Annotated in this window: 77 protein-coding genes, 1 pseudogene and 1 riboswitch; of the genes and pseudogenes, 27 read left to right on the top strand and 51 right to left on the bottom strand. The window is 46.9% G+C overall.

The window, feature by feature from the left end; genetic code table 11:
* Positions 1 to 243: 243 nt before the first annotated feature.
* From CWB98_RS01045 to CWB98_RS01015, 7 genes are all read right to left on the bottom strand, one after another.
* A complete protein-coding gene (locus CWB98_RS01045) occupies positions 244 to 1,599 on the bottom strand; it encodes a trypsin-like serine protease (RefSeq protein ID WP_138543136.1) in 1,356 nt (451 codons plus the stop codon).
* Between the two features lie 452 nt (positions 1,600 to 2,051).
* Entirely contained in the window at positions 2,052 to 3,383 is a 1,332-nt protein-coding gene (locus tag CWB98_RS01040) for a sensor histidine kinase (protein ID WP_138543135.1), read from the bottom strand.
* The gene (locus CWB98_RS01035; RefSeq protein ID WP_138543134.1) at positions 3,383 to 4,768 is read right to left on the bottom strand and encodes a sigma-54-dependent transcriptional regulator; all 1,386 of its coding nucleotides are present in this window, start codon (positions 4,766 to 4,768) and stop codon (positions 3,383 to 3,385) included. The genes CWB98_RS01040 and CWB98_RS01035 overlap by 1 nt, the downstream gene beginning before the upstream one ends.
* Positions 4,769 to 4,800: 32 nt before the next feature.
* Positions 4,801 to 7,224 carry an ABC transporter permease gene (locus CWB98_RS01030; protein WP_138543133.1) on the bottom strand — a complete coding sequence of 808 codons (2,424 nt, stop codon included), beginning with the start codon at positions 7,222 to 7,224 and terminating at the stop codon, positions 4,801 to 4,803.
* Positions 7,224 to 7,961, bottom strand: coding sequence for an ABC transporter ATP-binding protein (locus CWB98_RS01025; protein ID WP_138543132.1), 738 nt, complete (start codon positions 7,959 to 7,961; stop codon positions 7,224 to 7,226). Before CWB98_RS01025 ends, CWB98_RS01030 begins: the two co-directional genes overlap by 1 nt.
* Before the next feature lie 112 nt (positions 7,962 to 8,073).
* Positions 8,074 to 9,330: an efflux RND transporter periplasmic adaptor subunit gene (locus CWB98_RS01020; protein WP_138543131.1), complete on the bottom strand. Its 1,257-nt coding sequence runs from the start codon at positions 9,328 to 9,330 to the stop codon at positions 8,074 to 8,076.
* Between the two features lie 249 nt (positions 9,331 to 9,579).
* Positions 9,580 to 9,981 (bottom strand): hypothetical protein, encoded by a 402-nt coding sequence (locus CWB98_RS01015; RefSeq protein ID WP_138543130.1) that lies wholly within the window; start codon positions 9,979 to 9,981, stop codon positions 9,580 to 9,582.
* A gap of 497 nt (positions 9,982 to 10,478) precedes the next feature.
* Here CWB98_RS01015 and CWB98_RS01010 point away from each other — a divergent pair, with 497 nt between their 5' ends.
* The 5 genes from CWB98_RS01010 to CWB98_RS00990 all read left to right on the top strand — a co-directional run bounded on the left by CWB98_RS01010 (position 10,479) and on the right by CWB98_RS00990 (position 14,958).
* Positions 10,479 to 11,327, top strand: coding sequence for a hypothetical protein (locus CWB98_RS01010; protein WP_138543129.1), 849 nt, complete (start codon positions 10,479 to 10,481; stop codon positions 11,325 to 11,327).
* 536 nt (positions 11,328 to 11,863) lie between these two features.
* Positions 11,864 to 12,349, top strand: a complete 486-nt coding sequence (locus CWB98_RS01005) for a hypothetical protein (RefSeq protein ID WP_138543128.1) — start codon at positions 11,864 to 11,866, stop codon at positions 12,347 to 12,349.
* A gap of 106 nt (positions 12,350 to 12,455) precedes the next feature.
* Positions 12,456 to 13,427 carry a transposase gene (locus tag CWB98_RS01000; protein WP_138543127.1) on the top strand — a complete coding sequence of 324 codons (972 nt, stop codon included), beginning with the start codon at positions 12,456 to 12,458 and terminating at the stop codon, positions 13,425 to 13,427.
* Positions 13,428 to 13,884: 457 nt separating this feature from the next.
* Entirely contained in the window at positions 13,885 to 14,514 is a 630-nt protein-coding gene (locus CWB98_RS00995; RefSeq protein ID WP_138543126.1) for a hypothetical protein, read from the top strand.
* A 129-nt stretch (positions 14,515 to 14,643) separates the two neighbouring features.
* The gene (locus tag CWB98_RS00990; RefSeq protein WP_138543125.1) at positions 14,644 to 14,958 is read left to right on the top strand and encodes a hypothetical protein; all 315 of its coding nucleotides are present in this window, start codon (positions 14,644 to 14,646) and stop codon (positions 14,956 to 14,958) included.
* Between the two features lie 403 nt (positions 14,959 to 15,361).
* Here the strand turns inward: CWB98_RS00990 and CWB98_RS00985 are convergent, their stop codons facing one another.
* Complete coding sequence (locus CWB98_RS00985) at positions 15,362 to 16,036, bottom strand: hypothetical protein (RefSeq protein ID WP_138543124.1); 675 nt, start codon at positions 16,034 to 16,036, stop codon at positions 15,362 to 15,364.
* A 338-nt stretch (positions 16,037 to 16,374) separates the two neighbouring features.
* Here CWB98_RS00985 and CWB98_RS00980 point away from each other — a divergent pair, with 338 nt between their 5' ends.
* Complete coding sequence (locus tag CWB98_RS00980; protein WP_138543123.1) at positions 16,375 to 16,746, top strand: hypothetical protein; 372 nt, start codon at positions 16,375 to 16,377, stop codon at positions 16,744 to 16,746.
* Here the strand turns inward: CWB98_RS00980 and CWB98_RS00975 are convergent.
* From CWB98_RS00975 to CWB98_RS00965, 3 genes are all read right to left on the bottom strand, one after another.
* Complete coding sequence (locus CWB98_RS00975; protein ID WP_138543122.1) at positions 16,743 to 17,528, bottom strand: class I SAM-dependent methyltransferase; 786 nt, start codon at positions 17,526 to 17,528, stop codon at positions 16,743 to 16,745. The two genes, CWB98_RS00980 and CWB98_RS00975, sit on opposite strands and share 4 nt — an antisense overlap.
* Positions 17,529 to 17,713: 185 nt before the next feature.
* The gene (locus tag CWB98_RS00970) at positions 17,714 to 21,418 is read right to left on the bottom strand and encodes a hypothetical protein (RefSeq protein WP_138543121.1); all 3,705 of its coding nucleotides are present in this window, start codon (positions 21,416 to 21,418) and stop codon (positions 17,714 to 17,716) included.
* A gap of 398 nt (positions 21,419 to 21,816) precedes the next feature.
* Positions 21,817 to 22,533 (bottom strand): SIMPL domain-containing protein, encoded by a 717-nt coding sequence (locus tag CWB98_RS00965; RefSeq protein ID WP_138543120.1) that lies wholly within the window; start codon positions 22,531 to 22,533, stop codon positions 21,817 to 21,819.
* A 382-nt stretch (positions 22,534 to 22,915) separates the two neighbouring features.
* Positions 22,916 to 22,998, top strand: a riboswitch (cyclic di-GMP riboswitch).
* A gap of 227 nt (positions 22,999 to 23,225) precedes the next feature.
* Here CWB98_RS00965 and CWB98_RS00960 point away from each other — a divergent pair.
* From CWB98_RS00960 to CWB98_RS00950, 3 genes are read left to right on the top strand one after another with little or no spacing between them, the layout of a single operon-like run.
* On the top strand, positions 23,226 to 25,025 hold the full coding sequence (locus CWB98_RS00960) for a cellulose binding domain-containing protein (RefSeq protein WP_138543119.1): 1,800 nt from the start codon (positions 23,226 to 23,228) through the stop codon (positions 25,023 to 25,025).
* Positions 25,026 to 25,037: 12 nt separating this feature from the next.
* Complete coding sequence (locus CWB98_RS00955; protein WP_138543118.1) at positions 25,038 to 28,208, top strand: DUF1592 domain-containing protein; 3,171 nt, start codon at positions 25,038 to 25,040, stop codon at positions 28,206 to 28,208.
* A gap of 30 nt (positions 28,209 to 28,238) precedes the next feature.
* Positions 28,239 to 29,465: a DUF1552 domain-containing protein gene (locus CWB98_RS00950; RefSeq protein WP_138543117.1), complete on the top strand. Its 1,227-nt coding sequence runs from the start codon at positions 28,239 to 28,241 to the stop codon at positions 29,463 to 29,465.
* 135 nt (positions 29,466 to 29,600) lie between these two features.
* Here the strand turns inward: CWB98_RS00950 and CWB98_RS00945 are convergent, their stop codons facing one another.
* The 5 genes and pseudogenes from CWB98_RS00945 to CWB98_RS00925 all read right to left on the bottom strand — a co-directional run bounded on the left by CWB98_RS00945 (position 29,601) and on the right by CWB98_RS00925 (position 33,133).
* Positions 29,601 to 30,389 carry a hypothetical protein gene (locus tag CWB98_RS00945; protein WP_138543116.1) on the bottom strand — a complete coding sequence of 263 codons (789 nt, stop codon included), beginning with the start codon at positions 30,387 to 30,389 and terminating at the stop codon, positions 29,601 to 29,603.
* A gap of 221 nt (positions 30,390 to 30,610) precedes the next feature.
* Positions 30,611 to 30,881: pseudogene (locus tag CWB98_RS00940) on the bottom strand (type II toxin-antitoxin system YoeB family toxin).
* Between the two features lie 83 nt (positions 30,882 to 30,964).
* Positions 30,965 to 31,174, bottom strand: coding sequence for a hypothetical protein (locus CWB98_RS24335; RefSeq protein WP_138543140.1), 210 nt, complete (start codon positions 31,172 to 31,174; stop codon positions 30,965 to 30,967).
* Positions 31,175 to 31,280: 106 nt separating this feature from the next.
* Positions 31,281 to 31,931, bottom strand: a complete 651-nt coding sequence (locus CWB98_RS00930; RefSeq protein WP_138543115.1) for a HEPN domain-containing protein — start codon at positions 31,929 to 31,931, stop codon at positions 31,281 to 31,283.
* Positions 31,932 to 31,939: 8 nt separating this feature from the next.
* Positions 31,940 to 33,133 carry a DUF262 domain-containing protein gene (locus tag CWB98_RS00925; RefSeq protein ID WP_138543114.1) on the bottom strand — a complete coding sequence of 398 codons (1,194 nt, stop codon included), beginning with the start codon at positions 33,131 to 33,133 and terminating at the stop codon, positions 31,940 to 31,942.
* 839 nt (positions 33,134 to 33,972) lie between these two features.
* Between CWB98_RS00925 and CWB98_RS00920 the strand changes: the two genes are divergently transcribed.
* A complete protein-coding gene (locus tag CWB98_RS00920; RefSeq protein WP_138543113.1) occupies positions 33,973 to 34,284 on the top strand; it encodes a hypothetical protein in 312 nt (103 codons plus the stop codon).
* A gap of 963 nt (positions 34,285 to 35,247) precedes the next feature.
* On the opposite strand, the gene CWB98_RS00915 is transcribed toward CWB98_RS00920, so the two are convergent.
* From CWB98_RS00915 to CWB98_RS00895, 5 genes are all read right to left on the bottom strand, one after another.
* Positions 35,248 to 37,191 carry a RecQ family ATP-dependent DNA helicase gene (locus CWB98_RS00915; RefSeq protein WP_138543112.1) on the bottom strand — a complete coding sequence of 648 codons (1,944 nt, stop codon included), beginning with the start codon at positions 37,189 to 37,191 and terminating at the stop codon, positions 35,248 to 35,250.
* 452 nt (positions 37,192 to 37,643) lie between these two features.
* Positions 37,644 to 38,060: a hypothetical protein gene (locus CWB98_RS00910; protein WP_138543111.1), complete on the bottom strand. Its 417-nt coding sequence runs from the start codon at positions 38,058 to 38,060 to the stop codon at positions 37,644 to 37,646.
* Positions 38,061 to 38,166: 106 nt separating this feature from the next.
* Positions 38,167 to 38,802, bottom strand: a complete 636-nt coding sequence (locus CWB98_RS00905) for a glutathione S-transferase family protein (RefSeq protein ID WP_138543110.1) — start codon at positions 38,800 to 38,802, stop codon at positions 38,167 to 38,169.
* 452 nt (positions 38,803 to 39,254) lie between these two features.
* The gene (locus tag CWB98_RS00900; protein ID WP_138543109.1) at positions 39,255 to 40,439 is read right to left on the bottom strand and encodes an alpha/beta hydrolase-fold protein; all 1,185 of its coding nucleotides are present in this window, start codon (positions 40,437 to 40,439) and stop codon (positions 39,255 to 39,257) included.
* 333 nt (positions 40,440 to 40,772) lie between these two features.
* A complete protein-coding gene (locus CWB98_RS00895) occupies positions 40,773 to 41,834 on the bottom strand; it encodes a S41 family peptidase (protein ID WP_138543108.1) in 1,062 nt (353 codons plus the stop codon).
* A 506-nt stretch (positions 41,835 to 42,340) separates the two neighbouring features.
* On the opposite strand from CWB98_RS00895, the gene CWB98_RS00890 reads away from it, so the two are divergent.
* From CWB98_RS00890 to CWB98_RS00865, 7 genes are all read left to right on the top strand, one after another.
* On the top strand, positions 42,341 to 43,462 hold the full coding sequence (locus tag CWB98_RS00890; RefSeq protein WP_138543107.1) for a heme-binding protein: 1,122 nt from the start codon (positions 42,341 to 42,343) through the stop codon (positions 43,460 to 43,462).
* A 930-nt stretch (positions 43,463 to 44,392) separates the two neighbouring features.
* On the top strand, positions 44,393 to 44,614 hold the full coding sequence (locus CWB98_RS00885; RefSeq protein WP_138543106.1) for a hypothetical protein: 222 nt from the start codon (positions 44,393 to 44,395) through the stop codon (positions 44,612 to 44,614).
* Positions 44,615 to 44,707: 93 nt separating this feature from the next.
* On the top strand, positions 44,708 to 47,140 hold the full coding sequence (locus CWB98_RS00880; protein ID WP_138543105.1) for a TOMM precursor leader peptide-binding protein: 2,433 nt from the start codon (positions 44,708 to 44,710) through the stop codon (positions 47,138 to 47,140).
* A 14-nt stretch (positions 47,141 to 47,154) separates the two neighbouring features.
* Positions 47,155 to 48,126: a Gfo/Idh/MocA family oxidoreductase gene (locus tag CWB98_RS00875; protein WP_138543104.1), complete on the top strand. Its 972-nt coding sequence runs from the start codon at positions 47,155 to 47,157 to the stop codon at positions 48,124 to 48,126.
* Between the two features lie 714 nt (positions 48,127 to 48,840).
* Positions 48,841 to 50,661, top strand: a complete 1,821-nt coding sequence (locus CWB98_RS00870; protein WP_249364568.1) for a phosphatidylinositol-specific phospholipase C domain-containing protein — start codon at positions 48,841 to 48,843, stop codon at positions 50,659 to 50,661.
* Complete coding sequence (locus tag CWB98_RS24330; RefSeq protein ID WP_249364567.1) at positions 50,601 to 51,005, top strand: hypothetical protein; 405 nt, start codon at positions 50,601 to 50,603, stop codon at positions 51,003 to 51,005. The genes CWB98_RS00870 and CWB98_RS24330 overlap by 61 nt, the downstream gene beginning before the upstream one ends.
* A gap of 376 nt (positions 51,006 to 51,381) precedes the next feature.
* The gene (locus CWB98_RS00865; RefSeq protein WP_138543103.1) at positions 51,382 to 52,260 is read left to right on the top strand and encodes a hypothetical protein; all 879 of its coding nucleotides are present in this window, start codon (positions 51,382 to 51,384) and stop codon (positions 52,258 to 52,260) included.
* A 274-nt stretch (positions 52,261 to 52,534) separates the two neighbouring features.
* Here CWB98_RS00865 and CWB98_RS00860 read toward each other — a convergent pair whose 3' ends face one another.
* The 3 genes from CWB98_RS00860 to CWB98_RS00850 form a co-directional block, all read right to left on the bottom strand.
* Entirely contained in the window at positions 52,535 to 53,584 is a 1,050-nt protein-coding gene (locus CWB98_RS00860; protein ID WP_138543102.1) for a Kelch repeat-containing protein, read from the bottom strand.
* Between the two features lie 131 nt (positions 53,585 to 53,715).
* A complete protein-coding gene (locus tag CWB98_RS00855) occupies positions 53,716 to 54,762 on the bottom strand; it encodes a methionine synthase (protein ID WP_138543101.1) in 1,047 nt (348 codons plus the stop codon).
* 29 nt (positions 54,763 to 54,791) lie between these two features.
* On the bottom strand, positions 54,792 to 55,766 hold the full coding sequence (locus CWB98_RS00850) for a DUF1852 domain-containing protein (protein ID WP_138543100.1): 975 nt from the start codon (positions 55,764 to 55,766) through the stop codon (positions 54,792 to 54,794).
* A 435-nt stretch (positions 55,767 to 56,201) separates the two neighbouring features.
* On the opposite strand from CWB98_RS00850, the gene CWB98_RS00845 reads away from it, so the two are divergent.
* Entirely contained in the window at positions 56,202 to 57,011 is an 810-nt protein-coding gene (locus CWB98_RS00845) for a sulfite exporter TauE/SafE family protein (protein WP_138543099.1), read from the top strand.
* Positions 57,012 to 57,104: 93 nt separating this feature from the next.
* Here CWB98_RS00845 and CWB98_RS00840 read toward each other — a convergent pair whose 3' ends face one another.
* The 5 genes from CWB98_RS00840 to CWB98_RS00820 all read right to left on the bottom strand — a co-directional run bounded on the left by CWB98_RS00840 (position 57,105) and on the right by CWB98_RS00820 (position 60,661).
* On the bottom strand, positions 57,105 to 57,299 hold the full coding sequence (locus CWB98_RS00840; protein WP_138543098.1) for a hypothetical protein: 195 nt from the start codon (positions 57,297 to 57,299) through the stop codon (positions 57,105 to 57,107).
* 346 nt (positions 57,300 to 57,645) lie between these two features.
* Positions 57,646 to 58,158, bottom strand: coding sequence for a hypothetical protein (locus tag CWB98_RS00835; protein WP_138543097.1), 513 nt, complete (start codon positions 58,156 to 58,158; stop codon positions 57,646 to 57,648).
* 17 nt (positions 58,159 to 58,175) lie between these two features.
* Positions 58,176 to 59,267 carry a YHYH protein gene (locus tag CWB98_RS00830; RefSeq protein ID WP_249364566.1) on the bottom strand — a complete coding sequence of 364 codons (1,092 nt, stop codon included), beginning with the start codon at positions 59,265 to 59,267 and terminating at the stop codon, positions 58,176 to 58,178.
* A gap of 147 nt (positions 59,268 to 59,414) precedes the next feature.
* Positions 59,415 to 59,891 (bottom strand): GNAT family N-acetyltransferase, encoded by a 477-nt coding sequence (locus tag CWB98_RS00825; protein ID WP_249364565.1) that lies wholly within the window; start codon positions 59,889 to 59,891, stop codon positions 59,415 to 59,417.
* A 206-nt stretch (positions 59,892 to 60,097) separates the two neighbouring features.
* A complete protein-coding gene (locus CWB98_RS00820; protein ID WP_138543096.1) occupies positions 60,098 to 60,661 on the bottom strand; it encodes a TetR/AcrR family transcriptional regulator in 564 nt (187 codons plus the stop codon).
* Between the two features lie 98 nt (positions 60,662 to 60,759).
* On the opposite strand from CWB98_RS00820, the gene CWB98_RS00815 reads away from it, so the two are divergent.
* Positions 60,760 to 61,293: a dihydrofolate reductase family protein gene (locus CWB98_RS00815; protein WP_138543095.1), complete on the top strand. Its 534-nt coding sequence runs from the start codon at positions 60,760 to 60,762 to the stop codon at positions 61,291 to 61,293.
* Between the two features lie 46 nt (positions 61,294 to 61,339).
* Here CWB98_RS00815 and CWB98_RS00810 read toward each other — a convergent pair whose 3' ends face one another.
* The 6 genes from CWB98_RS00810 to CWB98_RS00785 form a co-directional block, all read right to left on the bottom strand.
* On the bottom strand, positions 61,340 to 62,113 hold the full coding sequence (locus CWB98_RS00810) for a DUF429 domain-containing protein (RefSeq protein ID WP_138543094.1): 774 nt from the start codon (positions 62,111 to 62,113) through the stop codon (positions 61,340 to 61,342).
* A gap of 47 nt (positions 62,114 to 62,160) precedes the next feature.
* A complete protein-coding gene (locus CWB98_RS00805; RefSeq protein ID WP_171045552.1) occupies positions 62,161 to 62,667 on the bottom strand; it encodes a YfiR family protein in 507 nt (168 codons plus the stop codon).
* Entirely contained in the window at positions 62,660 to 64,639 is a 1,980-nt protein-coding gene (locus tag CWB98_RS00800) for a TonB-dependent receptor plug domain-containing protein (protein ID WP_138543092.1), read from the bottom strand. Before CWB98_RS00800 ends, CWB98_RS00805 begins: the two co-directional genes overlap by 8 nt.
* Positions 64,636 to 65,913, bottom strand: coding sequence for a sensor domain-containing diguanylate cyclase (locus tag CWB98_RS00795; RefSeq protein WP_138543091.1), 1,278 nt, complete (start codon positions 65,911 to 65,913; stop codon positions 64,636 to 64,638). The genes CWB98_RS00800 and CWB98_RS00795 overlap by 4 nt, the downstream gene beginning before the upstream one ends.
* 179 nt (positions 65,914 to 66,092) lie before the next feature.
* Entirely contained in the window at positions 66,093 to 66,578 is a 486-nt protein-coding gene (locus tag CWB98_RS00790; protein WP_138543090.1) for a TlpA family protein disulfide reductase, read from the bottom strand.
* Positions 66,568 to 68,673: a TonB-dependent receptor plug domain-containing protein gene (locus CWB98_RS00785; RefSeq protein ID WP_138543089.1), complete on the bottom strand. Its 2,106-nt coding sequence runs from the start codon at positions 68,671 to 68,673 to the stop codon at positions 66,568 to 66,570. Before CWB98_RS00785 ends, CWB98_RS00790 begins: the two co-directional genes overlap by 11 nt.
* A gap of 273 nt (positions 68,674 to 68,946) precedes the next feature.
* Here CWB98_RS00785 and CWB98_RS00780 point away from each other — a divergent pair, with 273 nt between their 5' ends.
* Together CWB98_RS00780 and CWB98_RS00775 are read left to right on the top strand one after the other, a co-directional pair.
* Positions 68,947 to 69,330 carry a nuclear transport factor 2 family protein gene (locus tag CWB98_RS00780; RefSeq protein ID WP_138543088.1) on the top strand — a complete coding sequence of 128 codons (384 nt, stop codon included), beginning with the start codon at positions 68,947 to 68,949 and terminating at the stop codon, positions 69,328 to 69,330.
* A 46-nt stretch (positions 69,331 to 69,376) separates the two neighbouring features.
* Entirely contained in the window at positions 69,377 to 69,985 is a 609-nt protein-coding gene (locus tag CWB98_RS00775; RefSeq protein WP_138543087.1) for a LysE family translocator, read from the top strand.
* 72 nt (positions 69,986 to 70,057) lie between these two features.
* Here CWB98_RS00775 and CWB98_RS00770 read toward each other — a convergent pair whose 3' ends face one another.
* From CWB98_RS00770 to CWB98_RS00760, 3 genes are read right to left on the bottom strand one after another with little or no spacing between them, the layout of a single operon-like run.
* Positions 70,058 to 70,558 carry a GNAT family N-acetyltransferase gene (locus CWB98_RS00770; protein WP_138543086.1) on the bottom strand — a complete coding sequence of 167 codons (501 nt, stop codon included), beginning with the start codon at positions 70,556 to 70,558 and terminating at the stop codon, positions 70,058 to 70,060.
* A 40-nt stretch (positions 70,559 to 70,598) separates the two neighbouring features.
* On the bottom strand, positions 70,599 to 70,955 hold the full coding sequence (locus CWB98_RS00765; RefSeq protein WP_138543085.1) for a cupin domain-containing protein: 357 nt from the start codon (positions 70,953 to 70,955) through the stop codon (positions 70,599 to 70,601).
* A gap of 38 nt (positions 70,956 to 70,993) precedes the next feature.
* Complete coding sequence (locus CWB98_RS00760) at positions 70,994 to 71,623, bottom strand: LysE family translocator (RefSeq protein ID WP_138543084.1); 630 nt, start codon at positions 71,621 to 71,623, stop codon at positions 70,994 to 70,996.
* A gap of 170 nt (positions 71,624 to 71,793) precedes the next feature.
* Here CWB98_RS00760 and CWB98_RS00755 point away from each other — a divergent pair, with 170 nt between their 5' ends.
* On the top strand, positions 71,794 to 73,326 hold the full coding sequence (locus CWB98_RS00755) for a hybrid sensor histidine kinase/response regulator (RefSeq protein ID WP_138543083.1): 1,533 nt from the start codon (positions 71,794 to 71,796) through the stop codon (positions 73,324 to 73,326).
* Between the two features lie 12 nt (positions 73,327 to 73,338).
* Here the strand turns inward: CWB98_RS00755 and CWB98_RS00750 are convergent, their stop codons facing one another.
* Positions 73,339 to 73,548: a hypothetical protein gene (locus CWB98_RS00750; RefSeq protein ID WP_138543082.1), complete on the bottom strand. Its 210-nt coding sequence runs from the start codon at positions 73,546 to 73,548 to the stop codon at positions 73,339 to 73,341.
* A gap of 190 nt (positions 73,549 to 73,738) precedes the next feature.
* Between CWB98_RS00750 and CWB98_RS00745 the strand changes: the two genes are divergently transcribed.
* Positions 73,739 to 74,704: a hypothetical protein gene (locus CWB98_RS00745; protein WP_138543081.1), complete on the top strand. Its 966-nt coding sequence runs from the start codon at positions 73,739 to 73,741 to the stop codon at positions 74,702 to 74,704.
* On the opposite strand, the gene CWB98_RS00740 is transcribed toward CWB98_RS00745, so the two are convergent.
* A complete protein-coding gene (locus CWB98_RS00740) occupies positions 74,691 to 74,921 on the bottom strand; it encodes a hypothetical protein (RefSeq protein ID WP_138543080.1) in 231 nt (76 codons plus the stop codon). The genes CWB98_RS00745 and CWB98_RS00740 overlap by 14 nt on opposite strands.
* A 418-nt stretch (positions 74,922 to 75,339) precedes the next feature.
* Here CWB98_RS00740 and CWB98_RS00735 point away from each other — a divergent pair, with 418 nt between their 5' ends.
* Positions 75,340 to 76,341: a hypothetical protein gene (locus CWB98_RS00735; protein ID WP_138543079.1), complete on the top strand. Its 1,002-nt coding sequence runs from the start codon at positions 75,340 to 75,342 to the stop codon at positions 76,339 to 76,341.
* Between the two features lie 59 nt (positions 76,342 to 76,400).
* Here the strand turns inward: CWB98_RS00735 and CWB98_RS00730 are convergent, their stop codons facing one another.
* The gene (locus tag CWB98_RS00730; RefSeq protein WP_249364564.1) at positions 76,401 to 77,996 is read right to left on the bottom strand and encodes a PepSY-associated TM helix domain-containing protein; all 1,596 of its coding nucleotides are present in this window, start codon (positions 77,994 to 77,996) and stop codon (positions 76,401 to 76,403) included.
* Positions 77,997 to 78,243: 247 nt separating this feature from the next.
* Positions 78,244 to 78,564, bottom strand: a complete 321-nt coding sequence (locus CWB98_RS00720; RefSeq protein ID WP_138543077.1) for a hypothetical protein — start codon at positions 78,562 to 78,564, stop codon at positions 78,244 to 78,246.
* A 331-nt stretch (positions 78,565 to 78,895) separates the two neighbouring features.
* Here CWB98_RS00720 and CWB98_RS00715 point away from each other — a divergent pair, with 331 nt between their 5' ends.
* Positions 78,896 to 79,339, top strand: a complete 444-nt coding sequence (locus CWB98_RS00715) for a GNAT family N-acetyltransferase (protein ID WP_138543076.1) — start codon at positions 78,896 to 78,898, stop codon at positions 79,337 to 79,339.
* On the opposite strand, the gene CWB98_RS00710 is transcribed toward CWB98_RS00715, so the two are convergent.
* The 9 genes from CWB98_RS00710 to CWB98_RS00670 form a co-directional block, all read right to left on the bottom strand.
* Positions 79,329 to 80,138 carry a substrate-binding periplasmic protein gene (locus CWB98_RS00710; RefSeq protein WP_138543075.1) on the bottom strand — a complete coding sequence of 270 codons (810 nt, stop codon included), beginning with the start codon at positions 80,136 to 80,138 and terminating at the stop codon, positions 79,329 to 79,331. The two genes, CWB98_RS00715 and CWB98_RS00710, sit on opposite strands and share 11 nt — an antisense overlap.
* Positions 80,139 to 80,224: 86 nt before the next feature.
* A complete protein-coding gene (locus tag CWB98_RS00705) occupies positions 80,225 to 83,287 on the bottom strand; it encodes an amino acid adenylation domain-containing protein (protein ID WP_138543074.1) in 3,063 nt (1,020 codons plus the stop codon).
* Positions 83,284 to 84,003 carry a DUF1796 family putative cysteine peptidase gene (locus CWB98_RS00700; protein ID WP_138543073.1) on the bottom strand — a complete coding sequence of 240 codons (720 nt, stop codon included), beginning with the start codon at positions 84,001 to 84,003 and terminating at the stop codon, positions 83,284 to 83,286. The genes CWB98_RS00705 and CWB98_RS00700 overlap by 4 nt, the downstream gene beginning before the upstream one ends.
* Entirely contained in the window at positions 84,000 to 85,103 is a 1,104-nt protein-coding gene (locus tag CWB98_RS00695; RefSeq protein WP_138543072.1) for a glycosyltransferase, read from the bottom strand. The genes CWB98_RS00700 and CWB98_RS00695 overlap by 4 nt, the downstream gene beginning before the upstream one ends.
* An 8-nt stretch (positions 85,104 to 85,111) precedes the next feature.
* Entirely contained in the window at positions 85,112 to 86,734 is a 1,623-nt protein-coding gene (locus tag CWB98_RS00690) for an ATP-binding cassette domain-containing protein (protein WP_138543071.1), read from the bottom strand.
* A complete protein-coding gene (locus CWB98_RS00685) occupies positions 86,731 to 87,414 on the bottom strand; it encodes a glycosyltransferase (protein ID WP_138543070.1) in 684 nt (227 codons plus the stop codon). Before CWB98_RS00685 ends, CWB98_RS00690 begins: the two co-directional genes overlap by 4 nt.
* An 8-nt stretch (positions 87,415 to 87,422) precedes the next feature.
* The gene (locus CWB98_RS00680) at positions 87,423 to 88,595 is read right to left on the bottom strand and encodes a radical SAM protein (RefSeq protein ID WP_138543069.1); all 1,173 of its coding nucleotides are present in this window, start codon (positions 88,593 to 88,595) and stop codon (positions 87,423 to 87,425) included.
* Positions 88,596 to 88,612: 17 nt separating this feature from the next.
* Complete coding sequence (locus CWB98_RS00675; protein WP_138543068.1) at positions 88,613 to 89,713, bottom strand: glycosyltransferase; 1,101 nt, start codon at positions 89,711 to 89,713, stop codon at positions 88,613 to 88,615.
* 1 nt (position 89,714) lies between these two features.
* Positions 89,715 to 90,323, bottom strand: coding sequence for a hypothetical protein (locus tag CWB98_RS00670; protein ID WP_138543067.1), 609 nt, complete (start codon positions 90,321 to 90,323; stop codon positions 89,715 to 89,717).
* Between the two features lie 1,053 nt (positions 90,324 to 91,376).
* On the opposite strand from CWB98_RS00670, the gene CWB98_RS00665 reads away from it, so the two are divergent.
* Together CWB98_RS00665 and CWB98_RS00660 are read left to right on the top strand one after the other, a co-directional pair.
* A complete protein-coding gene (locus CWB98_RS00665; protein ID WP_138543066.1) occupies positions 91,377 to 93,554 on the top strand; it encodes a type I secretion system permease/ATPase in 2,178 nt (725 codons plus the stop codon).
* Positions 93,551 to 94,873, top strand: coding sequence for an HlyD family type I secretion periplasmic adaptor subunit (locus CWB98_RS00660; protein WP_138543065.1), 1,323 nt, complete (start codon positions 93,551 to 93,553; stop codon positions 94,871 to 94,873). The genes CWB98_RS00665 and CWB98_RS00660 overlap by 4 nt, the downstream gene beginning before the upstream one ends.
* Positions 94,874 to 95,084 lie beyond the last annotated feature (211 nt).

The raw sequence follows: 95,084 nt of genomic DNA, 5'->3' as shown, positions 1-95,084 counted from the left end.
ATACTGACGGCGGTGATACTGGCGGCGGTGATACTGGCGGCGGTGGTACTGACGGCGGTGGTACTGACGGCGGTTCGGGAGACAAAGATACAGTACCTGCTGAAAAGAGTCAGTGGGAAGCTGCCAGCTGGGACACGCTACAGTGGCAATAACGCAGCAACTTTAGGAAAAGATATGGGCTGTTAACAGCCCATATCTTAGCCAAGTCAAAGCAGCCCTGGCTGCTCTTATTGGTGTTACCGTTTAACGGGTACAACCGCTGTCGACGCCAATTTGCTTCCAGACACCCCAGGTACCCGACTCGCTTGGCACATCACCACGCGTCCACCAGCGTGCTTCATACTTAAAGCCCTGATACGTCACCTGATCTGGCTTATCGTACACTTTGCTTGCATCCCAGTTGCCCGGACAACCCGTATCACCACCTGACGTGACTGTTGCAGTCGCTTTTGCACTGTAGTTCACCTGACTTTCTTCTAGTGTAAAGTTCAGCGCCACACCCGCAGTACCGCTTCGGCTTGCACCAAATTCAACACCAACCTGACAACTCTGGTTTGCCGTCAAGGTGCTCGCGCTACAAGTATTAACCGGATTAACCAGACCAGATGTCACACCGCTGGTGGTCAGATTGACCGACTTAAAGCTAAATGGCGTATTGCCTGAATTGGTGATAGTGAAGGTATGGGCTTTGGTTTCTCCGACTTTAAAGCCTGTCAGAGTATCGTTTGCCTTGAATGACACTGATACTGGCTCAGCACCGTCTTTCACGCTGTCTACCCAGCTACGCAGCGCCGCAACATCTGCGTACACGCCATATTTTTCCGGGCGGGCACAGCCGACACCCCAGCTGACAATCCCCAGCTGAACAACCTGGCCACCGGAGTTCGCAACAATAGGGCCGCCACTGTCACCGCTACACGAATCTTTCTGACCCTGAGGGTAGCCTGCACAGAATGCCACACTGCCGACATTCTGATAGGCACCGCCGGACTGACGACATACCTGATCTGAAACAAGTGGCACGTCTACTTCGTACAGGTTAGTTGGACGGCTGCCGCCCTCACTCAGACGACCAAGGCCCGCGACAGAGATTAAATCGCCAACCCGCACGTATTGCTCAACATTCCCCTGAGCTAACGCAACAGCGCTACCCTGAGTTGGTGTGCGAACCAGCTTAAGTAACGCAACATCATGGTTCAGCGTGCTGCTGTTATATTGAGGGTGTACGTATTTTTCCGCCACGGCAATGCGGTCACCATCATTGCCACCCAGTAAAAAGCCCGCGACCTTAACATTCAAAAAGCGCGCTGACTTGTTGTTAACGCAGTGCGCAGCGGTCAATACATAACCATCACCCACATAACTGCCGCCACAAAACGCGGTGGTCCCGTTAGAATTGAGGATTTGGGTATAGAATGGCCAGTCTGCGGTGTTAGCTGGTTGGCCACCGACAATTTCAGGCTCATAGTATTCAGGGCTTATGTTATTAAGTAAGTGGTCACCGACACTGGCCGGCTGAGCAATAGCTGCGGCACTCAGACCCAGCCCCAGCGAAACAGACAACGCTGTCATTGAGAGTGTATTTTTAACCTTTAACATGTGTATACCTTTGTATTTCCTTTATTGGGAACCGAAAAATATAAACATAAAATTTACAGTTGTAAATACAAAACAACTAATAACAGCTCAATTTTTATTTTCACTCAATGCCTGAAGCGCCAGCCTCCGACATTTTTATAAGAGCCTGGTGTTTGCACAAATAGCCTGATGAATTTCACAGCAAACGCACAGCAGCAAAACATAGTATGCAGGAGCTGGCATTCCGAGTTATACCCATATTAATTGCACACTCAGCCGTCATACCGGCCTTGAGCCGGTATCTACTCCACAGTAATGACCAGGCACCTTGCATAGGCTGCTGTACAGCGGCTTAGCACTTGGCGCGGATGTCAATCAAAGCGCTCTCTGATTTACCATAGTAACAACGCAAACCGCAGCCATCGCGATTCTCAATGATCAGAGTGTACACACAGCCAAACTGCTGACCTGCTTCAATGCTCATAATAAGGAAAAAACAGCCTGACCCGGGCGCCCGGACCACCCGGGTTATTATCCAGTTTAATGCTGCCACCGTGAGAAAACATGATCTGTCGGCATAAAGCCAGCCCGATGCCACTGCCCTGTGCTTTGGTCGTGTAAAACGGCACAAACACATTTTCCGGATTTGAGATCCCTGTCCCGTTATCAACCATAGTCAGGACCAGCTGGTTCATTTGAGTGGACGAGGAAAAGGCGATTTCGGGGTGCTGATCAGACGGTACTGCTTCCTGCGCATTCTTGGTGAGGTTAAGTAAGATCTGTTCGAACTGTTGTTTATCAGCCATCACAGTAGCCGACTCATCGACCGCAAACCGCCAGTGGATCTCTGGATAAAGCGCTTCCAGCGTCTGGGTGACCAAACCCAACTTAAGTGGGATTTTATTAGGCTGAGGTAAGTGGGTCAGGCGGGTATAGCCTTCAAGGAAAGTGCTGAGTGAGCTTGCCCGCTCGCTGATGATCCCCACCCCCTGACGCAGGCTTTGTGCAGACGGCAACTTATCTTGCTGAGTCAGCCGTTTGTTGAGCTGCTGGGCAATGGTACTGATCGGGGTCAAAGAGTTATTTACCTCGTGACTTAACACCCGCAGTAACCCCTGCCAGGCGGTACGCTCTTTTTCCATCAGCAAACGCTCAGCATTACTGATAATTAAAAACTGATGGGTTTTGCCATCGCTGATAAATCGCTCTCGCAGTACCAGGTATTCACCACTGAGCTGGCCATCATCCAGTGTCACTATTTTGCCCTCACAGGCCATCAGCTGCTGGCCCAGTTTACTGCTGGTGAGTTTCAGCGGATGCTCGGCACTGGGCTTATGCGTTAAGAGTACCGCCTGAGCTGGCTGATTGGCCATAATCACGCGCTCATGCTCATCTAGCACCAGAACCATGGCATCCATCTGGTCGATAAATTTATCCAAGAGCAGGCGGGACTCCAACGCCATGGCCTTATGATGACTCAGGCTATCTGCCAGCAGATTCACCTGGCTCAGCAACTCAGACATTGCCCTGTCACCGCTTACCCGACCCCGTAACGAATAGTCGCCAACGGTCATCGCCTCAATCAGGTTTGTCAGGGTTCTGAGTTGATGCGCCAGTAAGACTTTACTCGCCACGACCAGATAGCAAAATAGCAAGCCAAATACAGTGGCAATAAACACCACTAAGTAACTATTCCAGCCCGCCATATGCAAACCCGTAATCATCAGCAGATAACACGGCAGACACACGGCAATGATCAGGCGTTGCAGGCGGGTCAGTCCAAACCTGGGTTCTTCAGGCACCATTACTCTGCCATCCCAAATTTTGCCAGTCGACGGTAATATCCACTGCGACTCAGCCCAAGTGAACGGGCCGTTTCACTGGCATTACCTTTATGATGGCGCAGTCGCTGACGCAGTACGGCTTGCTCGATTTCATCCAGCGTCAGGTTTGGGTTATCAATGCTCTGCACCTGCTCTTCACCTGTCGCAGCAATGGCCAGATCTTCAGGCATGATCAAAGCAGAATGACAGACAAACAAGGCTCTTTCCAGCACATGACGCAGCTCCCGAATATTACCGGGCCAGTCATAATTATGCAGTGCAGCTGCCGCTTCCTGACTCAGTGTTGGCTCAGGTTTATTGTATTTAGCCGCAAACTGCGCCAAAAAGTAGTCGCTCAGCGGTGCGATATCATCCGCTCTTTCTCTGAGAGAAGGCACTCTGAGTTCAACGGTATTAAGCCGGTAGTACAGATCCTGACGAAACGTCCCCGCCTGAATGTGCGCAGGTAAATCGCCATTGGTGGCTGAGATCAGGCGCACATCAGCAACCTGAGACTGACTGCTGCCAACGGCCTCAAACTTACGCTCCTCCAGCACACTCAGTAGTTTGGCCTGCTGTGACAGCGGTATATTGGCTATCTCATCGAGAAATAAGGTGCCATGGCGGGCCATTTCGAAACGCCCGGCCCGCGCAGCCTTAGCATCGGTGAATGCCCCTTTGACATGGCCAAACATCTCGCTTTCAAACAGGCTTTCAACAATGGCGCCCATATTTGCCGTAACAAAAGCTTGCTCAGCACGCGCGGAGCATAGATGCACATAGGCTGCCAGCATGCTTTTTCCGGTACCGTTATCGCCTGTGAGCAAGATATTCATGTCGCTTTGCGCCAGCTGTTCAAGCTGTGTCAAAAGCTGTTGCATCGCCTGAGAGTGCGCCACGATTTCATTGCGAGCTTGCGGATGAGCCGCCTGTTGCAACAGGCGGTTTTGTTGTTTAAGACGCTCATTCAGCCCTTGCGACTGCGCCAGCGTGATATGTGTTTCCAGTGTATGTAGCAAACGCTCGTTGTCCCAGGGCTTTTGCACAAAATCCTGAGCACCACTGCGCATCGCATCCACCGCCAGCTCTATGGTCGCCCAGCCGGTCATCATAACAATCGGCAGCCGGCTATCCAACTCTCTGAGCTCAGAGATCAAGGCCAGTCCCTCCTGGCCTGAAGTCGTATCCTTACCAAAATTCATGTCCAGCAAAGCGCAGTCAAACGACTGCACTTTGACTTTCTCTAATGCGGCCTGAGCAGTGGTGACACAGCTCACCTCGTACCCTTCGTCCTGCAACAAAAAAGATAAGCCCGCAATGACGTTCATATCATCATCGGCCACCAGAATATGCCGTTTTATGCTCATGCCGTATTTATACTTCCTTCATTTTAAAGCCGCTATTCATAACGCAGCGCTGAACTCGGTTCAAGTTTTATCGCCCTGCTGATGGGCATATAAACTGCCAGCAGCACCACCAAAGTCAATGCAATGCTCACTAAACAAGCCATCACAAAATAGGCACTGACCGGAAACAGGCCTTCGGTGAAACTTTGAAATCCCATCGCAATCACGCTAAACAGAAGCAACGCCAGCCCCAGGCCAATCACCAATTGCGTCGCTCCCTGGCGCATAAACAGCGCAATAATAGTGCGATCACGAGCCCCCACAGCCCGGCGAATACCGATTTCGTGCGTCCGCTGTGCCACGGCGTTAGCAGTCAGGCCATAGATACCAATCACCGCCAGGGCCAGTGCAAAAGCGCCCGTTGCGAAGGTCAGGTGAGAAATAAACCTCATTGACTCACGCATCTTGTCACGGTTTTTAATCGCTGGCATCACGGTTTGTTTCACGTCCAGGTTAGGCGCCGTGTTGTACATGGCACGGTAGAAAATCTGTTCCGCGTTTGTGGTGCCGGGCAAGATACGATAGGAAAGCTTCTGAAGCGTTTGCACAAACTGGCTACCACTGAGATAGATTTCATCGGCAGAGTCTAATCTTCCAAACAGGGATTTTGGATTCATCAGGTTTGATACCACGCCAACAACGTACACCTGTTCACGATGACCTTCGATCTCCATCACAAAATGCTGCTCCAGTGCCGACTCTCCTGGCCAGTACCTCTGGGCCATTGAGTCACTGATGATCACCACCTTGCGTTTGTCCATCGTGTCGGCCCGGTTAAACAATCGCCCTTCAAGTAAGCGAACCCCTGTGGTCTGAAAATCACCAATCATCGAGATGGTATCTATCTCTGTGCCTGTTTGCTCTTGGTTATATTCCTGATGTCCAAAGTGCACCTTTCTCGGTCCCAGCCACTGCGCAACCGATACATGCGTGACGGCACTGTAGCTTTGCACTTCGTCCATTAATGCATAGGTCAGATTCAGACGTTGCTGCGCGCTTGGATAGGTCCGTTCAGGCGTACTATAGCGAGTGCTCATCACGTTCTGATAGTCATCGCCCAAATCGATATTAACAAACTTGTTGGCGATCAGCGCCGATACAGAGCCGATCAGCATCAGCAGTGCCACCAGAAACACTTGTGTGGTTACTAAAATACGAGATAAACGGCCTGCTTTTCGGCTTTGCGCACCGCGTGTTCCATCTCTGAGAGTGGCATTAATGTCTTGTCGGGTGCTTCGCCAGGCTGGCAAAAAAACAGCCATAAACAAAGTGCCCAGCATGTAAACCAGTGCCATCATCAGGGTTGCGCCATCCAGACCATATTGCCACCAGAATAGTCCGGCGCCAGGTAACCAGGAGCGCAGCCCCACGTTGACATAGTCCAGCAAGGCGCCGACCAGGCAAACGCTTAAGAACGTGCCCAGCACCGTGATCAAAATACCTTCCCACATCAGTTGGCTGATCAAGCGCCCGGAACTGGCACCCAGTGCATTTCGGATGGCAGTTTCTTTTTGCTTTTCCAGTATTCTGGCTAACAGCAGATTACCGACATTAATACAGGCCAGTAGCAATACCACCCAGGAGATCGCGCTCAGAAATAAAAACACCGTAGCGCCTTCGCCTCCGGTCTGAGCCATTTGAAAAGTCATAATTCGCGCCTGCTTTTGTACAGCTTCCATGCCATAGCTTTGCTGATTTTGCAGCTGTAGTGAGCGCAACACCTGAGTGATTTCACGCTCGGCGTGCGTAGCCTCTATACCCTCTTTTAGTCGGATATAGACATTGAACTGCTCACTGATCGGAGCCTGCGCATCAAAGACCGTATCCTGTAAAGGTAACCAGATACGGGCAATATGCGGAAAACGGTAGCCTTGTGGCATAATTCCCACAACTTCCGTTTGTACACCGTTTAGTTCAATTGCCTGGCCAAGCAACTGAGGATCACGATTAAACTCATCTGCCCACATTTCTTCGCTGATCACAGCCACAGCCGGGGCACCCGGCAGGCTATCGAGGGCAGTAAAGGTTCTTCCGGCCAGTGGTTTAGTTCGGCTGAATTCAAACATACGAGCCTGAACAGCCGCACCGAAAAAGTTTCGCCCGGCCTCCCCTTTGCTCATTCGCACATCCTGATCGCGATAAATCCCCATTTCAGAGAATAACGATACCCCCTCTTTCACAGCCTTAAATTCATTGGCTGTGAGCATGTCGAACTCACCGTCGTTATACACAGCTAGACGCAATGCCGTTTCGCCTTCTGGCAAAGGCAAGGGCTTGTAGATAGTGGTATACAAAAATGAGAAAGTGAACAGTGCTATCGACAAACCGCCCAGTAATACCCCGAGCGTCATAACGGTAAATTTCGGCGACTTATAAAGCTGTCGCAACGCATATTTTAGATCCAACATCATGGCCATTATAGTGCCTCCAAATCGGCGGTGACCTGAGTTGTCGGGCGTGGCACTTGTGTATTGCGGATGTCACCGACCAGACGACCATCGAACACTTCGAGGCTACGACCGGCACGCTGCGCCGATGCAGGGTCATGCGTGACCATACATATGGTGGCACCTTCACTGTGTAACTTATCAAACAGCGCAAGTACCGCCGTTGCATTCTTTGAATCCAGGTTTCCCGTCGGCTCATCAGCCAGAATAATGGCAGGATCATTTACCAGAGCTCTGGCGACGGCAACGCGCTGCTGCTGACCACCCGACAGCTGTGACGGGAAGTGTGTTGTGCGGTGACCCATCTCGACTTTCTGCAGCACTTCCTGCGCTTTTGCCTGCATCACTTTGCGGCTGATACCAGATTGATAACTCAGTGGCAGCATCACGTTCTCTTCTACCGTCAGATCTGAGATCAGGTTGAACGACTGAAAGACAAATCCAATTTGTTTACTGCGGATGGCTGCGCGCTGATCGCGCGAGAGCACAGACACGTCTTGGTCGCCCAGCATGTAGCGCCCCTGAGTGGGTGAATCGAGTAAGCCCAGCAAGGAGAGCAGAGTTGACTTGCCGCACCCGGACTGGCCCGTCAGTGAAATATATTCGCCCTTGTTGATACTCAGATTAATGCCATGCAGTGCCTGAGTTTCAATTTCGTCGGTGTAAAAGCTTTTTGTTATATTTTCTAATGTTATGAGTGCGTTCATGAATGACTCCATTTCAGAGCCAACAGGGTGCAGCAAACACCTGCTGTTGGCAAGGTTAAGGCGTAATATGTGTCGCTATCGATAACGACTTTGACTACGTGATATCGCGGGTTTAATTCAGTTTGATCTCGGCATGATCCTGCCAGTCACTGCTGTCAGAAATAATGACTTCATCGCCAGCTTTCAGCCCCGAGACAATCTGCACTTGATTAACTGAGACCTTACCCAGCGCCACCACAGTCTTATGCGCAAAGCGACCTGCCTGATCGATCTTATAGAGTTGTATCTGGCTGGATTTTGGCGCATAAGTTGGACGCCGGACATATAAAGCATTACTCAGATGGCTCACCTGGATCTGTGCATCGACAGTCAGCTCAGGGCGCGCATCTGCAGGTAAATCGCGTGGCAGCGCAACGTCGACCTGTACCATGCCATCCACCACAGCCGGATCGATACGTGTCACAGTGCCTGCTATCTCGCTGTTGCGGGTGTCCAACATGACAGGCTGGCCAGCCTCTATATCCTGAACTCTGACTTCAGGCACTTGCAGCTCGGCATACAAATTCTGTTGCGAGGCGATCAGTGCTATGCTGCCGCCTAGGCTGACTTGCTCGCCCAGTTCTAGTGAAATCTGCTGCACCACTCCTGCTTTGTCGGCACGCACTAGCAGTGCATCGACCTGCTCCTGCATCCGTCTGAGGTTGTTCTCCAACAGACCAAACCGAGCGGTTTGTGCCGCTTTGGTTGCTTCAATTTCGGCACGCATTTTGAGCGCTTTTTGCTTTGCCGCCTGCCATTTTTGCTGTTCACGTTTAACCGCCAGCTGACTTTTTTGATAGTCAAGCTGTGACACCGTGGCATTGCCCTGCTCTATCAGCAGGGTTTCGGCGTCCAGTTTTAGCTTCTCAGCCTGATAACCGAGATCGGCTGATACCACCTGATTGTCGAGCCCCACCAGTTGCGATTCCAGCGCCACGATTTTTGCATTGTTTTCGGCTTTCGCTGCAGCCAGTTCCCAGCGGGCCTGATCAAGTTCTCGCTGTAACTGCGGGTTAGACAATTTAAGCAGCAGCTGCCCCACCTGTACCTCGGCACCGGCTTTAACCAGTACCTGCTCTACCCGACCCGACACCTGCGCCGCCACCCAACGGATCTCGGCAGGCTTTAGTACACCGGCGGCCCGAATATTGACCTGAAAGTCGCCCTGCTCCACCCTGGCCGTCACCACAGTTTCCCTGTCAACAAAATACGACGCATCGCCACTAAACTGTCGTATTCCGTAATACCCCAACGCCAGCGCCAAAACCGGCAGCAGATAACCCAGCTTTTTCCAGCGAGCAGGCTGTTTAAGATCTCTTTGTATGTCCATTTTGCCTCTGTGCTTCGAAATGTGTTTGCTACAGAGATTACAAGCTACGTGCCAGAATAAGACACCGCTTAAGATGTTGTTTTATAATAACTTTTAATTTTCATCACTCAGAATTAATAAAGAGGTGTGTCGATTTTGAGACAGGTGAAACTATGAGGTGTGCCACAAGTGAGACAGGTGTCAAATGAAAAGGTGTAAGGAGGCGAAACGAAGTAGGCCTTCGTTTCTATTGTGCTGATGCAAGCATAACTAGTTATATAAACTTGCAAACCTGCAGCTTTTGCCTTCACACACCTCTTTCATTGCTTTTTTGCAGTGAGGTGCTACGTCTTTGGGATAGTCAATTTCCGCATTTTTCATCGCGAGCACACTAAGCACCCCAACTTGACCATCATAGGTAGCAGGCAAGTTCACACCGATCGGGCTACCACCCAAATATTTGTGCGCCCAGTCGGGCACCCTTATGATCATGTCCCCTGTCAATTCCAGATCCTGCTCTAAGAAATCACGATTATTTGGAATTAATGAAGGTCTGCTATTTACTGTGTAATCCACGGAAATCCGAAACGCATAACCTGCATCTACAAAGTAGGTCTCGGATGCCTCAAGAGGTTTCTTATATAAATTCAAGGCCTGTAGCTCCTTATCCATGAAGCCGCCTCTCGCGATTTCTCCCTTATTTAAGCCAATATAGCACTTGCTTTCATCAAGCAAGGACCTAAAAACGACACAGATAACACTGGGTGTCTTTGTTTGTGTGTTTTGTGTCCTATAGCAAGTGCGTCGTTTTTGTCCATGTTTTGGTGCTGCCTAATACGCGAAACAAGCTGTGGGCTTACGATTAACGCTCGGTGTTTGTAACTGCTAGAGAGCCTCTTCCAATAATTGGACGTAACACATGCCTCAAATACGATGGTTGAAAGTGACTGAGTTGCAATCAAAGATGTAAATGCTCGCGTGTCATTTCTGCATTCGAACGCAGCTGATTGTTTGCGTACACGCAAACCTGCAAAACATCTTTTGCCAAATCAACACCGATCACTGTAGTATTGCTCATAACTGTATGACTCCAATCATAAAAGCTAGCTAGTAATAAGCATAGCAGGAAGGAGGGAGTCTAATTATCTGTTAGCCCTCAAGGAGAAATCATGCCCGATCCATTAACCATTGCTGGAGCTGGACTAGCTGTACTCGGCTCCAAGGATGTTTTAACCAAAATCTTAGGGCCGTCTGCTGATTATGTTGGAGGAGAGCTGGCTGGATTTATAAAAAAATGCAATATAAATTTAGATGGAATTTTTGCAAAGGCTGAAAAAAAGTTAGGAAGTCGAATTGATTCTAAGGGCGGAGTAAATCCAAGGGTTCTTCGCCATATACTTGATGATGGCAGGTTTTGTGAGGAAGACATTACAGCAGAATACTACGGAGGATTGTTGGCAGGTTCCCGCGAAGAAAATAGCGAAAATGATTACTGTCTCCCTTTTCTTTCAAAAGTTAAAGAAATGCCTACGCATCAACTACGACTTCATTTTTCATTCTATTATGAGGTATTACGGCTACATAAAGCTAAAGGAGTTAACCTTGGACATTGGTATCAAAGTGGCAATGTTGGCTTGGTTTTAACTTTACCATTTATACATGAAATCTTTCCTCACGAAGAACAGTTGCAATCATGGGAGTTAATGGTCAGTGCAATAGTAGGGTTACACTCTTTAGGACTTATAAGTAATAATTTTGCTTATGGTGAACCTAGTGATCTTAGGCGAGCACATCCTCATGCACACATGTTTGGTGCTTATGTTGAGCCAAGCTTAATAGGAGCTGAGTTGTTCTTATGGGCTCTAGGTGCGAGCGACCCCAACGCACACAGGTTCTTTGAATTGGACATTAATAAAGTCGATAAGCCTATTGATATTCCAGAGGGTGCTATTGCTATGCACTCACTTGACGATATAGAGAAAGATAGTAACTCAATATTTTCATCTATAAACAAGTAACAACGCAGACGTATATGGACGCTCCAGCGATGTCAAGCCGAGTAGGCCCGCAAGATAGCGCGTTGTCGTATCTTGTTCGTTATTTTACCTGCTTTGTCATGCCTGATATTTGGTCCTGTCCGCTATAAATGTGTTGCTCTGACATATATCGGGCTTAACTGGTTTACTGGGTGTCTGTGTTTTGTTGTTTGCGACCTGATGTGGTTGCCTGACAAATGAACATAACAGATAGGCGACTCTGCCAATGCAATATGCAAGGGGGAGCAAGCCATGCTGTGTGGAAATCACAACACCTTGCCAAATAGGGAAAAAATGGGTCTAATAATACGCATAAATAACGTTGTTCAGGCAGGGAATGAGTCAGGTTGTAACGGTTTAAGTCACAAACGGTTCAGAACAGAAGTTACTCATCAAAAGCAAATCCCCATAGCATAAACCACACCAGCCGGATACGGCGTGCAGGTAGCGGCCCAGTTCAACAAGCAATTATGCGTACTGCGTACGCATAAACACTAAAGCGTTAGGTATAAAAAAGTATGGGTGCATCCGAATACATTGCACTAGCATCAATGCTAGTTGCTACGATAGCTTTAGGAGCGACATTTTACCAAGCTCATTTATCTAAAGAACATAATAAGCTTTCAGTTGCTCCTCACCTTATTGTCCATAGGCATACTGTGGATGATAACTGTAAGTTTATTCTAGAAAACAATGGTCTAGGTCCAGCTGTGATTAAAGAGTTCAAGCTAGTTGCATCTGGCAATGAAATCTCTGGTTTTAAAGAAAGCGCCTACGACGAAGCTTTAGGTGCATTGGGTTTAGATGTAGGCCATGTATTTTATCACCCCTCAGAGCATGAGTATATTTCAGCTGGCAAGCAAATTGACTTATATGAGTTGATTATTGAGCAAGGTGAAGACTTAGCTAAAGAGGTAGCAATTATTCGTGAAAACCTTAAATTTAAAATAGTTTATACCTCAATTTATAACGATAAAGACTTCGAGTATTTTGGTAATACGTAATGAACAACGCATGAACAACGCAGACACCCATTCAAAAACTTGTCTACCATGCCTCCGCCATCTATGCTTTTAATATGCTACGGCTCCAAGGATAAGGACGAAGCAAATGCCAATGGCACGGAAAAGCCAGGTCAGTTTAGTTGACACAAAATATTACCATTGCATCTCGCGCTGTGTCAGGCGTGCCTTTTTGTGTGGTGAGGACCCATTAACAGGCCAATCTTATGAGCATCGCCGTGAATGGGTTGAAGAAAAGCTTCTCCTGCTGGGCACCATTTTCTGTATCGATATCTGCGCTTACGCTGTCATGAGCAATCATACCCATATCGTATTATATGTGGATGATAAAAAAGCCAATCGATTGAATGACAAAGCCATCGTCATCCGCTGGCATAAGCTATTTAAGGGAAACTGGCTGACGCACAAATTCATCGAAGGTAACGAACTTAATCCGTCTGAGCGTTTGATGCTTGACGATATTATCGAGAAGTATAGGGAGAGACTTGCGAGTATTAGCTGGTTTATGCGCGTACTGAACGAAGACATTGCTCGCCGAGCCAATAAAGAAGATGGCTGTACAGGCCGGTTCTGGGAGGGCAGATTTAAGTCCCAGGCACTACTCGATGAAGCCGCTCTGGCCGCCTGTATGGCCTATGTTGACCTCAATCCAATCAGAGCCAAAATGGCTAACACACCCGAAACCTCTGACCATACCAGCATCAAAAAACGCATTGAACACGTCCAGAACGGCACGCAACCGAAGAACCTTCTGCGTTTTGCTGGCAACCCCAGACAAAACATGCCCAAAGGATTACCCTTTGAGCTTAAGTACTACATTGAACTCGTAGAACTCACCGGCCGATGCGTTAGTACAGACAAGCGAGGTCACATCTGCGAAACCCAGCCTATTCTCGCTCGGTTACAAATAGAGCCAGAAGACTGGCAAAAACTCACTACACGATTTACCAAAATATTCCCTGGTGCCGTCGGCAGACGGCAGGCAATGACTGAATACTGTGCGCATCTACAAAAAAAGCGACGCCCCAATCTGACTAATTGTGAGCGCTTATTGGGCTAGCATAAGCCTCTATCCGAAGTTTAAATGATGAATGTCACACTCAATCAACGCTTAACCGTTCTACGTGGTTTGCAAAAACTACGGTTTCTGCTGTGGTTCCTTACCCATGAAGCCGCCTCTCGCGATTTCTCCCTTATCTAAGCCTATATAGCACTTGCTTTCATCAACTAAGAAACTAAAAAATAGACAGATAACGCTGGGTGGCTATATTTTGTTCCTTTGTACTGGGTGTCTTTGTTTTTGTTTCCATAACGAGCCCCCAAGTCTCGCTATGAACAAGGCTCGATTTTAACAGAGCCGTTTTGGCTTGAGTAGCTAGTACAATAGTGGTAGGTTATTGTTCTTATTATGAATAAAATAATTTAGCTGTGGATCTGTACGGTTTTAGGAACTGGATCTAACCGGTATTCACGCTAATAAGCTGTTAGATGCTGGTATGGAAATAAGGAATAATTGAATGTTCAGGGTAATTGTATTTTTAGTAATAGTCTTGCTGATATTCGTTTCTATTGGTGGTTTTATCGCAAGTTCAGCTGGATGGTTATCTGATGAACTGGCCGGGTTGTATGACACTCATTTTTCTTTTGTAACTGGTTTGGCATCTGTTGTCGGATTATTGGCATTTGCAAGCTCGAAGAAAATTAGAAGTACCGACTTTGAAGAAGAAGAGCTAGAAAAGCTCCAAAGTCTAATGAAAGCAGCGCAAGATTTAGAAAACGTAAAATCAAATAAGTCGGAAACAGAGCAGCAGCTAATAGATCTCGAAAGAAAGAAGAAGCTAATGGAAATTTCTGTGCAAAAAGCTGGGCTAGTTTTATTTTACAAAAACCAACTCGAACGTTATGAACCTCAGATAGCGAAAAAGATTGAAACTGACCATGAGCTAAATTTAGCGATAAAAGAATCTTTAGAAGCGAGAGCAAGGCTGAAATCTCTTGATCAAGAAATAGATGATGATGAAAATGTTGAATTAATACGTAGTATTCTAAATAAACACAAACAAAAAGATATTCCTTTAAGTAATGATCCAATATTAATGGCGGCGGACTTGGTTACTAAATCTTTAACTAGGTTTATTCGCATCTAACAAGTGCATAAACTCGGATTCGTACTATTGTTGCGCTTTTTGCTATTCCCTTCGGGGCAAAAATCACCCCAGTAGCACTCACCGGTTATGCAAGCGTTGTTATGTTTACATAGATATGGAGTTTCTAAATTGAAAGACGTTGTAATAGATATACTGTTTGCTGGCTTATTAATTGTCCCACTTGTTTTAAACTTTTCTCCAAGCTTGGTTGAAAAGTTGATTTCCATTTTTGATAAATCTATTGCTAAGAGCACTAGCTACCTTCTTTCGTTACCTATTTCTGTGTATTTGATTTATGAGATGTCTACGAAAAACAATTGGGCTGCACAATTAAGCCTATTTGTTGCTTTTGTACTTTTCTTCACAATTTACGCTACTGCTCTATCATGTTTATTTCATCGAGCAGGTAAACATAACAAGCACCTCAACTCCGACAATGTTTAGTTGTCATGGTTTTAGCAAACAACGCAAAAAGCCATGCCAACATATTGCGTATTAGGCGGGCGCTGGGGGATCCCCTCATAATTGAGGCCTCCCGAGCAGGTGTATCAAGCGCACGTATTCACGTATAGCCCAGTGCAGTTGCTTTCCTGCCATAACATAATCGCTTCGTCGCCGGGCCTCTTTGCCAAGCCTAACAGTCGACAGCACAGCTCACCGGGTGATATGAGCCTAATTGAGTATGAAAATTATAAAAAGAATGTGTCTGGTTGGGCTTGATCAGTACATCAAAATTGGGTCGTATAATTCACTTTATAAACGATACAGCTCAGTAATGAATATATTAGAACTTTGAAAGCTCTATAAAAAAGCAAGAGACACAACCCAATGTTAAGGCTCAATCCTATTACTGCAGAGTCACGTATTTTACATATGCATCTGCCTGGCAGTAGTAAAACCCATACACAACCGTTTCCCAATGTGGTTGACATTGAACCCGGTTGTTGTGTGATCCCTTATTCCACCAGTCGAAGTCTCCAAACTTGGCTTTAGCCTTTTTATTCCACTCATTTATCGCGCTGGCACGAAGTTGAGATATCGCAGCATCGAGTTGGTTTTTCCAGATAATACGAGAAGCAGTTCCTGTGAAGTACTCTCTGTTTTCAGAGGAATAAACATCAGCATTAAAACCATGAACGTCATTTGCACCGCTTGAAACCAGCCCAATTGAGGTCATTTTGTTCTGCATCTTCAACGTATTATTTGTCACGTCAGTTTGAAGACCGTAACCGCTCATACTTCCATTCGTGGATTCGATAACAACAGCGGACCAGGGACCTTGTATGCTTGACTTTAGCAAACACTGATTATGCTCAGTCGAGCTACACAACAGTAATTCAGAGTGGACAATATCGCCGCGTAGGTTATGAAAACTAACATCAAACTCACCGTATTCCATGCCCTCTGAATTGCCAGAAACATGCAACTCAAGGCCACTAAACTGCGACTCTTCCGTAGCCATTACACTCCATGCACTTGAAATTGAGAGCAATGCAGATAGTAATACCGATTTTTTATACATTTTAAAACCTCAGCTATTTGTTAGTTAAAAAATTATCATATGGCAAAGCCACGAGATTTAGCTTACGGTTACCCGCGTAACCTTTCGCCTCCCCATCTGGTGACACTCAAGTACTGACAATAAATAACTCAGGTTTGGATATTGTGTTTTTTATTTATCACAACATTACTTCCCCCTCCGTTAAAAACACTGTCTTTCGATGAAAAAATTTAAACCCATAAAAGCCAAGCCAGATTTTATAGTTAGTCGTAGCGCTTCTGATAAAAAGTAATAAAAGTCTCGCGATATGAAGGAGATAGGCTATCCTGAACAATGTTTGAAGGAAGAAAAGGTGACCTATGCAACAAATGCTTAAGCTCTTACTGTCTATTGTAATAGTGGTAATCACCTTTATTGCCTCAGCAACCCTTGCTGGCATGATGGCGGAGTACGCAGGTTGGTGGAAAAAGCCGGTGATTGGCGGCGTTGCGGCAGCTTGCGTGGTGCTTTCAGGGTATATGAGTGCACCCTGGCATAGGCTGTATTATGCCGCTGCCTGGTTGGTGACAGGTGCGGTGGTGGCTGCGGTGATGTCTGACATATTCATGTATGCCGAAGATGCCAATACGTCAGTACCTTTGTATATCACCTATGCCAGTGGTGTCGTTGCCTTACTGTTTTGCTGGGTTTGGGAGCGCACCGCTGTGCGCCAAACCAATGGAGCGAGTTAATTATCGGAGCGCTTGCTTTTACTGGCTTTAATTGAATATAGCATTGGCACCTGCTGACCCTGATACAGCTTGTGGTATCCCAGCTTCGGCACAAACTCCAGCCCCTCAAAGCAATCGTAAGGGCTATAAGGGTGCTCAGCAAAAGACTCAATATTCAGACCAGCACCAATCAGCGCATTGACCACGTCACTGACAGAATGGGTCCAGGTCACTGTGGTGGCTTTAGTTCCATCGCAGTTTTCAGTATAAGTGCCCTCTTGCTCGATATCCGGCGCCCCATCGGGAAAATAAGCATAACCGGCCAGCAAGTCATTGAAAGGATGGAACTCAACCAAGTGGAACACTCCGCCCGCTTTGAGTGCGCTGGTCACAGTATGGGCCCATGCAGTTAAGTCGGGCAACCAGCACAATACGCCATATGAGGTAAACACAATATCAAACTGCTGTGTGTTACTTTGACCAAACTGGATCACATCGCTTTCAATGAATTGCGCTTTAAGGCCCAACGCATCTTTAAGGCTATTCGCCTGCGCGATGGCACTTTCTGACAGGTCTACACCTGTCACCTCAGCGCCCAGTCGGGCCCAGGACAAAGTATCCTGACCAAAGTGACATTGCAGATGCAGTAAAGACTTGCCCTGTACATCCCCCACCTGTGCCAGCTCAACCGGGTTCAATGAACATTGCCCGGCTTTAAACCCGGCAACATCATAAAACTCAGACGCCACGTGTACCTGGGTTCTTTTGTCCCAAGCTGATTTATTAATGCTTAAATAATCCATGATATCAATTAATTGTAAGTGCCTTAGTGACTTTTCAATAACATAGCGCAGGCGTCTGAGTGGTGCAAACCTTTGTGAAAACTCACAACCACAGATAAGAAAAACAGGCCGATGAAGGGCCTGCTGGAAGTGGGGTATATTCGGTGCCACAGCGGTTATAAATGCGTGACACCGGCTTTTAAAGACTAGCGAATTACATGCAGTCCGTTTGCACTGAAGTATATTTGATCTTTATCATAATAAAGCACTTCCCCTTCGTGGTTACTACTTGCAATATTGCGCGACCAAATTGGTAACCCGGTTAACTTGTCTGATGCTCTCAACTGAGCGCCTTCTTCCGATTTGACTAACCGAATTAATGACTGTCGGCAAGACTGCTCCAGACATATCTGTTCGAATATATCACGCTGATACTCACGCCCAATGTTCAGGTAACCCGGATACTTATGGTAGATAATATTGTCACCATTACTGTCGGCCGAGAACGAATATTCTAAAAAGCCATCACGGTAGGTATTTTGGTTGACCTTAACATAGTGAACAACCTCCAATTCAGGGTCGGTGTCGGTATTCATCCATAACGCCGCATAAGTCGGGTCGCTGTGTTGACTGAACACTTTGTCTTTCCAGGAATGAACCAGTTCCATACCGTTGCGGGTAACGCGATATACGCCTGAATCCAGAATATCAAATTTGTTCGGCTCTGTATTATCGGAGTCGGTCTCCTGTAGAGGCTCCCTGCGTTTAACAAACACCAAGCCATTACTATTAAAGTCAGGATGCGGCGTCAAATGCGTTATACCTGAGCCATGATGATATCGGTGAACCTGCTTACTATTGTTATCAATAAGCAGGAAATTATGCACGCCAGGCTCTGCAATTATGTCTATGTCCTGATAACTACCAGTAATTCGCCTGATACTTTTGAACGTATCAAGATCGCAAGCGTTGATAGAACAAATACCCGAGTGCACGACGTTATCGTCAACACCATACAAAGTATAAGTATCATCAGATGAATCTAGCTTGTAATACGAGCCGTCGTCACGATATATAACCTGTGACCACCCTTTTTTCCGACTATTAGGCCTAATATTACCTTGTGCGTCCAGCTCGGTATAATACCAGCCGCTTATGTATTCATCACGGTCAGTAACCACTCTAGTGGCTCCATTGTCAGCCGGTAGTACAGTAAGAACCGGTGCTATACTTATCGCTTCGCTGCGATATTTAGGCGTCACCAAACCTTGCTCTACAGCGACTGCTACATAAACAATATCGTGCGCAGTAAAACGATAACCCGTTTCATAATGCTCACCCAGTTTGCTATACAGCTCGTCCAAAGTAGACAGAGTATGCTTATAGACCCACTCCTGTTTACCGTCGTTATCCAGGTCGGCTCGCCCAACTAATGCTGAATGTTCTGGGTTAAGCTGAATATCCAACCCATTAGAAAACTCCAAAAGTGAGGTAACAAACTGACTTTCCTGCAAGTTTATACTCAGCGTTTTCATCGCGGAATCTGACTTAAAAATGAGCGAGTTGTTATTTACTGTAAACGGAACATATTCAAAACCAGCCAGCTCTGAATATCCGTCAGTAATATGCTCTAACACCATGGTTTCACCATCGTAAGTATGCCAGCCAAGCGATGTGTTATCCGTATCACCCACGTAGGAAAGAATCCCCTCACATTGGCCATCACCATCTAAGTCAATCATATTGACGATAGCATCATCAAAATATGAGCCTTTATTTAACACAGATCCGCGCACTGCCTTGAGCTGTTTATCAACATAGCTAATTAGATTGAGCTGAACGCTTCTTGAGTTTGATACCGTTTGCAACAACTCTGCAGTCCCATCGCCATCTAGATCACATTCCTGCCATTTGCTGTAATATGCACTATCTGCTATTGCTAATAACCGGGCAACACTTCTTTCATAGCTTGAATTATAGAGTTCAACGCCATTTTCAGAATAGGTGTTGACTATCTCCAGTTCACCGTCGTTATCCAGATCGGTAATATACGGAGCAATGCGATGTAGCGAACTTTCCGGGCTAAACACATGTGCATCGTCACTTGAAATCTTAAAGTTTTTCAGTCGACTATAGTTATATTCATGTGCGTATAAATAAACAAGCTCATCTGCGCTGTCGCTATAAGTTACATTCAGTACCTTGCCATTAGTCGGAGTATTGAAAAAATTGCTTTCAACAACCAGGCTCCCATCTTGCAACGTCAAAGAGGTGATACCAGCCTCAAACTCTTCTGAACTTCTTAATAGCATAGCGCGGTTTGCATTAGCAGGGTTTGTCCAGCTAAGCGCTTTAGCGGGTCTATCACCGCTTAAATGATAAAGTGACTCAAGTTGTTTTGGTTTATGCATTAAGGCTATTTTGCCACCAACCAACATCGACGCCTGCGAGTCTGTATCTGTCACCCTGACGTTGTAATAGGCTGTATCCGCAAAGTTAAAAGTATCGGCTTGTTGCCCATCCCAGCTAACAACCCCCATTTCATCGACTGTCATTCCAGCAGGACCAGAGGCCAAAGCAAACTGATAACTACCATTTTCGGCGATGGCAACTTTAGCACGGTAAGGTGTTTGATCAGTTAACTCCGACTCGACGTCAATATTGGCTTCTGTATACAGGCCCATTCCTCCTCCGGTGACATAAATGGTCTCCGAGAACTGGGCACTGTTATTGTGGGTATCTGTTGCTATCAGTGTAACCAGGTATTCACCACCCTGTGCGAACGTATACTCGTTTTCCCACTGATTGTTAGTCTCAGGTTTAGATGCGCCAGGCGCCGTGATCTGCCAGGCCACTTTTGACAGGTTGTAATCTGGCGCGTCAAGCAGGTTGGGACGTAATATGACACGCGTACCCTTTTCAACTACATTTTTAGCATCAAAACGCACCTTAGTGGGGCCTTTGTCAGCAAGCAAAGTCGTTAAGTTAAAATCATCGTTTGCTATTTTTACCCATTTGGCTTGCTCTTCATCACCGTAATAACTATAGTTCTGCGTGCCTTGATAAAATGAAGAGAAGTATTCACCTTGCGACTGCCTGAGTCCAACCCAGGTTTCTTCATCCTTAAAGCTAAAGCGGATCTCGCCACCTTGTTCATCGGTAATGCTTGAATCTGACATGCGACTTACTTTACCAAACTGCGCCAGATAAACATTGTCGTAGCCATCTCTTCCCCCGGCGTAATCCACCCAGGCGAGCTTTTTGCCATCATGGCTGAACACCATACTAACGGTCTCTGAGCTATTGTAATCATTCTCTGTAGAGTAGCCCTGAACCTGGTAGGTTTTATTTTCGGTTTGCTCATGGATTGAAAACCCAGAGATTATTTCTATTGCAAACGTTTCAACATACCCAGCAGCAACATCGGGCCCAATCAAGTGCAATGTGGCTTTGCCATTAGCAACCAAAGGCCCTACTTTGCAGTTTTCATACACAACCTCATAACTAGGCTTGAAAACGGTTTCATTTTCAAACTTAGGGAATGTGGCATTACCTGACTCACACAACTGGTTTTCTTGCAACCAGTGATCCCGAGTATCGTACTGTTGGAAGCGCGGATAGCGCGGAGTAAAACCTTGCGTGTCAGAATTAACAATAAACTGAGTAATATCTCGCCAATAAAGAACATCGTGTGCAATTTGCATGACGTTATCAGGAGCAATTTGTGCGGGTTCTACCTTAGCACCATACAAAGCTTGCAGCTTTTTTTGGGGTGTATCACCACCCGAGTTATCCGATAACGTTTGAAAACCAAGCTCTGACTCTGGTGTCGACGTTGTCGAATCACTCCCACCACCGCATGCGCTCAGCAAGCAGGCCGCTGCCGCTATACCAATCCAGTTCTTATACATCGTTTATTCCAATTTTTAAATTCTCGCATATTGTACTTATATGCGAGACATTTTTAAATCAATGGCTGCTTATAATTCAGCCTTACTGAATAATAAATAGACTATTCAGCACCTACCTTGTGCATCTATCATTGCTTACAGCTGTGATAATTGGGTTGAGTCAAACAGGTATAAGAGGGGGAAACGTAAAGCAGGTTTCTTTCACCAATTAAACAAAGTGCTTTGCTTTTTATGATATCTATTGGAGTTGAGGCTCTTAGCATAGAAATGCCAGAGCAACTCTCATTACGCTCACCTTTCAAGGATGATTCCGAGACAAAAAAGCGAGCTTGTTATCCCAGCGTATTGAGGGCTATCAAGGCCTAATTTCAAATCTGAGAAACAAATTAAAACAGACCTTATGGCGTTAACTTATAGAGAACGTTTATCGTTTTTGATATTTCAATATGTTTAGGCACGAAAAAAGAGCTATCAATGGTTGGCATACCAAAAGCTATGACTCTGTCATTGTCCAGACCAAAGGTCGCAAAAAATGATTTGTATGATCCGGTGTCATTAATCGCGAAAACAGAGTCTAATTTAACATCTAAGCCAAGTGCCATTTTTTTTGCCTTCAATTTTGCGTTTTTGCCCGCAAGGCCAATTAGCTCAATTTCAATCTCTTCTCGATTTGATACATCAAATTCGCTTTTCAGACCCTTTACATTATCCATTTTGCTGATCTCATCAGCAATTTCTGAATAATGTTCTAATTTATCTAACCGGATCTCAAAAACCTGAGTAAACTCGTATCCCAAAATATCCAATTTGCTGTAGCCATTTTTTTCTCGGGCCCGCTTCGTATCCTTTACAAGTTGATGCGCAGTAATATTGTCAGTACTCACGCCATACTTTTTCAACAATGTTAGAAGCATGGCAGTCGTACTATTCAGCTTTTCAAAAGCCATATCTGAACGCTCGGAATAAGTAACAACCTCTACACCTACAATTGCGGTGTCCGGAGCAACTTTACGGGAGCTTTCTCCGGTCACAGTCACAAATGGAAAGTCCGGAATGGGGGAAGACATAGCAGTCCAACTCATCAAAAAGCATCCAATTAGCACTATCGCTCTCACGTTAATCTCCTTAAAATTTAATGTTTCAAAAACAGTGTGCCTGTTATTTTCAAACCAGCACCCAATAAAAACTTTCCCATATCGACACTGACACACAATAAGCGGTTCGACTTTTGAACGATTGTCCACCAATCACAAACAGAAAACATATCACAACCGGACCAAATTTAGGACACATTCCTCTTCATCAGTGCACAATTGAGCCACATTGTGCACATGTCTAAAAATGAGCATAAATCATTAAATTTTAAGGACTTCATAATGACCAAGGACAAATTCCAAGCAGTCTTTCTGCCTTATTTCAGGTGAAATGTGCAAATAATGTGAAAGTTGCGGTTTGGCCTTTGTGGTTATTGCAATTTTGGGCTACCTTCCACAGACAGGCTTAAAATAGCAAACCTTTCGAAAGGAAGGGACGCAAAGCTTCCGGTCTAAGGTGAGTGCTAAGATAGCGGGGTTGCTGAATGCCAACGAGTAAACATGAAGTGTGCATACTGTTGTTTTGTATGCGCACTGCGTAGCATATTGGCATTCACGCCTATGGCACCTGTTGTCATACCGTCTACTTTTAGTCTTTCCTCATCCCCGAGCTTGTCGTTGCGATTTTAACCTGTTCATTCTGGTCGACCGCCTATTCAGCGAAGAACAGCAGGGAAACAACATGTCAGATGACAATGCTCTGGGGAATACTCATGAGACAAGATAGATACAACAAGCAGCGTCGGCTTTTTAAAGTCGGGCTCTGTTTAATGGCTTTAGGACACGCTATGCCAGGCCTGGCAGCGCAGTGCGAGTTCAAGGTAAAAAATGAGTGGCAAAGCGGTTATACCGCAGAAGTCACGGTATATAACGATTCCGACGTTGCCTTAGATGGCTGGATGGTCGGGCTTGAATTTAATCAGGGTGAGTCAATCAACAATGCCTGGCGCGCCCAACTGGGCGGCAGCAACCCCTATCAGTTTGAGAACCTCGGCTGGAACCGAAAGATTAACCCAAACTCGTCAAAGTCGTTTGGTTTTAACGTGCAAAAAGCGGCCGGGCAAACCGCCGTTGCACCTGTCTTCTCTGGCATTTGCGAAAGCAGCGGGCAGGATGACAATAACGAAGTCAGTGTTGCCATTACCGCGTCTGACACCCAGGCCACGGCACCTGCCACCATCCAGTTCAGCAGCGAGCTTGCCAATTCGGCCTCAGACACTGTGAGCTATCTGTGGGATTTTGGTAACGGTCAAAACTCAGATGAAATGAACCCACAGCATACCTTTGAGCAGCCGGGTGATTACCAGGTGTCATTAACCATCAACGACGGCACCAATGACTACCAGGCAGCACCGATTTCGCTCTCGATTGAACAAGCGCAGCCAGAATCGGCACAATGTGTCTTTGAAGTGGAACAGGAGTGGATCTCAGGCTTTCGCGGCAAGGTCACCATCACCAACACCGAAAGCGTGGCCATTTCAGGCTGGAAAGTGCTGATGGAATTTGCCGACAACACTAAACTGACCGGCGTCTGGCATGGCAATCACAGTGGCAATAACCCCTATGAGATTGTGAATGAGAACTACAACGGCACCATTAATCCGGGCCAGAGCTTAAACTTTGGCTTTAATGCCCAAAAGGCGCAGGAAAACGATGCCCCAACTACGCCTTCGCTAGGCGGCTTATGCTCGACAGATGGCACTATTAACCATGCGCCAACGGCCGTTGCATCAGCCTCTGTAACCTCGGGCCAGCGCCCTCTAACAGTGAACTTTGATGGCAGTGGCTCTTCCGACCCCGATGGCGATACCCTGACCTACAGCTGGGATTTTGGCAATGGCAATACATCCAGCGAGCCAAACCCTGCTTATATTTTCGATCAAACCGGTACATTTACGGTTAAATTAACAGTCAATGACGGGGTCAATACCACAGTCAGCCAGCCCATCAGCATTCAGGTCACAGAGCCGGATGTAGCACCCATCACCGGACCATTTGAGTTAAACCCGCAAAGCTCCAGCCTTTATTTTGTCTCCACCAAGAAACAGCACGTGGTTGAAGCACATACCTTCGAAAATCTCAGCGGCAGTATTTCTGAGCAAGGGGCAGCAAGGCTCACTCTGGATCTGGCCAGTGTTAATACGGGCAATGACACCCGGGACGGCAGAATGAAGGAGCACCTGTTTGATACCAGCTTGTTCCCCCATGCCGAAGTGCTGCTCGCCGTTGATTATGCAGCTCTGACAGCCTTACCCATTGGCAGCACTGACAAGCAGACAGTGACCGCCACGCTCAACCTCAAAGGCGTGATAGCTGAAGTGACAGCAGACGTGGCAGTTCGCCGCCTGACGCACACTAAGGTGATGGTGCAAAGCCTTACCCCCGTAGTGCTGGACGCGACAGACTTTGGCTTAGAGCCAGGTATAGAAACACTGAGAACATTGGCGAATTTATCTGTGATCAGTTACGCGGTTCCCGTGAGCTTTAACTTAGTTTTTGAAGCTCAACAATAGGAGGGAAAGAAAATGATATTCAATAATTTACCACGATTCTCTACCTTGACTCGTAGCAAATCTGCAGCACCTGCTATTGCAAAGTTTGCCGCCTGCATCAGTTTAATCGCAAGCGCGCCGTTTGCTCAGGCAGCGCAGTGTTCATTCAACATTCCGGATAACTGGAACAATGGGTTTAAAACCGAGATAGTCATTGCAAATGACTCAGATCAGAGCATTAACGACTGGTCGCTCGAACTCACCTGGAACCTGGGCATATCCCTGCAAAATGGCTGGAATGGCAATTTCGACTGTAACGACACTGGGTGTACCATCACCTCGCAGGGTCATACCGTCCATGCAAATCAATCATTTGGGCTGGGTTTTGTTGCCAGTAAAAATGGCCTGAGCGAAGACGTTGCCATTACCCTCAATGGGGATGTGTGCAGCAATTCAGGCCCGACTACGCCTCCGGATGCGGTCACAGAAACGGGCTTGTGGGCGCTGGATAGCGCAGAGTCTTCACTCAGCTACGTGTCGGTCAAAAAAGACCATGTGGCAGAGCTGAACCAGTTTGTATCGCAAGATAATGCAGCCCCTGCGTTATCAGGCAGTATCGATGCCGATGGGCGCGTACTCCTGGCAGTCGATTTGAATAGCGTGTCTACCGGTGTGGATATCAGAAACAGCCGGGTTATGGATTTACTGTTTGAAACTGAGCTACTGCCAACGGCGTACTTCAGTACTCAGATTGACCCTGCACTATTGAGCACGCTGGAAGTGGGCAACCCGACGGTTCAAACCGTTACCGGCGAGATGAGCCTGCATGGCGTTAACCATGAACTCAGCCTGGATGTGTTGGTCGTGAAGCTGGCAACGGGCCATGTGAATGTCAATACGCTTACGCCGATGATCATCGACAGTAAAACCTTCGATATGGACTATGGTATTGAAGCACTGCGAGTGGTCGCTAACCTGAGTGGCATTGGCGAGACCGTACCGGTTTACTTTAACCTGACCTTTTTATCAGCCGAGCAAGACGGTTTTGAGCCGGTTGATATGGCGGCCAAACCCGCTGCGCCTTCTGAGCTCAGCGCCAGTGTGCTTTCTACCGAAGCGCAGGCGCAATTAAGCTGGTACGACAACAGCAATAACGAAACCAACTACCTAGTACGTTTAAAATCGCTTGATGGCCGCTGGCACACCGCCGCTACGCTTGCCTCTAACGCCAGTTATTATGAATCGGGTTTACCTGAGTCCGGCGAGTTTGATTACAAGGTGATTGCGCTGAACAACTCAGTGCCCTCCCAGTCCAGTAATATTGCCCGTATCACAGTCACGCAAACCGACCCCATTGCCCGTGGTATGGAGTTGTACAAAACTAACTGTGCCGGTTGTCATGGCTCTGAAGGTGGCGGTCTGGGTTCATTCCCTGCGCTTAATACAGAACGCGATGTACAGGCCATGATTGATGTGATCACTGCGACTATGCCTTATGGCGCGCCGGGTGCCTGTGATGAGCAATGTGCCACGGATATCGCGGCATATCTGCAAACCCTGTGGCCTGCGCCACTCACCTGTGATGTGGGTGTCGCGCCTGTGGCATACGGTGCAAGACAGCTGAAAATCCTGACCCAAACTGAATATCAAAACACAGTAGAAGACTTACTGGGAGTTGATTTTGAAGTGTCAGACGGCCTGTCGCCGGATTCTCAGGTGGGCTTTTTCATCAATAATACCCATGCCGCGGTGCAGCCTTCCAACTACAGCAACTACCTGCTGGTTGCCGAAGAAATCGCACAATGGGTGGCTGATAATGGCTATTCGCCCGCTTTAAGTTGTTCAGCCATCGATGAAGACTGTGCCAACCGTTTGATTGATGAGTTAGCACCACAGATATTCCGCCGACCGCTAACGCAGGATGAGGCAGACAGTTACCGGCTGATCGCAACGGGCTTTTTCAACAATAACGACGTTGCAGCGGGCATGCAGTTAGCGCTGGAAGGCTTGCTGTCTTCGCCGCAATTTATTTATCGTCATGAATTAGGCGAAGCAAACCCGGATAACTCAGAGCTGGATTACGACGCCTTTGAGCTGACCTCGTGGGAAATGGCCACCTTCCTGTCTTATACCTTTACCGGATCAACGCCTGATCAGCTTCTTTGGCAAGCCGCTGAGCGTGACGAGTTACGTGATGAAGCCCATATCATTGCCCATGCAAACCGCCTGGCAGAGCAAGCCAAGCCGGTATTGGGTGACTTTGTGGGCAGCTGGTTAGGCACAGGTAGTCTAGAGGTCGCCAGTAAAGATCAGGACCACTATCCGGGCTTTGCCAATCTGGTACCCGCCATGAAAGCGGAGATCAACGAAACCTTCTCCTATATCATGACTCAGCCGGACGAAAAATTTGGCTCGCTGTATACCGCCAACTTCACGTTCGTCAATCAGATGCTGGCCAACCACTACAACATTCCCGGCGTATCGGGTGATGAACTGCAAAAAGTTGAGACCACACAACGTGGGGGTATCTTGGCCAATGGTGCGTTTATGTCGCGCTGGGCAGAAGTAGACGAGTCGCACCCTATCTTACGCTCGGTCAGAGTGCGCCGTCGTATGTTGTGTCAGGAGCAGCCCGATCCGCCAGCCGGTACCTTTGAAGCCAGAGAGCAAAGGCTTGCCGAGCTGTCTGACTTGTTGCAAGACCCGACGACCACTAACCGACTTAAGTACCACAGCTTGACCGAAGGCCAGCCTTGCTCAAGCTGCCACGAAAAGTACATCAACCCGATGGGCTTTGGGATGGAAGACTTTGATGCGGTAGGCAACATCCGTAATCAAGACAACAACGGTAATGTGATCGATGCATCGGGTACCCTCTACGCTCCTGAGAAGTACGCTCAGGTCAGTGACTTTGTACCATTCAATGGCACTAAACAATTAGGTGCTGTAATAGCCGACCTGTCTTCAGCTCAAAGCTGCTTACCACAGCAAATGTTCCGCTACGTAATGGGTGTGGGTCATGACTCAATCGACCCGACGAGTGAAGAAGACAAGCGTCTGTCTCAGACAGAGCAGGTCGGTTATATGTGTGAAATCGACACTCTGACCAACACCATGATGCAGGAAAGCCCGAGAGCCATGCTGGAGAAATTTGGTTCGCTCAAGTCGGTGCGTTATCGCAAAGCCTGGTCCAGAAGCGAGTAATGCGGGTCACAACATTAAGAGGTTAGTAACATGAAAAAAGAGCATTTAAATAACATGGCGATATCGCGCCGCAGCTTATTAAAAATGTTTATGGCGTCGGGTATTTCGACCGCCCTGATCCGCACATCGCCGCTGGTATCAGGGTTGCTTTACGCACGACATGCCGATGCCATGGACGCCGGGCTGCCCAATAAAACCGTGTCTATATATATTCCGGGCGGCTCGATTGCGTCGCTTTGGAACCCCACAGGCAGCGGTGAAACCATGCAGCTGGGTGTGATGTCGGCAGGCTATGAGCCAGTAAAAACCGAGTGTAACTTTATGGTCAATATGGCCCACTCCAATGCGGGTCATGGCCGTATGCCGGTGCTGCTCGCCCAGAGCTGGGGCGGCGACAGTTACGACGTCACTATGGGCAACGCGTTAGGCCCGAACCTGCCATTTCGTTATCTGAACTTAGGCGTTCACAGTAATGGCCAGGGTCACTTAACCAAAGACAACCGTAACCGTTTGCCGTTCCAGGAAAACCCCTTCACCGTATATAAAATGGTGTTTGGCGGCGCCCAGGGCAGCAACAGTAAAACGCCTATCATGAATGCGCATATGTCGGCAGCCAACGCGATAAAAAACAGACTCGCAGGCTACGAAATACAGCGCATGAATGATCACCTTGATGCCATTGCAGACACCCAGCGGCGTTTAGATGAACTCTCTGGCGGCACCTCCTGTGGCATTGCGCCCGATGACACTGAGTTCCCGTTGACCTTTGATACCTTCAGCCAGCAGGCCAGGCTGCAAGCAGACATTGCTGTGGCAGCTTTGCAATGCAACCTGACCAGCTCGGTATCACTGGCCTTTGGTAACCACCAGTCAGAGTTCCGTATTCCTGAGCTGAACTTCCAGGGGCACTATCACAACGCCATTCACGGTGGCAGTAACGGCCAGCCAAACTACCCGTACTACACCGAAATGCGCAGCCACCTGGGCAGCCTGAGCGCCTATTTGATCCAAAAACTCAAAGCAGCCGGCATCTTAGACAGCACAGTGGTACTAGAAACCACCGACATGGGCCATGCAGACAAACACTCTGCCAACCCCTGCGCCTATCTAATCGCCGGCGGCGGCGCCCGCATCATCCGCGGCGTAGTCAGCGACATCGGCTCTGGCTACAACCAGCACGATGTACTGCACACCGCAGCTAAAGCGTGTGGTGTAGACCTTGGGTTTGGTAAGGAGATACCGGGGGTGATTGTTTAGGTGATTGTTTTGATAACTGCTATTTAGTGAGTAGTTTTGGTTTATAGATAATCAGGACAGCAAAGCCCCTTTTTAGGGGCTTTTTTTGTGGGTATTAATACCGAAGTGTGGCAAACCAACATTGCTCTACTCACACTACATTCTCGTCGCTCCGGACAGTCGACTATAAGGTATGTCGTGGTAAACAGATACCAGCTCCTTAAATAAAGATGACAAGGCTCCTGCATCGAGGTCAGCTTGTTTGCTAGACACTATGATCTTGAGATATCGGGGCTCCTCATTTTCATTCTGTGGCTTGAGGATATCTTCATAAAGTAATACTAGCTTTGCATTGTCTTTGTATTTCATAAATTCAAATCGAGACTTAGATGTTTTTGACCCTAGTTCACTATTTTTGAACACCCCTCGGGAATAGTAAGAACCATCGACGGTTAACGATTTATTTAGCAGACTATCTATCGAAGATAGTTGCAGCCCTTGTAAATCAGATAAATCAAGACTGCTTCCTCGACTAGCTTGCTCATATTTATAATTCATTTCATAGCCAGCTACATCAATTGCATCATCCTCATAGCTGATCTCAACCCGTAACTCTGTTTTTTGAGAGCCAAATCTTAGCAACCCTTTCTCATTTTTCTTGAAGTCACCTGCCAGATAATAGACATATTGCCCCATTGGAGTAACTTCCCAAAAAAGGCCATCATAAACTGCAACCTCTTTGTCATGTGGTTTAAAGTCACTGTAAACCGGAATTTTACCCAACGAGTCTATATAACTGACAGGTTTAATATCGTGATAACTCAGGCTTGCCAGATGCTGATCCGGTTTACTCGTTACATTAACAAATTTGGCTTTTGAACTATGCTCTGTGGAGTTGCACGCTGAGAGAAATAAGATGAACGAAAAAATAGTTACTAAACGCAAAGTATATATCCTGTAGATTTCCTGCCGATACACACACTAAAGTGAACACATTCCTAGAGCCAGGAATTAGAACAACTATGCGTCGACTAGATTTTATTTATTAGCAATAGGAATTTATCATTATATCAATATAGGAATTTATCATTATATCAATATAGGAACAAGCCTCCGTTAGTCACGTTCAGAGCCTGTGATATGTGACTTTGTGGAGTATCCCGCACCTAAAGACGACCTGAATAAGAACAGGGGCAGTTTAGGTTAATGCCCAGCTGCTCGCAAATGCCGAAACCTAGCAATTGACGCCATAGCCCCTTGTTAGTCGCCCAACGATGAAGCCTGTTTGTGTCAAAAATACGTGAAGACCAGAAGCCAGTAAAGCTCACTTTAGTGGCTCAGGTTTGCCTATGCCCTCTTCAGATGGCGAACGTTTAACATCGTTGTGCAGATCATTGATACGTTTCATATTTTCTTGTTCTGGCTTTGCCAGTACAAATAGCCACCGGAGGCATCGTCAGGCCAGAAAACGCTTGCTACTACCCACCAATTAGCTCTCTTTCTGTTGTTTCGCCAGCACGTTACTGCAATATGGAATGACTTAAATGCTCCGCATTTTTGGACGAACGAAGCAGATGAACTGCTGCATCTTCCAAGTCACGGCGAGTAAAGACGGGTTTGTTTGTATCATTAACGACATCTTCCAAAACCGCTTTGAGACTATTTTCGGCTTCGAAAAAACAAAAACACTCATAAAAATCAACATCTTGTAAACCAAATGGAACAAGTATCGTCTCACGACTTTAACTTGCACTGAAAATTGGCTATGAGAGATTGGTAATGCAACTAACTCTTTGCTCAACCACAGCAAAAATGACGGTCAGTTGCAGCCACTTTTTAAACGCTTCCAGCCTTCACCCGAACTATTTTCTTATCGAGCTCTTCAATCCCCACTAGTAGTGAATTGACCAAATCAAACTCATCTTTAGGATTAATTGAGCCTTGGGCCCTTTTTGCTTTGTGAGCTACCTCACCTCGTTTGGTTCCAAAGCTATCTAAGTTTGTTAACCAAGTTTGATCTAGAGAACTAATTTCTACACCCAAAGGTAATATAAGTGTTTTAAAGTTCTTATCTTTTACTCCATGATTATCCTTTAGCTTTTTCGTAAACTGCTTCTGGGCTAAATCGATTACCTGTTCGACAGAATCCTTACCATTTTTTCTAGATTTGGCAATTTGAATAATCTCTTCATTATTTACCTCTTCTACAACATTCCAGCTTGAATGATAAGAAGCTAAAAAAGATACGATAACAATTGATGGTTTCTGGTTTGCCTTCCAGTCACGTATCGCTTCAGTAACTGTTTCTTTTGAAACATCTTCTAGGTATGATTCAATTTCAGCATGAACGAGCAGCCGATATCCTCTAGCTCTATCCTGCTGCCTATCACTATAATCCCCAGTAGGTGAAAATGTATTTGGCAAGAGATGGAGTCTCAACTCTCTCAACCTAGTCTTTAACTCTTTAAAACGGTTAGAAACTCGCATAACACAACCTACACTATGCGATTATCTATTAGCTGAGGAACAGGAAGATCTGATTGCAGCGTTTCATTAAGAATATTAAACCAAGTAGATATCCTTGTTTGAGTTGCAGTCAAGCTTTTCGTCGTTGACTCTATCGATGCTAAAAATTGCCTATCATTCGAACAGATGTTTTTATACGCAGATTCTATTTCTGCTTCTTTCCCGATAACTAATTTTCTTACCTCTTCAACACTGAAAGATAGAATCATAATATCAAAAACTGCTCGATTGAATCTTGATTCATAGCTCCTTCCACTCCATTTTCGATATTGATTTCCATTAAAAATGGATTTAATAGTATTGTGGGCAAGCTCAAATTCTTCAAGCTGACTATTTATTATTCCTTTATTTTCTTCCCATTCTGAATTCAAACTATTACATGTATCATCAAGGAACTTCTTTAGTGTCCCACTATAATCTACCAAGAAATTCTTAAATGAAAAATACCTAAGCAGTAATTCTGCATCTCTCATTCTGAAATCAGGTTTTTTCAGTTTCAGAATCTCTTTAAGCGCATTACTCTCGGATGACTTTTTATCAAGAAAAGTAACAAATGGGCCTGGGTGTAATGCTTGTCTCAACTCTTGAGGAGATAACGGAACACTTCCTGTATTTAGCCTTAAGAATACATGATACAAAAAGTCTTCATTGGGCCAATTTTTTATAACAACTGTTCTTATGGGCTGATTTTCGAATGCAGTTAAATCATCAAATAGAGTCAGGTCGCTTCTCAGGGAATCTAGTGATTTATTTTTTAAATCTTCTCTTATCTCTAAACCTGTCAATTTTAATTGTTGATAGACATTGTCATTACTTTCAGCTGAGAACTGTCGGATGCTTAGCAAACGCTGTTTCCCATCTAAGACAATGTAAGAACCTCTTCTTTCTTTTGATTCTGCCAATACAACTTGAGGAATTGGAAGCCCTAAAATTAGAGATTCTATAAATTTACTTTTCCTTTTTTTGTCCCAAGCATCCCTGCGTTGAAAGTCTGGATTTAACTTAATGTTTCCTTTGTTAATCTGACTAATCAGTGTTTCCGTCGTCCAATCGTTAGCGCTAACAACTGCTGAAGAAAATATATTCTGATCAAGAGCTCCAATATCATCATCAGTCTCTTTCTGCTGTTCATCTTCTATAAATTCAATATTTTCTTCACTCATTCTTTTCTCCTTTTTGTTTAATTCTGAGCCTAACCACTATCGATGCCTAACAGATATTCGCTAGAAAACAGAGTTAAGCCTGGAACCAGAAACAACAATTTTACTCGACAATTTATTTTTAAATAACAATAACCTAGCACCATTCCACCCGTAGCTCAAGCCAAATCAGCTCTGGAGAAACCGGGCCGTAATCATAGCGATGACTTGAGGCCTTACCATGTAAAGATAATAACTTATTGAGTACACTAAGTTTAACAAGAAAACCAAAAGACCCCCATTCAAAATTGGCGTGCCTTGTGGTTTTGCTACGCCTTAACCAAATAGATCACGGTTCGCAAGCAACTTCTCTTATTTTTGCTTGGACACCCCCTCAATTAGTGTGCCTCAGGAAACTGCTGCGCTGTATGTTAATAGATTCAGGTTCGCAGACGCCCAGGATGACGGTAGGGTTTGTGAATTTGATAGAAAAGAATCACCTCTGTGCCGCACGTTAGTAGATCCCGGCTTGCAAGCCGTCGGGGATGACAGTGGGGTTTGCGAGTTCAACTGCAAAGGGGTACCGCTGTGTCGCACATTAGTAGATCCCAGCTAGCAGGAACCACTTAGCCCGGATACCCGCTCCACATTTTGGTCACTCTCCTAAAGCTGAAACTAACCCGGTACTCGCCTGTCATCACAAACTAACAAAAATTATCCATAATAAGTCAGAAGTTTGTAAGCTTGCTCTGTGGCATGCAGTTACAAGCTGACATAAAGGCACAGCCAGTGCCCACTCGTAGCAATGCTAAACAAGGCACTTTGTGCCGTTAGCGAAAATATTAAACACTAAAGGAAGGTCTATGAAAGCGTTATTAACAGTTCTACTTATTTTGTTGCCTGCATTAGCAAATGCAGCAGATATCAACTGTAAAGGCAAAGTCACCTGGGTGATGGATTATCCTCAACAATGTAGTGGCAACACTGCATTCAAGACAAGCGGCTCTAATGGTCAGTGGATTTGTCCACCGTCGGACAAAAGTAACGCCATTGTTTTAGCAGCCCTCGCGGCAGATAAAAGCGTGGAAGTTTACATTGATGATAAAAATGGCTCCATTAGCTGCTCGTCACTTCCTCACTATGTCAGCGCAAGGTACATAATCATTAACCCCTAAATTCTGACAAGTGACAGCGGGGTTTGTGAGCTCAATTGCAACGGAAGCCACTGTATCGCATGTTGGTAGATCCCGGCTCGCAAGCGTCCGGGATGACGGTGGTGGATGTCGTTTTGAAGGTGCTTATCTGTTTGTCCAACCTGCCTGCGCAAAACCCGAAAAAGATACGATAACTAAAGACCGATTGGGTGTATCAATTTTAGGGGGTGCAGGCTCGGAGCTCTTTAGGGGCGCTGGATATAATCAGTCGAAACCAGACACATGTCTGAGCAACACATTTACAGCGGACTGGACCAAGAATCAGAAATGGAAAAAGGGTAATAGAACGAGATAGCTTACATTAGCTATCCCACAAACCTACTCGGCTTAACTCCGCTGGCGCGTCCATATGCGTTTTTTAATTCTTTTTTTCATATAGTGCTCTAATTCTTCTGTCCACTCCAAAATTATTAATACTGAATATAAACACCCACCCCCATAAAACCAACATTTCAAATGATTCATTAACCATCATTGAAAGTGGTGATAAGCAAATTACTGCATTGACAACTTCAACTCTTTTAAAGCCCTCTACGTTTTTCCTCCACTCTTTAAATAGGGGCAAATAATAGCAGCCCAATAGAAATCCAAAGTAAAAAACGATGCCTATCATCTCTCCAATCATGAGCATCAAAAAAGAGAAACTAGATAGAACCATGTATACAAGCCAAACTAAGTATAAGTGCATAAACTACCTAAAATTTATATGGTACAGAAAAGAGCTGTATTTAATTGAATCATTCGTTTTAATTACCGCAGGCAAGAAAGCGGTGTCCACGCCAGCCTGGCCCAACTCAGGATAGCTTACGCTATATGTTACAAAGAGTACGCCTGATTTGACTATCAAGCCGGTACTCATTCAAACACTGTCACGCTTTGATTTTCGTCCTACCCAATAAAGACGCACTAAACCTTTACGCACTATCATCCCCCAAAACCTAATTGCTGTACTTTACTCAAAACCTGCTGATAGCGAATATCTGCGCAGCTGCCAAACCCGGCGCGTTGTCTGAATTTAGAAGAGGTTGCCAGTGGCGAAGTCATGCCGGTTAGGAATCGGGTTAGTATTGCCAGGCTTGGCGTAACGCCAATTTGCATCAGATGCTGTTTTAGCGCACTTAAGTCGTTTCGTAATGTATCGTCCGACGGGAATTCGGCCTGTTTTGACTGGGCTAATTGTGCAACTTGACCGCGACAAGCAGAGCAGTGTCCGCATTGCTCTGGGGCATTTTCATCGTCAAAATAGCGCGCTAAGTTGTAACTTAAACAAGTATTTAACTCAAAAAAGCGCAGCATGGCGGCGATGCGTTTAACCTCAGCTTGTTCCTTATCTAAAAAGTAATCAGCAAGTTCTTTGGCCAGATTTGGCTCTGCCAGCTTAGTTTCATCTACCTGATACACCTGCATCATGCGCTTTGATTCAAGCTCGATATGACCTTGTTCGTGCAGGTAGTCCAGCGCCGCTACAATGCGGTTTCTGTCGTGCCCTAATTGCACTAAGGCCTGAATATCAACAGTGCCCCACACTTTCTTAAATTGCGTATTGGCAATTATCTGCTGAATAAATTGCTGACGGTTCGCATCGAACATGCTGATGACGTCCCGCTCTGTGCGTAACCACTTGAATCTAAAGTCGGCGTAAAATGCGTATTTAGCCTCAATCACGCCTTTCAGTTCGAGTTGTACCAGCAAGGTTTTTAATGCCAGTAACCGGATATTGCTGACTTTAGAGGCGCTGAGCTCCTGCATTTCCCATAAGCCCTGCTGTTGCTGCGATTGAATTTCATCAATCAGTGCCTGAATGCTGGCTTGCTCTGGGGTGTCGGCGTACACAAAGTTTTCAAGCGTCGCAACGCCATCTAAGTTAGCCAGAGTAATGCATTCAGAAAATTGCCCGTCGCGCCCTGCACGGCCTATCTCCTGGCTGTAATTCTCTATCGATTTTGGCAGGTCGTAGTGCACCACAAACCGAATATCGGATTTGTCTATGCCCATACCAAAGGCAATCGTGGCAACAATCACTTGCTTGTGGTTGCTCATAAAGTCGTTTTGGATACTCTGACGTAGGCTGTCATCCAGCCCGGCATGATAGGCGGCAGCGTTTACGCCCGCCGCCTGTAATTGCTTAGCCACTTGCTCAGCCTGTTGTTGCAGCGTGACATACACAATGCCTGCGCCAGCTTGTTGTTTTAAATAGCCAATCAGTGCCTGCACTTTTTGCGCTTCCGGGTAGGCATACACACTTAAATCCAGGTTGGCACGATAAAAGCCCGTCTGAACGATATGCTCGGGTTTTATATCAAACCGGTTCGCCATGTCGCGCTTTACTTTTTTGGTCGCCGTAGCGGTAAGCAGCAGCACCAGTGGAATTTTTAACTCATTACGATAGTCGGGTAGCTTAAGATAATCGGGCCTGAAATTATGGCCCCACTCAGAGATACAGTGCGCTTCATCAACCACCAGCATAGAAATAGGCACTTGCTTAATGAATTCTCTGAAGCGCTCGTTCTTAAAACGCTCAACCGAGATCATCAGCACTTTAATGCTGCCATTTCTGACATTTTGCATCACAGACTGGCTTTGCTCGCGGGTTAACGTTGAATCTAAACTGGCCGCATTGATGTTTTTGCTGTGTAAAAACTCCAGCTGATCTTTCATAAGCGCCAGCAGTGGCGAGATAACTAAGGTTAAATTGGGGAGCTGCAAGGCCGTCAGCTGGTAACACAAGGATTTACCTGAACCGGTTGGGAAAATTGCGAGGCTAGAGTGACCGTTGACCAGCTGGGTGACTGTTTGTTCCTGGCCAGGCCTGAATGCTGAAAAGCCAAAACGTTGCGATAAGGTTTGGTGGAGCGCCGATTCGTTCATGATGCAAAATTCCGTGTTAACAACTGCCGTGTAAGATAACACATTACCAATCCCCAACAATACTTAACCAGTTTGACGGGTGGCAGGCTTCCGGGATGACCAAGGGGTTGGTCGGGTGCGCGACTAGAAGAAGCCACTGCATTGCTGGTTAGTAGATCCCGGCTCGCACGTGTCCGGGATGACCGAGGGGTTGGTCGGGTTTGTGACCAGAAGGAGTCACGGTATTGCGGGTTAATAGATCTCCACTCACATGCGTCCGGGATGACGGTGGGGTTTGTATGTTAGGCTGCACAGCGAATCCTTTACCTGGACATCCACCATAAATTCATTACCTACCCCAAAATTGGCGAGTGACTTGTGTTGGTATGCAATTGTTTTATGTCGGCGTTTTCAAACACAAGGTGGCAGGTTCAACTTGGAACTACACCAACTTTTTTGGATGTTCAATTTGCTTATTTATGTTGCTTTTTCAGCAAATAAGTTCCGTTAAAGTCGGTATCAACACAGTTATCAGGATCGGAACAATCGCGTAAATTTATAATTATATGGCTTCCCCTAAACGTTAAATTTCCTGAGTATGATTCAAGCTTTTTCAACTCATTCTTATACGTTATTTCGAAGCTTTCTTCTGTTAGAACACCAGACAATTCATCAGTATGTATTCTATATAAAACACTGTGATAAGTTGGCCAAAACATTTGCATTTCATCGTGCACCATGTTTGGTTTCTTGCCCTTTAAAGTGAGCATGTACTTTTTCACTTCACCTTTGGTAACTAGAATATCCCGCTCATAGGAAGAGCGTCCCAATAAAGCACAACCAGATAGGAGAAAAATTACGAATATAAGTGCTGTTCGATTCATTTTCATAAAAATTACCCCTTCAACAGAGAAAAACTATAAATTCACTCAAGCGCTTTACCTGAACATCCACCATAAATTCTGGCTTGGACGGCATATCCAACCTAACAAACAACTAAGACGCTAAGCTGCTATGGTTTTTTAACGTACAATGCTCGCGGTTATAGAGTCTATCCATATACTCATTAATGTTGGGAAAGCCATCCAACAGGTTTTGTTCTTGTCCCCAACAAAGTGTGTATGCAAGTACAATATCTGTCACCGAGAATTGGTCGTCAACTAAGTAGTCGTACTGAGAAAAGTGCTTTTCTAACGCTGCGGCAGCTTTTTTATACAGCATATTGTTTTGCGGGACAATTTCCCTAACGTGCTGCTCTGCTGGCAAAACAAAGTCCATTGAGTTGATCTCGGTTGACTGTACAAAGGGCTCCAGCTCACTCAATGTAAAGCAAACCCATTGGTTATGAAGGTTTCTCGACCAGCTTGAAGGTGCTGCTATTAACTTTTTATCTGGCACTAGATCAGCTATCGCCGTGACAATGGCCGCTGATTCAAACAAAGGCTGTCCATTGATTAGTGCCGCAGGTAACTTGCCCAATGGGTGAATATTTAGCAGCGCCTGAGACTTAAAAATGTCTACCCCGTTTTGCACGGACTCGAATGTTAACCCAGCCTCACGCAACGCCCAGCGTACCCGGGCGCTCCTCGTGGGGCCTAGTTCAAATAATTTGATACTGATATCTTCAACCATAATCGCCAGTTATGTTTCTTTGCCTAAAATTGCCATGATTTCGCTTATTGCTACCTGCCACCTTAGCAGTAAGGTACTTGTTATCATACCCATAATAAAAACAAATGACTAAGCAGCTGCTACCCAGTAGTTTTTTAGGGCCAGGACCAAAAGGAGCCACGGCATTGCCGGTTAATAGATCCCGGCTCGCAAGCATTCGGGATGACCGAGGGGTTGGTCAGGTTTGTGACTAGAAGCAACTACAGAATTGCCGGTTAGTAGATCTCGGCTCGCACGCGTCCGGGATGACTGAGAGTCGCTTTGCCAGAACATCTTCCATAAACTCCCTGACAAATCGTGGTGCCGTTTCAATCAAAGCGCTACACGTGGGCTGGATTTTCCAAGCAAGGCAGGTAAGCAAAAGTAGTGCGGTCACATCAGTGGGAAAGCTCGACTTTAGCGTGCCGCTACTTTTAATTTAACTGCGTGTTGATTTCTTTAATTTTCTCTTTTGCATTGCTGTTTCCCGGGTTCAATTGAGTCGATTTTTTATAGGCATCTAAAGCCAACTTATACTCTTTTTCATGCCAATATGCCTCGCCCAGGCTGTCCCATGCGTTATAAGATTCTGGGTAATACTCAGCATTCAACTTAAAAAACTCAATTGCAGCTGCGCTGTTGGTAGGGAATTGGTTGTCGTACAGCCTGTTATAACCAAAGAAGTTCACTAAACCCTCTCTGGGTTTAAGATTGACACCTAATTTATCCGAAATGTTTTCGAAATGCGCTTTTAACTCTGTCGCAGGTCTAAACCTGATGGCGTCATCAATCATGTAACCACTAAAAATATTTTTCAAACCTAAATAAAAGCTCATTATTTGCATTGTATGGTGGTTTTGATCTGTACCAAAAACTTTTGCATGGACGTTTAAGCCCTTAACAGGCGATGCCTCTAGTTTCTGGATGAACTCAATAACATAGTTTTCTTTAGGATATAAAGAAGGCACTCGCTCAGATGTCGAAACAAACAGCTGGCGTTTGCTAAGTTCTTTTTTTGAAAACTCGCGAAAACGTTTGAGCATTATTTGATTGTCCCACCAAAGGCTAGGATCAATGGCCATATAGGCATTGAAAAACTCCGGTGTTTGGTACAGTGAGTGGATAACCGTTAAACCCGTAAAGGAGTAGCCAGCCAAAATCCTGTAATCCGCGGTGTGATAATTTTGCTCTATGTGGGGTACTAATTCTGTTTGTAAGAACTTTAGAAAATTATCCGCGCCTCCTGTCGTTTCCAGCGCCTTTGTCGCTGTCCCACCCCATTGAACAAGAGAATTAGTAGGAGCGCTGTCGCGGACACGATTCTGACTGACGATGCCAACAACTATCATTTCAGGAATTTGGGGGCTGGCATCGGAACTCATTTGTTTTGTGATGCCAGAAAAAGCATGAAAAAAGCTATTTAAATTTGCATCAGTGAAATACAAAACCGGATATTTTTTATAGCCATTTTTTCTATAAGAACTAGGTAAAGATACCCAATATTCTCTATTTTCGTTAAGCACTTTTGACTCTATTTGGTGCTTTTTTCCGATAACAATCTCTTGCGCACACACATTCAGTGTAATGAGTGTGAAAAGAAAAAAAAATAGCTTTTTCATCGTTACAAATCATTCCTGTGATGATGGATTTAGGGCGTGGTACTTAACAGTGTATTCGCTTCCATGCCAATTTAAGTGTGTTTTCAAAGCAGAGAAACCGCTCTCAAAAAGTTTAATTATTGTTCTAAATAACATCAACCTAACACCTGGTTATTAACAGCTCAAGTCAGAACACGCTGGAACAACTGAACCAAGGGTTAGTGGGGCTGATTTGGCTCGGCGACAGTAGGGTAATGCGGCGCTGCATGTTGGCAGATCCCGGCTCGCACGCGTCTGGGGTTACGGTACACAATGTGAGACCTGAGTGCTCTATGTTACCCGATACCAATTCAACTAATTATTGCTGGTTTTAGTATCTAAAGCGGCGAGTTGACTGGTCAGCTGGCGCATTGCCTCTGCTCTCTCTTTGGTCAAATAGGGGTTAGCCGTTTGCCCGGCTAACTGCTGCAATGCCATCAGGTGGGCTTGCGACTTTGCAGACTCAACCTGAATATTGACCTGAGGCATAACCCCTGTCCCTTCCCAGTTTTTCTGGGTGACTGGGCTTACGGTGGTCGCGATTGCCACAAAGGCAATATAATCGTGAGATAGCTTAAATTGCTTGATTGGATTGGCACCCCCTTTTGACGGTTCACCTATTACAGTTGCTCGCCCGAGGTGCTTCATCGCATAAGCAAACGCCTCTCCGGCAGAGAATGTCTCCGGCCCAATCAAGATGTACAAAGGTATATCACGCAGTGTGGCGGCCCCCAGCGGCCGATCACTGCGAAAAGGATAACGACTTCCACTTCTAAACTGGTAAGTGTGCAGCAAAGTGGGCTTATCTAAAAAATAGCTGGCAAAGTGGGATATCATAAAGCCATCTCCCCCACCGTTTTGACTAAAGTCCAGGATGAGCGCATCGCTTCTCTGTATTAGAGCCATCGAGGCAGCGATCACTTCTTTGGCTTGCGAAGATACGGAATCAAAGCCCCACATTTCTAAATAACCGATATTACCGGCCAGCACTTCCACCTGGCGTACACCGGAATTCTTGCGTTTTAATTCGGTGAACCAGGGCTCTCTGGCCTCTTCACTGTGTTGACCCTGGTTATCGACCCGAGTGACCAACGCCAGATGTTTGTCGTATTGGCTCACTAAGTCTGTGACTTGCTTTGACAAACCATGCCGAGATTGTGTGCCGCTAAAGGTTAATGCGCGTAATTCGCCGGCAATTTTTTTAGCAGTATCGGTAAACATATAATTTTGCTCGATAGAATCAGCAAACTCTTCCACAATGCGCTTGGCCTGGGCCGGTTGCAACTGCTGCGCTACGTCAATATCGGCGGCTTTCGCCTGTAGCTTACCGGCGCCCATGACAAACAAACTTAAGCACAATAAATATCTAATAATCATAAAATATCCTTTTTATCGAGTGAGCCAATTGTCAAGTTCAATAGAGCTCAGAAAATGTGCGTCAAAGAATACACAACCCTGTGACAGCAGCCCTTGCGAGTGCCAATTTAATCTGGCCGCTACAAGCCATCTTAACTTTAAAAGACTCTGACGGTGAAAAAGAGTTCAAATACCAACCACGAGTTATCGCAGGCTAGTAGATCCCGGCTCGCACGCGTTCGGGATGACGGTGGGGTTGGGGAGGTTCGACGTGCACAGAATACTTCGGCGCTGTATGTTGGCAGATCCCAGCTTAACAGAGAGCTTATGTATTTAAATAAGCATCTAGAAAGTAAGCACTTACATTAAGTGTTCCATTTAATCAAAGCAACTCAGTTTATACATCCGCTCTAAACGTTATTTTTGTGTAATAGCATGTAATAATATTTCGAAAATCTTGCTGATACACTCAAAGACTGTTGAAAAATTAATCTACCGATAATTTTACACAGCAAGGAAAGTACACCATGAGTAAGCAAGACCCCATTGCGCAATTACAAGTTGAAATCGCGCAGCTTCAATCAGCATTTGAAGATCTCAACAAACACTGTTCTACAACCAATTCGCACGGTGCCATATTACGCTGCGCCTCGTGCATCCCACAGCAGTTTAGTCACTGCACAAACAAGCCCACTAACCCACAACAGCCGAATTTTGTGCCGGATTTTAATGTGCCGCTCATCGCTGACGGTGGTGGCAACCAAGACTGTGAGATCCTGGAAAAACTCGGGCCATTAGCCGGGTTAATCGGGACTTGGGTCAGTACCCGGTACGGGGGATTTAATGTTATGCCCATACCGCAAGATAACGCCCCAAATGGGTTTATCTTAAAAAACATGTCCTACTACGAGGTCATGACGTTTAGCGCGATCCAGGGCAAAGTGGCCAATCGGGCGGGTAACTACGAGCAAGATTCCTACACCATTTTTTATTCTCAACGGGTATTTTTTGCCGATGGTCCGCAAAAAGATGAGCTGGTACATGCTGAAAACGGCAGCTGGTCACATCTGATCATCGCTCCTCAGGGACAAGGTACCCTGAACAAACAACCCTGGGTGCCGGATACCCCCAACCCGCTCCCGGTGCAAGCGCCAGACCGGACGCTCGTAAAACAGGTGTCTATACCGCATGGCAACTCGATTTTAGCATTGGGAGGTCACGATTGCTTTAGAGGCGCGCCCAGCATTCCTGTTGCCAATGCCCTGCCTGCAGCTGGCGGCGCAAGTTTTAAAGCCCCTTACGGTACCGATATTCCTGAAAACCCCAATGTTAACCCCAACATTGTGCTGCAGGTTGCCTTAGACAGCCTTTATCAACAAGGCATAGGTGTGATCGACACCACTGTGCTGAATGTCGATACACAGGCCGATGGCGATATCGCTAACACGCCCTTTATGCAAGCGCATTCTAATGTGCCTCGGTTCAAAAACACTATGTGGTTAGAGCGACTATCCAATGGCCAGAATATGCTGCAATACACGCAGGATATTTCGCTGGACTTTAGCCTCGCAAGCGGCAAAGACCCCAGCAAACGCAGCCGCTATACGTTTCCACACATAACGGCCAATACGCTATTTAAAGTGCAATAGATACCCTATTGCAATGTGATGAATGTGTCTTTTAAAGACATGCTGTTTGCCACTGATAACACGCATGGGGCAAGCAACAAACCTAGGTTGTTGTTGGTATGCGATACCAAATAACACAATAAACTTAACTTAAGGAAAGTACGATGAGCGAACAAGCTATCAAAGAACTTCAGTTACAGGTAACTGAGCTCACCTCAAAAGTCAAAGCACTAGAGGCACGCTGTAACCCGTCTGGCATTGCAGACTGTGCTGTCTGCTACTACTGCACACCGTGTGCGCCCTGTGCCGCACCAACCGTCTTATGTGCTCCGTGTACAATCACACTCTGTGCAACCTGCGCACCTGTTGGTACCAGCTATCAGCCGCTGGGCCCACCAACCCCCTGTGTTGCCTGCGTACAATGTGAGTCAACCCATAAATGCGTAACCTGTGACCCTGTCACTAACTGTGTCACGTGTTATCCATGTATCGTGACTTTCTGCGTACAGTGTCAACCGGGCCAGACTCTGCAATGTCAGCAATGCGCCCCTGTCACTCAGTGCGATACTTGCTACCCTTGTATTGTTAACTTCTGTCAGCAATGTGCCCCGGTCACGCAATGCGTCTATTGCTATCCATGTACCCTTTGCCAGCAGTGCGAGTCTGTCACTAAGTGTGATACTTGTTACCCCTGTATTGTGACTTTCTGTGTCATGTGCCAGCCGGGTCAAAACGGCCAATGCCAGCAATGTACCATCACCAAATGCGAAACCTGTTATCCGTGTATCGTGAACTTCTGCCAGCAGTGTCAGCCAGTTAGTAAATGTGACACCTGTTATCCGTGCACCGTGAATTTTTGTGCTTTATGTCAAACGGAACAGAAGGTGCTTTGCCAGCAGTGCGCACATATCACCAAATGTGACACCTGCTACCCTTGCGTCGTGAACTTCTGTGCGCAATGTTATCAGTGTGCATCTCAATGTGTGCAGTGTGCTTATCAATGCGCTCAGTGCACTTACCAATGTGTGCAGTGTGCTCATCAATGTCTTCAGTGCACCCACCATTGTGTGCAATGTGCTCATCAATGCGTTCAATGCGCCCACCAGTGTGTGCAGTGTGCTCATCAATGCGTTCAATGCGCCCACCAATGTGTGCAGTGTTACCAATGTGTAACTTGCACACCATGCAGTACCGGCGGCTAGCACGCGGTTATTGACACTCCCCGCTTTGTGCGGGGAGTGTCTTCTGAAATTGGATGTTTAATTTATGAAAAAGCTAAGATTAACCCCGGCTGCAAGCATTAATCCCAACAGTAACGGTGTGTTATTAAGTTCAGATTTGGGAGACTTTCAGGTTCACGGTCGGGATACCTCAGACTTTGTTGAAAAGATCCTGCCACTACTACAGGGCGAGCTGACGCAGGCTGAAATTTGCACCCGCTTACCTGAATATGCCGATTCGAGTATTGAGGCTGTGCTGCAACTGCTTAGCCAGTATGGTTTGTTAGAAGAAGTCTCTGAACAACTCGAGTTTAAGCCGCCCGGTATAGTACAAACGCGCTTTTTACGGCCCTGGCAGCAAACTAACCAGCAACCTCATAGCCAAAGTCAGGTGTACTCCCTTGATCCCTGCCGGGTACTCGTCGTCGGCCTCGAGCCCTGGGCAGTGACACTACTGGAAGAGCTGGGCACAGCGGGAGTCGGCCATATTCATTTATTAGATAAAGAAACTATCACCAGTGACGACTTAACATGCCACCGCTTTCTTACCCCACAAGATATTGGCAAACCCAGAGCTCAGGTGTTTAAAGCGGCCCTGCAACAGCGCAACCCCTGGATGCAGATCAGCCACTCAACGCTCACCAGCGAGCACCCACACTTAGGCAGCCCTTCAAGTGACTGGGATTTGGCCATTGTCACTTTCAGTAAAGATGCACATTTTTGGTCACACACAGTCTCTGAATATGTGCATCAACACAAGATTAAAACCCTCTATGGTCACCTGAATGGTCTGGAGAGCTGGATTGGTCCGGTGGTCAATGCAGACGACGCTCACTCAGGCTCATGCTGGAACTGTTTGCGGCTCAGAAAGCTGGGCACAGAACAACATGGCGAGCTGGCGCACGAATTAGAAAAAAGCCATAAAAAGAATCGCGATGGCCGTGCCCGCAGCATGCTCACACCTATGTCTGCCATCACGGGCCAACAGCTTGCCATGGAGGCACTAAAAATTCTTTGGGGCTATAGCGAAAGCGAACTGGTATCGCGTGTCATGGTGCAAAACCTGGTTACGCACCAGGCTGAAAAACATGCCATTATCCCTATTCCCTGGTGTGAGGTATGTGGGTTTGATCATAGCCATGCAACCACCCATGCGTTATCCATGCACCGCGATAGCCACTCTGCTGACAATCCTCTTAATCAGCTCCGGGATGTTGAGCAATTTAAATCGCTATTTGAAGGCTGGGTGGACCCGGTAACTGGGATAGTCCGCCAGCTCACGGGGCATGCGCCACATTTACCTGACTTCCCAATCACCGCATCTGCCGGGGTCTCCTCGTTTACCGAGGGCGAGTTTGACCCAAGAGCCGCAGGCCAGGTCGGATCCGGTAAAGGGTTAGATACGATTTCAGCACATATCAGTGCGGTTGGTGAGGCACTGGAGCGCTACTCAGCGGCCAGATACCAATTGAGTGATTGTAAATATGCCTCAATTAGCCAGTTAAACGGTGACTATGTCGACCCGGATACTTTGGTGCTGTATTCCAATAAGCAATACAGCACCCCCAATTTCCCGTTTCACAAATGGCACAGAAAACAAAAAATACACTGGTGTCGCGGCAGCTGGCTGGCAACCAATGACCCAGTCTGGGTGCCGGCGTTGGTCAGCTATTTTAACTTTGCCTGTCCTTATAAAGAGCAATTTAGTCAGGTGTCGTCAAACGGGCTCGCAGCTGGTCAAAACAATGATGATGCTGCGCTCAGAGCCTGTTATGAACTCATTGAGCGCGACGCCATGATGCTCACCTGGTATGCACAACAGCCCTGCGAACGGCTCAGTTATGAGGCACTTAACCGTGGCAAAATGCGCTTAATGATTGAGGAGTTAACTGAACTTGGCATTGAGCTTGAGTGTTACTTGCTGGATGTGGGATTACACGTACCCACAGTTGTATGTCTGGCACTGGGAGACGGCTATCGCACTCCTGCTGCCTCTGTGGCCCTGGCCACGCATGGTGATATCAAAGTGGCTATGCGCAAAGCGCTGCTGGAGCAAGGCCATGTGATGCCTTATCTGTGCCAGTTGATGCGCTCAGGGCAAAAAATCCCTCAGCAGGTCAGTGAGGTAACCGGCCTGGAAGATCACGCGGCTTATTATTTTAGTAACAGCAAACTTGCTGCCTTTGACTTTATGCGCCGACCAATCAGCGAGGCGAAAACGCTGGAAGACTGGCCGTATGAAGTGATCACACACGTGAGCCAACTCAAACAACGCCTGGATGAAGCAGGCGTAGAAATCGCTATTGTAGATGTTACTTCACCCGATATGGCACTCAGCCCGTTCAGGGTTGCGCGTGCCATCGGTGTCAACATGCAGCCCATCCACTTTGGTGAGCAGTTTAAACGGGTAGACAACCCTAGGCTGCGCAAGTTACTGCAAGGACGTCCGGTTAATAAAGAACCACATCCAATTGCTTAGAAAAGGACAATATTATGAAAGTACTCGTTTGTGGTACCCACTACGGTTCCACCTATATTCGCGCTTTAACCCAATTTCCACAAGACAGCTTCACCTGTGTGGGTGTCCTGTCAAAAGGCAGTGAACATTCTCAGCAGATTGCACAGCAACTGGGCGTGCCCTATTACACGGATGTTGCCACAGTACCGGCTGATTCCATTGATATCGCATGTGTCGCAGTATCGGGCGACGCTGGCCAGGCCATCGTATTATCTCTGTTAAAGCAAGGCGTCTCCGTGTTATGTGAGCACCCCGTTGACCAGGCATTTGTACAAAAAGCACTGGCACTTGCCGAGCAGCATCAGGTGTATTTTCACGTCAATGGTCACTTTGCCGACCTCTACGCCCCCCAGGCATTTTTACAATCAATCCTGAGCGCGTATCAGCAAGGATTTAGCTGTATGCATTATGCCATGGGCGCTAATTTAAGAACGCTTTATTCTGCGCTGGATCTGTTGGGCCGTGCACTCGGTGGGTTTGCAGGACTCGAGGTCATCAAATACGGCGGCGAGCCTATGGCGTTTCAGCCGGTTATGCTCAAAACCGACAACCTCACAATCTCGCTCTTGTGCCAGAACTTTTCGTCCGCTGAGGATGACGGCAGCGCGACTTTTTTAAACCATCAGTGCTCTGCGCTATTTCCGCATGGCACCTTAACACTCAGTGAAACCACCGGCCCGTTAAGCTGGTTTCCTTCCAGCCAAAGCCTGCCAGTTGAGACCTGGCGAACCTATATGCCTGTTGAGCTTGCGCCCATGGACAAACAACAGCTCATGGGCCACAGAGATCAGTGCAACCTTGCCGCCATTGCGACATTAGCAGCCACAGTACAAGGCGAAACACAGCCGGTATACCAGCAGCCAGATTATTTATTAGCCCTGAGCGGGTTGTGGCAGGCTGTGCTAATGGAATTACAGCCCCGGGCCAAAGACGACTGCGCCGCATAATTATGTGCTTTCCATCGGGTGCATTTAGCGCCTGGTGGAAAATAAAAGTCGAATTTCAATTTAGAGTATATCTGAGGGATTTGGGTGATTCGCCATGAATTACCTCTCTGTGAGAGCAAGATACCGCTGCATTGCATGCTCGCACGCGTCCGGGATGGCAGTGGGGTTGGTTGGGTTCGTGACCGGAAGGAGCCACAGTATTGCTGGTTAATAGATCCCGGCTCGCACGCGTCCGGGACGACAGCAGGGTTGGTTAGGTCCGCGACCAGAAGAAGCCGCAGAATTGCTGGTTAATAGATCCCGGCCCGCACGCGTCCGGGATGACGGTTAAGTTCGACGTTAGCAGGACATAATAGTGCTGTAGGCTGGCAAGCTGCCGGATAATGAAGAGGTTTGTCGAGTTCGTAATAGCAGCAAAATACCGAGCTGCATATTAGTAATTTCCCCGTTCTCATGCCTTCATTTCTACTACAGTTTTTGAAATACATTCCGTTTACTTTTTCCATAAAACTACCCGCGTACCAAGGTTAGGTCTTTTTCTCACTACAAAAAGAGGCTGGAAATACTCAAACCAATCACAATTAGAGCTAAAACTCTCATCTTCACACTTATTGCACTTTTGAAGCCTATATTTGCCGCGGTTGCTCGTACGGGGTGCGTAAACGGCACTCTGATTAAGGACCAGCTTCACACTAAAAGGAGAGGATTTTTACCATGAAACTAAGCAATACACTGGCGTTGCTGCTGGCAGGTGCAGTCGCGGCATCTGGCGCATCGTTTACGGTGCATGCCGCAATAGATACCGATGATGAGAAAGTCACCCGCCTGGATCTGCAAGGGCAGATAGATAACTTTGCACCTTTTTCTAAAACTCTGTGGGCCGGGGCGCACAATGCCTATGCCTCACATGCCTGGAGCAAAGGTACGTATACCGATGTGAATCAGTACTATTCCCCCAAAAGTCTGCTAAAACGCGGCATACGGGTGATGGAATTTGATATTTACCCGGAAGGCACCTTTGATTCAACCCCTATGCTGTGCCACAACTCGCTGGAAAATAAAGCCATTTGTTCAAGCTTTCATGCAAAGCTGTCGGAAGGGTTAGACGACATTAAAGACTTTCTGAAAGACAACCCGGACGAAGTGGTGTTACTGAAAATCGAATCGTACAAACATAACGACCATAAAAACTGGCACAACAAAATTGGCGAGCGCCTGCAAAAAGACATCGGTGATTATTTGCTGATGCCCTCTGACTGGGGCTATGCCGATAAAAGCTGTGCCTCTTTGCCGGTGTCGCACCTCACCAAACGCGACATTCTGGCAGCGGGTAAGCAGCTGGTCGCGGTGGTGCAAACACCCAGGGATCACAGCAACCTGTGTTCCTATCACAGCAGTGGCAGTTACTCTAAATTCTGGAATACCGTATTTATCGGCGTCGATGCCTTCGATGCCAGTGGCAATCTGCAAAGCAATCAACCGTTTTGCCAGAACGGCAGCAATGAGTGTATGAACGGCGATCAGACCGCGCATTATCTGGCCAACAACATGACAGTGATCATTGATGGCGCGACGCAGCTTAATCCGGATGGTCCCAGTTCAAGTAAAACTGGCAGCAATGTGATCAGCAAGTGGGCCAACAAAGGCGCGCAAATTCTCGAACTTGCGCTGGTCGAGGCCAATAACACCAGCGCTGCCAGCGGCTATGGTGCCAATGAAGTCCAGATTGAAGACTTTATCTGGTCGTGGAAATCGAACCGGCCCAATGGTTCGGGTGACTGTGCCAGCCTCGAAAGTGATGCCGCTATTGTCGACAAGGCTTGCTCCACCTATCAGTACCACGCCTGTGTGGATGACAATCGTAACTGGAAGCTGACCACCAGCAAGGGCAGCTGGGAGATGGGGTTTGCGAATTGTCAGAGTTTGGGCGGCAGCTATACCTTTGCGATGCCGTTCAATGCCTATGAGCATGTGCAACTACAAAACACCATAGGTGCCAGTGCAGAGCACCACTGGGTGAACTATTACAAGGCGTTCGATGATTTCTGGCTGTCTAACGCGGATGAGCATATCGACTGGCAGTACGTCAAAAATACTGCGGTGGGTTCGACCAATAAAGGCGATGGCTTTAACGATATTGCCTTATTAAAACGTAAAGCCCTGGTGGGCGGCACCTTTAATCTCAGCTCAGTGCGGGTTCGCTCAAACAATCGGGTAGATGGTTTCCAGGCCTGTTACGAAACCAAACAGAGCCTGTCTCATGCCAGTGTGGGCACATCAGAAATGTGCGTTACCTACGGCGGAAACGGTGGTAGCTGGGGTGATAAACTCACCTTTGACAGCAGCAAGGGCGAGCACCTAAAAAGCCTGCAGATCTGTAAAGACGATGGCAAATATGGCTATGATACGGTGTATTATCTGAAGCTGACGTCCAGCAATGGCAGGTCAATCAAAGGCGGTACTTCGTCTGGCAGTTGTACAACCTACTCAGCCAGCAACTGTTTGCCTTTCATGGCACCGATAATAAAGAGCTGAACTCACTGGGCGTTTATCGCATTGCCAGTTCACAGGTTAACGGCGGGCTCTATGCCACTGACTGGCTTGACCGCGATGATCCTGCCAGTGGCGATAATGAGTTATTCAGTTCCCACCAGTCAGTGGGTAACATCGGCGCCAGTTGCAGCACCAGCGATGTTGCAGGGGTAATTGCACGGGTCAAAGGCAACAAGCTGGACTCAAGCCTGACCGGGCAAAACCTGGTCAATAACAGCTCTGGCTTTGCCTGCTGGAACTCCAGCAATGGCGGAAGCAGCAGTTACACCACCTGTGAAGACTACGAAGTAAGATACTTCTTCACCAAGGCCAGTTGTTTGCCTTAAACTGAAAATCAAATTCAACGTTCTTGCCCACTATATTAGAGCTGACTTATTCTTATTTGCCTTTTCTTTTAGTCAATCAGCTCTTTCATCGAAAATTTTTAGCCTTCCTACAACATTTACAGGTTTACAAAACCAGTCCAGAGGTTATATCACATTATAAATATTAACTTTCAATGAAGTAAATCCGCACGTCATTGAAGGCCAAATGCTGTTGATTGCAGAGGATTAGACACTCTCGAAGCTCATAAGCAATGCAACCTGTCGACTGAGTTTAAACATTTTCTACTCACGCAAAGCGCAATAATTGAAGACCTATTGACTATTATAGCAGTGAATATTAGATTAAAAATGTGTAAATTTTAGTAACGGAAAAACCATGCCAGCAAGAATATTTTACGATGGTAGAGAAAGTTGGGACGAAACGGTCAAAGGGCTGGTTCGTTGGCGAGGGATTGTCGCAGGCACATTTAGCAGCATAATTATTCCAACTTTGTTAATTTTCTTTTCTACAACAGGATCTCCGTGGTGGACAGATTCCCTAACATGGGAAACCGCTAAAGATGCAATGCTCAATGGAGCTATAATCTCACTAGCAATTGGATCAATTTGTTTCTTTGGCTTACTTTATTTAAGGAAGAGAACTATCAGATCATTAAATGTAAAGTACCTATCGCATCAAATTTCTCATAAAGTAAGAGACTGGCACATTCGATTGAACAAAAATCCAGATGATGTTTCGTTGAGTGGTGCATTAAATGATACCTGCAATACTTTACAAGATTTATTTAAAGAGCTAATACCTCAAAAAGATATCCAAGTAATCACACGAATCATATCGGAAAAAGATGGGGAGCTATACTACACAACAGTATCTAGAACAGAAGGCCTAAGCCCTTCAAGAGCAAAAACTTCTGAACCTATTTCTGCAAATTCAGGATTAGCTAGCTACCTGAGAGATCGCTCTGGAGGAAAAGGAGCAATCATTTGTTATGATATTGATAAATCAATTCAATTAAATATACTAACAAATACGCAAAACCACAAAAATTACCCTCAAGAAATAAAAAACTTAATGGCTGTTGGACTAAATGCTTGGGATGGAACAGATGAAAACATGCTAGGCATATTGTTTATAACATCAAAGAACATTAATGTATTCGGACCCAAACACATTGATTGTTTAGGCGGGGCTGCAGATATAATTGCAGGACTAGTATCTTCAATTATAATTAAGAAAGGCAATATGAGTGAGTAATTCTATATGGGACTATTTTCTTTTTCTAAAGCAAAACCAGAATCTTTTATCACAAATATAGATGATATAGATCATATAGATGATATAGATCACGTTCAACAAAATAGAGCGGTGTCCCTTGAGTTTGCTAAGGCAGCAACTAAAATTATTGAGAAGGAACAGTCACGATCGTCAAGGCGTGGAAGAAAGTGATTGTACAAAAAGCCAATTGACTCCATACCCAAGAGCACAAAGTAACTTTAAACGGGCACAACCTCTGACGTTTCCTACTTGGTTATTCACTTGCTTGTATCGACAGCGTCATGGTCGACGACAAGGTTTCCTGTGGCCCTACTTTGGCAGCGCCTCCGATAATATGCAGCTGCTCGTTAAACGAGACTGAACCATGACCATGGCGCGGTTGCGGCAAGCTGGGCAGTGCCTGCCATAGATCCGTTTGCGGATCGTATGCCCACACATCATCAAGGGCTTTACCTGCCTGCCAGTCCCCATTGGGGCCAAACACCTCGCCACCCGACACAATAATTTTGCCATCCAGCACACTGGCCGACAGCCCGGCCGATGCAACAGGTAAAGGTGCAATCGGTGACCAGCTATCCGTTTTGGTATTATAAACCTCGGCGTGGCTGAGGTTAACGCCCTCTTTGCCACTGGTGCGTCCGCCAATCACATAAATTTTATGACCAATCACCGCGCTGGCGGCGGAATTGCGCGCCACACTTGCCGACTTGACTTTACGCCAGTAGGCGTTGTTAACCAGCACATAGTGTGCGTCGGTATCCATGTTTTTACCGCTGTCCCGGCTGGGCGTTTTACCGCCAATCACATGAATGTTTTTGCCCACGCTGGCATACACAGATTCGGCAAGCGGTATGGGTAAAGACGGTGCGTTGCGCCAGCCCTGCATATTGCCATCGAGCCTGAAGACCGAGCGCTGGATTTGCCAGGCATCATCCTTAGCCCCCGTAAAACCACCGATGGCATACAAAAAATGCTGATTAGCGACCATACCCAGGTGATGCCGGGCTGCGGGCAAAGCAGGGGCTTTGGTCCAGCGCGCGTGGGCCGGGTGAAGTAAAAACACGTCAGTGGTGGGACCTAAATCAGAAAACGACGGGAGATCGGAAGGCGTAAAACCGCCCCCAACAAAAATACGCTTGTTAAAAACCGCAGGATACACTTCCTGCAGCGCAATAGGTAAGTCGGGCCCGGCCGACCAGCTAAATGGTGTCCGAGGCTCAACGTTTTGCTCTGCCCCAAGCGATCCCGATAGCAACACAGCTGTAATTACCATAAAGACCCGACTTGCAGAGAATAGGCGCATTCTAACTCCTTAAAATTCAATCAAACTATGATACGGTATTGCCAGGGCGCAAGATCAGTGTGCGCGTCATCCTATACAGTTACCGTAAAACATAATCGACATCAAATAAAAGAGCCAGCGTGCGAGCCTGACTAGGCGACTGGTCGCTGTGCGCTGAGAATTTCCTGACGCACAATTTCAGCCCCGGCACTGAGGGCATTTAATTTGCCCCGGGCCACTTCCCGTGCAAGCGGTGCCATGCCACAGTTAGTGCAGGGGTAAAGCTTATCGGCATCCACATATCTGAGGGCTTCTCTGAGTGTTGCTGCGACTTCTTCTGGCGTTTCTATCGTATCCGTCGCCACATCAATGGCACCGACCATGACCTTTTTGCCGCGCACCAGAGATAATAGCTCAACCGGCACCCGCGAGTTATGGCACTCCAGCGAGATAATATCTATGTTCGACTTTTGCAACTTAGGCAACACTTCCTCGTACTGACGCCACTGCGAACCCAAGGTTTTTTTCCAGTCAGTGTTGGCTTTAATGCCGTAGCCATAGCAAATGTGTACGGCCGTTTCGCACTTCAACCCTTCAATGGCACGCTCAAGGCAGGCTATGCCCCAGTCATTCACTTCATCAAAGAATACATTAAACGCCGGCTCATCAAACTGAATGATGTCAACACCGGCCGCCTCCAGCTCTTTGGCTTCCTGATTTAATACCTTGGCGAACTCCCAGGCCAGCTTTTCGCGGCTTTTGTAATGGTCGTCGTACAAGGTGTCTACCATGGTCATCGGACCGGGCAGCGCCCACTTAATAGGCTGCCTGGTTTGCTGGCGCAAAAACTTAGCGTCTGCAACAAACACCGGCTTCTGGCGGCTGATGGGGCCAACCACGGTTGGGACACTGGCATCGTACCGGTTGCGAATTTTAACCGTTTTACGGTTTTCAAAATCCACGCCGTCCAGGTGTTCAATAAAGGTGGTCACAAAGTGCTGACGGGTTTGCTCGCCATCGCTGACAATATCAACCCCTGCCTGCTGCTGTTCCTGCAACGACACGCGTAGTGCATCTTGTTTGCCGTCAACCAGTGCCTGTCCTTCAAGCTTCCAGGGCGACCAAAGCACCTCAGGTTGTGCCAGCCAGGCAGGTTTAGGCAAGCTGCCTGCAGTGGAGGTAGGTAAAAGTGTTTTCATAATTTCTGCCGCTTCTTTGTCGTTAACTATCAGGCGTAATTCGCCGACCACTGCTCAAGTACAGTCTGGTAAGGTTTGATAAAATGCTCATGGGCAAATTTACCCTGCTCCACCGCCAGCCTGCTACGCTCTTCACGGTCGTACACAATTTGCGTCAGTGAGTGATCCTGGTTTTTGAGGTTTGGCTGGTAGCGTCTGCCGGCCACTGCATTGGCGTTATAAATCTCCGGGCGATAGATTTTCTGGAACGTCTCCATCGTGCTGATGGTGCTGATCAGCTCCAGATTGGTGTAGTCATTCAGCAAGTCGCCAAAGAAGTAAAACGCCAGCGGGGCAACACTGTTTGGCGGCATAAAATAGCGCACCTGCAACCCCATTTTCTTAAAGTATTGCTCGGTCAGCGACGACTCATTTGGCTCATATTCAAAGCCCAGTACCGGATGCTGGTTTTCGGTTCTGACGTAGGTTTTGCTGTCCGACACACTCAGACAGATCACCGGTCGCTTTTTAAAGTTTTGTTGATAGGCACTGGAGTTCACAAAGTGCTTAAACAACTTGCCGTGCAATTCACCAAAGCCTTCGGGGATGCTGAACTGCGGTTTACCTTTATTGTGATCGAGCAGAACCACACTGAAATCGTAGTCGCGCACATAAGATGAAAAGTTGTTGCCGACGATGCCTTCGGTGCGTTCCCCGGTTTTATGGTCAATAATGTTGGTTTTCAGTACTTCGATAGAAGGAAAAGCTTCGCCGCTGCCCGCAATGTCAATGTCTACCGAGATGATCTCCAGCTCAATGGCATAACGGTCACCGTTTGGATTGTCCCAGTTCGCCAGTGCATTAAAACGGTTATCGATCATCTTTAATGCATTACGCAAGTTCGCCTGACGACTTTCCCCTCTGGCCAGGTTAGCAAAGTTGGTTGTGATCCGTGTATTGTCTGACGGACGATAATGCTCATCAAAAATGAGGCTTTTGACTGTAAAAGTAAACTCGTTGTTCATGGCGTTCTGGTATCCAATTTTCTTTATTTAACCCAAATGTACAGTGCTCTTCTTGGTGCAGCGCTTGCACTTAGCCATAATCAAGCAGGTCTGGCGTTGAGAGCACATACATTGTTACCCGGGCAAGCACTTGAAGAAAAACGGTTTAATTTCACCTAAAACTTGAGTTGTGTTCATGGTTGATACTCAGCTACGTTTTTTTGCCGGCCAGCCACAAGAAAAATTGCGCAAAACCACCTAGAAATTTAAACATCTAGACATCCAGATGTTTAAATTGAATTTCCTTCAACTAAAACGTGAGGAATATTCAAAGCTTATCTGAAAAGCCTGCGCCCGTATCTTGATATACTCCAGTGGAACGCGGCGAATCGATTGACTAACTGACAATCCCCTCGCCCTCTGTCTAACCCCGAATAATAAGATGAGACAAACACAATGAGTGACTTGTTGTTATTGATAATATGCTGCGCCGTGCTGGGCAGTGGTGTGGGCTTTCTGGCCGGGCTCCTTGGCATTGGCGGCGGGCTGGTAATTGTTCCGGTGCTGAGCAGTATCTTATTGTACTTTGCGGTGTTGCCTCCTGAGCAGGTGATTATCGCCGCCATTGCCACGTCTTTGGCCTCTATTTTGTTTACTTCGACCTCCTCGGCCATCGCTCACCACAAAAATGGTAATGTGCCCTGGGAGCTGGCTCCCTGGATCATGACGGGGGTGGCACTGGGCGCGCTGATCAGCGGCTTTTTAGCGGCTATGCTGCCGGAGCAAATCGTACGCTGGGTATTTGCCATCAGCGTAGTTCTGATTGCACTGAAGATGTTTTTTGGCAACAACAAGCCCACCGCTGACGAGCGTACTATGCCCAATAAAGGGGTGTTAACGGGGTTTACAACCTTCACTGGCGGGCTCTCAGCCATGATTGGTATCGGGGGAGGCGCACTGCTGGTGCCCCTGCTGACATTTTTCTCCATTGATATGAAAAAGGCGATTGGCTGTGCCTCTGCCTGTGGCATTGTGATTGCCCTGTTTGGCTCTGTCGGTTACGTCACGTCGGGCAGTGCACAGTTTGCGCTATCAGATGGGTTTGCCGGATTTGTCTACCTGCCCGCACTGCTGGGAATTGTCTGTACGTCCTGGTTTACCGCACCGCTGGGTGCAAAAGCGACTCATCATTTACCCGTCCCCACCATCAAGAAAATTTTTGCCGGGTTACTGGTGGTGGTTGCAGCCAATATGACACTTGCTTAACTCGCTGTTAGTTCGCCTTAACCGGTATCACCTAGTCCACACTCAGAACAAAAACAGAGTTGCAGCGCTAAACGCGCCGCAACTCAAATACATTTAACATATGAATGTCGTTTCACAAGCAGTCGGATAATATGAAGGGCAGTCGTTGGCTAGACTTGGAAAAGTAGGGTTGATAGTTACCAGGTTCAGGTCTCGTCCACCTGCCACGTTGGGTGTGGCTTCAAGTACCAAAGTCGCCTGGGTGTTGCTCAAGTTTTTAATCTGTTTTTTCTTAAATGTCAGTTTCATTATCATTCCTTGTGTTGATAAGTAAGTCTCATTAATTATCTTAACTTAATTCAGATTGTTTGCAATAGAGGAACAAGTGTTCAGCTCCCCCATTCAGAGCGAGCTATTGAGTGATATCCGTTGCGCCGCCTTCAGATACCCGGGGCAAACGCCTTTTCAGGCACATTGATGGCACAGCATTAGAGATAAAGACATTGCAAATGGGAGAGTATGACAATTTGTGCGGCTGTACGAGCAACCAGGCATGGGCCAGCCAGCAGCGCATGACATTTAAATAACGAAAAGATGCATGAGTCGCACTGCCCAACTGGCCTCAGCTCAAGCTTTTCAGCCGCCCCGCTGTCACTCAGAACACTTTTGCAGCCTGCTGCTTTGCGGTTAAGGTAAAACGCTGTGATAAACCAAGGCGTTTGTACTTGGCCCGCATAGCTAGTTGCTTGTCATTACCTTTGCCATAAAATCCATTGTGAAATCGAAGCCCTTGCTTGTGGTCAACACCGACAAACTTGCCCATCACCACAATCTGCTCTATCCCGGTCTGGTCGCCGTGATGAGCGGTTTGCGGAGAGAGGATCAAACCTTCAATTTTCTGCTTGGTCTCGCCCTGAGTCATAAAGACTTGCTGCTGAATTGCGTTAAAGATATCCCGGTGCGCTCCTTTAAATTCCTGAACTGACAAATGCCCATCGTTATCAGCATCCGCGCCTGGAAAACTCGACGGGTCGATGGCCACAACCAGATAAGCGCCTGACTCGTCAAAATTCAGCGTACCCTGCTCGGCTACCATTAAGTGAGCATGAGCTGCGCAACTTATTGAAAGGCTGGCAGCCAGCAGTATACCTGTGATGAAATTTCGCATGATTAGCCCTCCTATGACTAAAGCTGGCCTTTTACACACCGCTGAAAGTACGGATAGGTGTCGGTGGCATAGTAATGGTAAATACCTTGAGGGAACTCAGGGGTAACACCATAGCGGCCATTACATTCGTCCAGATCACCACTGCCTGCAACATACTCCCAGTCCTGGGCAAAGGTCCCAAGTGCATAGACAGACGTTGAGGGTCGGTTACTGCTGACGTTCTCCACCAGCTGATAACTCCCCGTCATCACCCTTAATGACGACGTTGAATCTTGTGCATCGCTGTAACCATATCGGGCATAAATAGGAAAGCCGTCTGCAGCCCAGCCAATCAAAGTCATACTGGTTTCAGATCCGCCACGCAGAGCGATAAAGCCTTCCGGCATGCCGTGGTAATGATACGCGCCATTGGGCTGTACATGGGCATTGTTGTCATCGGTACCAAAGTCGAAGCTGGTCTGGCCAAGCGCTTCGATATGCCAGTTTCCGGTGTTACCAACCAAACTACAGCTGTTGCCGGAGTCATCGCATGAACCTGCAGTATTGGCGTCTATTTTAACGCCGTTCAATACGTACCCGGTTGCGCCCCTTGGCCCGCCAAGCGTTGAAACCGTATCCGTTTGTTCGGGCGTCAGGGTGTAACTGACAGAAACCGCTGTTTCGCTGATGGTGTTCGGGTTTCCCGGATTAGGAAAAGTGCCAGTCTGATGATCGGGAATACCGTTCGCTGTGAGTTGTCGGGAGGTGCCTGTACAGTTCCAGTCGGCATTACTGATCATCTGTACCGAGTCGGAGTCATTAAACTCATTGTAAAAGTAGTCACACAGTACACCGTCGGTTGAGCCGGATGTTACTGCGGTACCATTGTCGGTATCAAGTCCTGTTCCCGAATCCTGAGAGCCAGCGTCATCAGTTTCGGACCCGTTGCCGGAATCCTCGGTACCCGAGCTGTCAGCCTGCGTTGCAGACCCTGAACTCGTGCTACTGGCATCAGTGGATGCAGAGTCAGACAGCGTAGCACTCTCACCACCCGACCCTGATCCGCAAGCGGACAATACAAACATCGATATCCACAGCGCCAAAACAGACTTTTTATGAATTGTAACCATATCTGATACTCCCACAGAGTGACCACTTGGTAGCCTGTTGGCTACCTCTGGTTTTCACTATATGAGTGGATTGTGCAAACACGGCGCAAAAAAAGTGCAAATACTGTGCAAGTAGTCAAAGGTTAAACTATTTCGCCAACAATACGGTTAATCACTCAGGCTTTGGAGCGACTTTTCCATATAGAACAAGGGCTGCCCATTGTGCTCTGCCTGTTTGAACTGCCTGTAACCAAGCTTCTGATAGATATGAATACCGCGGGTATTGTCGGCAAATACATCAAGCCAGATACGCTTGCACCCCAGCTCATCGACACAATATTGTTCCATCTTGCTGATGGCGTGCTGACCAATACCGCGGCCTTTAGCACTGACCACAATTCTGCGAAATTCCACACAGGTTTCACCATCGCGTGCCAGAATAATAAAACCGACCAGCGACTGATTGTCATAGATAGACAAATACACTGTCTGTGGCTGTGCCATAGCTACGCGGTGCTGCTCTGCACTATTCGGGAGAATAAAGCCGGATGTATCTGCAGCCCCTTCCATTTCAACAAACCGTTCTACGTCTGTTAATTTTGATTTTTCTAACTCTATCATACGTGGGTCAGTAACCGGCTCCATACTTAACGTCCTGCATCGGATGTTCTTTGGTTGCAAAATCAAAGAATAAACAATAATGCACCTTACTAAAAGCAAATCGCCGTGTAATTACTTCGCATTTGCCGGGTACCTGCTGGCCCTTGAAAGCAAACGCTGTCAGATTTATTCAGATATGGAGGAACTATAGAACCTGAGCGACACACTTAACCAGACAGGTTCTGTAAGTCCTAAGTTTGTGATTCCAAAGAGTGACACAAAAGCGCCAGGGGTCCGTCCATCATTTCGGACTTAATCAGCGCCTTATCGTGGCAGCAGCTGACAGACAAAGCGAAGCCATGTAAGTAATCAGCCAATAAATCAAGACCGGCTTTTTCTGTTTTCTGGTGCAAGCCCAACGGGCCAACAATCGCTTGGTAGCGCTCGGTAAATACCTGAGCAGGACCATAAGATTTCATGCTCAGTATGGTTTGTAATAGTCCATTGTATTCACTCAGCAACTCAATATAGCTGATACATAAACGTTTTAATTCGGCCTGCCAAGCTGAATTTTGGCTGGGCTGATAGATTTGGGCAACGAGCGATGTGGTCAGTGCTTCCAACAGTACAGTCTTATTCTTGAAGTAGTGATAGATAGCCATAGGGTCCACTGCTAAGTGCGTTGCGATGGCACGGACACTTGGCACTTTTCCATCTCTTTTCATTAAGTACTTTGCGGTGTCCAGGATACTTTCAGCACTTAAAAGCGACCGCTTGCCCGCCGGTCGTCCCCGTTTCTTTTCATTGACGGCCATCTGCCTTTCCTTATAAACTGACATTATTCTACACCGTAGAATAAAGTTTAAGTGATTTATTTTCTAAACTCAACCACAGTGAGTGTGAGGGGCAACTGATGGCAAACATTGTATTTATAGCGACGAGCCTGGATGGTTATATCGCTGATAAGCACGGTAAACTCGACTGGCTAAGGTCTGTACCTAACCCGGACAATGTCGATACTGGTTTTAATACCTTGATGACGCGAATTGACGCTATAGTGATGGGACGCAATACCTTCGAAATAGTCATGAGCTTTGATTGTGACTGGCCTTACACCAAGCCTGTATTCGTGGTCAGCAATACCATGACAAAAGTACCACAAGGCTTTGAAGAAAAAGTATTTCTGCTCAAAGGCGAGCCAAAAGAGATTGTTGATAAGCTCAATGCACGAGGGTTTAACGAGCTGTATATCGATGGTGGCGTAACGATTCAAAACTTCCTGCAAGACGATCTGATTGATGAAATGGTGATCACCCGCTTTCCTGTACTGCTTGGCGGCGGTTCACCTTTGTTTGGCGAACTCACCCAGCCATTGCAGTTTAAAGTTGCCAGAAGTGAGATAGTGCTGAAAGACTTGGTTCAAACTACTTACGTACGACAAGCATAACCGTTATTTATATGAGTACTGCCCATGAAATAACGCGTCTCAGCGGTTAATTACCGTAAGGCTGCGCATATTTTTCCTGACTGGGTGGCGACCAGGAAATACACTGAACTTGCGGCACCCAGATATAGCCTTGCTGGTCGCAACCATAGGTTATTCCCGGTGCTTTTATCTGGTACAGCCCGGCAATGTATAAACAGAAAATGGCATCCAGTGCGTCTTCATTGCTTTTAAGAGCTTGCCCGCTCAATGATGCTATGTAGTCCTCAGACAGAGTATGCGAGAACGACTCTGGCACCTCAAGCACTAAAACCGGTGAAGACGCTAGCTGCGTAATTAAGCTGGCCAATGCTATCTGACCGGCCTTGCGCGTAGCAACCTCTCCCTTTTTATAAAGTAACCTCTCGGGAAGTTCAAAACACTCGATCATCGCGGGATGCGGATAGCACTCAATTTGCCATTGTGCCAATGCCAGATGTCCAAACCCCTTGTCCTTTAAGGCCAGCGAGAGGTCGACACTGGCTGCGGCGGGATATAAAGTGGTGTTTGAGGTATGGCAAGACGCTTTACGCGACCCATAGTCTCTGCTGAGCTGCTTTTCACATTCCCGCTGGCCAGTTTGATTCTCGATGATTAGCGGCGCATCAATGGCAATGCCAGTGAGTAACGGCTGATTTGAGATAAAAGCCAAAATATCGCCAAGCCCAAATAAAGCGGGCTCCAGATCTTCCAGTGACAATATACCCTTGTCCAGACGACCCACCGCGGCTGCAGAGGGGTTCTTTTCACTATGCCAGGCCAGATCCAGTCCCATCAAATTCATAAAACTCTCCTTAACGCTTTCCCTATTTTTACACTCGGCTTGTTTGTTCACCGCACCTCAGTGGCCAGTTTCAGTAAGTGGGCGCTGAAGTTCAAGCCGCGGCGTTTTGCATCAGTCAGGTTAACCCGAAAACTGAGGTTATTGGCGTCGGCTATCAGGCCAATCATGGCGCCCTGGCGAAACCCCTCACTGGTATCCGACACCACCAGCACAGGAAATCGCTCAAGATCTTCGAGCCAGTATTGAGTTTGCTGCCGGTTTTGCTGGCTAAGAAACAGGATATCGCAACGTGATATCTCTTGGTTGTTTGGTAATTCAACTACTTCGGTGTCATTTTCCATATCCTGCGCCTGCAGCAGTGAAGTAACAGCCTGATACAAGCCCGAGTTGCCAACAACACAAAAGCGCAACTTCTCGGGCGGCGGCGGAGGCCACTTACTGAACTGACTGAAACGATATAAAAACGCCGCTTTAAGCTCATTCTCGCTCAAGTTTTGCGCTTTTCCTTCGCAAACCAGTAACAATAAACACACCGCAACCAGCTGTTTAATCATTATTCCAGCTCCAGTTGACCGACAAGTGCACTTGCCGGCGGCGCTGCAAATAGGGCGTAAAGCCATCATCGGTGATTTCGAGTATGTCTTTATCTGTGATATTTCTGACTCCCAGTGCGACAAACAGATCCGGGCTATTTTGCCAGTTTAAGCTGATGTCATGGCTGACATACCCAGGCAAATGGCTATCGAAGGTTCTCCTTTTACTGACTCCGTAAGAGTTCAGGCTCAGCTTAAAATTCGAGCTGCCCAGAGGCATGCTGAAACGCATCTTGCCAATAAATTCAGGTGAGTTCGCTATGCCAAACCCGCCTCGCAGCCTGGAGCGTTGAATGGCTAAATTGGCAATCATAGACATGCCCTTTTCCCAACGTTTATCCACTCCGAATTCGAATCCATGGCTCCTGATAGGTGGCGGGTTAAAGTAAATTGGCCGGAAGAAGTCCTGATGGATCAGGTTATCTATGTTGGCGTAATAAAAACTAGTAAAAGACGACAACGAGTCGCTCCAACGCTGCACCAGGCTAACCTCATTGTAGTCTATCGTTTCGTTTTCCGGGTTTGGCTCGCTGAACACACTGTTGGCGTTGCGTTCCAGGAAATTCGCCACTCTGAACGCACGGCTGTGACGCAGTAACAGATGGTGACCTTCCAGGAAGCTGTATTTAAAGGTAAAACTGGGCGACCATCTGGCAGGGCTAAAATCAGAGTCGTCGTGCCTTAAGGCCCATTGGAGCTTAAACCTGGGATTAATACGCCACAGGTCCTGAAAATACAGGCCGTAACGGTTTTCGTTGCTTTTTTGTTCAAAGTTAAATTGGGAGGGCAAACTGGACCGAGAACTAAATTCCTGCCGGTGATCCTTCTGAAAATCTATTCCCACCATAAACTCATGGTTTTCAACGCCTAAAAAGACTAACTGCCCGTCCAGGTTGCTCCAGCGACCGGAATTCATGGGCCGAACAAACTCCACTTCACCGCCTTGCAGTGTCAATGGCACGCTGCGTATCAGGTCATTGCCATGCGTGGATATATGAAAATAGGCTTCCATATCATCTGAAACTTTGTCGTCATAGGTCAGAGCCAGAAAATAAGCTTCGTTATCAAGCGTTTCAAGTTCAGGCGCCGTTGGCTCTGCCTCGCTGCTAAACAACACACTGAAGCCATCGGGAAAACTACGCTGACGCCTCGAAGCCGCAGCCTGCAGCTGTAAACTGCCCGTTTGATGGCTGAGCATAATTCTGCTGCTGCTCTCCTTGTTCAGATCTTGCCACCTCAGCAACTCTGCTGGTGCGCCAGGTACAGGAAAATCCTTAGATCTTAATCGGGAACCACTAAGGGACAACCAGCTGTCGGCGCCTGACTCAGAGCGCATTCCGACGGTTACTCGTCCATGCTGTGTATCATCATTGGTCACCGAGAATGCTGTATTCAGGCCACGTAACTTGCTACTGGTTTTAGTGACTATGTTGATCACACCCAAAAGCGCATTGTTCCCATACAAGGCAGCGGACGCACCCGGGCTGTATTCAACTCGCTCAATCAAACCTACATCGACAAAGTTTTCATAGCCTAATAACCCTGCATCCAGCAGATTTTCGTTCATTCTGGTGCCATCAAGCAAGAACAAAAAGCGCGAATTAAAGTCTCCCGGCCGGCCTATACCTCGCGCGCCCAGATAGATAAATGAACTGTTATCCCGTGTGGTGATCCCCACAAACATGGTTAGTATGTCGGCAAGTGACTGCAGGTTAAATTGTCTGATGTCTTTGTCTGTGATCACATGGGTGACGGCCATACTATCGCTGCTTGAACGTTCAATTCGGGAACCAGCAGATATTTGGGTATTACTGGGCAATTGATTGAGCTGCTGACTGAGCAAGTCTTCAAGATCCGGGAGTGGGTCATTCTTTGCCTCTACACTGAGCGACAAAAACCCCATAAGTCCGGCAATAAGATAACGCTGATTCATACTGATGCCTGTTTGCTAAAGACCTTAAAGTTGTTCTTACCCGCACGTTTTGCCGCGTACATGGCATCGTCGGCGCAATTTAACAAGTCCATAGGCGCGCTGGCATCCAGTGGGGTATAGGCAAGGCCAATACTGATACCAATCGGCATCACGGTATCCTTTATGACTATAGGGCGGTTAATAATGGTGACTATTCTTGCTGCCAGCTTTTCAGCATTTTCTGTCGACTCTATGCTTGGCAGAAGTAATGCAAATTCATCACCACCCAATCGGCATAACAAATCATCACTGCGGATCATGGCACTGATCCGCTTGCCAACTTCAATAAGCGTGTCGTCGCCGGCATCATGACCATAGTTGTCATTGACGAATTTAAAGTTGTCTAAATCAATGAACATCAGGCAACTCAGCGGCCTTGGCATGCATGCTTCGCAGGTAATTTCTTTGAGCATTTGGTTTAATGCCACCCGATTAGGGAGGTTAGTGAGTGGGTCAGTTCGTACCATTTGTTTGAGCTGCTGTCCCTGCGCCTGCTCCTGCTCTAGCTGCTGACGCAACTCCGCCTGAGAAATATCGACACGTTTGAGCAACTCATTAAAACTGCGGGTCAGAATGCCGATTTCATCATCTCGGATCACATTTGCCCGCAACTGAAAATTATGTTCACTGGATACGCGCTGGGCCAGCTCTGACAGTGCTATCAGAGGTGTCAGGGCTTTGCGCTGTACACGCGACAGCAAAAAAGCCGACACCGTAAACAAAGCGGCAATCAGTAACGCTAACATCAGCACCAGATGCAAATACCAATACATCATGCTGGTTAAATCGATCACCATTATGAGATCACCCTCGACTTTGCCTTTAATCGCAACCGGGTAATATAAGCGCATTCGCACGCCCTCGTACTCGCGCTGAGGTTCAGATCCTATTTGCTGATATAGTGCAGAGGAAGGAACAAAACTGGGGTCGGCATATTCACTGAATACTTCGCCAGAGGTTTTACGCAAAGAAACAAATAGCACGTCCTTTTTGATCCCAACCAGTGTGAGTTCTTTGGTTGCGGTATCTACATCGTTAAACACCAGCATCGGCACCACATTATGTGCCAGTTGCGCAAGATTAATTTCAGCGGCCTCGGCCTGGCGGTCGCGAACAACAAACCACAACAAAATAGATGTCAGCGAGAACACCAACAGCATACTAATTGCCATTACCGACAAATTTAGCTGAGTAAGTCTCTTTACCAGAGACATAGATGGTAACGGCTCGCTCAAGCGCCCCCCAATAAACCAGATGACTGTATGGTCTTAATAAATATAGAAGAGAGCTGTACAAAAAACAGTAAGTAACAGGCAATTCGCGAATTTTATTGAGTTTATTGCAATACAAAAGTATTTGCTGAGCTATTAAGTTACCTCAGCAAAGCGTACACAGGTTTCGGTGTAGTAACCGACTAGAGGCACTCTGTAACTTGGTGCTCGTTCAGCAAAGCTAATAATGTGTCCCGCGAGCGATAACCCTGAGTGTAAAAAATAAGCTCGCCCTGCGCATTAAATATCAAAGTCATGGGCACGGGAGGCTTTTTCCCCAGAGACTGAGTGATTGCCGGGCTACTCAGAAAGGCCGGAAATGTATTGTGTTTACGTCGTAAAGCGCGCCGCAGGTCTTGTCGATTGCCATTGACTCCCATCATAATCGGCTGTACCCCGGTGCAGTGCTCAACCAGATTACTTAATGCCGTATGCTGCTTTTCACACCAGCGGCAGTTTGGCATAAAAAAAGACATCACTACTGGCGTCCCACTAAAAGAGGTCAACGTTTGCTGCTCACCATAGTCAGCGTCATCAAGACGCTGCATAGATTGGGTAAAAAAGTCAGTCGCCTGACTCTCAAACCCCAGGCAAGTGACCAGCAACATGGCTACCCATTTAAAACTCATAGGTGAGCCCAAGGTAAGCCTGCCTGCCTCTCAGTGGACCGTGGATATACACCACATCATAGCCCCCTTCGGCATCGTACATCAGCGGGCTCCCCATATCTTCAGCCTGGTTATAATCAAACAGATTGCTGGCACCAGCATAGAGGCTGAGCGCTTTGGAAAGGGGCTTTACCACTTTAACGTCAACCGTGACATAACTCTCAGCCGTGGTGGGTTTGGCAAACTCACCGTTGGCATCGTTAAAACCGTCATAGCCATAGTCTGTCAGATCTCGACTCGCTACCCAGATAGCGCTGGTTATGATTTCCCACTCATTTACGTGCAGATCTGCACTGAGCGTCGCGCGCTTTTCAATGGGGGCGATGCCAAATGAGGCTTTAAAGGTGTTATCATAGTGATATTGCTCAGCAATGGCCGACACTGTCAGAGTGTCAGAGACCTGCCAGTTTGCAGAAATATCCGTCGCTGTCACAGCCGCGGTTTCCGTTAACTGAGTGAGCACCGGCGTGCCTGAATCGGTATGAGATAAAGTTGCCAGGTGATCTACTTTGGTGTGAGCGGCTGACGCTGTCACAGTGAGCATTTCTGTCTCGTAACTGAGTGAGTAAGTTGCCGACTTTGAGCGTTCAGGTTCACTTACATCGACCTGAAACCCCTTGCCTGAATCCAGTATCCCGTGATCACTTTCAAAGAAAGATAAAGGCGCACGATAACCCTGCCCCAATGACAGGCGTGAGGTAAAGGTTTCGTTGTGGAAATAACGCATATCAACTCTGGGCGAAAAGATGGTTTTATCGATTTCAATGCCAGGTTTTTGCGGGTCTACAAAGTCGGCCTGGATCTGATCCAAACGCAGCGCCGCTGACACTTCAAATGACTCATCAGGTAACCAGGTATCCTGAATGTAGAGGCCGGTTGTATCATAATCGAAGCTGTCGGATACATAATTTGCCGTGTTTTGCAGCGCAGCAGACGATGAGCGCATCTTCTCATCTCGTTTGTCCACCCCAAAAGTAAGCAGGTGTTCCGCATTCAAATCATAGTTAAAACGTACCGAGTAATAGTACATAGTGTCTTCAGCATAGTAATCTGTGCTTTCGTAGAATGAGTCCTGAATATGATCCACATAAGCCAAGCTCGATGTGACATTCAGGCGCGAAGAAATTTCATGTAACCAACTGATGCTGGCCTCTTCTCGCTCTGTTTTAACCCACTCTGCGGTTTCCCAGGCATTGCCGATATAGCGATTTCTCACATCATCATTCACAAACAAGGCGTCGGCTTCCCCTTGGCTGACGCTGGCCAAAGTGGCAGAGATACTGGTTGCGGTATCACCCAGAACCGGACCGCCAAAGACCTCGGATTGGGTTTGATTCAGTCGCACACGGATATTGTCTGAATAACCAAGATCATGAGACACCATTAACGTCAGTGACTGATTGGTCAGAGCCGGGTTTTCACTGACGCCATTGGCATCGCCGTCAAACTGATCTTTGTTATCATACTGCCCTATCAGGGTTGCACGAGTGTTGCCATCTGCACTAATGCCACTGGCCAGTGCAGAGATGAGCTTGTAGCCATTTGTGCCCGTCGCCATATCCAGCTCAATTTTATCTTCAGCAGGCTCAGCCGTTACCAGGTTAACGGTGCCACCAATCGCCTCTGGTGCAGTCAGCGAGGCACCGGCACCTCGGGCAATCTCTATTCGACCAATCCCGGATGCTGCTACTGAGTCCATCCCATAAAAGCCAGAAATCATGGTATGCATGGGGATGCCGTCAACCAGAACGTTCGTATGCTCTCCTTTGAGGCCATTGATCATGATCCGCTTTGCGCCACACATAGCGCACTCATTGGACACCCGAATGCCAATGGCATTTTGGATTGCATCTGCCAAACTGGAGGACTGGGTATTTTTTATATACTCGTTTGAAAGTAGCTCTGTTTTAGCAATATCGTCTTTTAATGCACCCGACTTGATCAAACGTGAGCGCACGCCTTGTACCTCTATTTTTTCGACTGACTTTTCCACCTCTGTTGCAGGCGCAGATGCAGCTGACGCAATAACCGTTAGCGTTGACAATAGCAATGACATGTTTGTGAGATCCTAGTTCTTATCTTAGTTACAACCAAAAATGTTATAATATAACATTTCAATAATCACTAAATTGGGGTTAATTACTAAAAACGTAAGACGAAGTGAATAATTTAGTCGAGTGAAGACTGACTGCAGCGCCATCAGGATCGCTCGTATTTTGGCGTTGCTTACCAGGAAGTCAGTTGCCAAACAATGCGCCAGTCGATTTAATAGGTCTTGGCTCTGTGCTAAGTTACGGTTACAAACATGTTTTAAATAAGGAGAATTTACATGTCAGAACATAATCATATTGATTTGATCGAGGCTTATATTCATGCCTACAACACCTTTGATATTAGCGCTATGCTGGCGCTGCTGGATGAACAGGTCGTTTTTGAAAACGAAGCAAGTGGTGAGATCACGGCAAGCGCACATGGTAAAGCGGCGTTTGAGCAACTCGCTGTTCAGGGTGCTGCGTTATTCGAAACCCGCCAACAGACGATTACCGAGCTGGCTCTGGGGGAGTATGCGGTTACAGCCTACATTCAATATCAGGCAACCCTGGCAGCCGACCTGCCGAATGGCTTGAGCGCAGGAGATACACTAGAGCTTAATGGCGAAACCCAATTTCGATTCCAGAATAACAAAATCACTTATATTAAAGACGTGAGTTGAGGCCTACTCAGCCACACATTTTACAGAAATAAAAAGGATAGAGTGCATGACCTTTGAACATTACCTTGCGTTGTTTGTCGCGATGTTTCTGGTCGCCGTCATACCCGGACCCGCCGTTTTCGCGATTACTTCAGCCTCCGTTGCCAGTGGCTACAAGCAAGGTATTAGTATGACCCTGGGCTTATTGCTGGCCGACTACGTGTTCATTCTGCTCGCAATTTCAGGGTTGGCTGTCGTTGCCGAAGTCCTGGGTGGCGCCTTTGTTATCATCAAATACCTCTGCGCGGCTTACCTTATCTGGATGGGGGTTTCACTGCTACTGTCCAAACCCGATACAACGCCTACAGACACCGCAACCCCCTGCACCCACTCGGCCATACTGAGCGGTTTTTTGCTCACGCTGAGTAACCCTAAAGCCATTGTTTTTTATGTTGCCTTGTTTCCCACCTTCGTGGCCATAGAAAGTATGACCTATGTGGATATTTTGGGGATCATGGTATGTGCAACCCTAGCATTTGGCTCAGTTAACCTTGGATACGTTTATTTAGGCAGTCAAGCCAGAAAGCTGATATCAACGCCAAAACGGCTTACCGCGCTCAACCGGTGTGCCGGCTCAGTACTGGCAGCATCTGGCGTCACGATTGCAGTACGCTGATCGGCTTAACGAAGACACACTGGCATTTGTGTGGTCTTTACCAGACTGCGCTGAGTTTAGTTAAGCGTATTGTTATAACGCTATTGCAAGGATACAGCTCTTTTGTGACCCGGCACTGCGTTTGTCCGGGTCAAAAAACGTATCCACGATATGAAACCCAGCCTTTCGCATCATACCCGCAGATGCTAAGTTCTCTTCATGCCGCTCAATTAGGACTGCTTCACCACCGGCTTGCTTTGCCTGTTCGATACAAGCTTGCAGCAGAGCTGTGGCAACTCCTTTACCGCCATGCTGACTCGCAACCACCACATCACCGATAAAATACATCGCTCTGTGATTGGTATATTTGACCAGGTAGTCCGGGCTGTGGGCGCCGTCAATCAGCACCGCAAAGCCGATAATTTCATCATTTTGTACTGCCACCACAGCACTTGCTGCGCCGCACTTGAGCAGCTCAAATTCGGCATTAACGCCAGCTTCGGTGAGGTAGTTCCATTCATTCTGACCGTGCTGCCATAATAGTTTTTTTAAGACGTCAGCTTCTGTTGCTAGCGCGAGTCGATAGGTAATCATATGGGTAATCCTTACATTATTATTGTACTTATAAATCAATTCAGTTGTGTGTCGCCCCAAGTTCAACCCTATCACCATGACTGGGCGGCGTTGAAGTCACGATGAATATCAGGTCTTCATGATGTGTATTACTTAGCTGATGAGCAATACCGGCAGGTACATACAGACCCTGGTGTGACTGCAATGTATGAACAGCGCCATCCACTTCCAGCGTAGCAACGCCACTGAGTACAAAGAAAAACTGCTCTGCACGGCTGTGATAATGTCGACGCTCTGCCCCGCCTGGCGGCACACGTTCCTGTATCACACTGAGCGCGGTCGACTTGACCAGATGCCAGCCATCACATTGCGCTCCCCACAGATAATGCTCTGCGTTGTCTTTCGAAATCGGGGTCACGGTTACTCCTGTGTAAATGCCCTTTACAGTACTTTGTATCACGATGTGGTTACCAGTCCAGACAACTGTTCCACAAGCTCTTTTAACACCGGCAAGATGGATATGACTAATAAAGCAGCCATGGTCAGGTTGAAACGTTTTCGACTGGCAGCACTGTTAAGCCAATTCTTAAGCAAAGAACCAAACAGCAACCAGACACCAACACAAGGGAAAGAAACCAGCAAAAAGGTAGTAGCAATCAACACTGTCTGACTATCAACGCCTGACCCAAGCGTGGTAAATGCTGCAACTGCACCAGTAGCAACCACCCAGGCTTTGCCGTTGATCCATTGGAACAAGGCGCCTTTTAGAAATGACAGGGGTTTGCTTTGACTCTGGGCGTCCTGAGTATCCGCAGAGCGAGCGATCAACAAAGCCAGGTAAAGCAAATATAATACCCCAGCACATTTGATGATCATATGCAGTGCAGGAAACCACTCAAAAAGCCGTGAAAAACCCAGCCCAACCAGTAGCAGCATAAAGGCAAAGCCTATACAAATACCACTGAGCAGCGGTAAACTCCTTTGAATCCCGAAGTTTACCCCTGACGTCATCACCATAATATTATTGGGTCCGGGTGTCACTGAAGATGATATGGCAAAAAGTACAACAGCATAGAGGTAATCCATTGAGCGTCATTCCGTGTTTTGTTGATTAATCCTCTTTTACAGAACACTATACAAACATACAAGTGGCAATTTTAGTACAAACCAACCTGCTCGTTATACTTTATTGGCTTTGCTCTTTTTCATAAACTCAGCCTATACTCTACACAAAATAGGTTTATACCGATGGAAATATGCACAGACTAGAAAAGGAACTCTACGAGCGTATCAAGAGTGATCCTGCGCTGTTTGAGTTTGTTCAGGAGTCTTCGCTGGATGGGATCTGGTTTTGGGATCTGGAAAACCCCGATGAAGAATGGATGAGTGACAAGCTCTGGCGCACTCTGGGCTACGACCCCGACACAAAAACACATAATGTATCCGAGTGGCAGTCAATCATTGATCAAGGTGACTTGGCAAAAGCTATAGAAAACTTTAACCGTCACGCTGAAGATCCAACTCACCCTTACGACCAAATCGTCCGTTATCAGCATGCCAACGGGTCAACTGTGTGGATCCGTTGCAGAGGTATGATCCTGAGAAATGCGCGAGGAGAGCCTGTACGCATGCTTGGTGCGCACACTGACGTCACCAAAGTGAAAGAAAGTGAGCAGCAGGCCATTGATGCTTTGCGTGCCAGAGATCGCTTTTTTGCTCGTATGTCTCATGAAATTCGCACGCCTCTATTTGGTATGTTGGGGGTTGCTGAATCGTTAAAAAACACCGTACAAAACCCCGATATACTGCGTGATTTACACACTATATTAGATTGCGGTGAACAACTTCAATCGCTGCTCAATGACATTCTCACACTGACTAAACTGGAAGCCGGAAAACTTACCACCAGTCTTGAAACCGTTTCATTGCAACAAATATTTTTGCATCTCCAGCGACTCTATGAAGGCACAGCAAAAGAAAAAGGGCTGACCCTGGAGGTCGCAAATACGAATTGCCAGGCTTTATTTTGTAAAACTGACAAAGTCCGCCTGACTCAGGCCCTCAGTAACCTTTTGAGCAACGCCATAAAATACACCAAACAAGGCAAAGTCTCTGTGAATGCCAAGTACCATAATGGCAAATGTGATCTCATTATTCAGGACACTGGTGTTGGAATAAAAGACATAACAGCAGTTTGTGAGCCCTACTCACAGGAAAAACATGCGGATCTCACAGGAATAGGCAGCACCGGACTGGGGCTGGATGTTGTAATACAACTGTGCGATATTCTTGGATACGAGTTTTCACTACAGTCAGAAGTAAATGTGGGCACTACAGCCATCATACGTTTGGCTGCACAGAAAGATGTATCACAAAAGAGCAGTTCAACTGAGCATGAACAACATAGTCCCGAGTCGACTTTGCAGCTGGGAAATGTGCTCGTAGTCGACGATAACGCCATAAATCTGATTGTGGCAAACCGAATGCTAGAAGGCCATTGCGCATTGTTAGACAATGCACAGAACGGAATAGAGGCACTTAACAAACTTAAGAGTGGCCCTGGCTACGACATTGTATTACTCGATATAAATATGCCTGGTATGAGCGGTTATGATGTACTTAAACAGCTCACTGAACTCAGGTTACCAGTCACACCAAACATCGTGATGCTTTCTGCGGATGCATATGAAGCCACCAAAGTCACCTGCCTTGAACTGGGCGCACATGATTATCTGGTAAAGCCGTATTCGCAAAATCAACTATTTTCAGTCCTCAGTAGATTGCCATAACACGTACCTTCATCAGTGGTAAAGCTTGGTTTGTTTGCTGAACAAGGTCACAAAGTGTGGCAATACTCGCTCGCTGATCCGCTCACCGAAGAGACAGCTGTGGTCGCCTTCAAACACCTCAACCTGTACTTTGCTATTACTTATCTTGCTCAGCTCACGAAGACGCTGGTTTCCTTGCGCAATCCAGCTATATTCGTCTTTATTACCCACTTCAACGCGCACTGTATCCAGTTTATTGAGGATCTGTACTCAACCGTAACTACTCGCCAAAACCACTTTGCCAGGCCACTTTTACCTTAGAAAAAAGATGGGTTACAGCCCATTTAATTAAAAATTAATATTTATTCCTTTGACGAAATACAAATAAAACAGATAGATTGTTAATGAAAATTAAACGCAAAGGAAATGAAAAATGATAAAAAAAGTAAAAGCACTGACACTTGCAGCGGTTCTAAGCACTAGTTTTGTGCCTGGCATGGCATCCGCCGCAATCAACAACAATATTGGTGAGTGTAATTTCTACAATTTATTTGAGCAACACCATCGGGACGATTATGTGACCCGGGTAACTGCATCTGTTTCTTATAAAAGCTACCAAGGCTGCGCACTGGACAGGAACAACCACGTAAAATCAGTGCTGGCAAAAACCTCTTATCGCAGACAAGAACTCGAAGCTGATATCCGCCAGAAGGTATATCAGAGCATCGACTCTAACCTCAATGGCAGCTTTGACCTAGACTACGTAAACACCAACCTCAATGGACCTATGGTATTTGAGTTACGTGAGTCTGGCGGCCGTATTTTGGCTAAGGCAGGTGGCATCGGTATCAGCTCTACAGCAAAAATTACATTAAAAAACACCCCATCCTTTATTTTCAAAGCGTATGGCAGAATCAATTCTCCTGAAATCTGGGCAACAGCAGACTACAACCCTTATAGTGGCGAAGTTAGTAACATCAGAGTTAACCCGGTAAACCTAAATATTGACTTTGAAACCCGCTTTTTGGGGATCAGCATTCCTGGCTTATCAAACCTGATAGACAACTTTGTCGAATCCAAGCTATCAAGCATGGTTTATGGTGCCATTAACAGTGATAAACTGACTGGCTCTCGTACTATTTTCTCTCTGGATAAAGCGATCCCGAGTGGTGAGTTTTTCTATGGTGGTGAAGATTTGGGTGTAAAGGCAAAAGATGCCATTCGACACATCATCAGTGGGCAGTCAGTCCGTATTTCAGTCTCTGGTAATTCACTGGGCTACACCACGCATTCAGCTTCTTTAAACGTTAAGCTCTCTGACACATTGGAAATACAATTAGACAGTCAACGCAGAAAGAACCCGCTGGGCCCCGATACCTGCCCGGTTAGTTGCCTCTAAATATAGAGACTAAACCAGTAATCAGAGGCACTGTCATAAGTGCCTCGTTTCCATACCCCCAATGCGTACTAACCTGATAACCCACTTTAGGTGAGGCGCGTGTATCGAGTAGCTTAAAAGTACTCAGGGCAGTCAGTGCACTAAACACCTGTTCCCGCCTTGAAAATACCAGCAGCAAATTGCCCGCATTGTTCACGCCCTGAGTAATATATTTCAATATAGCCTTGGATGATTTCCGGATAGCCGGAGCCACCCGAACGACTCAAAGCAACAATGAGCTCTTCCTCATAATCCGGCTGCTTATCCTCATTAGAGTCCTCACTGATAAGCTCATAAAAACCGCCTGACTTTACTTACTGAGCCGAACAACCAACGAGACTCATTGCTACTGGCATTGATCATAATAGCGTTTTCTATACGAGATTCTCGATGATCACTAAACACTTTATAAGACCTGTTATGACTATCGACCCCTCAACAATTGAGGGATCTGTTGCTATCGCATCGACGATAAGCTTTCTGGCACCAGTGGAACAAGCAAACACCAAAACAAAAACATTTTATTGACATTAAATTGACATAAAAAACAAAAGGCAATACATTGATACCCAAATTGAATACAAAAGGAAATAAAAATGAGTCTTATATCAAAAGTTAAGGTCCTGACATTGGCTGCAATATTAACCTGGGGTTTTGCACCAGGGACAGCTTCTGCGGCATTCAATGAGACAGGTGAATGTGACTTTAATGAGCTGTTTGAACAATATAACAGTAACGACTACGTTACCCGGGTGAGTGCATCTGTCTCTTATAAGGGCTTTAAAAAGTGTATTCTGGATAGAGACAAAAAAATCAAAAGAATACTGGCTAAAACGTCCTTACGGCGCAAAGAACTATCAGAAGCAATTAAGCAAAAAGTTTATCAAAGCGTCGACTCTAATCTAAATGGCAGCTTTGATCTCGACTATGTAAATACCAGCCTGATAGGGGCGATGAATTTTGAGCTTAAGGAATCAAATGGCCGGATCTTAGCGAAAGTGGGTGGGGTTGGTATTAAATCCAAAGCAAAGATTACACTCAAAAGAACACCCTCGTTCATTTTTAAGGCATATGGAAGGATCAACTCACCAGAGATCTGGGCAACTGCCGACTACAATCCAAGCAATGGTGTCGTAAGCAACATCCGGGTCAACCCAGTCGACCTAAATATTGACTTTGAAACCCGTTTTCTGGGGATCAGTATACCGGTCTTGTCTACCCTGATTAATCGTTATGTTGAATCAGAGATCGCCAAGTCGATAAACCAAGCCATAAATAACGATAAGCTCACGGGTTCTCGCACCATTTTCTCACTAGACCAAGCGATCCCTAGCGGTGAATTTGTCTACGGTGGTGAAGACCTGGGTGTGAAGGCAAAAGATGCCATACGGCATATTATCAGCGGTCAGTCTGTACGAATTTCCGTTGCTGGTAACTCGCTAATCAATCGTCGACACTCAGCGTCTATCAAGGTTAAGTTTTCTAACACGTTGGAAATCCATTTAGAAAGCGAGCGCAGGAAAAACCCAATAGGCCCGGATAATTGCCCAACTATGGATTGTGAAGAGTCACCTATGTTTGTAGAGGATAAGAGTTAACGAACACAAGCCTATTACCTGACAAAAAAGGCGCTGTTACAGCGCCTTTTCTTTATCAGTTATGCCTGGGAGGCGATGGGCTCCACGTCTGTGGGTGCCATCTGTTTTTCGCTTGCATATACCCGCTTCATTGCCCCTACACAGATTGCAGACAACAACAGTAAGATAGCATCAACCAACAAGACGTCGCGTAATACACTCCCTTCGAGCTGACTGGAAACACCATACAGCAAGGTCCAGTCGGCAACTGCGACTAATGCAAACAATGCAGCACATACACCAAGCAGGCCCTTACAGAACAACTTTTGATTGGCAAATAATTGAGCAATGACGATGCAGGCGATCCACACAGCGTAAAAGCTGCGTTCAATTAAATCCGCCCTGCCAAACTGCTCTATCGGCAGGACTCTTGCCAAAACAAAGCCGACAGCCGTCGCCAAAACAATCCCGATGAAACCACCCGATGTCAGGCGTCTGACAAAGTTAAGGCTGCGCGCACTTTGCTTGCGCTGCTTAGCACGTTTATCGATCCACATTAAATTGCCGGTGATAATCAAATACGCAGTTGCAAGACCAAACAAGAAAAAGGCCATACGCATGCCATAGCCGGCAAAATCACCAAAATGCAAACTCGCAATGGTAGATAAACCGCCACGTACAGCATTGTCATAATTGTCCATCGTCAGGTAAATTTGCTCCTGACTACTCATCAGATAACGTACTTCGCGCCAAAGAGAAAAGTCATCATTACTGGTTGCAGCAAATACCAGAATGGCGCTCTCATCACCATAGTGCTCTATGCTAATACGCTCTAGTGTTACATCGCCCATAGTGGCCATCGCGCGCCGGTACATCTCGTCTACGCCTGTCATGGCCATACGCTTATCCACTTCTTCCAGGTGAGGCTGGTCGAATCCAGCGGCATCAAGTAAAGCATCCTGATTGCCCTGATACAAAATCACGGCATAAGAGATCTGATAGATAATCACCAGGTTGAATACCAGACCAGTAAAAGCGTACATAATGTGCATTGGCAAACCCATAGTGCCAATAAGGTTGTGTGCATCCAGCCACTTGTCTTTTTTGCCGTCTTTTCGGTACTGAAAGAACTTACTAAACAACTTGCGCCAATGGATCACAATACCACTGAGTATCGCGACAAAGAAAAACAAAGTCACTAAGCCCACGAAATACAGACCAGGACGGTCCAGCCCCAGGTTGTAATGAAGCAAATAGACGAACTCGGCGTAGTTATATTCATGACTGTCCCCGACCAGCTCTCCCGTTGTTGCGTCAAACAACAACGTGTGGTGTTCATGATCTTCGCCAGTCTCTGGATCCGGCTGCGCTAACTCGCTTTCAAAGCCAATTTCGATATAAGGGTTATGCTCGTCCGGGGGAAAGATGAAAAAGCCGCCATGCATTTCCACTTGGTATTGCTCTTCGATGGTTGCCAGTGCTTTGTCGAACGCTGGCGTGCCTGTTGCTGCCTTGGCATCGATCAACAAAGGGGTGCGTTCCCAGCTGGTGATATTGGCCTTAAACAACGAGATTGCGCCTGCAAAAAAGATCACAAACAGAACCGTGGAAATGATCAGCCCAACCCAGGCGTGTGCATTCGTGAGTGATTTTAACGTCTGATTATTCATCGTCATTGCCTACCTTAGCATCATCAGAGTTGTATTAAGTATGACGGAGGGTACGAACATAAGCATGAGCGCCTTAAAAGATTTCCACGCAGTTGGATAGGCATATGCCCATACAATACAGCCCGCCCAAATGGGAAATGCCAGGATCAAACCAATCAGCAGCCTGGTCCCTTCAGCAAAGGGAAGTAACAAGTTTAAGTTCAGTACCAAAGAGACTGACAAGAATAAACCGATAAACAAACCGATTAATGTTCTAGGCCACATAACTCGCCCCTCCGAAAAGTAAACTCACCAGACACAGCGCCGCGGTTATCGAGAAGGTGCGTACTTTCGAGTAACCCGAACTGATGGTGACCGTAAATAAACTCAGCATAAACACCACCAAAGCCGCCAGCATTGACGATACCCAGGGGTAATCAAAGCTAAATGTCACAATCCCGAGCATAAACAAAGAGAGTGCACTAAACCCAGCCAATGGCTTGGGCCATGCTCTGGAAATGAGGGTTTGCCGTTCGCTGCCGAGATATAAACTCAGTGCGGACAGCCACAAAGGAATAATTGCAATAAAACTCATATTTATACTAATCGTTATCATTTGCAATTATGGTACGGTTTTACACCCAGACATTCAACTACAAAGCACAAAATATAGTCGCTGATGAGCTGCATATTGCGCTGCAGACCAATTGTTATGAGTGCCTCAACGCCTGATTTTCAGGTTCATTAAAGTTTTGTTTCTTTAAACAATTTACCCTTGCAACCCGAAAAACATTGGGATTAGATAAGCAATAGCACTATCAACTCGCCCATTTTGTGGTACACCATGGCAAGATGTGGCCAGGCGAGGTGCGGCCGGCGAGGTGCAAACAAGATCTGAGCGACAGACCAGACAATGGTGAGGGAATATGGAAATAGAACTAAGACAAGCCAGTAATGCCGACAAACCTTTTCTGTTACAGCTTCGCCTGCAAACCATGGTAGAACACCTTGAGCAGGCAGGCATTTTCCTCTGCGAAGAGGCACACCTGTGTCGGCTGGAAGAAGACTATGCCTGCTCCCACTTGCTGCTCATTGATAAGGTGGTAGTAGGAACACTCAAATTTAGACTGGTAAATGAACAGGTGGACATTATGCAGCTACAAATTGCACCTGAGTTTCAGAAACAAGGACTTGGCCGAAGCACACTCGAGTACTTATTTAAGCAATACCCCAATAATCCCTTTATCCTGACAGTGCTCAAACACAATCCGGCGCGTCGTTTGTACCTTTCATTAGGTTTTGAGACCTATGATGAAGACGAGTATGAATATCTTATGCGCAGACCTGCACACAAAACATTTATGGCTTAGCTTGAGCAGAGCCGGATAACAAACGCTGAAAATGCAGGTCAATCAGTTCATCAATGGCAGCCCGATTACGTTCGATGGCCAGATTGAACTGCTGTAACCGTTTCTCGCTAAACAAGCCCGGCCGGATCATGTAATGTGCGGGGTTTTTATGTACAGTTAAACGACTTGCCCTGACGTGTGCTTTATAGGGTTCCCGGTTGATCAGGTAAATGCCGGTGAACAAATCTTCCACCGCGTAATCAACGCGCTTTCGCACCAGTAAATCAAAGCGCTCTGTCGCTAAGTTGATGTCAACCACACAATCCGGACACTGCTGAGCAACGCGGGAAAATGCTTCGCCGTAAACACTGCCACGATTCACAGCCACAAGCGACTTGGTCAAAAAATGCAGGGTTGGCGCAAATGCATGTTGCGGGCTCAGGGGGTTATCCGCGTGGCGAAACAATTGCATGACTTCATCCCGGTACGGCACACTGAATTCTGAAAACTTGCGTCGCTCCTGGGTGAAGCTGGCTGCAAAAATCACATCGACTTTGCCTTTTTTAAACTCCTCAAAAGCTCTGCTTGACGAGGGAAAAGTCACATAGCGCCAACATAAATTGGCATGTTTCAGAACCAGCTCCAGGATCTCAATATCCAGACCCCGATACTGCTCATCCACTCGATATGAGTATGGCGGCCAGTTGTCGCTGGCACTGACAGTGACTGCTTGATCACAGGATTGTGCAATGGCTATATTTGGCGCCAGGCCCACTACACTGACCAGCAAAAAGCTCATACAATGACGAAAAAAGCGCATAGTCCCCCTCACACAACACTTACCAGCTTAGACCATAACATGCTCTTTAACCGATGACCCTAATTTTACGCAATAAATCAAAGCGTTCAGCTCGGGGTTACTCCATAGCTTAATTGCTTAAAAGCCTTAACCAAATGCGCTGATAGCACGTCAAGCCAACGCTGGCTTACAATACCGGCATCACTTTTTAATTCTACCATCAAACCGCCTTCTTGCTCACGTACAAATCGGATCTGCAACCAGTAATAGAGTTGCCCAAAGGAAAAAACGTCTTCGTCTTTGAGCCAATCGGTTGCACTCAAGCCAAGCCTTGGCTGAGCAAACAATTGCTGCTCAGGCAGTTCAATATGACTGGCAAAAGCCAGCGAAATTCTTGGTGCCTGAGTTTGAACAAGTGCTTTAAAAGACGGGTCCTCGCTGAATAAACTCAACCAGCCATAACTGTGCCCGCCCACGGGAGGTGCAAGTAAGTCCGCGCAGGTTATGTCGAATTGCGCTTCAACAGATTCACGGCCATGTAGCAACAAAGGGGCGCTTTGAGCAAACCAGCCAACAGCCTGACCTACTTCAACGGTGATTCCGTGCTCCAGATCATTTAAAGGTTGTCTGCCGTTGTTTTCCAGCGCCACCACCATAGACCTTTCTGCTGTGCACGCTCGGTAACTATGAGCCAGCGCCGCACAAAGAACAGTCTGCAGAGACTGACCCTGCTGAGCAAGCCGTGACGTCAGGGCAGCGATCTGTTCCGGATCCCCCAGCACAGTCTGGCTACTGACTGATTGTAGCGTGTCCAACTGCGTGAGTTTGCGCTCTGCTTCCTGACAAAAAACTCCTCTGCCACTGAGCGCGCGACGCCAGTAAACAAGATCTTCATCAAACCGGCCTGCCATTACTGCGCAATGCCACTGCTGTTGCCAATGCAACAATGCCCAGTCTCGTTGCCGGTCAAACTGTCGCGGCGCGTGCAACAGGCTGTCGAGATCATTACTGAGCACCTGAAGGCTGATATCGTCGACCAGCAGATGACTCACTCCCACAGCCACAACCTGGCCGTAGCGACTGCGATAGCTGGCAATGGTCACTAACTGTTCCTGCAAAGACGATTCCGCGAGACGGGACTTAAAAGCGTCGCAGGCTTGTCGTTTAAAGTCATCAAAACTGGTCACGTCAAGCTCACTGGTCAGGTGTAAAGCCCCTTTACTGATGGCCTGTGTCATCTCTTTCACATTAAAGCGCAACCTCAGCGTGGGATACTTACGCAGTAAGATCCGCGCAACTTGATGCACCTTGTCACTACTGATCTGCTGGCGGGTAAACAATACAGAGCACACTTGCCAGCGGGCGACCTGCTCAACATGGATCATGGCCAGTTTATTCGGCAAAGCGTAATTAAGCAGCTCAGATGAGAAGTGTAGCTTGCTTGCATTGCCATTGTGTTCCAACTGAGACAGTGGCGTATCATTTAGCAATTGAGACAAAGATAAGCGCCAGCCATGCTGTTTGGCACGCAGCTGCAATGCCAGTGCCTTGAGTGAATCGCCCCCCTGCTCCTTATACCCTTTATACATGGCAAGCTTGGCAAGTGGTATATTCAAACTGTGCGCAATGAGTTCAGACGCAGAGGCTACCTTGTTAGATTGCACAAACCGCTGCTGCGCGGTCCGCTGTAATGCCTGCTTATCAATTTTACCAATCGTCGTGGTTGGCAGCTGAGAGTAATAGTAGAACTGTGCAGGCAACATGTAGTCAGGCAAAGAGTGGCGCAACGCCTTGCGTAGCTTAGGCGTGTGTGTGTCATGCAGCGCTCCGGCAACAAAGGCTATCAGTTCACTACCCATAGCCAGTACCGCTGAACTCTGTACACCGGGGTATTGATCCAGTACCGCTTCGATACCTTCAAGCTCTATCCGGTGTCCCAGTAAGTTAACTTGATTGTCTTGGCGACCCAGATAAGTGATAAGCCCTTGTTCGTCCCGCTTGACCAAATCGCCACTGCGATAGAAGCGCTGCGCACAGCCTAACCGCTGCATCGTTATAAACTTATCGGCCGTTTTTTGTGGCTCAGCCAGGTACTCTAAAGCCAGGCCCTCACCCCCAATCAGTAACTCCCCTTCTTTGGCTGGCCGGTTCTGAGCATCAACGATCAGTAAGATACTGCCTGCCGACGGACGACCAATGGGCACCCTTTGCCGTTGCAGGTCCTGGCGTGTAACGCGGTGTAAACATGATGTCACTGTGGCTTCGGACGGACCATACTCATTATAAAGCGCGACTCGTTCGAACAAGTTTAGCCGCTCCCAGTGGCGCACTATATTGTGGCTGAACTCCTCACCACCAAGAATTGCCGTGCTAAGCGTCATGTCCGAAAGCCAGTCTTGAGCACGCGGATCCGCCAGAAAGGTTGCCAGCAGGCTGGGTGGTACATCAATATGGGTGATTTTGTACGAGATACACACAGCCGCAAACTCTGCCGGATCAAGGACTGTACGCTGTGTAAAGTATACACAAGCGCCGGCTGAGAGAAACATCAGCAGCTGCTGCAAATAAGCATCGGTCGAGCTGGATAAAATACACAACGCACGGTCATCTGGGGTTAATTGATACTGTTGTCGTGCAGCCTGGATCTGCTGAGCCAGACTGTAGCGAGAAATGCTGATACCTTTGGGCAGACCAGTACTGCCGGAAGTGTACACATGATAAGCAACATGCCGTTTTTCGTTATCGACATTGTCAGCAGAGAGTATATCCACGTAGTGCACAGCAGATGCCTGATTACAAGACAGGGCAATTTTGCAGCCAGCGACACCCAATTGAGGGTCATTCTGGCTGTAAAGCACGACCCGCACCTGACTACGTGCCAGCATATGCTGCTTGCGAGCCACCGGGAAACGGGTATCCAGGCACACAAAAGGACATCCCATCAGTAGCGCACTCAACACGCCTGCCGCACTTAGTCGCGGATCATCCCCATAGATGGCGACACACTCATTCGGCTGAACGTCAAATCTCTTCAGCTGAGCAAGGCAGCAGGCAACCCGTTCTCGCAACTCACCATAGGTCAATGTCCAGTCATCGCCAACTAAAGCCTGTACCTGAGCTGGTTGTTTGAGGATCCGGGCGACCGTATCAGCCACTGTGACAAGGTTCATGCCGACTCCTTGACAGCGCTGAGTCCGGAAAATCCGTTGACACCCACTAACATATCACTCCAGTGCTGGAGTTCACGCCCTTCCATCCAGGGTTCATCATTGTCAAAAGTGTACTTGCGGGTAAATGCCAATCCGGGACGGCTGTGTTCAGAAAGCTCATCGTGAAACGTTGCCACCAGCAGGCCCACTTTTGCGTTTGGACACACCTGCTCAAGCGTTGCTTTTAAAGCCAGTGTGTTAGCCAGGATTTCGTCGGGCGTTTCGAATTGCCAGTCGGCATGCTCCTCCATGGCTACACTCAGGAAAAACAATACACTGTCGAGGCTGGCAAGCTCAGTAAAAAAGCGCGCGCAGATCCCATCAAATTTCTCGCGAAAGATCGGATACTCCCGAGCCAAATCGTGGTTTTCCAGCGCAAAATCGTGGGCCGATAAATATCCAGCCGAGGGGTCGGCATACTTGCGATATTCTTTGCAGTCGGGCTCATAGGGCGTTAAGTTTTCCAGTAACAGCACTTCTTTGCAACGCGTTTGCAATGCTCTGTCGAGATCGGCAACAGAGCGCCCGCCTATCCAATCGAATGGGCCACGCCGACACCCCAAATCCAGTTGACGGGTCAGGTGTCTGGGTCGACAGTCCATGCCCAGACTGTGTATCCGACTATAATTACCCGCAATATAAGGGTTACCTGCCTGGACCGATAAGGGATTACTCATGCACAGGCTCCTTTACCTTGTAATTTGTTTAAACAAACGCGCCCTATCACCCGCCACCAGGTCGGTACTTCCAGCATCACACGCGCAAATGGGATCAGGCACAGCTTGAGCTTATGGTAAGGGATAGTACGAAACTCACTGCTCGCCTTACTGTACAGCCAAAAGGTTTCGACAAATCCCAGTGCTGTCCAGGCTGCTACCAGAGCTACACCAACCGCCGTGCTGAACAAAAATGCACTCAGCAAAATCAAAGGCATCAAAAGAAAGATACTGACAGAGATCATGTCAATCCGATGGCGCAGGCCCAGAATGGTTTTGTCAGCCATCTGGGCTCGATAAAACTCGGCCTTATGCAGAGCCACTTCAACAAACCCCTGCGACCAGCGACGGCGTTGTTGCAGCAGCGCACTAAAGGTTTGCGGGGGGTGCGTCAATGCCTCTATTTCAGGCGCATAAAATACGGTATAACCCAGTTCCAGGCCCAGTAAACAGGTTTCTCTGTCTTCACCGCTGCGCAGCCCGCTATGGCGGGATAGTAAATCTGCAATGACAGGTCGCTTATACAGGCACCCAGCCCCCGGCATGATAGGTACGCTGCCTTCATTTTTACTGAACTGATAGCTGGCTCGTTCCAGAGCATATTCCAGCATCTGAAACTGCACCGCGGGTGTGTTGCCCGCCGTGGGGCGCATGCTGAAATAGCATCCCATAGAGGTGGGTTCTGCTGCCAGTTTACGATGTACTTCAGGCAGATTATCCAAACCCTGAAGCTCTGTATCAAAGTCGGTGAAAATAATGTACTTATGCGGCAAAGCTTTGATCAGGGTGTAAAGTGCCCCAATCTTTTGGCCATTTGGCGTCACCCGGCTAAGACTAAGATGTGTCAGCTGTTCAGTATTGGCCGAAAAAGGCTGGTCGGTTGAGCCATCATCAATCAGGATGATATCGAGTTCAGGATGGCGCGCTGCCAGCGCATCAAAGTATGCGAGACGCTCGGCAAAGTGCGTTTTATCGCCCGCTTCATTGTAAAATGGCACCAATACCGCCGTCGTTTCGGTATGTACCCGCTGTTCCAGCCAGGTTAACTGATAATCTTTCATAACACTCCTTAGTGCGATTTAACCAATGACAGTGCCTGTGCCGGATAGGGATGAAGCTGGCCGTCCCGCATCAGGTAATGACAGTCGCAACACTCAAAGTAAGCCTCATCATGCGTGATCACGAACAGTGTTTTGCCCATGGCTTTGAGCGTCGGTAGCCATTGCCGGTAAAATACCTGTCTGCTTTGCGGGTCGATGTTGGCTGCAAACTCATCCAGCACCAGAATCGGCCGCTCTTCCATCAAAGCCTGCACCATGGCCAGGCGCTTCAACTGACCCGTAGACAAACGAGTATTGGTGAATCGACCCGCCCGAAACTGAACTTTGTCACTCAACTCGAGCCTTTCCAGCCACTGATTAATCGTTTCTTCGCCCATAGGCTGACCATAGCGATTTGCAAATACCACACTGTCTGCGGAAATACCTGCAAAGAGCTGCCGATAGGCCAGTAACTGTTCCTTATCCAGCGCAACGTTGTCGAGCCAGACTTGTCCGCTTTTTGGTGTGTACAAGCCACTCAGCAGACGCATGAAAGTGGTTTTCCCCGAACCATTTCCGCCGGAAATAAACACGATATCACCTCGATTCACGGTCAGATTAATTGGCCCCACAGCGAACCCTTGCTGATACTCAAAGGTTAGCTTTTGCAGTGTCAGCTGATGTGAAAACGATGCCTGATTAAACGCCGCATTGTCTTCGCTCGCGTCACTGGCCAGTTGTTTAATTTCAGCCAGCTTGTCTTGCGAGACCTGAAGCTGGCTAAGCACCCGAAACAACTCCATGCTGCTGTGAAATGGACTCACGATAAACAGAGTGATGATCACAAAACTGATGCTTTGCTGAGGCGATAAAGCAAACCATAAAGGAGCAACAAACACCGCCACAGCGGCGAGCAGGTATAGCGCGGCCATCAGCATCAGTTGATTGTGCGCAAAACGGCACTCGGCCATGATTTTATTATGCTGAACCTTGTTCGCATCACGACTCAGGTACTCTTGGTAGAGGCTGTCGTTGCGCGTGGCATTTTGTTTGACTTCCAGTATCCCCATCAGCAAATCGTGCAGGTGTGTGAAAAAGCTGTCTTCGGCTTCGCGTGCGCGTTCATACCCCTGATGGATACCAGCAAAGCGCAGACAATAAACAATGACCGCAACGGCCATCAACCCCAGCGCCAGAAGTGCTCCCACAGGCGCAATGACAAACATATAAACCAGTGCTGCTAGCACAGTAAACAAGTGGCCCACACTCAGCGCTACAAATTGATTCAGCTGGCTGAGCGTATTGGCATCGTATGCAATCGCAGACAAAATCCGCTCCTGGCCAAATTGTTCAACCATTTGCAGCCGGGCACGACGTACTGCATCCAGAATATCCAGCCGAACCTCTTTGATGGTGGTTTCGGTTAGCCGGATCACGCTGCGCTGAAAGGTAAGTTGAACAACAACAAAAGCGCAAAAAGCCACAACAAACCACAGCGCACCTTGCATCAGGTTGGCTGAATTCGTGCTATCCAGTTGTAGTGCCATGGTAAATGTATGCAGTATAAAGATGGTGCTGCAAGCACTCAGGCTGCTTAACAGCACCAGTTTGAATGACAGTACCTGCCACAAGGCTTTGCACTTGTCTATCATGCCTGGCCTCCCAGACTGCGGGCATAAAGCCGCTCAGAAAGTTGCCAAAGCAAGCCACCGAGCACCAAAGAGCAGTAATATCTGACGTAGCCGTGGGTGCGAAACTTGCGCTCGTTGTGGACAAAATGGCCACCTTTTAGCCACACATACCGTCCCCCCTGGCGCTGGCAGCGCACACCCAGATCAGTGTCCTCGCCACGCAATAATTGCGTATTGAAGCCATCCACAGCCCTGAATAAGCCTGCTGCGACAAAACAATTACCACCCATGCTTTGATGTCGACGATTAAAACGGTTAATGTCGGCCGCAATAAAACGACCTAGCCAGTGACCACTGTCACTTTGCAGTGGCGCGGTTCCATACACTGAATTGCCTGTGCCCAGAGCGAGCTGCCCTACCAGTTCAGGCACGTTTTCACTGCATACCGTATCGGCATCAAGAAACAAAAATATCTCGCCTTTTGCCTGCGCTGCTCCGTAATTACGGGCCGCCGCAGCACTGCCGGCGGTAATGGAAAAAACCTGCTCTGTATATCTGCGAGCTATCTCTGCGGTTGCGTCAGAGCAACGATCACAAACCACTATCAGTTCTGCGTTTTCAGGCAAGTGAGCGACCAATGCTGGTAAACTGATTGCGAGCACTTCGGCTTCATTGTGGGCAGGCAAGATCACTGACAACATAGGCACCTCTAGAGCAAAAAGTTATGCGCATCGGGGCAGGCATTAAGCACTTTAAGGCTCTGCTGACGCATTGTTTTGGCCGCTCGTTGATAAGGTTCGGAAGCAATTAGCTCCTCAATGGGGGTGTCGAGCACATTACCAAAAATCAGATCCGGGAACTGCTTGGTCATTACCAGCTTACCGCCAATGTCGACGTCCAGTTTGACGCCCATTTTGAGGTAGTGAGGTCGTGCTGGCATCTTGCCGCGATAGTACTGGCGAATTTCGTCAGCATCGTAGTCTGGCCCGAATAACACCGGGATCTGCGCAGGATAAGCACGTAATGTGTCTATGGTCTCGATTACCTGCTCGATATAGTCCGGCCGAAAATCCCCCATATCGAATCCGGTATACGAATTTGGTACAGTGTCATAGTCCTCACAAAAACGGTGATATTCACTGCGCGCCATCATGTCCACCACCCACAGGTGGTTGTAAATCATCCAATCAACACCGGCTTGCTCGCATTCGTTCAGTAACTCAGTCGCCCTGTCCAGATTCTTGGCCATCATGGTGTTTTCCACCCCAATCAGCCATTGTTTACCTTCCTTTTTGCCCTCAGCCAACAGCTCAATACCCGCCATTGTTTTGTTATAAGTGCCTTTTCCCCGGATCGAGTCATGAATGTCCTTTGGGCCGTCGATAGAGATCAAAAAAGCCAGCTGGTCGTGATACTTACTCAGTACTTCAAAATGGCGTTTAATCATCAGACCGTTGGTACAGATGTAGATAAAACACCCGGCTTCAGCCAGACGGCTGAGAAACTTCGGAAAGTCTGGGTGTAAGGTAGGCTCACCACCAGTTAAGATAATGTCGCAGCGCTGGCGCTCTACAAAGTCAAACAGGTGTCCACTCTGTTCATAGGGAATGGCGGTGGGATCCAGACCATGGTGAAAACCGGTTTCACGCCACTGAAAACACTGTTCACAGCGCAGATTACAGCTACTGGTCATTTTAATTACCAGCTTACAGATATTGTCTGCTTCCACTTTTCCGCTTGCGGCATAGCGTCTGAGGGCATTAGCCACACGGTCGGTACTGGCCTGGTGGTGAGCGGTAAAGCCCGGATTTCTGGCCATAAAGTTTTGGTGTGCTTGCGGTAATTCGCTGACCGCTAGTTGCGTGGCTTTTTTAGTCCACATAATCGACTCCTACAATCTTATCTGCTACTTGCGAGTAAATGGTGACAAATCTGTTGTGATGCATTGGCATTAACCAAAGAGGCAGCCTGCATGGCCGTCTGCCTGCGCAGCTCGGCGGATGCCTGTAAGCGACTGAGCAACTCACTCAACTCCTGCTCACACTCGGCGTTCAACGCTGCGCCCTGCGCCACAAATACCGCACGGTTGTGTTGTTCCTGCCCGGGCAAAGCGCCATGAATAATCAAACAGGTATTAGTCAGCGCCGCCTCTGTCAGCGTCAGACCACCTGCTTTTGTGATGATGATGTCGGCTTGCGCATAAAATGACTGCATGTCAGACACAAACCCTGTCAGTTCTAATCGCTGCTGAGTAATGTCATTGCCAAAACGTGTTTTCAGCTGCTCATACAGCGCCACATTCTGGCCACAAATAACGGTCACTTTGCCAAACTGCGCTTGTGCCAGTAGCAGCGCAACGGTAGAGGCAGAAATACCCAACCCCCAGCCACCGCCACATAACAAAACACAGAGTCTCGCGCCACATGTCTGGACAGAGGTTTCAGGTGAAGTTGTGACATTCTGCGTGCCCTCAGTGGGGATACCCAGAGGTAAAATGCGGGTCCCTCTGGCGCGATGCCAGTCCAGTACCGGATGGTCATACTGGTGAGAAATAAACAGGCGTGTTAAAGGGGTACGCCAGCCGTTGGAAATTTGATAATCACCCAGCACGCCACTGATCTCAACCTGGTGTCCAGCCAGTCTGGCAAAGTAGCGGGCGAAAAAAGCGCCATAGTAACTACATGCCAACACTTTACTGTGACGACGGAGCACCGCTTTGGCTTCGTTAAGCTTATTATTGCCCTTGAACGCCAACCATATGGGTAACAACCGATAGAGAAACGGGTAAAACCAGCGACTGGCATACAACTTACTGTGATGTTGCTTGCCCGACATACACCACTCATAGTATTGGCCAAATAGTATGTCGGATAACCACCGTGGCAACAGCTCAGATACTGACATCAGCTCGACCTGTTCACCTTGCTGACGAAAGCTGTTCGCCAGCGCCAGTGCCAGCGCTCGCGAACCGGCTCCAGATTCAACATACAGAAGCAGCATGCTACTGCACTCGCTCAAGTGGACGAGTGGTGTTTAACCACAGCGCCCTGACCTCAGCCAGCTCCAGTTTCATCACCACCATATCCTGTTTCGGCCCGTAGAAACTCTCAAAACGTCCAAGCGACGTGAACTGTAAAGAATGATAGATATTGAGAATATTTGACTGCTCAGTGTCGGCAAAAACTTCGATGTATAATTCTTCGTAGTTGGTCTCTTCCAGCAATACTTTTAGCGTATCAAGCAACATCGCCATTTTTACCAGAGGAGATACATTTTGATCAGCAACAAACCAGCCACCCCAGACAATGCTTTTTGGATCCCACAACCGATAGTGATAGCCTGACATGCCAATCAATTGCTCGTCCTGCTTAAAGCACCAGTAGTGACGACCATTGTCTATGCCCGCAGCCAGACAACGACGGTGGAAGTCGATAGTACGTATGGTGTCTTCATTGAGCCCGTCGACCATAGCATGCTCAATAAATTCAAGCTGCTCATCACCAAATGATACCGCTGTCTTTTCAAGCCCTTGATGATTCATAAAGCGCTCGGTACGGCGCATTTTTTGTACTAAAAGTTCTGCTCTGCGATCTTTAAATTGCTGTTCCATATCCGGCCACCCATTTTGTTGCTGTGCTCTGATAGCCTGCAAGTTATTATAATTATTAGATAAAATCGCTTATGGAAAAGTGATGAATGGTTACGAGAGCACAATGAACACTGAGCAATGGTTATTCTAACTGATGATAAAACAGCCCATTTCAATACTATTAACATGGACTTTTTTGCTTAACATTGGGCGGTAAATGCCTTCATGATTCTGGTCAGGAAATACGTGTTGTTCTGTATGACATGAGCCAACATTTACACTCAAAAGTTTGCCAATGATGCAAATAGACAGGCCTGTTTTTAAAGCCAAATCTCCTCTTACGACTCGGCACAAACTCCTCCCCATCATGCCGGCCTTGAGCCGGTATCTATTTACAGACGCATGTTATGCCAGACAAAGCACCATCAACGGCGTGACCTTCAGCAAGATCCCGTCTCGAGCAGAGGGGTGACGGGTGAAAAGGATCAGGTTTGTGTTGGCTCATAAGAAACTCGAAAAGAGGATGTGCTTTGCAACCAGACCCCACCAGAACAGAATTTAGAACAGACAACGGCCTACCACACGATTCTTCATCATCATACCGCCCCTGAGTTCGTGAACATAACAAGTACAAGCACTCAACATAGTTTTCAAAGGTAAAGCTGGCACGATTGTCGATGGCAAAATAGCACTGGTTATCCCACTTCATCAAGCTGGGCGCAAAGTGCTCACTCTATGCTCAATGGATTAAGGATGACTACGAGTAGTAGGGTTGGCTCTTTATACTCTCCCATGAATACGCACTGAACATCTGAAATCTGGATTATAAAGAGCTTTACCACCATACCTATACGCATTTTAATAAAAAAGTACTGTTTTCACATTTGGTACTATTGTATTATTTATAGAGACTTATCGTTAGAGTGATTCGCTGAAAATATTTAATCAGCTTGTTTCTTAAAAAGAACAAAAAAATAACAAACCATCGATTGTGCGTAGTTTTTTTGCTCACCTCTTCTTATAAACATAACCACTATAAATTTATTTACACAGTAAAAGTCACATGAGGTAGTTGTGAACAATAACGAGCAAGATATATTCTTATCTGGCCTACAATGCATTGCCCTATTGGGCAAATTCCACCAAATCAATGTTAATACCGACGAGCTATACACCAAATATAACCATCAAAAAATGACTGAGCTTGCTTTAACAGAGACTCAGCTTCTGCGTGCAGCAAAGTCAACGGGGTTTAAAGCAAAATTCATTTCAATCGACATCGATAATATTAATGAACACAGTTTGCCTGCTATTGCCCAAAAAAAAGATGGTCGTTTTTCGATCATCGCAAAGATTAATGACAAAGGGGTTTTGATACATGACTTGTCTATAAGCAATGCACCCGAAGTAATAAGCTTTCATGATTTTGAGCAATCTTTTACTCACAGTTTTCTATTTTTATCACCTAGAAAGCAAGCGCTTTCTGAAAAAGCAAAGTTTGGTATCAAATGGTTTGTTCCGGCAGTTAAAAAGTATAAGAAACTTTTTATTGAGGTATTAGTTGCATCATTTTTTATACAGCTTTTTGGCTTAGCTTCACCAATATTCTTTCAAGTAGCCATTGACAAAGTCATGGTACATAACGGCCTTACAACATTAAATGTATTAGCTACAGGTTTTTTCTGTGTCATATTATTTGAAGTGCTGCTTTCAGCCATCCGAGCCTTCTTGTTTAGCCATACAACCAATAGAATAGATGTCGGGCTCGGCAGTGAAATTTATCAGCATATGTTAAAGCTGCCATTAGCCTACTTTAAATCGCGGAGAGTGGGCGATACCGTAGCCAGGATAAAAGAGCTCGATAGTATTCGAGAGTTTATGACAGGTACTTCACTCACCCTGATTTTAGACCTGCTTTTTACATTCGTGTTTTTTGCGGTGATGTTTTATTACTCCAGCGACCTTACATGGATTGTTGTTGCTAGCCTCCCCTTCTACTTTGTAATTGCATACTTGCTAGGCCCCTCTATTCGTAGCACATTAGAGAAAAAATTTAAGCACAGCGCGGAAAACCACTCATATTTAGTAGAGTCAGTGCATGGGGTTGAGACTATTAAGTCGATGGCCGTAGAGCATACAATGGGTAACAAGTGGGATGAAAAATTAGCACAGTATACAAATGTGTCTTTTAAAGCATTTCAATTGAACAACTTATATAGCCAAACTTCAAATTTTATCACTAAAACTGTCGGCTTATTAATTTTATATTTTGGCTCACTGGCCGTAACCGAGGGAACTTTAACCATTGGCCAGTTCATTGCCTTTAACATTCTGGCACAGAGAATTGCCGCACCTATTATGCGATTTGCCAGTGTATGGCAAGACTTTCAACAGGCAAAAATTTCTATTGAACGTTTAGGTGATGTGCTTAACACACCGACCGAATCCGGCACAAATAGCAAGTTAGAACTGCCCAAATTACGGGGGGAAGTCATTTTTGAACATACTTGTTTTAGCTACTCGCCGGAGCGAGCCAATGTATTAAATGATATCAATCTAAAGGTCTCTGCTGGAGAGGTAATTGGGTTAGTAGGACGTTCTGGATCTGGAAAAAGCTCCCTAACTAAACTAGTACAAAGACTATATTTACCAAACTCGGGGCGAATTTACATCGATGGCGTTGATATCAATTTGATCAATCCTGCTTGGTTAAGGCCTAGAGTCGGTGTTGTGCTACAGGAGAATTTTTTATTTAGCGGCACGATTCGTGAAAATATCGCTCTTTCGGATCCTTCCGCTTCACTTGAAAGAGTGATTGAAGCTGCGCAATTAGCGGGGGCTGAAGAGTTTATTTTAAAACTACCTGAAGCCTACGATACCCAAGTTGGTGAGCAAGGCTCAGCCTTATCAGGCGGACAGCGTCAGCGTTTAGCTATCGCAAGGGCACTGTTGTCAAACCCTGCAATACTCATTTTTGATGAAGCCACCAGTGCTCTTGATTATGAGTCTGAACGCATTATTCAACAAAATATGCAAAAGATAGCCAAAGGCAGAACCGTTTTTATAGTGGCGCATCGCTTGTCGGCCGTTAGAGACGCTGATCGTATCTTGGTACTAGACAACGGCCGTATCGTTGAACAGGGTGCGCATAAACACTTACTAAAATTAGAAGGTATTTATGCACATTTAGCAAGCCTGCAAGATAACACGGTCGCGCAATCAAAAACGCCCAAAAGAGCGAACGTATCATGAGCAAATTAATTGTAAATACCAAGCTCATTGAGTTCTTACCCCCAGTATTAGAAGCGCAAACTGCTCCGCCGCCTAAACTGGTGCGCGGCGTACTTTGGGTACTCGTTACCTTTTTTAGTCTAGCAATCATTTGGGCCATAATTGGGCGAATTGATATTGTGGCAAAGGCACAAGGTCAGTTAATACCGCTTCAAAAAGTCAAGGTTATCCAACCACTCGAAACGGGCTCAGTTCAGGAAATACATGTTAAGGATGGCGACAAAGTAACTAAAGGCCAGCTACTCGTGTCGTTAGAGCCTGTACTGGCTGAGTCAAATTATAGGCAAACCCTGCAATCGCTGACTAATTTTGAGCAGCAGCGGTTAAGACGGTTACAGCTCCTACAGTTAATACAAAACCCGCCAACATTAGATGATGCGAGTTCAGCGTTAACAGCGGAGCATAAACAACTATTAAAGGCCGAGTTTATACAATATCAGAATGAACAAGCCGTGTATGAAGCAAAACTCTCAGAGTTAGAAGCGCAGCTTGCTGGCGCAAAAGCCAAGCTTGTGCAGTTAGATAAAATTTTGCCTTTGCTCATCGAGCGTGTTGACTCGCTTGAATCGTTACAAGACCAAAAACTTGTTGCTCGATCCACATACTTAGAGCTTAAGCAGCAAGCCGTACAGCAACAAGAGCAACGCCTAATTGAACTAACCAATGTGAGTTCAATTAACCATGCCATTAAAACAAACGCTCAGGAGCAAAGAACCCACTCAACAGAGCTTCAAAAATTGCTTCACTCAGAAATTAGTCAAATCAACGAAGAAATATTAACGCTGCAACAAGAGCTTGAAAAGCAACAGTACCTAACGGAAAAAAATCAATTGTTAGCGCCTGTAAGCGGCGTAGTTGAGGCATTGCAACTATCGACCATAGGAGAGGTTGTCACCCCGGCGCAGCAATTATTAACCGTAGTACCTGACGATGATGAGCTTATTGTGAATGCACAGCTATTAAATAAGGACATTGGTTTTACCTTTGTGGGACAAGACGCTGTAGTAAAGATAGACAGCTTTCCCTTTACCCGATATGGCTCTATCTCGGGTGAAGTGATTGAAGTATCGACCGATGCAGTTAAAGACGACCAACTCGGTTTGTATTTTCCGATTAAAGTGCGATTGCACAATCAGCACATTAATGTGGAAAACAGGGAGGTCCCCTTAAGTGCAGGCATGAGCGTTAACGTTGAAATTAAAACCGGCAATCGCCGCATCATAGAATTTTTACTGTCGCCCATTATTCAGCACTTAGATGAAGGGGCGAGAGAGCGTTAATTCAGGATAAACAGAAGTGCAATTTAAAAAGCAAATTTTAAAACAGCTAGAAAATATAAAGTATAAAACCTTAAATGAAGAATAGAATTATATTAAAGAATAAATAACATGTATAAAACATTACTAATCACGGGGTTAGTTACAACAACTTTCAGTTTTAGCTTGTATGCTCAAGCTATTGATTTCCCCAAATCAAAACGCGCTTTAAATG

Origin of the sequence: Pseudoalteromonas rubra, from assembly GCF_005887115.1 — a bacterium.
GTDB classification, from domain to species: domain Bacteria; phylum Pseudomonadota; class Gammaproteobacteria; order Enterobacterales; family Alteromonadaceae; genus Pseudoalteromonas; species Pseudoalteromonas rubra_F.
Note: the sequence above shows the minus strand (reverse complement) of the source record. Positions and strands in the feature narration are given on the sequence as shown.

Coding starts and splice junctions, on each gene's coding strand:
- CWB98_RS01045 (WP_138543136.1), bottom strand. CDS start 1,599: ATGTTAAAGGTTAAAAATACACTCTCAATGACAGCGTTGTCTGTTTCG.
- CWB98_RS01040 (WP_138543135.1), bottom strand. CDS start 3,383: ATGGTGCCTGAAGAACCCAGGTTTGGACTGACCCGCCTGCAACGCCTG.
- CWB98_RS01035 (WP_138543134.1), bottom strand. CDS start 4,768: ATGAGCATAAAACGGCATATTCTGGTGGCCGATGATGATATGAACGTC.
- CWB98_RS01030 (WP_138543133.1), bottom strand. CDS start 7,224: ATGGCCATGATGTTGGATCTAAAATATGCGTTGCGACAGCTTTATAAG.
- CWB98_RS01025 (WP_138543132.1), bottom strand. CDS start 7,961: ATGAACGCACTCATAACATTAGAAAATATAACAAAAAGCTTTTACACC.
- CWB98_RS01020 (WP_138543131.1), bottom strand. CDS start 9,330: ATGGACATACAAAGAGATCTTAAACAGCCTGCTCGCTGGAAAAAGCTG.
- CWB98_RS01015 (WP_138543130.1), bottom strand. CDS start 9,981: ATGGATAAGGAGCTACAGGCCTTGAATTTATATAAGAAACCTCTTGAG.
- CWB98_RS01010 (WP_138543129.1), top strand. CDS start 10,479: ATGCCCGATCCATTAACCATTGCTGGAGCTGGACTAGCTGTACTCGGC.
- CWB98_RS01005 (WP_138543128.1), top strand. CDS start 11,864: ATGGGTGCATCCGAATACATTGCACTAGCATCAATGCTAGTTGCTACG.
- CWB98_RS01000 (WP_138543127.1), top strand. CDS start 12,456: ATGCCAATGGCACGGAAAAGCCAGGTCAGTTTAGTTGACACAAAATAT.
- CWB98_RS00995 (WP_138543126.1), top strand. CDS start 13,885: ATGTTCAGGGTAATTGTATTTTTAGTAATAGTCTTGCTGATATTCGTT.
- CWB98_RS00985 (WP_138543124.1), bottom strand. CDS start 16,036: ATGTATAAAAAATCGGTATTACTATCTGCATTGCTCTCAATTTCAAGT.
- CWB98_RS00980 (WP_138543123.1), top strand. CDS start 16,375: ATGCAACAAATGCTTAAGCTCTTACTGTCTATTGTAATAGTGGTAATC.
- CWB98_RS00975 (WP_138543122.1), bottom strand. CDS start 17,528: ATGGATTATTTAAGCATTAATAAATCAGCTTGGGACAAAAGAACCCAG.
- CWB98_RS00970 (WP_138543121.1), bottom strand. CDS start 21,418: ATGTATAAGAACTGGATTGGTATAGCGGCAGCGGCCTGCTTGCTGAGC.
- CWB98_RS00960 (WP_138543119.1), top strand. CDS start 23,226: ATGAGACAAGATAGATACAACAAGCAGCGTCGGCTTTTTAAAGTCGGG.
- CWB98_RS00955 (WP_138543118.1), top strand. CDS start 25,038: ATGATATTCAATAATTTACCACGATTCTCTACCTTGACTCGTAGCAAA.
- CWB98_RS00950 (WP_138543117.1), top strand. CDS start 28,239: ATGAAAAAAGAGCATTTAAATAACATGGCGATATCGCGCCGCAGCTTA.
- CWB98_RS00930 (WP_138543115.1), bottom strand. CDS start 31,931: ATGCGAGTTTCTAACCGTTTTAAAGAGTTAAAGACTAGGTTGAGAGAG.
- CWB98_RS00925 (WP_138543114.1), bottom strand. CDS start 33,133: ATGAGTGAAGAAAATATTGAATTTATAGAAGATGAACAGCAGAAAGAG.
- CWB98_RS00920 (WP_138543113.1), top strand. CDS start 33,973: ATGAAAGCGTTATTAACAGTTCTACTTATTTTGTTGCCTGCATTAGCA.
- CWB98_RS00915 (WP_138543112.1), bottom strand. CDS start 37,191: ATGAACGAATCGGCGCTCCACCAAACCTTATCGCAACGTTTTGGCTTT.
- CWB98_RS00910 (WP_138543111.1), bottom strand. CDS start 38,060: ATGAAAATGAATCGAACAGCACTTATATTCGTAATTTTTCTCCTATCT.
- CWB98_RS00905 (WP_138543110.1), bottom strand. CDS start 38,802: ATGGTTGAAGATATCAGTATCAAATTATTTGAACTAGGCCCCACGAGG.
- CWB98_RS00900 (WP_138543109.1), bottom strand. CDS start 40,439: ATGAAAAAGCTATTTTTTTTTCTTTTCACACTCATTACACTGAATGTG.
- CWB98_RS00895 (WP_138543108.1), bottom strand. CDS start 41,834: ATGATTATTAGATATTTATTGTGCTTAAGTTTGTTTGTCATGGGCGCC.
- CWB98_RS00890 (WP_138543107.1), top strand. CDS start 42,341: ATGAGTAAGCAAGACCCCATTGCGCAATTACAAGTTGAAATCGCGCAG.
- CWB98_RS00880 (WP_138543105.1), top strand. CDS start 44,708: ATGAAAAAGCTAAGATTAACCCCGGCTGCAAGCATTAATCCCAACAGT.
- CWB98_RS00875 (WP_138543104.1), top strand. CDS start 47,155: ATGAAAGTACTCGTTTGTGGTACCCACTACGGTTCCACCTATATTCGC.
- CWB98_RS00870 (WP_249364568.1), top strand. CDS start 48,841: ATGAAACTAAGCAATACACTGGCGTTGCTGCTGGCAGGTGCAGTCGCG.
- CWB98_RS00865 (WP_138543103.1), top strand. CDS start 51,382: ATGCCAGCAAGAATATTTTACGATGGTAGAGAAAGTTGGGACGAAACG.
- CWB98_RS00860 (WP_138543102.1), bottom strand. CDS start 53,584: ATGCGCCTATTCTCTGCAAGTCGGGTCTTTATGGTAATTACAGCTGTG.
- CWB98_RS00855 (WP_138543101.1), bottom strand. CDS start 54,762: ATGAAAACACTTTTACCTACCTCCACTGCAGGCAGCTTGCCTAAACCT.
- CWB98_RS00850 (WP_138543100.1), bottom strand. CDS start 55,766: ATGAACAACGAGTTTACTTTTACAGTCAAAAGCCTCATTTTTGATGAG.
- CWB98_RS00845 (WP_138543099.1), top strand. CDS start 56,202: ATGAGTGACTTGTTGTTATTGATAATATGCTGCGCCGTGCTGGGCAGT.
- CWB98_RS00840 (WP_138543098.1), bottom strand. CDS start 57,299: ATGAAACTGACATTTAAGAAAAAACAGATTAAAAACTTGAGCAACACC.
- CWB98_RS00835 (WP_138543097.1), bottom strand. CDS start 58,158: ATGCGAAATTTCATCACAGGTATACTGCTGGCTGCCAGCCTTTCAATA.
- CWB98_RS00830 (WP_249364566.1), bottom strand. CDS start 59,267: ATGGTTACAATTCATAAAAAGTCTGTTTTGGCGCTGTGGATATCGATG.
- CWB98_RS00825 (WP_249364565.1), bottom strand. CDS start 59,891: ATGGAGCCGGTTACTGACCCACGTATGATAGAGTTAGAAAAATCAAAA.
- CWB98_RS00820 (WP_138543096.1), bottom strand. CDS start 60,661: ATGGCCGTCAATGAAAAGAAACGGGGACGACCGGCGGGCAAGCGGTCG.
- CWB98_RS00815 (WP_138543095.1), top strand. CDS start 60,760: ATGGCAAACATTGTATTTATAGCGACGAGCCTGGATGGTTATATCGCT.
- CWB98_RS00810 (WP_138543094.1), bottom strand. CDS start 62,113: ATGAATTTGATGGGACTGGATCTGGCCTGGCATAGTGAAAAGAACCCC.
- CWB98_RS00805 (WP_171045552.1), bottom strand. CDS start 62,667: ATGATTAAACAGCTGGTTGCGGTGTGTTTATTGTTACTGGTTTGCGAA.
- CWB98_RS00800 (WP_138543092.1), bottom strand. CDS start 64,639: ATGAATCAGCGTTATCTTATTGCCGGACTTATGGGGTTTTTGTCGCTC.
- CWB98_RS00790 (WP_138543090.1), bottom strand. CDS start 66,578: ATGAGTTTTAAATGGGTAGCCATGTTGCTGGTCACTTGCCTGGGGTTT.
- CWB98_RS00785 (WP_138543089.1), bottom strand. CDS start 68,673: ATGTCATTGCTATTGTCAACGCTAACGGTTATTGCGTCAGCTGCATCT.
- CWB98_RS00780 (WP_138543088.1), top strand. CDS start 68,947: ATGTCAGAACATAATCATATTGATTTGATCGAGGCTTATATTCATGCC.
- CWB98_RS00775 (WP_138543087.1), top strand. CDS start 69,377: ATGACCTTTGAACATTACCTTGCGTTGTTTGTCGCGATGTTTCTGGTC.
- CWB98_RS00770 (WP_138543086.1), bottom strand. CDS start 70,558: ATGATTACCTATCGACTCGCGCTAGCAACAGAAGCTGACGTCTTAAAA.
- CWB98_RS00760 (WP_138543084.1), bottom strand. CDS start 71,623: ATGGATTACCTCTATGCTGTTGTACTTTTTGCCATATCATCTTCAGTG.
- CWB98_RS00755 (WP_138543083.1), top strand. CDS start 71,794: ATGCACAGACTAGAAAAGGAACTCTACGAGCGTATCAAGAGTGATCCT.
- CWB98_RS00745 (WP_138543081.1), top strand. CDS start 73,739: ATGATAAAAAAAGTAAAAGCACTGACACTTGCAGCGGTTCTAAGCACT.
- CWB98_RS00735 (WP_138543079.1), top strand. CDS start 75,340: ATGAGTCTTATATCAAAAGTTAAGGTCCTGACATTGGCTGCAATATTA.
- CWB98_RS00730 (WP_249364564.1), bottom strand. CDS start 77,996: ATGACGATGAATAATCAGACGTTAAAATCACTCACGAATGCACACGCC.
- CWB98_RS00720 (WP_138543077.1), bottom strand. CDS start 78,564: ATGAGTTTTATTGCAATTATTCCTTTGTGGCTGTCCGCACTGAGTTTA.
- CWB98_RS00715 (WP_138543076.1), top strand. CDS start 78,896: ATGGAAATAGAACTAAGACAAGCCAGTAATGCCGACAAACCTTTTCTG.
- CWB98_RS00710 (WP_138543075.1), bottom strand. CDS start 80,138: ATGCGCTTTTTTCGTCATTGTATGAGCTTTTTGCTGGTCAGTGTAGTG.
- CWB98_RS00705 (WP_138543074.1), bottom strand. CDS start 83,287: ATGAACCTTGTCACAGTGGCTGATACGGTCGCCCGGATCCTCAAACAA.
- CWB98_RS00700 (WP_138543073.1), bottom strand. CDS start 84,003: ATGAGTAATCCCTTATCGGTCCAGGCAGGTAACCCTTATATTGCGGGT.
- CWB98_RS00695 (WP_138543072.1), bottom strand. CDS start 85,103: ATGAAAGATTATCAGTTAACCTGGCTGGAACAGCGGGTACATACCGAA.
- CWB98_RS00690 (WP_138543071.1), bottom strand. CDS start 86,734: ATGATAGACAAGTGCAAAGCCTTGTGGCAGGTACTGTCATTCAAACTG.
- CWB98_RS00685 (WP_138543070.1), bottom strand. CDS start 87,414: ATGTTGTCAGTGATCTTGCCTGCCCACAATGAAGCCGAAGTGCTCGCA.
- CWB98_RS00680 (WP_138543069.1), bottom strand. CDS start 88,595: ATGTGGACTAAAAAAGCCACGCAACTAGCGGTCAGCGAATTACCGCAA.
- CWB98_RS00675 (WP_138543068.1), bottom strand. CDS start 89,713: ATGCTGCTTCTGTATGTTGAATCTGGAGCCGGTTCGCGAGCGCTGGCA.
- CWB98_RS00670 (WP_138543067.1), bottom strand. CDS start 90,323: ATGGAACAGCAATTTAAAGATCGCAGAGCAGAACTTTTAGTACAAAAA.
- CWB98_RS00660 (WP_138543065.1), top strand. CDS start 93,551: ATGAGCAAATTAATTGTAAATACCAAGCTCATTGAGTTCTTACCCCCA.